Genomic DNA, 112,367 nt, shown 5'->3' on the forward strand with positions numbered 1-112,367 from the left:
TCGTGGTCGTGGTCGTGGTCGTGGTCGTGGTCGTGGTCGTGGTCGTGGTCGTGGTCGTGGTCGTGGTCGTGGTCGTGGTCGTGTTCGTGGTCGTGATCCTCGTGGTCATGCGCGTCGTGATCATGGTCTTCGTGATCGTGCTCGGCATGCTCATCGTGATCATGGCCGCCCTCATGCCCATGATCGTCGCTTTCCAGTTCTGCATGGGCCTCGGCCAGGGTGCATCCGGCCGCCTCGGGCATTACGAAAAGATCGAGCGGACGTTCCAGAAGAGACAGGGCGGAGCTAATGGCCTCTTGGTCTGTCGCGGTGCTGGCGGCATGTTCGAAGCCGACGATATCAGCCCCGGGCGCCGTCAGCTCCATCGAGATACGCCCGCCTTCGATGGCGATATTAAGCTGCCCGACGCCATGCTCATGCGCGCCAAGCTCGCGATGCTCCTGCGCGAAGACGGAGGTTTGCGGGACGGCCAGGAGGCCGACCAACAGCGAGATGTTGAGTGTTTTCATCGTGAGTCCTTTCGCGAGTGAGTAGGGCCTCTAAAGCGCAGGAATGCAACAATGATATAACATATCCCAAGAGAGCCAAACGGTAGATGCAGAAGACATGCCAAGGCAGCGCATTCCGAAGGCCAAAAGGATGCCTAAACGCACCCCATTTCATCGGTTCAGATGACCTGGATCCCGGATTTCCGAAACGGCTCCAGCACCGTGTCCGATGCAGCGCGACTGGTGACCAAAGTTCCAACAGCGTCGGCCTCCCAGGCCCGGACCCGGCTTGTGATACCCAGCTTGGTATGATCGGCCAGGACGACTGTCCGCGCCGCCTGCGCCGCCATCGCGATGGAAATCTCCGCCTCTTGCAGGTCGTAGAAGAACGCCCCCTTCTCGGCGTGCAGGGCAACAGGGGCAGAGAAGCAGATATCGACCTCGAAGCGGCGGATCTCTGACAGGGTCAGCTCGCCCACCGTGGCGGGCACATCCGCGGCGATCCGCCCGCCCAGCAGGACCACGTCGAGCCCGCCGGCCTGCAGCGTCGTGGCCACGTCGAGCGAATTGGTGATGACCGATATGCCCGGAACCTTCGCAAGCTCGCGCGCGAACAGCGCGGTGGTCGATCCGGCATCCACCATGATCGTCTGTCCGGGTTGGATGAGGCCGACGGCCTTCTTGGCGATCTCTGCCTTTGCCCGCACCCGAGAGGCCATGCGCTGGCGAAAGGGATCCTCGCTGCGGGTCTCGGGCAGGACGGCACCGCCGTGGACCCGCGCCACCTTTCCGATTTCCTCAAGGTCGACGAGGTCGCGGCGCACGGTCTCGCGCGAGACGCCCAGCATCCCGGCCAGGTCATTGGCGCTGACCTGCTGGTTCGCGGCCAGCATCGACAGGATCCTCTGGTGCCGCTCTTTCGCCCACATGTCTCAACCCCTCCGGCGCTGCATCAGTGCCAGGATCATCTTCATAGCCAGAACCGCCCCGCAGACAACCGCCATCACGCAGGTTGAAAACGCCGCCGCCTGAGAGGTCAGCCCGGCATCGTCCAGCCGCATGATCGTCACGGCGGCGACGCTCAGCTGCGGCGTTGTGAGGAACACGACGGCAGAAAGCGTGACCATCGAGCGCATGAAGAGGAAGAAGAAGACCGACACCAGCATCGGTGCGATGAAGGGCGCAACCACGTCGCGCGCCGTCCGACCCAACCCTGCGCCAAGGCTGCCCGCCGCCTCTTCCAGCGCCGGGGGCAGCTGGCGGAAGCCGGTCATCACCGTGAGGAAGCCCTGCGTGTGGTAGTGGTAGAAGTTGACGATCCCGATCAGCGCGGCACTGCCGTAGAGCAGGTAAAGTGGCGTCGCGGTGGAGTTGAAGGTCAGGATATAAGCCAGCCCCAGCACCATCCCCGGCACGGCCGCCGGCATGGCGGCCAGGATCTGCACCGGCTGGGCCAGCGCCTGCGGCAGCCGCCGCAATCCGAGCCCGAGCAGGAAGACCGCGATCGTTCCGCCCACCGCCGCGCCCAGAGAGATCAGGATGGTCATCCAGAGCGAGGAATACCCCCCCGCCAGCGTGATGTCGTAATGCTTGAACGACAGGGACATGTTGTAGGGCCAGAGCGTGACGAAGCTGGCGTAGACCACGATGCCGATCACGGCGACGATGGCCGCGCAGATCAGCAGCGACAGCCCGGCCATGCCGAGGTCCCGCAGGGGCGCGAACACGGGGCGATAGGCCACCTGCCCGGTGGTCTGCCCGGCCTGCTGGCGCTTCATCGCCTGACGCTCGATGGCATAGGCGATCACGGTGGGCAGCAGCAGCATGATCCCCACCACGGCCCCCATGTTGAAGTTCCGCTGGCCGACGACCTGGCTGTAGATCTCGGTCGCGAGCACGGAATAATCCCCGCCGATCACCGCCGCATTGCCGAAATCCGTGATCGTGATGATGAAGCAGACGAAGCCCGCGTTGAGGATGCCGAAGCGCGCCGAGGGCAGCGTCAGGTCGCGGAACTGTCGCCACGGCGAGGCGCCCATGACATCGGCGGCCTCGTAGGTGCGCGCATCCAGCAGCACCAGCGCCGCACCGATGATCATCACCGCCTGCGGCAGGGCGTAAAGGGTGTTGGCGATCAGCAGACCCCAGAAGCCGTAGATCTCGATCTCGACGCCAAGGGCGCGGCTGATGACGCCGTTGCGCCCCAGGAGGAAGATCAGCCCGAGCGCCTGGACCAGCGACGGCGCGAGCAGCGGCAGTACGATCACCGCGCGGATCAGCCACTTGCCCGGAAAGGCACAGCGGTAAAGGCCCTGCGCGATGATGAAGCCCAGGAACACGCTGAGCAGCGTCGTTGCCCCGCCCATGGCCAGAGAATGCCGCGTCGCGCGCCAGAACCCCGAAGAGCCCAGCACCTGCACGTAATTGCCCATCCCGTAGCCCTCATCCACGGTGATCGAGCGCAGGAAAACGATGAGCATCGGGTAGGCAAAGAAGAGGATCAGCCCCAGAAGCGGCAGCCCCACGCAGGCGGCGGTCAGCAGGCGGTCCGAGTCAAACGTTCTGTGCCGTGACGGTCGCCGGATCGTTTCGGAAGCGCTCATGCCGGGACGGCCTTGGGCGCGGGGGCGTCGTCGATCACCCAGGTACAGGCGTCGGGTGCCACGCGCAGCGAGACCGGGTCGCCGGTGCGGCAGGGGTTCGTGCCATGGGTTTCCACGGTCAGGGGGCCGACGGGGCTGTCGACCTCAAGCCGGCGCAGGTTGCCGAGAAAGCTGATGCTGCGCACCATGGCCGTGCCGTCCGCCGCGGGGGTAATGTCGACTTGCTCGGGGCGGATGCAGGCCAACTGTGCCTTCGGCGTCGCGGGCCGGGGCGGCAGGAGATCGGGGAAGAGCCGCGTCACATCCTCGGGCGTCAGCAGGTTGCTGATCCCCATGAACTGCGCGACGAAGCGCGTGGCGGGGCGGTGGTAGAGGTCCTCGGGTGTGCCCGCCTGCACGACGCTGCCGTGGTTCATGCAGATGATCTTGTCCGCCAGTGCTAACGCCTCTTCCTGGTCGTGGGTCACCATGAGGGTCGGGATGCCAAGCGCGCGCTGCACCTGCCGGATCTGGTCCCGCAGCTCTGCGCGGACCTTGGCGTCCAGCGCCGAAAGCGGCTCGTCCAGCAGCAGAACCTGCGGATCGACGGCGATGGCCCGCGCCAGGGCGATCCGCTGCTGCTGCCCGCCGGAAAGCTGGCCGGGCATGTTCTCCGCCACCTGCGGCAGCTTCACCAGGTCGAGCAATTCGGCGACACGCGCGGCGATGTCGGACCTTGGCACGCCCCGGATCTTCAACCCGTAGCCGATATTCTCGGCCACCGTCATGTTGGGAAACAGCGAATAGGACTGGAAGACGATGCCGAAGCCGCGCTTGCGGGCGGGCATCTGCGACAGGTCCGCGCCCTCCAGAGTAATCTTTCCGCCGTCGAGGTCGGCAAGACCGGCGATCAGCCGCAACAGCGTGGTCTTGCCGCAGCCCGAGGGGCCGAGAAGGCAGACGAACTCCCCCTTTTCGATCCCGATCGAGACGCGGTCGAGCGCGGTGAAGGTGCCGTAAAGCTTGGTGGCGTCGCGGACGGTCAGGTACATGGGGTCTTTCTTTCCTTGGGCGCGCAGGCGGCCCGCAACCGCCCGAAAGGGATAGGGGCGACCCGCGCCGCCCCGATGATCGACCTCAGCGGCCGAACTTTTCTTTCCACTCGTCTTTCACGGCCGTCTGATCCTCGGCCGCCTTCACGAAGTCGATGTCCGCCAGGATGGTCGAGATGTCGGCGGGCAGCCCGGCCTTTTCCGCCGCTTCCGAGGCATCCACGCCCGGCACGGTGATCAGCGCCTTGTACTGCTGGTAAAGGCCGATGGCCTCATCCGACATGGTCCAGTCGAGGAAGGCCTTCGCGCCTTCGGGGTTGTCGGTGCTGGCCATCAGGCCGGAGGATTCAAGCTCGTAGCCCACGCCGCCTTCGGGGAAGACCATGGCGAGCGGATAGCCCTCTTCGATGGACTGCATCGCGGTGAAGGCCAGCGAGATGCCGACGGTATATTCGCCGACGCGCGCCGATTTGCAGGGCTTGGAGCCCGACGAGGTATATTGCGCCATGTTGGGATCGACCGCTTCCAGCTGCGCCCAGCCGGCCTCGGCGCCCATGCTTTGCAGCACGGCGTTCACGTGCAGGTAGCCGGTGCCGGAAGAGTTCGGATCGGGCATCAGCACCTCGCCCTCAAAGGCCGGGTCTTCCAGATCGGCCCAGCTGGTCGGCATGGTCAGGCCTTTTTCCTCGAGCCGCGCGGTGTTCACGCAGAAGGCTCCCATGTAACCGATGGGGGCGAACCACTTGCCATCCGCATCGCGGAAGGTCTCGGGCAGCACGTCGGCGCCCTTGGCTTCGTAGGGTTCCAGCATCTCGAGGATCTGGGGATCCATCATGGCGCTGACGGCCCAGCCCCAGATCACGTCGGCCTGCGGATTGCCAGCCTCGGCCAGCAGGCGCGCGCCCAGCTTGCCGGTGGACAGGCGCAGCACGTTGATCTCCGTATCGGGCATGGCGGCCTGCGCGGCCTCGACATAGGCCGCGATCTCTTCTTCCTCGAGGGCGGTATAGACGGTCAGCTCATCGGCCAGCGCCGGGGCCGCCAGGCCAAGGGCCGCGAGCGACAGCGCGGTGGTTTGAATCCAGGTTTTCATCGTCATCTCCTTGTTGGTCCACATCCTTGTCCGGATCTGTGTCCGGTCGTCCGCGGGCATTGGAAGAAACCCGTTCTGATCATTTCGCCCGGCCTCAGGGTTGGGGCAATATGTGTAGTCTTGTGTTTTTATGGCATTTGTCTACGATTAAATTCCAAAGCGGATGCCTTCAGCCTGTCGGCCCCCGGAACTGAGGAACTTTGATGCAGACTCACTCCCCCCTCTCCGAGACGGACCAACTGGTGCAGTTCGCCTGGACCCTGGCCGACATGACCGATGCCATGGCAATGCGCTATTTCCGCAAGCCGCTGGATATCGAGGCCAAGGCGGATGACTCTCCGGTCACGCAGGCCGACCGCGCCATCGAGGCCGAGATGCGCCGCCAGATCACGGCGGCCTTTCCCAGCCATGGCATCCTTGGCGAAGAGCAAGAGGACGCCCGGCTTGACGCGACCCGGGTCTGGGTCATTGATCCGATCGACGGCACCAAGAGCTTCCTTTCCGGCATGCCCAGCTTCGGCACGCTCATCGCCTGCCTGTCGGGCGGTGTGCCCGACCTCGGGGTGATCTCGATCCCGCCGACGGGCGAGCGCTGGACCGGGCAGAGCGGCAAGCCCAGCCTGTTCAACGGCTCCCCCTGTCACACCAGCGGGCGGCAGACCCTGTCCGAGGCGATCCTGTACACCACCAGCCCCGACAGTTTTGACGCGGCGGGCCTTGCGCAGTTCGAGACGCTGTCGCAACGCGTGGCGATGCGGCGGTTCGGCGGCGATTGCTATGCCTATGGGCTGCTCGCCTCGGGCCATGTGGACCTGTTGATGGAGATGAACCTGCATCCCTACGATTACATGGCGCTTGTACCGGTCATCGAAGGGGCCGGCGGCGTCATCACGGATTGGGAGGGGCGCGCGCTGACGCTGGCCTCCGAGGGCAAGGTGATCGCTGCGGCGAGCGCGGAACTGCATGCCGAGGCTCTGGCAGTGCTGGGCGGGGCTTAAGATCAGCGGTGACCTGCTTAAGCGAGGGGCCTTTGCTTCAGAACGATCGAAGCACCGTGGTTCAACTTGGCGGAGGATCGCGGTCCCCAGACGGGCCTAGTGCTTACTCACACGCTGCGCGGGACATGTGCGTGTTGGAATGGCCACTTGATACCGGACGGCTCCAAGATCCAAGGATCCTCTGCTGCATTCCTGCATGAACGCGTCGAGACCGCTCGTAGCGGCCGGGGCAGGTGATGACCGCTCGACGCTGGCCGGAGCCGGTGCCGCAGGCTACCGTGGCCGTGCAGCATGTTCTTTTGCAACGGGGGATATCAGCATGACGGCATACATCATCGGTCAGATGGAGATCCACAGCCGCAGCTGGATGGAGGAGTATTTTGCGAAGATCCCCGAGGTTGTGGCAAGCCACAAGGGGGTATTCAGGGTGCGCGGTGGCAACCCGGAGCGCCTGGAAGGGGACAAAGCACTACCTGATGCGGCTTTCATCATCGAGTTCCCGGATCGCGATCATGCAACATCTTTCTGGAACTCGGACGCGTTCCAGTCCCTCGCGGTTCTTCGCCGCTCCGGCTCCACTCTGAATGCCATCCTTGCCGATGCGCTTGATTGAGGCGATGCTGCCTTGTGCCGGAGGCGAGCGCTTCGAAGTGCTGGTCCCCTGACTCTCCAAGGGCGGCTAAAGACGCATCCCCTCTGTGCTTGGAAAGCGCAGCTAGGACCGGCTTGCCGTCCTCCGCGCCGGCTCTGCGAGGGCTGCGCACCAGCGAAATCCTCGACAAGGCCGCCCGACGCATCTTCGCTCAGGCGTCCGTGGGCGCGGGCTCTTCAACTGGGCGTTCGGCCTCCAGGCGGCGGGCTTCCTCGACGGCCAGGTTGGCCATTTGCATGATCGCGTCGCGTCCCTTGGCCGCCGCGATGAACAGGGCCTTGTGGCAGAAGGTAGCCCCATTGACCCCCGTGACCTCTTCCAGCTCCGCACCCGAAAGGCCGCCCCAGGCCGCCGGCAGATCGGCGCGTTGGGCAAAGCCTTCGTCGTATTTGCGGATGCCGCCCAGGGTCCAGTCGCCGCCATCGCGCGGGGTCACCACGAAGAGCAGGTGATCGGCACCTGCCTCGACCACGGCAGGACGGAAGGGCATGCCCATCGGCAGCTCCAGGATCGGGCTGTCGCCGGCGGCGATAACGGCCTCGGCGGCCAGCAGCTCTGCGCGGCGCTTGGCCGCGCTGCGGGCGACGCGGGCTTCCACGAACTGGCGCGCGATGCCCACCGCGGCGTGGAAGGCGCGGGTTTCGCTTTCCTGGTCCTTGTCGTCGAAGACGGGTTTCAGTGTCTCGATCAGGCCGGGAAGGGTGAGAGAGGACAGCGGGCCGGCTTCGGACACGCTCACGGTGCCGTTGTCGACCTGATCGACTGGCAGGACGAAGCTGCGATCGAAGGAGTGGTGGATCTTTTCAAGATCGTCCTCGGGAATGTCGAAGCTGCGCAGGTAATCCAGGCCGAAGTGCTTCCAGATCAAGCCGAAGGAGCTATAGGGCGTTTCATCCTCGCGTAGCGGGCTCTCGCGCTGGTGGTGGTCAAAGATCCCCGCTTCCGCATCATAGGTTCCGCCCACGTCATAGATCACGCGCCCCTCGGCTGGGGTGATCCATTCCGGCGCCCGGCTGCGCACCACCTCTGCCTCGGGGTAGAGACGGGTGAGGATGACGGTCGACAGGACCTCGTCCGCGTGGAAGCCGCCGGAGTGGGTGACAAGAGTGGTGATGGTCATGCGGGCCGTCCTGGTGTCTGACTGGTTTGCGCCCCTAGTGTCAGGATCGGCCGGATTTTCAAAGCAGGAACTTGGCCGCGGGGGAGCGTGAGGCCGGGAATGCGGCCTGGATCGCAAGGTAAGTGCTTCTCGGCTGCCATAGGGATCGGTCCTCGCGCCGATTGAGAGCCTTTTCGGCGTGCCGGCGCCAAGAAAAAGAGCGGAACGCGCATCCCCGTCCCGCTCAATCCATGGCAAGCAGATCCCTGATCTGTTGCGTTTACACCCGGTCGCGCCAGGCTACCTTCGTTCAGAAATCCCAGTCTTCGTCTTCCGTCGCCACGGCCTTGCCGATGACGTAGGAGGAGCCGGAGCCGGAGAAGAAGTCGTGGTTCTCGTCCGAATTGGGCGAGAGGGCGGCCATGATGGCGGGGTTCACCTTGCAGGCCTCGTCCGGGAAGAGCGCCTCGAAGCCGAGGTTCTGCAGCGCCTTGTTGGCGTTGTAATGCAGGAAGTTCTTCACGTCCTCGGTCAGGCCAAGCCCATCGTAAAGCTGCTCTGTATAGCGCGCCTCGATGTCGTAGAGGTCGAACAGCAGGGAGAAGGCAAAATCCTTCAGCTCTGCGCGCTCGGCCTCGGGCAGGCGCTCCAGCCCGCGCTGGAACTTGTAGCCGATGTAATAGCCGTGGATTGCCTCGTCGCGGATGATCAGGCGGATCAGGTCGGCGGTATTGGTCAGCCGGGCGCGGCTGGACCAGTGCATCGGCAAGTAGAAGCCCGAATAGAACAGGAAGCTTTCCAGGAAGACGCTGGCAATCTTCTTCTTCAGCGGGTTCGTGGTGCTGTCGTATTCGTCCAGGATCAGCCGGGATTTCGCCTGCAGGTGCTCGTTCTCGGCCGACCAGCGGAAGGCTTCGTCCACGTCCGAGGTCTGGCAAAGCGTCGAGAAGACCGAGGAATAGCTGCGCGCGTGCACGGCCTCCATGAAGGCGATGTTGCTCAGTACCGCTTCTTCATGGGGGGTGATCGCATCGGCCATCAGGGTCGGTGCGCCGATGCTGTTCTGGATCGTGTCCAGCAGCGTGAGGCCGGTAAAGACACGGGTGGTCAGCTGGCGTTCATCGTCTGTCAGCTGCGACCAGCTTTGGATGTCATTGGACAGCGGCACCTTTTCCGGCAGCCAGAAGTTCACCGTGAGGCGGTTCCAGACGTCCAGGTCGATGTCGTCCTCGATCCGGTTCCAGTTCACGGCGCGGGGGATCGGGCGGGGGGAAATCAGGTCTTTCATGGCGGGCCTCACAGCGAGCAGGAAACGCAGCCCTGCACTTCGGTGCCCGTCAGGGCCTCCTGGCGCAGGCGGATGTAGTAGATGGTCTTGATGCCCTTCTTCCAGGCGTAGATCTGGGCCCGGTTGATATCGCGCGTCGTCGCATCCGCCGGGAAGAACAGCGTCAGCGACAGGCCCTGGTCGACGTGCTTGGTGGCCGCGGCATAGGTGTCGATGATGGCTTCCGGGCCGATCTCGTAGGCGTCGCGGTAGAATTCCAGGTTCTCGTTGGTCATGTAGGGCGCAGGATAGTAGACGCGGCCGATCTTGCCTTCCTTGCGGATCTCGATCTTCGAGGTGATCGGGTGGATCGAGGACGTGGCGTAGTTGATGTAGCTGATCGACCCGGTCGGCGGAACCGCCTGCAGGTTGCGGTTGTAAAGCCCGTCCGCCATCACAGCGTCGCGTAGGGCGGCCCAGTCATCGCGGGTCGGCACGGCGATGCCAGCTTCTTCGAAGAGGTCACGTACCCGGTCGGTTTCGGGCAGCCAGTCGCGGTTCACGTAGCCTTCGAAGAAGGTGCCATCGGCATAGGTCGAGGTTTCGAACCCCTTGAAACGGGTGCCGCGTTCGCGAGCCAGCGCGTTGGAGGCGCTCAGCGCGTGGAACAGCACGGTGCAGAAGTAGATGCTGGTAAAGTCGATGCCTTCGGGGCTGCCGTAATGGATGCGTTCGCGCGCCAGGTAGCCGTGCAGGTTCATCTGGCCCAGCCCGATGGCGTGGCCTTCGTCATTGCCCTTGCGGATCGACGGCACAGAATCGATCGCCGACATTTCGGAAACCGCGTTCAGGGCGCGGATCGCGGTGCCCACGGTGCCGGCAAGGTCGCCGCCGTCCATCGCCCGGGCGATGTTCATGGAGCCGAGGTTGCAGGAGATATCCGTGCCCATCTGTGCATAGCTGAGGTCCTCGTTGAACTCGGAGGCCTCGTTCACCTGCAGGATCTCGGAGCAGAGGTTCGACATGGCGATGCGCCCGGCAATCGGGTTGGCCGCGTTCACCGTGTCTTCGAACATGATGTAGGGATAGCCGCTTTCGAACTGGATCTCGGCAATGGTCTGGAAGAAGGCGCGGGCCTTGATCTTGGATTTGCGAATCTTCGGGTTGTCGACCATCTCGTCGTATTTCTCCGTCACGGAGATGTCGGAGAAGGCACAGCCATAGACCTTTTCCACGTCATGGGGCGAGAACAGGTACATGTCCTCGTTCCGCTTGGCGAGCTCGAAGGTCACGTCGGGGATCACCACGCCAAGGGACAGGGTCTTGATGCGGATCTTCTCATCCGCGTTCTCCCGCTTGGTGTCGAGGAACCGCAGGATGTCCGGGTGGTGGGCGTTCAGGTAGACCGCCCCGGCGCCTTGGCGCGCGCCCAGCTGGTTGGCATAGCTGAAGCTGTCTTCAAGCAGCTTCATCACCGGGATCACGCCGGAGGACTGGTTTTCGATCCCCTTGATGGGGGCGCCGTATTCACGGATGTTCGTCAGCATGAGGGCAACGCCGCCGCCGCGCTTGGACAGCTGCAGCGCGGAGTTGATGCCGCGCCCGATGCTTTCCATGTTGTCTTCGAGCCGCAGCAGGAAGCAGGAGACGAATTCGCCCCGGGCCTTCTTGCCGGCATTCAGGAAGGTCGGCGTGGCAGGCTGGAAGCGGCCTTCGACGATCTCCGTCATCAGGCCCATGGCCAACTTTTCGTCGCCGCGCGCCAGGGCCAGGGCGTTCATCACAACGCGGTCTTCGTAACGCTCAAGGTAGCGCTGCCCGTCCCGCGTCTTCAGCGTGTAAGAGGTATAGTACTTGAAGGCGCCCAGGAAGCTGGGGAAACGGAACTTCAACTCGTAGGCCGCATCCCAGATCGCATGCAGGAAGGCGCGGTCGTACTGGTCCAGTACCTCGGCCTCGTAATAGCCTTCCTCGACCAGGTAACGCAGCTTCTCGTCCAGCGAATGGAAGAAGACCGTGTTCTGGTTCACGTGCTTCAGGAAGTACTGGCGCGCCGCCATGCGGTCGGCCTCGAACTGGATACGGCCCTCGTCGTCGTAGAGGTTCAGCATCGCGTTCAGCGCGTGGTAGTCGAGATCTGCGGTTACGCTTGCATCAAGCATTGGGAATCCTCTTGGGCGGCACCGAACCGGGCCAGGCCGGAACGGATGCGGGACAGGTCGGTATCGGTACCGGCCAGTTCGAAACGGTAGAGCACGGGCACGCCGCACTTGGCAGAGATGACGTCACCGGCGCAGGCGAAGGTTTCGCCGAAGTTACGGTTGCCACCGGCAATGACCCCGCGCAGCAGGGCGCGGGGGTGGGGATCGTTCAGCAGGCGGATGACCTGGCGTGGGACGGCATGGCGGCCCATGCCATCGGCGTATGTCGGACAGATCAGCACGAAGGGCCTGTCGATCCGGGGCATAACCGCATCGGCCTGCCGGGGCAGGCGCGTCGCGGGCAGGCCAAGGCGGCCCACCATTCGGGCCGTGTTGCCTGACCCGCCGGAGAAATAGACAAGCTGCATCCGCCCGGGACCGGTTCAGGACAGGCGGTTGATCATGTCGGGGCGGAAGCCGGCCCAGTGATCGTCACCGGCAATGACGACCGGCGCCTGCCGGTAGCCCAGGGCCTGGACCCGATCCATGGCCTCTGCATCCTGGGTCAGGTCGACGACGTCATAGGACAGACCACGCGCGTCGAGCGCCCGGGTGGTGGCGGTGCATTGCACGCAGGCGGGTTTCGAAAAAACGGTAATCGTCATGGCGGTCGTTCCTGTGCTGTGTCGGATGTCGGGACCGGGGCACGGGAAACGCCGGCGCGCTGGACGGGCCGGGTATCGCGCGCCGGGCCCTCCGCCCGCGCTCGTCAATGTCTCGCCCTGGCAGGTCTCCTGGCTTGCGACTCAAACGCCATTGGCCCGCCTTCCCGATGCATCTGCACCAGTGGATCCGGGCCCTGACTTGTCGCTTACAGTTGCGGGGGCAGCGCCGAATTCACATCGGCTTCCCTCTTCGTCCGCGAGGCGACTCGCGCACACCAAAGCAACACCATATAGATGCGGATGGCCGCTCTCTGTCAATATATGGAGTTCGTTGCCCGGCGTAAGGGCGCCATTGCCAGAACGGAAAAAGCCTCCCAAGCACCGGTCCTTGGTGGCCTATGCACTCCCGTCATGATCTTGATGAAGCGAATGGGGCTGGGACCTGATTGACCTTGCGCCGCTGATTGCACAAATTGGCGGCGATTTCAGGTGCCGCAAGCGATTGCGGAGAATAGGGAATCCGGTGCGGGCAAGCTGCCCTACTCCGGGACTGCCCCCGCAACTGTAAGCAGTGAGCCTGCCCGACATGTCACTGGCGCCATCGGCGTCGGGAAGGCCGAGCGCGGCGCGGATCTGCGAAGTCAGGAGACCTGCCTGAAACGATCACCTGTTCCGATCGCGGGGTGCGTATCGGGCGCGGCTTCTTCCGTAACGGTGACATTTCCGGCGCCCGGCATCTGCGGGGCGCCTTCCTGTGGCTGGCACAGAGGCAAAGCGCCCGTGCCGAACCGAGAGACTTGTCATGACGGCACTCGATACGACTTCCACCACCCGCCCCAACTCGCGCCGGGCCCCGTTCCGGGCCGATCACGTGGGTTCGCTTCTGCGCCCGGAGCCCGTGCAAACCCTGCGCGAGCGCGGCGTTTTCGACCATGAACTGACGCTGGTCGAAGACATGGCCGTGCGCGACCTGGTTGCCCTGCAAAGAGAGGCGGGGCTGCATGTCTTCACCGATGGCGAGGTGCGGCGCGCGTTTTGGCACTATGACTTCATGGGAATGCTGACGGGTCTGGACATGAAGGCATCGCAGAAAAGCCTGCCTTTCAAGACAGAGCACAAGACCCCGCCGATCGAACCGCATCTGACCGGGCCGCTGGATTTCCCGGCCGATCACCCGATGCTGCAACACTTCACTTTCCTGAACGATCAGCTCACGCTGGCGGACGGGATTGCCAAGATCTCCATCCCAGGTCCGTCCGCCTGCCATTTCCGGATGGAGGCCGAGAATATAGAGCACGCGCCCTACCGAGATCCGGAGCAGCTGTTCCACGATATCGCGGCCACCTACCGCAAGGCGGTGCAGGCCTTCTACGACGCTGGCTGCCGCTACCTGCAGTTGGATGACATCTTCTTTGCCTACCTGGGGGATCCGAAGCAGCGTGAACAGCGCCGGACCATGGGGCAGGACCCTGATGAACTGGTGGGCAAATACGCCTGGATGCTGGAAGAGGCGATCAAGGACCGCCCCGAGGACATGGTGATCGGCATGCATATGTGCCGGGGCAACTTCCGCTCCTCTCACGTGGCCGAGGGCGGCTATGATCACGCGGCGGATGCGATCTTCAACCAGACCTCGGTTGATGTCTACTTCATGGAATACGACACCGAACGCGCTGGCGGTTTGGAGCCGCTCCGGCTTCTGCCCAAGGGCGACAAGCGCGTCATGGCCGGGTTCATCACGACGAAGACGCCGGAGCTGGAAAGCATCGACTGGCTGCGCGGCAAATTCGATGAGGCCGCAGAGTATGTCGACCTGGACCAACTGGGCATCGCGCCTCAATGCGGCTTCGCCTCTACCGAACATGGCAATGCGGTTACCATGGAAGACCAGAAGCGCAAGCTTGAACTGGTGGTGAAGACCGCTCAGGCAATCTGGAACGAGGTCTGAGGGCACATGTGTTTCAAGCTTCAGGCGGTACATGGGGCCGCCTGAGGCCTGGCTGACTGCTTCTGGTGGTCGAGAGTTTCTCTTTCTATTGGCCGATGTTGGCGGTGGCGTATCACCGGTTCCAGCGGCGGGGCGGCAGGCGTGGCCGAATGATTGGAAAAGGGCAGGGCGCGGTGATGTTCTGCCATGGGCATGGGGAGGAAGATTCGGAGTTTACGCCCCTTGGAAGGCTCATTTCCTTGTCCGAAGCGGACTTAGTCCATGGGACGTTGGGGCAAGGTAAGAAAAAGCGAAAATCGTGCTTGACGCTCGACGGACCTCAGCCTAGAACGCGCTCCACGGCAGCTGCGCGGTTGTAGCTCAGTTGGTTAGAGTACCGGCCTGTCACGCCGGGGGTCGCGGGTTCGAGCCCCGTCAACCGCGCCACTGCCGTAATGAAAAGCGCCCGAGCCTTTTGGCTTTGGGCGCTTTTTCGTTTTCGCGGGATGATGCGGCGCGCGCGCCGGGGGCGCGACGCCCCGCTCACCATCACCGGCGTTTTTCGAAGACGAAGGCTCTGACGTTTGTCCAATCCTGTCCACAAGACCGTGGCAAGGCGGGGTGAAACGGGCAGCCATTGGAGTGACTCAAGGGCAGGCGGAAAAAGCTGCTCAGGGGCTGAGTTTTTGGATTGACGCCCCGCGCCACCCGGTCTATTCCGCCCCTCACGCGCGGTTGTAGCTCAGTTGGTTAGAGTACCGGCCTGTCACGCCGGGGGTCGCGGGTTCGAGCCCCGTCAACCGCGCCATTTTCCCTTCAGAACAAATGGTTAAGATGCGTTCTTCACCCCCTTGTGGGGCCCGTCCTAAGGATGGGAATGAAGATCGGCATAGGTATATCCATCCGGCCAGATACCGATCCAGAGCCACTTCTTGCGGTGGGTCAGTTGCAGCGTCACATGCTGCAAATGGTCCAGGTCCAGCCAGACGCGGATCGTCTTGTCAGCTTCCTTGAAATAGGGCGGCTTCAGCTCTGACCTTGGGCGGAAGCGGATGATGCCGCGGTCCACCTTGCTGTTCGGGCTGGCCGTTCCATCCACCTCGATCTGCGCAAGGCCGCGCATGGATTCGCTGCGTTCGGCGGCTGTGGTGTGGATGGCGTCACGGATGAACAGGATTTCCCTGCGCACTTGGGACAGCGGGGTGGAGGCCTGGGGCTCGGCCTCCAGTGCCGCGATGCGCGCGGCGATTTCCGCTTCGATGTCGAAAGCCATGGGCATCTCCTTTCAGATCGGCCCATGGCGTCATCTTCAGCCCCTGGTCAGAGCATCAAGCACACGGGCCCAGCTTCTCATTCCTTTATGAAAGGCGTTAAGATCGTATTTCTCGTTCGGAGAATGGATCTGGTCGTCGTCGTTGCCGAAGCCGATCAGCATCGCGTCCATGTCGAGAATGCGCTTGAAATGCCCGGCGATCGGGATGGAGCCACCGCACCCGACGTAGGCTGCCGCATTGGGCCATTCGTCCGAAAGCGCCAGGCGGGCCTGTTCGAAGCTGGGTGCAGAGGTTTCCATGATGCCGGCTGCGCTGGCGCCATGTCCGTGGAACTCCACCTTGCAGTCTTCCGGCAGCATGGATTGCACATAGGCGCGGAAGCTCTCGCGGATCTTCAGCGGGTCCTGCTGGAAGACCAGCCGGAAGGAAATCTTGGCATGGGCCTTGGAGGGCAGCACGGTCTTGAAGCCTTCGCCGGTGTAGCCACCCCAGATGCCGTTGACCTCGCAGGTTGGGCGGGACCAGATCTGTTCCAGCCCGGAACGGCCCTTTTCCCCGGCAGGGACGCTCAGCCCGACCTCGCCAAGGAAGCCTTCGTCGCTGAAATCAAGATTGTCCCACTGCGCTTTCACCTCCGGATCAAGTTCCGGGACGCCATCGTAGAAGCCGGGGACGGTGATACGGCCGTCCTCGTCATGCAGGTTGGCGATGACCTTTGACAGGACCCGGATCGGATTGCGGGAAATGCCACCGTACATGCCGGAGTGCAGGTCCTTTTCGGGGCCGGTGATGGTCAGCTCTTCGCCCAGCAGGCCGCGCAGCATGGTGACGATGGCGGGAGTCGTCGGGTTGAACATGCCGGTGTCGCAGATCAGTGCCAGGTCGCATTTCAGCTCTTCGGCATTCTCCTTCATGAACGGCACGAGGGAGGGCGACCCCGATTCCTCTTCTCCTTCCAGGAAGAAGGTGATCTTGCAGGGCAGGCTGCCGTGCTCTGCCTTCCAGGCACGACAGGCCTCGACGAAGGTCATGAGCTGGCCCTTGTCATCCGCAGCGCCCCGGCCGCGGATCACTTTGCCGCTGGGGGTGTCCTGCACTTCGGGGTCGAAGGGATCGCGGTCCCAGAGGTTCAACGGATCGACCGGCTGTACGTCGTAGTGTCCGTAGAACAGCAGGTGCGGCACATCCTTGCCGTCCGGCCCGTCCACGTGTCCGACGACCATCGGGTGGCCAGGGGTGGGGCGCTTGGTGGCGCTGACCCCTAGGCTTTCCAAGTCCGCCACCAGCCAGTCAGCGGCGGTCTGGCAATCTTTCTTGTAGGCCGGATCGGTGGAGATCGAAGGGATGCGCAGAAGCTCCAACAACCGCTCCGTCGCGGCCGGAAGGTCTGAGTCGATACGAGAGAGGACGGAATCGAGGGACATGGGATCTCCTGTTCTTTGTTGGCGAGACCGTAGCATCGGCAGGCATGGTGTCCAGCCGAGCGCGGCGGAGGGCCAGCTCACGGAAAAGTTTTCCGGGGATTGACGTGCGGGCAGTCAAGCGGCCAATCTCCCGTTTAGCGAGAGCCGTTCTGCCTTGCATCGACGTGGAACAGGGGATGAGGGAGGGCCTGCTCCCCCGCGCCACATGGGCGCAGGAGAGCAGGGTAAATGAACAGGTAATCCTAAAGTATTAGTTAGCAGGCGAGGAAAATTCACTTTGAATACATGAGACAGGATTGTTGTCCCAAACCCATTCGTAAAGTAGGAACTGGACAATCAGGGCGGGAAACGTTTAGCGCTGCTGAAAATTACGGCGTCTGTTCAGAGCTGCTGTTTGGCTGTGCATGTCTTGATCTGTGTCAAAGCCGCGGGGGAGCGGCAATTTGTACGGTGGGACGTGGGGTTGGAACTTCTTATTGTCATTCCAAATCGGGACAGGTGGTGTTAGACCCGCATGGCCCGCACCCGGCACCACGAAGCAAGAAGAGGGTAGCCCGTGAGTTACGAAGCCCAACTGGACCAGGCCATCGGCAAATTGCACGAAGAAGGCCGTTACCGCACGTTCATCGATATCGTGCGTCACAAGGGGCAATTTCCCCACGCGACCTGGCGCCGTCCGGATGGGACCGAGGCGCCTGTTACGGTCTGGTGCGGTAATGACTACCTTGGGATGGGGCAGCACCCCGTTGTGCTGAACGCCATGCATGAGGCGATCGACGACACGGGCGCGGGATCGGGCGGGACCCGGAACATCTCCGGCACCACGCTCTATCACAAGGCGCTGGAAGCGGAGCTGGCGGACCTGCACGGCAAGGAAGCCGCGCTTCTCTTCACCTCTGCCTATATCGCCAATGACGCGACGCTTTCGACCCTGCCGAAGCTGTTCCCGGGCCTGATCATTTATTCCGACGCGCTCAACCACGCCTCGATGATCGAAGGTGTGCGCCGCAACGGCGGTGCGAAGCGGATCTTCCGTCACAATGACGTCGCGCATCTGCGCGAGCTGCTGGAAGCGGATGATCCCAAGGCCCCCAAGCTGATCGCCTTTGAGTCCGTCTATTCGATGGATGGCGATTTCGGTCCGATTGAAGAGATCTGCGACCTCGCCGATGAATTCGGCGCTTTGACCTATATCGATGAAGTGCACGCCGTGGGGATGTACGGCCCGCGTGGTGGTGGCGTGACCGAGCGTGACCGCCTTGCGCATCGCATCGACATCGTGAACGGCACCCTGGCCAAGGCCTATGGCGTGATGGGCGGCTATATCGCTGCCACCGCCAAGATGTGCGACGCGATCCGGTCCTATGCACCGGGCTTCATCTTCACGACGTCGCTGCCGCCCTCTGTCGCCGCCGGTGCTGCGGCATCCGTCAAGCATCTGAAGAGCGACCAGGCGATCCGTGACAAGCATCAGGAACACGCCAGGATCCTCAAGACCCGCCTGAAGGGCATGGGCCTGCCGCTGATCGATCACGGAAGCCATATCGTGCCGGTGATCGTGGGCAACCCGGTGCACACCAAGATGCTCTCCGACATGCTGCTGGAAGATCATGGGATCTACGTTCAGCCGATCAATTTCCCAACCGTTCCGCGCGGAACGGAGCGTCTGCGCTTCACGCCTTCGCCGGTTCATGGGCCGCTGGAAATGGAAAAACTGATCCGGGCAATGGATGCCCTGTGGTCCCATTGCGCGCTGAACCGCCAGGAGCTGGCGGGCTGATCGAAGCGGCAACGCAGGCTGGTTCGACAGCCAGACTTCGCAGAGCGGGGTAGGGAGGCGCTTTTAAAAGTGCCTTCCTTTTTAAGAAGCGCGCGCCATGTCTTGGCGCCGCTTCGTCGGTTTCGGGTTGTATCGACCGGGAGGGTCTGCGTAATTTGCCCCGACATTACCGCATTTTTTACGCATTCTTTACGTCCGACTCATAGGTTTTCCCGCGTTAGGGTTTGATGAAACTCACAGTTCGCCCTATGGTGGAGTTAAGGGTGAGTCATTCGTCAAGCGCAAGTTTGGTTGGCGGTTAAGCGCCCAACCACCAAGGGAACCAGTCGGAAATCCGCAATTCTCCTTGAAACGTGTTACCTTGTTATAAACAAAGAAGGTGGCTCGAATCTGGGGATTATCGAGCTACAAGATCGCAGATGGGGCAGCGGCATGACACGGCGTTCGGGACGGCCGGATCGGGGTAGAGATCAGGCGGTCGAAAAACCGAAGAGTTTTGACGATTTCGAGCTTCGGCTCGGAGACGTCATGCGGGGCGAGCGGGCGACGCTTGGTAAATCCCTGCTGGATGTGCAACGCGAGTTGCGCATCAAAGCCAATTACATTGCAGCCATAGAGAACTGTGATCCGGCGGCTTTCGATACGCCCGGTTTCATCGCAGGCTACGTGCGGTCTTACTCCCGCTACCTCGGGATGGACCCCGATGACACCTTCGACAAGTTCTGCGTGGAAAGCGGTTTTACCTCCGCCAACGGCAGCTCCTTCCAGGCCAAGCCGAAACCTGAGAAGGCGAAGAAGGAAGAGAAGCCGCTGACCTCAGGCGGGCTGACCCGTGATCCCTTCACCGCCCCCAACACCCCCTTCATCCCGGAAGGTGATCGGCTGTTTTCGCGGGTCGAACCGGCTGCCATCGGCTCTGCGCTGGTGCTTCTGGCCGTGATCGGTGGACTGGCCTATGGCGGTTATGCCGTGCTGAACGAGATCCAGCGCGTTCAATTCGCCCCGGTTGAGAACCGGCCTGAGGTTCTTGCCGATCTCGATCCGCTCGCCGGGGCAACCCGCACCATGGACGATCCGGTCTCGGGCGAACAGAGCGCAGGCCTTGGCGTGCCGCAGGTTGAGGGGATCGATCGCCTCTATCGCCCCAAGGCGCTTGATGTGCCTGTCGTCGTCTCGCGCGATGCGCCGATTTCTATGCTGAACCCGTCCCAGATTGGCACCTTTGCCGCTGGTCCGGAAGTGACCGCCCCTTCGCTGCCCGTCGATGACACGGTCGTGGAACTTGCGGCTCTGACCCAGGAAGAGGCCAATCCGGTCCCGCAGGTCGTTGCCCCCGCGCAGCCGGGTGTTTCCCTGCTGGCGGTCCGCCCGGCCTGGGTGCGCGTGCAATCGGCAGAGGGATCCATCATATTTGAGAAGATCATGGATGCGGGTGAAACCTACCAGTTGCCGAATTCCGAAGAGGCGCCGATCCTGCGTGCCGGCATGTCGGGGTCCGTCTACTTCCAGGTGGACGGGGAACTCTACGGTCCTGCCGGCAGCGGCACGTCCGCCGTGCGTAACATCGCGCTTGCGGCTGAAGAGCTGAAGGACAGCTTCCAGGTCGCTGACCTGACCCTGGATCCTGAGGCGGCCCGTGTCGTTGCGGTTGCGGAAGCCGATCTTCCCATCGCGGACTGACCTCACCGAATTGTAATCCTAACCCCTGTATCTGAACGCGCCATCGGCACGGTGGAGCGATTGTGTTCCGCCGGGCGGATCGTTATCCAAGGGCCAGGCATTCCGCGAAAGGCCAACTACCATGTCGCACAATCCCATCCGTCCCTGGCGCAACATTGACCGCCGCAAGAGCCGCCAGATCATGGTGGGCAACGTGCCGGTCGGGGGCGGGGCGCCGATTTCCGTCCAGACGATGACCAACACGGATTCCTCGGATGTGAAGGCGACGCTGGCCCAGGTGATCCAAGCCGCCGAGGCCGGCGCCGATATCGTGCGTATTTCAGAGCCCGACCAGGCCGCCACGAAAGCGCTGAAAGAGATCGTGCGCGAAAGCCCCGTGCCGATCGTTGCGGATATCCATTTCCACTACAAGCGCGCTATCGAGGCTGCCGAAGCAGGGGCCGCCTGCCTGCGGATCAATCCGGGCAACATCGGCGATGAAAAGCGCGTGGCGGAAGTGATCCGCGCGGCAAAGGATCATGGCTGCTCCATCAGGATCGGCGTGAACGCCGGCAGTCTTGAGAAGCACCTGCTCGAGAAATACGGCGAACCCTGTCCCGACGCGATGGTGGAAAGTGGGCTGGACCACATCCGCATCCTCCAGGACCACGATTTTCACGAATTCAAGATTTCGGTGAAGGCATCGGATGTCTTCATGTCAGCGGCGGCCTACCAGATGCTGGCAGAGGCGACGGACGCGCCGATCCACCTTGGTATCACCGAGGCCGGTGGCCTGACGGCCGGCACGATCAAGAGCGCCATCGGGCTGGGCAATCTTCTGTGGATGGGCATCGGCGATACGCTGCGCGTCTCCCTCTCTGCCGATCCGGTGGAAGAGGTGAAGGTCGGATACGAGATCCTGAAATCCTTGGGTCTGCGCCATCGCGGCGTGAACATCATTTCCTGCCCCTCCTGCGCGCGCCAGGGCTTCGACGTCATCAGGACGGTGGAGACGCTTGAAAAGCGGCTGGAGCACATCAAGACCCCCATGTCCCTGTCCATCATCGGATGCGTGGTAAACGGGCCGGGCGAGGCACTGATGACTGACGTCGGCTTCACCGGCGGTGGCGCCGGCTCTGGCATGGTCTACTTGGCGGGCAAGGCCAGCCACAAGATGTCCAACGACCAGATGATCGATCATATCGTCGAAGAGGTCGAGAAACGTGCCGAGGCAATCGAAGATGGGGCGGTGGCTGCTCAGGCGGCCGAGTAACTACTTTTCCAGGTAGCCTTCCAGCACGACCAGGGGCATCTGTCCGCGGATCAGCCGGTCCGGCATCACGTAGCTGGGCGCCTGATCAAGATCGAGCTCTTGGTAAAGTCTCGCTTGGCCTGCAATCTGGTCCCTGATCCCGGAACTGTCGGCCATCTCAAGTACGGCCTGGGCGTCTTCACGGCCAAGTTTGACTAGCAGGGGCAGGAGCGTCTCTCGGGTATCCTCCGCGCTGGCTTCGGTGCGGAAGGTCAAAGCGGCCTCCGGTCCCGACATTGTTGCCAGGGCCAAGGCAACCCGCTCAGGTAGGCCATCTGCAAGCGCGCGCACCTCGAACCGTTTGTCGGGGTTGCTGGCGGCAAGCTCTTTCAACTCTCGCTCAGCGCGCTGACATGCCGTGCAGCCCGCCTTGGTGAACAGGGTCAGGCTGGCGGGTTTATTCGGGCCGTATCCGTCGGGCGAGGGCGCAAACACCTGCCCGGCGGCCCCATCGATCGCCGCCAGATCGCCGGAAATCTCATCCTGCAAGGGTTGCAGGGCTTCGGCCGCACGTACAGCTTCGGCCGCATCAAGCGCCTCACCGATCAGCTCCGGCTCTTCTGCGAAAAGCCGCGACAGCTCCCGTTCCAGCCGTTCAGGCGTGTCGAGTTTCGACAGCCAGGGGGCCGCCCCGGCGGTGGCCGGAGCGATCAGCAGGCACAGAAGAAGGGCGCTTGCCGGTCTCATCCTTCCTGGGCGCGGATTCCGTCGACCATCTGCTCCATCTGCGCCAGGGGCAGGTAGCCGCGCAGCATGGTGTCGGACATCACGAAGGTGGGCGTTCCGGTGATCCCCAGCTTCTGGGCCAATGCCTTGGTGGCCGCGATTTCCTGGCTCACCTCGTCGCTGGAGACGCGGGCAAGGATGGGCGCGGGATCCAGGCCAAGCCCTTCCAGAAGCCGGGCAGAGGAAACCTGGTCATATCCGCCGGTGTAGGCCATCATTGCGTCATGCAGATCCTTGTAGGCATCGTCGCCGGCTTCCTGTCGCGTGGCGATGGCCAGCCGGGAGGCCGCGGTGGAGGCTTCGCCAAGGATCGGGAATTCCTTCAGGATAAGCCGGATATTGCCGTCGCTGGCCACCAGTTGCTCAACCTCTTCATAGGCTTTGCGGCAATAGCCACAGCGGTAGTCCATGAACTCCACCAGGGTGATATCGCCCTCGGGATTGCCGCCAACCCAGCTGAAGCCGTCGTTGAAGATCGCATCGGCATTCTGCTGCACCAGGCTGATGTCCGCCACGGCAGAGGCTTCGGCTTCCTTGGCCTTCATCGCATCGACGGCTTCAAAGATGACTTCCGGGTGGTCCAGAAGGTAGCTTCGCACCTCTGTGCGGAAGGCGGTGCGGTCTGTGGCCGTCAGATCGGACGACCCGAGGCGCGGAGCAAGCGCCAGGCCGGCAGCCAGCCCTCCGGCGGCCAGAGCGGCGGGGATCAGGATGGAGGCGATGCGCATGTCGGGATCCTTCTGCGTCGTGTCCTTGCAGGGCCCTGGCCCTGAATGGCGTCATTTCTTGTCGGCGTTATTGGCAGCAACAACCACATCCTGGGCGCGCTGCCAAGCGGGCGAGCCGCGTTGCAGCAGCCCCGCGGCGCGGCGGGCCTGGATTGCGGCATCGTTCAGCCGACCGTATAGCGCATGATACTCTGCCACGGACAGCGCCGCCATGCCCGCCTGCCCAAGTTGCGCATAGGCAGAGCCCAGGTCGCGCATGACACTGCCATTGCGGTAATCCGCAGCGCGCGCGCGTTCCAACACGTCGATGGACTGTCGCAGGCGGCCATCCCCACCCTGGACAACCATGGCATGGCCAAGAGAGGCCAGGATCAGCGCATCATAGGGCGACAACTCTGACGCCTTGCGATAGGCAGCCTCTGCCGGGCCGAACTGGCGGCTTTCCAGCAGGATCTGGCCTTTCAGCTCGTGGTAGAAGGGGTCTTGCGGACGAAGGGCGATCGCCTGGTCCAATTCCGCCACCGCGCGCTGCCAGTCGGACTGGCGGTGGTAGGCCACGGACCGGCGCATGAAAGCGATGTCCGCCGCCGGGCTTTCAGCGGCCCGTTGCAGGGTCCATTTGGGCGCCCGCAGGAACGCCGAGAGCTTTCCTTTTGCGCGCTCGTACCAATACCGATCCTCTGCCGTGTCGACCTTAGCGCCTTGTCCGTAGCTTTGCGCCAGAGAGTCCAGGCGGCGCAGACGATCGCGGGACATCGGGTGGGAGCGCGCATAGGGATCGCGGCGGCTGTCGGACAGGGTCTCTTGCCCGGCAAATATCTGCATCACGTCCAAGGCGCCCTGCGTACCGCGCCCAGATAGCGCCATGAAGCGGATGGCACTCTGGTCTGCGCTGCTTTCCTCTGCCTGGGTATGGGAATTGAAACTACGTTGCGCAGAGGTGGCCACGCCAAGACCCGCGGCGGCCATTGCGGTCTGCCCCGTGGCCACGGCTCCGGCAGCGGCCAGCGCCATGCCCAGGCGCGCCACGCGAGAGGCATGTTGCGCGTTGAGCCGGCGGCGCGTGATGTGGCCATTCACGATATGCGCGGCCTCATGCGCAATGACGAACTGAAGCTCAGAGGGGGTGGAGGTGCGCTCGATCAGCCCGGAGTGGATGTAGATCGCATTCGGATCCACCACGAAGGCATTCAGACTGCCGTCCCGCACCACCAGGATCTTCAGATTGGCCGGAAGCCCGGCGGCCTGAAGCACCGGGCGGGCCATTTTGTTGAGGGAATACTCGATATCCGGATCGCGCAGGATTGTTAACGCCTGTGCAGGAAGGGCGAGTAAAACCAGTGCAAACGCAAAAACTGTGCGCAGGCGCACCAGATTACCCCCCTTGAGGACCCCTCCCGCCATTGACCTACGCTGCCCAGCCTGTTGAAAGCACCTTATCACGCAGCCAGTCTCGGAGAAGAGTATGAGAGTTTCAAGCCGCGGAGATATCGATCCCTTCATTGTGATGGATGTCATGACGCGGGCTGCAGAACTGGAAGCGGAAGGTCGTCACATCGTTCATATGGAAGTTGGCCAGCCGGGGACGCCGGCGCCTCTTGGTGCGCGCCGCGCGCTGAATGCCGCGCTGGAGGAGGACAGCCTTGGCTATTCCCTGACCCTCGGCATGCGAGACCTGCGCGAGCGAATCGCCTTGCTCTACCGCGAATGGTACGGAATTGACCTGGATCCGGAGCGTGTCATCGTGACCACCGGGTCTTCGGGCGGCTTTCTTCTGACCTTCGCATCGCTGTTCGATGCGGGGGCCCGCGTTGGTATTGGCGCGCCCGGCTACCCGTCCTATTTGCAGCTTCTGAAGGCCACGGACCTGGAGCCCGTCGTTCTGCAAACCAGCCCCGATGCCCGTTACCAGCCGCAACCTTCCGATATCCGGGGGCAGGGGCTGGATGGCCTGATGGTGGCCTCGCCCGGGAACCCTTCGGGCACGATGCTGTCGCGCCCGGCGCTGACCAAGCTGATGGAAGCGGCCGCGGACGAGGACATCAATTTCATCTCGGATGAGATCTACCACGGGCTGCACTACGAAGATCGCGCGGTGTCTGCGCTTGAGATCTCCGACCAGGCCTATGTGATCAACTCCTTCTCCAAGTACTTCTCCATGACGGGGTGGCGCGTGGGATGGATGGTCGTGCCCGAGGACCATGTCCGCCGGGTCGAACGTATTGCCCAGCACATGTTCATCTGTGCGCCCACCGCCTCTCAGGTGGCCGCCTGCGCCGCGATGGACTGCCAGAAAGAGCTGGATGCCAACCTGGCCGTCTACGCCCGCAATCGGGCGCTGATGCTGGAACAGCTGCCCAAGGCCGGCTTCAGTCGGATCGCCCCGCCGGACGGGGGCTTCTACCTTTACGCTGATGTCAGTGAGCTGACAGAGGATTCGCGTCTTTTCGCGCGCCAGATCCTGGAGCAGGCCGGCGTGGCCGTGACGCCCGGGCTGGATTTCGACAAGGCCCGCGGGGTCGGCACCCTGCGCTTTTCCTATGCTGGACCCACGGAAGAGATCGAAGAAGGCCTGCGCCGCCTCAAGCTGTTCATGGCAGAGCACGCCGCCGAAAAGGTCTGAGGCAGGGCCGGTTTGCCCGGCCCGGCTTAGCGGCAGGTTCAGCTGAACGGGTGGTTCAGCCGCAACAGGCGACGGTGGAATGGCGGCAGTTGGTCCAGTCCGACCAGCCCCGTTGAGCGCGCTGCTTCTAGGATGGCTCGGCTGTTACGCGGGAGAAGCTCATAGACCATGCGTGATGCGCGCGGCCCACTGATGGCCTCGCGGATCGTGCGGGTCACGTAGCCTTCCCAGAAATTGTTGTCGAAGGCGGCGACGGGTGACAGGAAGTTGAAAGAACAGGTGGCAGCACCCCGACGCGCGATAAGCGCAGCAACGCCCTGTTCCTGCGCCAGGAAGATCCCTCGGAACTCCCGGCTGGCGCCATCCAGCGCCATGCCTTGCTGGCGCATCGCTTCGCGCGCCTCGTAGCCGCGCACGAAGGTGAAGCCGTCCTTGCGATAGACATAGACCAGGCCCATCACCGCCATCGTGGAATCCACGAAGCTCAGGCGCGAGAAGCGGAAGAACCCGGAGGGCAGCAGGGCAGGGTCGAATTCCGTCGAATTCCGGCCAAGGAAGGGGGCGATTTCAGGGTGGCTCAGGATCCCTTCGCCGCCGGTGCGCAGCTGATCGACCGGCTCCAGAAGGATGCGCGCGTCGGTTCCGAAGAACTGGCAAATCCGGTGCAGCACGTCTGGGCGGGGGAAGCTCTCTCCGGAAAGGTAGCGGTTGAACTGGGTGCGGTTGATCCCGAGATCGCGACAAAGCCCCGCGACAGAGGGGTAGGTGGTGGCAAGCTGGCGCAGGTTGGCGCCGAAGATGTTCCTGATCTCTACAGGTTTCAGGTCGCCCTGATCGCCTGCCGGACTGGTCGTTGGCACTTGCCTTACTCCTATCTCGATCCTGCGACAGGTCTGGGGCCTGCCGGGTCTCAAGCGCGTTGGAATTTCACGGCTTGATGCTATTTGACGTCATGTTTGATCCTATATAACGTCAAGCCGGAAGAAAAGCGACACAAATTCAGTCAGGCGGACCTGCAAACGGACATGTCCAAAACGCGCATTTTGAACCATCCTCAATCGCAAATAGTCTTACCTGCGACGGGGATATGCATGTTCGGCATCGTGCTGTGGAGATCTGGCGACGAAAACACCGCGGTCATCTGGTGTGAAGATCAGGGCGATCTTGCGTTTTTCAGGTCCAAATCAGGCGGTCGCGCACAGGATGAACCCTCTCTCGAACAGGGGGACCTCCTGCAGTTCGATGTCTCCGAATTCGGTGAAATGCGCTTGGTCGAAAACCCCCGGCTCATCGCGCAAGAGCATTATCCAAGCCTGGCGGCACGGCTGAAGGAAGCGGGCAAGACGCGTCAGGCAGAGCCGATCAAGCGGCACGGTGGAAACCAAGTCGCTGCCAATAGCGGCGCTGTCATCCAATTTCCGAACAGCGTGAAGACACGAGACCGCGTCGCGCGGCGTCTTCGCATGACCTAAGCGCTGTTTCATTCGAGGAAAAGGGCCGCCGGAGTGTTCCGGCGGCCCTTTTCGATTCTTGATGGCCGAAGCTGGCCGCTCAGTGGCGTCAGAGCTCGCCGCGCTTCAGCGCCGCGACGCCGGTGCGGGCCAGCTCGCTAAGACCCAGCGGGCGCATCAGCTCTGCAAACGCGTCAATCTTCTCCGGCGTGCCGGTCAGTTCGAACACGAAGCTCGACAGGGTGCTGTCCACCACCTTGGCGCGGAAGATATCTGCAAGGCGCAGCGCCTCGACGCGCTTTTCGCCATCGTTGGCCACTTTCAGAAGCGCCAGCTCCCGTTCCACGGCCGGGCCTTCCACGGTCAGATCATGGACCTGGTGCACGGGCACGATCCGGCCCAGCTGGGCCTTGATCTGATCGATGACCGCAGGCGTGCCGGTAGTGACGATCGTGATGCGCGACCGGTGGCCGGTGTGATCCACCTCTGCCACCGTCAGGCTTTCGATGTTGTACCCACGACCGGAGAACAGGCCGATCACGCGGGCCAGCACGCCCGGTTCGTTCTCAACCAGAACGGCCAGGGTGTGCTTTTCCACGATCTCCGAATGGGGATCGCGTAGGGCATAGACGGAATGGCTGGAGGCGCCTTTTTCAATCTTCAGAGGGGACATGTTCACTTCCTTAAACCAGGGCGCCGCCGCCGGAGAAGGCCGCAGCCTCCGCACCCAGCAGGATCTCGTTATGGGCCTTGCCCGACGGGATCATCGGGAAGCAGTTCTCATGCTTCTCGACGAGGCAGTCGAAGATCACCGGGCCGTCGTGGTTGATCATTTCCATGATTGCGTCGTCCAGGTCGGCAGGGTCCTTGCACAGGATGCCCTTGGCGCCGAACGCCTCTGCCAGCTTCACGAAGTCGGGCAGGCTCTCGGACCAGGAATGGGAATACCGCTCGCCATGCATCAGCTCCTGCCACTGGCGCACCATGCCAAGGCGTTCGTTGTTCAGGATGAACTGCTTCACCGGCAGGTTGAACTGCACGGCCGTGCCCATCTCCTGCATGTTCATCAGCCAGGAGGCTTCGCCGGCCACGTTGATGACCAGCGCATCGCGGTGCGCCATCTGGACGCCGATGGAGGCGGGGAAGCCGTAGCCCATGGTGCCAAGTCCACCAGAGGTCATCCAGCGGTTGGGGGCCTCGAAGCCCAGGAACTGCGCCGCCCACATTTGGTGCTGGCCGACCTCTGTCGTGATGTAGCGGTCATGGTTCTTGGTCAGGGCCTCAAGACGCTGCAACGCGTATTGCGGTTTGATGACCTTGTCGGAGTTCTTGTAGCTCAGGCAGTTGATTGCGCGCCATTCGCCGATCTGTTCCCACCACTTGGCAACAGCCGGCGCATTGGTCTTGCGGCCACGGCTCTTCCAGACCTTCAGCACATCCTCAAGAACATGGGCCACGTCGCCGATGATCGGCAGGTCCACCCGGATGATCTTGTTGATGGAGGAGGGGTCGATGTCGATATGCACCTTGTGCGACCCGGGCGAGAACTCGTCGACCTTGCCGGTGATGCGGTCATCGAAACGCGCGCCGACGTTGATCATCAGGTCACAGCCGTGCATCGCCATGTTGGCCTCGTAAAGGCCATGCATCCCCAGCATCCCCAGCCAGTTCTTGCCGGAGGCGGGATAGGCGCCAAGCCCCATCAGGGTCGAGGTGATCGGAATGCCGGTGCCTTCCACCAGCTCCGTCAGAAGCTGGCTGGCTGCCGGGCCGGAGTTGATCACGCCGCCGCCGGTATAGAACACCGGGCGCTCTGCCTTCTCGATGAGAGAGACCAGGTCGTTGATCGACTCGATATCCGCCTTCATCTTCGGCTGGTAGTGAGAGGTGCGCGCCTTCTGCGGTTCGATGTAACCGGCCTCCGCGAACTGCACGTCCTTGGGAATGTCGATCAGCACCGGGCCGGGCCGACCCGATGTCGCCACGTGGAAGGCCTGGTGGATCGTGTCCGCCAGCTTGTCAGTGTCCTTCACCAGCCAGTTGTGCTTGGTGCAGGGGCGGGTGATGCCCACGGTATCGGCTTCCTGGAAGCCATCCGTGCCGATCAGGAAGGTGGCGACCTGGCCGGTCAGAACAACCAGCGGGATGGAATCCAGAAGCGCATCGGTAAGGCCGGTCACCGCGTTGGTGGCACCGGGACCAGAGGTCACCAGTACGACGCCGGGCTTGCCGGTGGAGCGGGCATAGCCCTCTGCCGCGTGGACTGCGCCCTGTTCGTGGCGCACCAGGACGTGATTAATCTCGTTCTGCTGAAAGATCTCGTCATAGATCGGCAGGACGGCGCCGCCCGGATAGCCGAATACCGTGTCCACGCCCTGATCCTTCAAAGCTTGAACCACCATTTGCGCACCTGTCATCTGACGTGCCATCTTCGTGTCTCCGTATCGCGCCGCACCTCTTGCGGCCTCTCCTGACAAAATTTGTCCTGGCAAATAAAAAACCCCCGGTTGGTTTTCCGGGGGCGCATGGGGTCCTGTTAGGGTGTCCGGTGTTACCGGCCCATGCGCCTTTCTCCTACGATGACGACTAGCTTGGTCATTTCAGAAGCCGATCCTGAGGGTTCTATTCACTGATCGGTTTGATATGGGCTGAAAACACAGAGGTCAACCGCTATTCCAAGCTGAAAATGTCCCGGTGGTGAAAAAATCTTTCCAAATGTTGCGCTGGACGGCCAAAATGTTGTCGAAAGACGTTTGCTCGGTCATTTGACCCCCGCCAGAAGGGACTCACTTTTGGCAAAGGGACCGCCGCGCAGCTACCGTGGCCGCGCGGACGATGAGTTTGCACTGATCGGGAAAGGGGGAGGAAAGCCCCTGGAACGGCGTCGAATGCAGGGCTTCCGGGCAGGGGCGGTCGTCAGAAGTCCTTGCCGGTGCCTTGCAACACGCCGTGCTCCAGTGCGTAACGCGTCAGCCCCGCGGTGGAAGAGATGCCCAGCTTTGCCTTGATGTTCTTGCGGTGGGTCTCGACCGTGCGCACGGAGATATCCAGCGCCAGCGCCACCTCCTTGTTGCTCTTGCCCTGGGCCAGTTGCAGCAGGATCGTCTGCTCCCGGTTGGTCAGATGCGACGGCTTGGCCTGCGGTGCCAGGGAGCCCTGCGCGCCGGTGCAAAGGTAACGCAAGCCCGACATGACCGCATCGATGGCGCGCTTGATCTCATCGGTGGGCACGTCTTTTAGCACGTAGCCCTGCGCCCCGTGATCCAGCGCGGTAGAGATATACTCGGCGCTGTCATGCATCGACAGGATCAGGATCTTCAGATCGGGGTGGTTCTCCAGCAGGATCTCGCAGGTCGTCAGGCCGTTCATGCCGGGCATGTTGAGATCCAGAAGCACCACATCGGGAAGGATCGTCTGGACGGCCTCGATGATATCGGGGCCGGTGCCGTAGGTGCCCACGACCTCAAGGTCTGGGAAGCTGTCCAGGATCGCCTCGATCCCCTCGGCGACCATGGGGTGATCATCCACGATGGCGACCCGAATGGGGGCTGTGTCGGGCTGCGGATTGGTGGTCATGCGCTCTCCTGTCCGATGGTCTGGTCACCTTGCTGGCCGATCCCCTTGGGGTCCTTGATCTTGGACAGGGGCACCTGCACCTCGATCACCGTGCCGGACCGAGAGGACAGGACACGCAGGGTGCCCTCCATCTGCTCGGCCCGTTCCTGCATGTTGCGCAGGCCGATGCCGTGGGTGACCGTGGGTTCACTGCTGCGCATCCCGTGGCCGTTGTCGGAAATGCGCATCATCGCGCCGGTCAGATGGCCCCGGATCTCGATCGCGACATGGGTTGCGCCGGAATGGCGTTCGACATTGGTCAGTGCCTCCTGCGCGATACGGTAAAGAGAGATCTTCACATCCGTATCCAGCCGGTTTCGGAAGACGGCTGTGGCAAATTCCGTTTCAATTCCGGTCCTTGCGCCGAAGTCTTCAACCAATGCCTTAACCGCCGGCCCAAGGCCAAGGTCATCCAGAACGCCGGGCCGCAGGTCGCGGGAGATGCGGCGGACCTCCTGGATGGCATTGCCCAGGCCCTCCATCCCGCGGTCCAACGTTTCACCGGCGCGCGCATCGCCCGCGTCCAACCGGCGGCGGGCGGAATCCAGCGCGTAGCGCACGCCCACCAGCAGCTGGGAAATCCCGTCATGCAGCTCGCGTGCGACGCGGCCGCGTTCTTCTTCCTGGGTATCGAAAACCCGCTGCGTGAGTTCCTTCAGCTTGGCATCCGCCAGGCGCCGTTCGCGGATGTTGATCAGCAGGCCGGAGCCGAAGACCAGGAAAAGCGCGCCGGCCGTGATGCCGCCGATATACAGGAAGGTCTGGCGCACGCGGGCTTCCACGTCCGCGCGGGCGGCGGCGGTGGTTTCCAGGACGTCATCGATGAAAACCCCTGTGCCCATGACCCATTTCCAGGAATGCAGCGGTGCAACGTAAGAGACCATCATGGCTTCCTCGCCGCTCTGCGGCTTGGGCCAGAGGTGGGCGACATAGCCCGTGCCCTCCCAGGCGGTGCCGATGAACTCCTGCACGACCTTGCGCCCGTCGCCGTCCTCCAGATCCCACCAGTTGCGGTTGATCATGTCCGTCTGGCGCGGAGAGACCAGGTTGGTGCCGTCGTAGTCATAGACAAAGAAGAAGCCCTCATCGCCGTAGGTCATGGCGGACAGGATCTGCTTCACGTGTTCCTGCGCCTTCAGGTCATCTGGCCCGGCCATCCCGTATATATAGTTGAACCCGTTCTTGGCCTGGGTGACGTAATTGCGCAGCTCGGCCTTCTTGGCCTCGATCATCTGCCGTTCAAGCGTGGCAATCTCGCGCTCCGCCAGGGCGCGGGACTGGTCGGCCACCAATGCGGAAATCGCGCCCACCGCCAGGATCAGCGGCAGGGTCGCAAGCAGAAAGAGCTTCTGCCCGTAGCTGAAATTGAATCGGGACAAGAACGGTCGCATGGCGGCCCATGATAGAAGGGCGCGTCGATTCCCACAATTGCAACGGGTTCACCGCCAGATTGCAGGGGTGAAAGGTCAGTCATCGTATGCGGGAGAAACGCGCAAGGAAGTTACGGATGGGCCGGGTTTGCCGACATCTTTGCGGTTTCCCCCGCGATAGCACGCCTATAGGTTCCGCGCGATTTCAATCCCTGCCGGCTTCTCCGGCATCCGTAAGGAGAGACAAATGGATCGCCGTTCCTTCCTGAAAACGTCCGCCATTGGCGGGTCCGCCGCGGCGGCAAGCTCGCTGGCGGCGCCCGCGATCGCCCAGGGCCAGGTCAAGCTGACCATGGTCACCATGTGGCCCCGTGGCCTGGCGGGCGTCTGGGACAGCGCCGTGCGCTTTGCCGACAACGTCGCGGCCATGTCCGAAGGCCAGATGACCGTGGACGTGAAGGCCGCCGGTGAACTGGTTGGCGCGCTTGAGATTTTCGATGCCGTCGCCGCCGGCCAGGCGGACATGTACCACGGTGCCGATTACTACTTCGTCGGTCAGCACCCGGCCTTTGCCTTCTTCACCGGCGTGCCCTTCGGCATGACCGCGCCCGAGATCATGACTTGGTATTATGCCGGCAAGGGCATGGAAGATCACCACATGCTGGGCGAGATCTTCGGCCTCAAGAGCTTCCTTGTCGGTCAGACCGCCAGCCAGGGCGGCGGCTGGTTCCGCAAGCCGATCGAGACGGTGGATGACTTCAAGGGTCTGAAGTTCCGCATGCCGGGCTTCGGCGCAGAGGCACTGTCCAAGCTGGGCGCCTCCATCCAGGTTCTGCCGGGCGGCGAGATCTACCAGGCGCTGTCCACCGGCGCGTTGGACGGGACCGAGTGGATCGGCCCCTGGTCGGACGAGAAGCTGGGCCTGCAGGAAGTCTGCGATTATTACTACCCCGCCTCCTTCCACGAGCCGGGCGCGGCCATCTCCGTGGCGACCAACCTGTCCGTCTACGAAGGGCTGACCCCCGGCCAGCAGCAGATCATCAAGATCGCCGCAGCCGAGGCACACCAGGCCAACTACGCGCTGTTCATCGCCAACAACGGCCCGGCGCTGCAGCGTCTGCGCCAGGGCGGCACCCAGCTGCGCCAGTTCTCCGACGAGATCTGGGATGCCTTCAGCGTGGCCGTGGACGAGGTCATGGACGGCTTCATGGATGACGATCTCTATGCCGGCATCCGCGCCAACTACGATGCCTCGCTGGCACAGACCTCTGACTGGATTTCCCAGTCCGATGGCGAATACTCCCGTCAGCGCAACCGCATCCGCGGCGGCTGAGCCGAACCGCGACATGAAAAGGGGGCCGCGCTGTCGCAAGACGGCGCGGCCCTTTTCATTTCCGCGTGGCGCAGGGGCTGTGAACGGCCCAGAGGGATTCGGATCCTTGACGTAGGGTCCCGCCGGAAAGCCCGCAAGAGCGCGCAAATTTCCGGTGAAAACGCCAATTTTTGCGCAATATTTTCGGCCAATTTACGTAGTACTTGGTATTCCGACCCCAGATGCCTGCCGATAGTGTGCCCGGACTGAAATGCTGCGCCGCACAAACAACCAGAAGGCGGCGTGGGCTCTAGGGAGGAGTACATAATGGATCGACGTTCTTTTCTGAGAACATCTGCACTTGGCGGCGGGGCTGCTGCGGCAACCAGCCTGGCGGCACCGGCAATCGCCCAAGGCAACATGACCCTGACCATGGTCACCACCTGGCCGCGCGGCCTGGCCGGCGTCTGGGATTCGGTGGAACGTTTCACCAATAACGTGAACGAGATGTCCGGTGGCTCGATCACCGTCGAGCCGAAAGCGGCCGGCGAACTGGTCGGCGCGCTCGAGGTCTTCGATGCCGTGACCTCCGGCCAGGCGGACATGTACCACGGGGCCGATTACTACTTCGTCGGCCAGCACCCGGCATGGGCCTATTTCACCACGGTTCCCTTCGGCATGACCGCGCCGGAGATGATGACCTGGTACTACGCGAACGGCGGCATGGAGCTGCACCACGAGCTGGGCGAAGTCTTCGGCCTGAAGAGCTTCATCGCCGGTCAGACCGCGGCGCAGGGGGGCGGCTGGTTCCGTCAGCCGATCAGCTCTGCCGATGATTTCAAGGGGCTCAAGTTCCGCATGCCCGGCCTGGGCGGCCAGGCTCTGGCAAAACTGGGCGCCTCTGTCCAGGTGCTTCCGGGCGGCGAGATCTACCAGGCGTTGTCCACCGGTGCGCTGGACGGGACCGAGTGGATCGGCCCCTGGTCGGACGAGAAGCTGGGCCTGCAGGAGGTCTGTGACCACTACTATCCCGCCGGCTTCCACGAGCCGGGCGCCGCGCTCTCAGTGGCGACCAACCTGGACATCTTCAACGAGATGACCCCGGTTCAGCAGAAGATCATCGAGATCGCCGCTGCCGATGCACACCAGCACAACTATGCGCTGTTCATCGCCAACAACGGTCCGGCACTGAACCGCCTGCAATCGGGTGGTACCAACATCCAGCAGTTCCCCGATGATGTCTGGGATGCCTTCGGCTCTGCCTCCAAGGAAGTCCTGGACGGCTTCATGGATGATGAGCTCTTCGCGTCGATCCGTGACAGCGCGGAAGCATCGATGAAGTCGGCTTCGGGCTGGATGTCCGTGTCCGACTCCGCCTATACGGCGCAGCGGAACCGCGTGCTGGGCAGCTAAGCCCTGTTGCAACGTCATTAAAACCAGGCTGCGCATCTTCCCGGATGCGCAGCCTTTCGAGACCCGGCACCTAGAACTGGTGCCGTGGGAAAGGGGGACAGGATGTTCACGGGACTCGCCTGGCTGGTCAGTCAGATCGGCCTCGGCTTTTACAATTTCGCCTATGCGGTGACCCATCCGGGCCTCTGGCTCAACTGGGCGGACCGCGAGGCGCTGATCCGCTTCATCTATTACGGCGGCTCGGTCGAGTTCTTCTTTGTCGTCCTGGATATCGTCCTGGTCATCACGATCATCGGCATGATCTACAGGCCCTTCATGTGGGGCTGCGTGCGCGGGTTGGAAGGCTTTGCCAACCTGGTCGGGCGCACCGCCGCCTGGGCGGGCCTGATAATGGTCGGCCAGCAGATCATCATCGTCTTCCTGCAATCCATCTTCCGCCTGGGAGAGATCTCCATCTCTCCGCTGGGCATCGGCTTTACCCAATCGGTAAGCTGGTACGCAGAGGGGCTGAAGCTGTGGAACGCGGCCGTGGTGGCGCTTTGCGTCGCCTATACCTTTGTCCAGGGCGGCCATGTCCGCGTGGACCTGATCTATGCGCCGCTCAAGCACCGTGGCAAACGCCTGGTGGACATGTTCGGCTCACTCTTCTTCATGATCCCGGTCTGCACCCTGATGTGGATGTATTCCTGGTTCTTCCTCTGGCGGCACCTCATCACCCCCAAGGTCTCTGCCAGTGACAACATCGACCTCCTGATGCGCAAGGCGCGCATCGTGAAATGGAACGTCGAAACAATCGGCTTCAGCCCTGACGGGTTCAATGGCTACTTCCTGTTCAAGATCCTGATCCTGTGCTTCGTCGCACTGGTCTTCCTGCAGGCCATCGCCTTCTTCTACCGCTCCTTCCTGGAGTTCGTGGAAGGCGAGGACTCCGTCGGGAAGTACATGGACCGCGACACCCTGGGTGACGGGGAAGAAGCCTATGAAGGCACGCATTAAGGGGGCTGGAGCAGCATGTTTTTCGGACTAGACGGCGTCGAGATCGGCCTGATCATCGTATTCCTGAGCCTCTTCGCGGGGATCCTCTCGGGCTTTCCGGTGGCCTTTGCCATCCCCGGCGCAGGGCTTTTTGCCTTTGCCATCATCGCCTTCCTGGACAGCAACGGTCTGTTGATCCACGAAGCCATCGATTCATCGAGCGAGGCCTACAGGGCCCTAATCGGAACCGGGATACATCCCGATACGATCTCTCATTTCCGCTATCCTGACCTGCCAACGGTGGCCGGCCCGGTCTTTGACCGGGGCTGGGAAACCGCGCTGGATCGCAACCTGAGCTTCATCGTGAACCGGATGAACGAACGCGTCTTCGCCGGCCAGAGCATCGAGACTCTGCTGGCGGTGCTGATGTTCGTCCTGATGGGCATCACGCTGGAACGCTCCAAAATCGCCAATGATCTGCTGACCACCATGGCGCGGGTCTTTGGCCCGCTGCCCGGCGGCCTGGCGGTTTCCGTGGTGGTCGTGGGGGCCTTCCTTGCGGCCTCCACCGGCATCGTCGGCGCGACCGTGGTGACCATGGGGCTGCTGTCGCTGCCCACCATGTTGCGCAACGGTTATTCGCCGGAGCTTTCTACCGGCGTCATCGCGGCCTCTGGCACGCTGGGGCAGATCATCCCGCCTTCCATCGTCATCGTGCTTCTGGGCACGCTGGCAGGGGATCTCTATTCCTCTGCCCAGGAAGCCCGCGCGCAAAGCTTCGGCTGTACCGATGCGCTGACCTACCTTGGCGAACCGGCGGTCGTCTCTGTCGGGACGCTGTTCCAGGCGGCCATGCTGCCGGGCATCCTGCTGGCGCTGCTCTATGCGCTTTATGCCTTCGGTTACGCGCTGGTGAACCCCTCGGCCGCACCGGCCGTCCACCTGGGTGGCGAAGGTCGCGGTGGCACCACCACCCGCAGCGAAGGCCTGACCTGGTTCCTGCTGGTGCCGGCGGCCATCGTCATCGGTGTCGTCATTTGCGGCCAGCTGGGCATCGTCGGGTCGCAGGACCTGAACGTCTCCAACTACGAGGCTGCGGCGCAATCGGGTTACCTGCGCACCAATGTCTCCGAGACCTGCCAGGCGGCGATGATCGACCTTCACGGGCAGGCGGCCTGGGATGATGCCATCGCGCATCAGACGGCCACCGCTGCCGGCGATGCTGCCAGCCAGGGCCGCACGCTGAGCCCGGAAGAGGTGGAAACCGCGATTGCCGCCAAGGCCGCAGCCGCAGCCCCCATCGGGACCGGCCTGGCCGTGACCGTGGTCCTGCTGGGCCTGGTGCTGGTCGTGGCGCGCGGTGTCATGCCGCTGGCCTCCCCGCGTCCGCTGCTGATCGGCGGCCTGGGCATCGTGCTGGCGCTGCTGGCGGACGTGGTCTTCATCACGCCCTATACCTCGCCCGAGGCGCAGTTCCTGATCCTGGCCGTTCCGCTGCTGATCACGCTCTGGGCGTGCAAGCATGCGGCGGCCCGCGTCAGCCAGAACGAGCTGATCCGCGTGGTCTTCCCGCCGCTGATCCTGATCATCGCGGTGCTGGGCTCCATCCTGGGCGGCATCACCAACCCGACCCCGGCGGCAGCGCTTGGGGCAGGGGGTGCGCTGATGCTGGCGGCCTATCGCAAGCTGCGCGAAGAAGGGCGTGACCCCTGGGTCATCACCTGGGCGACGCTGTCGCTGGTGGTGATGATCGTGCTGGGCATGAACTTCGACCTGCGCATCAACAAGGACGACGTGGCGGTTGCCGATTTCATCGCCTACCTGGTGGCGGCCGCGGCCTACATGTTCGCCGCCTTCGGCCTGATCTACTCTGGCTACACGCTTTACCGGACCTCCGTGCTTCAGCCGGTGATCCGGGAAACGGCGAAGGTGACCTCCATGGTCTTCACGATCCTGGTTGGCTCGCAGCTGCTGAACCTGGTGGTCATCTCCTTCGGTGGAGAGGAATACATCCAGGACTTCCTGCGCAGCTACGACAGCGAGTTCAAGGTCTTCCTGATCGTTATGCTGGTGCTCTTCGTGCTGGGCTTCGTGCTGGATTTCCTTGAGATCATCTACATCGTGATCCCGATCGTGGGGCCGGTGATCTACGGCGGGTCCTTCGATCCGAAATGGGTCACCATCATGATTGCGGTGAACCTGCAGACCAGCTTCCTGACACCGCCCTTCGGCTTCGCGCTGTTCTATCTGAGGGGGGTTGCCCCGGCGAGCGTGACCACCGGCCATATCTACCGCGGCATCATTCCCTTCGTGGGGATCCAGGTGCTGGGCCTGGCGCTGCTGTGGTTCGTGCCGCAGATCGTCACCGTGGTGCCCGAGTTGCTGGGACGCTGAGACCCGGCGCGCGGCGGGGCCATCGGCCTGCCGCGCGCTTTTAGCTGACGGCGATGCGGGGTCGTGCAACCCCTCGCATCCAAAAAGAAAAGGGCGCCTTCCGGGCGCCCTTTTTCATTGTCTTCGCACAGCCACGCCGCAGGTCCGCTGACCGCAGCGCCTGGCCTATGGCTTGTAGGGCGGGCGGCTGTCGGGAAGGGTGATATTGGCGACCTGTTCGGCGATGGGATCGCTTTTCAGCGGATGGGTCGTGGAATCGTAATCATGCGGGTCGCGCATCTTTTCCCACTTGCCGCGATGGTAAAGCTCCAGCCCCGCGAACTTGCACTTGTAGCCCATCTTGGGCGAGCCGGGGACCCAGTAGCCCAGGTAGACATAGGGCAGGCCCGCCGCACGCGCGATCTCGATATGGTCGAGGATCAGGTAGGTGCCCAGCGAGTTCCGCTCAAGCGTGGGATCGTAGAAGGAATAGACCATGGACACGCCGTCTTCGAGCACGTCGGTCAGCGATGCGGCGGCCAGCTGGTTGTCCTGGTCGACATATTCCACCACGCGCGAACGCACCGGCGTTTCCTCGATCATGGCGGCGAATTCGAAGACATCCATGTCGGCCATGCCGCCATCGGCATGTCGGCTGTCCAGGTAGCGGCGGAAAAGGGCGTATTGCTCCTCCGTGGCCCAGGGAGAGGAGGCGCGGCGCTCAAGCCCCAGGTTGCGGTTCATCGTCCGGCGCTGGCTGCGCGAGGGCTTGAAGGCCGAAACGTCGATCCGGGCAGAGAGGCAGGCGGCGCAATCCGCGCAGGAGGGGCGGTACAAGACGTTCTGCGAGCGCCGAAAACCCTGCTGTGACAGGGAGTTGTTCAGCTTCTCAGCCGTATCCCCCTGGAGGGACGTAAAGAGCTTACGCTCCATCCGGCCTTCCAGATAGGGACAGGGTTGCGGGGCTGTCACATAGAATTGTGGAGCAAGCGGAAGCGAATGGCGCATGGAATCTCGATGGCGTGTCGGGGCGTTGGTGCCTGTGTAGTGCCAGATATTATGGAAACGATATCAAGCAACCCTGAACGCGCCAAGCCCCGAGAATGCGCCGGATCACCGCAGCCGGCGATTCACGGCCACGGTATCCAGAATATGGTCGCTCAGACCCTGCTTGCGGGAGGAGCCCATCATCAGCACGACTGAGATCACCTGAAGCACGGGCAGCCCCATGCTGACCAGGTAGCCCAGCGTGTGCAGCACCGCGTCACTGCTGGAGAGCGACCGGCCATCGGCGCGCACGATCTCCACCGAGAACAGGCGCATGCCCCAGGTGCCGCCGCCGTTCGACAGGGTCAGCGTACGGTAGAGGAAATCTATCACCAGGTAGATGAAGGGCCAGAAGAAGGCGCCGATAAAGGCCGTCAGCACGACCACCACCGCCGACAGGCCACCGACGATGAAGAGGTCGATCAGCCAGGCGAAAAGGCGCTTGGTACGGACGGAACTGTAGAAGTCCGGGCGCAGGTCGGGTTCGGGAAGGGCGGTCATCTGAAGGGAATCTCCTGGGGATGTGAAACGGCCCCGAAGCGGGGCCGTCGCGGCACGTTGCCGTGCTTGGTGGTATCCGTGTCGTCCGTGTGCTGCCGGGGCGCGGGGCCTCAGGCGTTTTCGGACGGCGCGGTGTCACGTTCGGACGCGGCCTTGCTGGCGCGGTCGTCCATGAACTGGTCGAACTCTGCCTTGTCCTTGGCGGCGCGCAGCCGTTCCAGGAAGGATTCAAAGGCGTCCTGTTCTTCTTCCAGACGGCGCAGCGTTTCCTGCTTGTAGGCATCGAAAGCGCTATTGCCGGAAGATTTCATCGCGGCGTAACCCGTGCGGCGCATTTCATGCGCGCTACCACGGCGGGCGGAATTGCGGCAGGATTTTCCAAACATGAATTTCTTTCTCCAGATCATGTAGAACAGCAGGGCGAGGCCGACGGGCCAGAAGAAGATGAAGCCCAGGACCATCGCAATGATCCATGCAGGCTTGCCCTTTCTGTCCATCCAGTCCTCGGCGTCGCGAAACCACGAGCCACCCCGGTACTGGGGTTGGCGGGCTTCCATTTCTGCGGCGGCGGGGTTCATCTCCGGTATCTCCAATCTAGGTATGTGAATGTCTTTCACATTGCTAAGATTGGCATTGAGGGCGTTTGGCGCAAGGGGTGATGTGAAAGTTTTTTACATTGCCCTGATTCAGGAAATGAAATCAGCCTCTTGCGCGCCCGTCATTCGCGGCAATTCCTGCGGCGGAATGCCGAAGACGTGGCGCGGGGTGCCCGCCGCGGCCCAGATCCGGTCGAATTCCATGAGTCGCGGATCCAGGAAAGCCCGGATCGGGGACAGGTGCCCGACCGGGGCAACGCCACCGATGGCAAAGCCTGTCTGGGCGCGGATCAGCGCGGCATCGGCCTTGCCCAGCGGTTCGCCCGCCACGGCAGAGGCCTTCTGCGCATCCACCCGGTTGCCGCCGGCGGTGAGAAACAGCAGCGCCTCGCCACTGGTTTCGCCAAGAAAGATGATCGACTTGGCGATCTGGTCGATCGTGCATCCGACAGAGGCGGCGGCATCGGCGGCCGTGCGGCAATCGCCCAGCTCAAGGATCTCTGTTTCCACGCCGGCCTCTTCCAGCGCGCGTGCCACACGTTTCATGCTCTTGCTCATCCTCGGTCTGTCCTTTCCCGCATCCTGATCCGGCGTTCTTTTCATCGCGCGGAAATCTGCCGCTTTTGCAGGGGATTGACCAGAGGGCCCGGCCCGGACACTTATCGGGCATGAGTGATATCTTGACCATCAACCGGTTACCGCGTGCTTACGAACCCGAACGGGGGGCGGAGGCGCTGGCGCTGCTGCCTGGCCTGACGGGCGATCTTGCGCGGCTGATCGAAGGGACGGCGGGCTGCAGCCCCTACCTGGCCGGCCTCATGGCGAAGGAAGCCGACTGGCTGCCCGGTGCCCTTCACGCCCCGCGCCGCGCGCTTCAGGCAGAGGCGGCGCGGCTTCAGTCGCTGGGCCCGGACCGGATCGCGGAGGGGCTGCGGCAGGGCAAGCGGCGGGTGGCGCTGATTGCGGCGTTGGCTGACCTCTGCGGAGCCTGGACGCTGGAAGAGGTGACCGGCGCGCTGACCGATTACGCCGACCTTTCCGTGCAGCTGGCTCTGCGCGCCGGGCTGGAGCGTGAGATCCGGCGCGGCAAGCTGCCCGGCAAGACCGAGGAAGACCTCGCCAATTGCTGCGGCGTGGTGGCGCTGGCCATGGGCAAGATGGGCGCGCGCGAGCTCAACTATTCCTCCGACATCGACCTGATCGTGCTTTACGAGGAAGCCCAGTACGGTGCCGACCAGGCCGAGGCACGCCCGGCCCTGATCCGTGCCACGCGCTTCATGGTCGCCACGCTGACCGAGATCAGCCGCGAAGGCTATGTCTTCCGCACCGATCTGCGCCTGCGTCCCGATCCCGGCGTGACCCCGGTCTGCCTGGGGATGGAGGCGGCGGAGCGCTATTACGAAAGCCTGGGGCGCACCTGGGAACGCGCGGCCTATATCAAGGCGCGGCCCTGCGCGGGCGACCTGGAGGCGGGCGGGCGTTTCCTGAAGGATCTCAGCCCCTTCGTCTGGCGCCGGCACCTTGATTACGCAGCCATTCAGGATGCCCATGACCTGCGTCTCGCGATCCGAGAAAACAAGGGCTACCACGGGCCGATCGTGCTGCCCGGCCATGACATGAAGCTGGGGCGCGGCGGCATTCGCGAGATCGAGTTCTTCACCCAGTTCCACCAGATAGTGGCGGGGGGGCGCGATCCCTCCTTGCGGATGCGCCAGACGGTGCCGGCGCTGGCGCGGCTGGCCGAAGTGGGCTGGGTGCCCGAAGAGACCGCCGGCCTGCTCTCAAAGCATTACCGTGCCCATCGGGAGGTCGAGCATCGCCTGCAGATGGTGCAGGACGCCCAGACCCACCTGCTGCCGAAAAGCCCCGAGGACATGGCCCGGCTGGCCGCCTTCATGGGGCTGGAAGAGGCAGAGATGCGCACCGGGATCCGCAGCCGCCTGGAAGAGGTGCATGACCTGACAGAGGCCTTCTTTGCCCGCGAGAACCGCGAGGCAGAGGCGCGCAAGCCCCAGGTCGAAACGCCGGAAGTGGATTTCGACGACCAGATCCTGGCGCGCTGGCGGACCTATCCGGCGCTGTCGTCGCGCCGCGCGCAGGAGATCTTTTCAAGGCTGCGCCCGCAGATTCTGGCGGCCCTGGCGCGGGCGGCAAAACCAGAAGAGGCGCTGGTGGCCTTCGACGGCTTCCTGCGCCGCCTGCCGGCCGGCGTGCAGCTGTTTTCCCTGTTCGAGGCCAACCCGCTGCTGATCGACCTGGTGGGCGATATCTCGGCCACGGTGCCGGATCTGGCGATCTATCTCAGCCAGAATGCCAGTGTCTTCGATGCCGTGATCGCGGGGCAGTTTTTCCAGGACTGGCCGGGACTTGAGGCGCTTTGCGCGGGGCTTGAGGCCGTGCTGGCACGAGAGGCGGACTACGAGGCGCGGCTGGATGCGGCGCGGCGCTGGTACAAGGACTGGCATTTCCGCATCGGGGTGCATCACCTGCGCGGGCTGATCGAACCGGCAGAGGCCGGGCGGCAATACGCGGAGCTGGCAGAGGTCATCCTGCGCAAGCTCTGGCCCGTTGTGCAGGCTGAATTCGCCACCCGTCACGGGCCGCCACCGGGGCGCGGCGCGGTGGTGATGGGCATGGGCTCCGTCGGGGCGGGGCGGCTGAATGCGCGCTCTGACCTGGACCTGATCGTGATCTATGATGCGGCGGGCGAGGAAAGCTCCGACGGGCGGCGTCCGCTGGCCTCGCGGACCTATTACGCGCGGCTGACCCAGGCGCTGGTCACGGCGCTTTCCGCGCCCACCGCCGAGGGGCGGCTTTACGAGGTCGACATGCGCCTGCGCCCCTCTGGCAACCAGGGGCCGGTGGCGACCTCCTGGCAGAGCTACAGGGATTACCAGGACAACCAGGCCTGGACCTGGGAACACCTGGCGCTGACGCGGGCGCGGGTGCTGGCGGGGCCGGGGGACCTGGCCGACGAGGTGATGGAATTCCGCCGCGGTCTGATCGCGCGGCACCGCGAAAAGGGCCCGGTTCTCAAGGACGTGGCAGAGATGCGGGCGCGGATCGCCGCCGCGCGGGGCAATCCCGGCGAATGGGAGGTCAAGACCGGGCCGGGCCGCAACCAGGAGATCGAGCTGATGGCCCAGGCCGGCGGGTTGATCGCCGGGGACCCGGAGGGCTGGATCGCCGACGGGCTGCGCCTGGCGCAGGAAAGCGGCTGGATGAGACGGGACGAGGCGGCGCTGCTTGGCTCGACTTACGTGCTGCTGTGGAATATCGGTCAGGTCGGCAAGCTGTTGAGTGACCGGCCCATCGACCCGGAACGCCTTGGCGAAGGGGGCCGCGCGCTGCTGCTGCGCGACACGGGCGCCGAGACCATGGAGGCCCTGCAGTCCGCCTATGAGCTGGCCACGCGCAGCGCGGCCATCGCGATTGACGAGATCCTGGAAAGGGAAGCCGACCCATGGCAAGCATCCGAATGAAGGGCGACCGTGCCGATCCCAAGGCCCTGATCCGGGAGGCCTACCAGATCGAGGGGATCACCGGCGCGGAATGCCGCTCCATCCTGATGGACTGGGCGCTGAGCCTGGGGGAGGGCCAGGATCAGCAGGGCGCGCTGAAGGTGCTGCTGCAACGCCACGGAGAGGCCGCCCCGGATCATCCCATGACGGCCCTGATGCAGGAGGGGCTGGCCACGGTCACCGGTCCCCGCCGCCGGGGGGGCTGGCGATCCCGACCGCGCCACTGAACAAGTGGTAAAGGCGGCGGGCGCATTATCAGGGCTCCTGAGGTGAGTCGTTTTGCGGAAAAGCGCGGGTTAACAGGGCTTTGCAGGGCGAAACGGCACGTCTGTATTACGTCGGTATCGCGTCGGTATTACGTCGGTGCCGATGTCGGTAATTGCCCGGGTTAACGCAGCGCGCTTAGTGGCGGGTCTGAATGGCGCCGCCAGAACAAACCCCCTCGGGTGCTCCGTGACGAGGGCCGGGGCACGCCTGCGCCGCGCATCGAGCGCCGCGCCGGCGTCGGGGGCGGCTGCCCCCTGACCCCCGCGCGCACGGAGAGGGGCGCGCGGGACGGCAGGCCGGGATCTGGGCTGCATCGGGAGGGGGCAGCAGAGATGAAAAAAACGCGGCCCCCGGGAACAGGGGCCGCGTTCTGTGTGATCACTTGGTCTTTCGGGCGGTGCCGGTGCCGCTCAGGGCGCGCGGCATTCATCCGCGTCGGAAAGGCCTTCAGGCGGTGAGAGCGGCGGCCTCGGCTGCCAGTTTCTCGATCCCTTTCCAGTCCTTCGCCTCGATCAGCTCCTGCGGGGCCACCCAGGAGCCGCCGACGCAGATGATGTTCTTCAGCGACAGGTAATCCCTGGCGTTGCCGGGGGTCACGCCGCCGGTGGGGCAGAACATGACGTCCGGGATCGGCGCGCCGATGGCCTTGATCGCCGGGGCGCCGCCGTTGATGGAGGCCGGGAAGAACTTCTGCACGCGGTAGCCGCGCTCCAGCAGGGCCATGACCTCGGACGAGGTGGCGGCCCCGGGCAGCATCGGCAAATCGGCGTCCTCTGCGGCGCTCAGCACACGGTCCGTCGACCCGGGAGAGACGCCGAAGCGCGCGCCGGCCTCGACCACGGCGGTGACGGCGGCCGGGTTCAGGATGGAGCCCGCGCCCACCACGCCGCCTTCGACCTTAGCCATTTCGCGGATCGCATCCAGGGCGGCGGGGGTGCGCAGGGTCACTTCCAGCGCGGGCAGACCGCCCGCGACCAGCGCCCGGGCCAGATCCGCGGCGGTGGAGGCATCGTGGATGACAAGCACCGGGACGACCGGGGCCAGGCGGCAGATCTTCTCGGCTTCTTTGCTTGCGGCTTCAGGGGTCATGGAAAGGCTCCGTGAAAGGTCTTGGAAAAAGGTCTTCGGGCAGGGTCAGACGACGTTGGAGGCCCCGGCAGAGGCCGGACCGGCGTTCTGGCGGAAGGTCTCGAACAGCTCACGGCCGATGCCGAAGCTGTTGGCCGAAAGGTCCACGGGGGCGGCGGTGCGGGTGGAAAGATCCACATCCGTGGTGATCGTGCCGGCCACGGCATCGACGCGCACGACGTCGCCGTCCTGCAGCAGGCCGATCGGCCCGCCATCGGCGGCTTCGGGCGACAGGTGGATCGCGGCGGGCACCTTGCCGGAGGCCCCGGACATGCGGCCATCGGTCAGCAGCGCCACCTTCAGCCCGCGATCCAGCAGCACAGCAAGGGTGGGGGTCAGCGAATGCAGTTCCGGCATGCCGTTGGCCTTGGGGCCCTGGTAGCGCACGACAACCACCATGTCCTCGGTGAACTCGCCGCGCTTGAAGGCGGCCTTCACGTCGTTCTGGTCATGGAAGATGCGCACCGGCGCCTCGACCACATGGTGTTCGGGCTTCACGGCAGAGACCTTCATGATCGCGCGGCCAAGCGGCCCGGAGAGATGCTTGAGCCCGCCGCTTTTCTGGAAGGGATCGCTGGCCGGACGCACGATCTTTTCGTTCAGGCTTTCCTTGGCGCCGGGTTCATAGACGACGCGGCCATCTTTCAGCTTGGGTTCCTGGGTGTAAAGCGCCAGGCCGTCGCCCGCGATGGTCTTGGTATCGTCATGCAGCAGACCGGCATCCAGCAGCTGGCTGATCAGGTAGCCAAGGCCGCCGGCGGCGTGGAAGTGGTTCACGTCTGCCAGCCCGTTGGGATAGACCTTGGCCAGCAGCGGCACGGCCCCGGAGACGGCATCGAAATCCGCCGGGTCCAGGATGATGCCGGCGGCGCGCGCCATGGCGGGCATGTGCAGTACCAGGTTGGTGGAGCCGCCGGTGGCCATCAGGCCGACCATGCCGTTGACGAAGGCCTTTTCATCCAGGATTTCGCCCGCGGGGCGGAATTCATTGCCAAGGGCGGTGATTTCCAGCGCGCGTTCGGTGCCCGCAACGGTCAGCGCATCGCGCATCGGCGTGTTGGGGTTCACGAAGGAAGAGCCGGGCAGGTGCAGGCCCATGAACTCCATCAGCATCTGGTTGGTGTTCGCGGTGCCGTAGAAGGTGCAGGTGCCGGGGGAGTGGTAGGAGGCCATCTCTGCCTCCATCAGCTTGTCGCGGCCGACCTCTCCGGTGGCGTATTGCTGGCGCACCTTGGCCTTCTCGTCGTTGGGCAGGCCAGAGGGCATGGGACCGGCCGGCAGGAAGACCGCCGGGATATGGCCGAAGGTGGCCGCCGCCATGACAAGGCCCGGCACGATCTTGTCGCAGACCCCCATGTAGAGCGCCGCGTCAAAGCAGTTGTGCGACAGGGCCACGCCGGCGGCCATGGCGATCACGTCGCGCGAGAACAGCGAAAGCTCCATCCCCGGCTGGCCCTGGGTGACGCCGTCGCACATGGCGGGCACGCCGCCGGCGACCTGGGCGGTGGCGCCCTTGGCCCGCGCGGTGTCGCGGATCAGCTGGGGGAAGCGTTCGTAGGGCTGGTGGGCCGAGAGCATGTCGTTATAGGCGGTCACGATGCCAAGGTTGGCCGCGCGTCCCTTGGCCAGGGCATCCTGGTCGGCGGGCATGCCGGCATAGGCATGGGCCTGGTTGCCGCAGGTCAGGTGGGCACGGACCGGCCCGGCCTCTGCCGCGGCATTGATCCGGCCCAGGTAGCCTTCGCGGCTGTCGCGGGACCGTTCGATGATGCGGTCGGTTACGTCTGAAATGATCTGGTTCAATGCCATGGTCGAGGCCTCCGTCTGGCTTCGGCGCTGAGACTATGCAGCGTCGCTGGTCGCTTGCGTGTCAGTTTAGCGCTAACATGGAGGACATGCACCCCCGTTCGACGCGAACCGTATGACAATTCGGAAACTATTTAGCAACAGGTTGCAAAACAGGCTGTCGGTACTTGCCGATTTGGTCCGGCTCCAGCATTTTGGCGCAATATTATGAGAAGGAGGAACATATTTTGGGTATGTTCAAAAAAGCTATTTTGTCGGGCGCCGTTCTGGGCAGCGTTGCGCTGCTCTCTGCCTGCGGGGTGAGCAAGGAAGCGTTCTACGTTCAGAGCGTCGATCTGGCGAAATGCACGCCGCTGTCCGAGAAGGGCGTGACGGATTACGACGTGAAAAGCTACGCGGTGCGGGTGCCCCGGTCGCTGAAGACCAATGAAACCGACAATCGCCACCCGGACGTGGATATCGTCTGGCGCGAGGATCCCGAAGGGGATCGCCATGCCCAGGTCCAGACCATCGTGACGGATGCGGCGCGCCGGGCCTTCAAGGCCTCCAACGGGGGGCAGGATGCCAATGTCGGCATCGAGGTGGCCTATTTCCACGCGATGAGCGATAAGACCCGGGCGACCACCGGCGGCTGGCTGACGGTGACTCTTTACGTCACGATCACGGACCCGGTGACCCAGGAACTGCTTGAGCCGACCTATGAGCTGAAGACCCAGCTTAACGGCTATGGCGGGGCAGAGGCCATTGCAGCCGTGGATCGCGGCGAGACCCAGAAGTACCGCATCTCGCGCAACCTGACCGAAGCGCTGCAGGTCGACGTGCTGGGCATCTGCCCGACGGAGTATCCCGCCCCGGTGGCGCGCACCAAGGCGCCGGTCCCCACGGGCGAGCTGCCCGATGCGGTCGAGCGGCTCTGAGCCGCGGCTTGGGATAGCCACCCGACAGAGGGTGCAGGCCTCAGGACGGCCCGGTGGACACACCGGGCCGTTTCGCGTTTCAGCGCGCCGGGCGGGGCAGGGCGCAGGGCCGCCCCCACAAGGGATCTTCCCACGGGGGCGCGAAGCGATTAGGGAAGCGGAATGCAAACGCCCTCAGACATGCCCGTCATCCGCCTGAAACCCAAGACCGACGCCCGCCGTATCCGCCACGGCGCGCCCTGGGTCTATGCCAATGAACTGGTCACCGACCGCCGCACGAAAGCGCTGGCGCCCGGCACCATCGCCCTGCTGGAGGACAGCGAACGCCAGCCCCTGGCGCTGGTGGCCTTCAACGGCGAAAGCCGGATCATCGCGCGGGTGCTGGGCACCCCGGAAAGCGGCCCCGTCGACCTGATGTGGTTCAAGACCCGGTTCGAACGCGCGCTGTCGCTGCGCGAAACCCTGTTCGACGCGCCCTACTACCGGCTCATCCACGCCGAGGCCGATGGCCTGCCCGGCGTCATCATCGACCGGTTCGGCGACACGGCCGTCATCCAGCCTAATGCCGCCTGGGCCGAGGCCCTGCTGGAGCCGCTGGTCGAAGCACTTTGCGCCGTCACCGGGATCAAGAACGTGCTCAAAAGCGCCTCTGGTCGCGCGCGGGGCCTGGAAGGGCTGGACGATGTCTCGGCCGTGCTGAAGGGCAGCGCGCCGGAGCAGGCCCTGCCCGTGACCATGAACGGCGCCACCTACATGGCCGATCTTACAGGGGGTCAGAAGACCGGCCTGTTCTACGACCAGCGCCCCAACCACGCCTTCGGTGCGCGCATGGCGCCCGGCGCAGAGGTGCTGGATGTCTTCGCCCATGTCGGCGGCTTCGGCCTGGCGGCCCTGGCGGCGGGCGCGAAAAGCGCGCTGGCCGTGGATGGCTCTGCCCCCGCGCTGGAGCTTGCGACGCAGGGCGCGGCGGCCATGGGCATGCAGGAGAAATTCGACACCCGGCAGGGCGATGCCTTCGACACGCTGGATGCGCTGGCCAAGGAAGAGCGTACCTTTGACCTGGTGATCTGCGATCCGCCCGCCTTTGCCCCCAACAAGCAATCGCTGGAAGCGGGCCTGCGCGCCTATGAACGGATTGCCCGCCTGGCCGCGCCGCTGGTCAAGGACGGGGGCTACCTGGCCCTGTGCTCCTGCTCCCATGCGGCGGACCTTGAGAAATTCCGCGCCTCCTCCATCCGGGGGATCGGACGCGGGCTATATGGGTCCGGGCGCGGCTTCTCCCTGATCCACACGGGCTTTGCCGGGCCGGATCACCCCACCCATCCGCAACTGGCCGAAAGCTCCTATCTCAAGGCGCTGTTCTTCCGGCTATGAGGGCGGTGCTGGACGCCTGCGTGCTTTACCCAACGGTGATGCGCGAGATGCTGTTCGGCGCGGCCCGGGCGGGCTTTTACGAACCGGTCTGGGGCGCGCGCATTCTTGAGGAATGGGCCCTGACCGGGCGCAAGGCCGGGGCGGGCGGAGAGGCGCAGACGCGGGGCGAAGTGGCCCTGGCGCAGGCCGCCTTTCCCGACGCGCTGCGGCGCTACCCGGCGGAAAGCGAAAAGCGCTTCTGGCTGCCCGACCCGGGGGATCTCCACGTGCTGGCGCTGGCCGTGGCCAGTTCCGCCGACCTGATCGTCACCGCCAATGCCAAGGACTTCCCCCGCCATATCCTGGCGGAAGAAGGCCTGTCGCGCGCCGATCCCGACGCGCTGCTATTGGGCTTCTATGAGGCCAACCCAGAGCCGATCCGCGCCCTGGCGGAAGAAGCCCGTGACCGGATCCAGCAGCTGTCCGGAGAAAGCTGGACCCTGCGCCAGCTGCTGCGCAAGGCGCGGATGCCGCGCCTTGGCAAGGCGCTGGAGCACGCCGCGGGCTGAGCGATCAGGCCTGTTCCGGTTCCAGGTGGCTGGCCTCATGGCCCAGGGCCTGCATCTGCTCTGCCGCGATCTGGAAGCTGCGGATGCGCTTGGCCGGATCATGGATCTGCCCGGCGATGATGATCTCGTCCGGATTGAAGATCTCGATCAGACCCTGCATCTGGCGGCGCACCGTGTCGGGCGATCCGCAGGCAGAGACGGAGAACGCCCGGTCCACCATGGAGACAAGCTGCGGATCGTAGACCGCGTTGATATCCTTGACCGGGTAGGGCAGCGGACCGGGATCGCCCATGCGCAGCTTGATGAAGGCCTGCTGCATGGAGGTACGCAGGTATTCGCCCTCTTCATCGGTTTCCCCGGCAAAGACGTTCATCGCCATCATGAAATGCGGCTTCTCGAGGTATTGCGAGGGGCGGAAGGAGCGGCGGTAGACCTCGGCCGCCTGTTCCAGCGCGTCCGGCGCGAAGTGGGAGGCAAAGGCATAGGGCAGGCCGACCTGCGCGGCCAGCTGCGCGCCATACAGCGAAGACCCCAGGATCCAGATCGGCACGTTGGTGCCTTCGCCCGGCACCGCGTGCAGCTTCTGGTCCGGCGTGGGATCCCCCAGGTAGGCCAGCAGTTCGCCCACGTCGCGGGGGAAGGTATCCTGCTGGGCCATGTGGCGGCGCAGGGCCCGGGCGGTGTTCTGATCCGTGCCCGGCGCGCGCCCAAGCCCCAGGTCGATCCGGTCCGGATAGATCGTGGCCAGGGTGCCGAACTGCTCTGCGATCGCCAGCGGCGCATGGTTGGGCAGCATCACCCCGCCCGAGCCGACGCGGATGCGCTTGGTCGCCCCGGCGATATGGCCGATCAGCACCGAGGTCGCGGAAGAGGCGATGCCGCGGGAATTGTGGTGTTCGGCCAGCCAGTGACGGTTGTAGCCGAAGCGCTCTGCCGCCTGGGCCAGGGCCACGGAATTGGCGATGGCCTGGGCTGTCGTGGCGCCTTCGGGAATGGGCGCAAGATCGAGGAGGGAGTATTTCATGTCGTTCCTTTCAGCCGCCCTGCCACTGGTCGTCCAGGCGAGCGATGGCGGCGATCCGCTCCGGTGTCTTGGGGTGGCTCAGAAGCCAGGCGGGCTTCCCGCTGCCGCCACCGGAGAGGGTTTCGAGTTTTTCCAGCAGCCTGCGCTGCGGATCGGTGCCGTAACCGGCCTTGGTCATCAGGGCGGCGGCATAGGCATCGGCTTCGTATTCATCCTTGCGCGACAGTTTTGCCGCCAGCAGGGACATCAGCGCATTGGCGATCAGCGGGCCAAGGCCGGGGATGAAGCGCGTCAGCATCATCGCCAGCCCCATGCGCAGGGCGTTCTGTCCCGAAAAGTCGATCATCCGCCGCCGGGAATGCCCCAGGGCGACATGCCCCAGCTCATGGGCCACGACCGAGGTGATCTCTTCCGCGGTGACGCTGCCATTGCGGAAGGCCTCGTAAAAGCCACGGGTGATGAAGATGCGCCCGTCCGGTGCGGCCAGCCCGTTGATGGCGGGCACATCGTACAGATGCACCTTGATGCGCGGCAGGTCGAGCGCCCCGGCCAGCCGCTGCATGTGCCCGCGCAGGTGCGGATCGGCCAGTTCGGCGGACTTCTGGTCCAGCTCCTTCTTCAGCCGCCAGGCAGAGAAGCGCCAGGTGACGATCCCGTAGATCAGGGCCAGGAGAAGGGGGGTGAACTTCAGCATCTACCGAATATGTGCTGCGCGGGGGGCGGCCTCAAGGGCGGGGCGGGGAAAGGATGGCTGACGCGGCGCAAGGGCGGGGTGGCGAAAGCTGTGCCAAGGGCCTGTCAGGGGGCGGCAGGATCGGTTTCGGCGCGGCGTTTCGCGCGCAGCTGGCGCATCTTCCATTGCAGCCAGAGCATCAGCACCAGGGCCACCGCCACGGCCATGGTCAGCCCGGCAAAGTTGGAGGCCATGGCGATCACCTGCGGCAGCTGGCTGGCGGCCGTGTAGCCCAGGCCCAGGTAGCCGGTGACCCAGATCAGCTCTCCTGCCGCGTCCCAGGGCAGGAAGACCCGCATCGGCATGCGGGAGGCCCCGGCGGCGAAATTCACGTAAGGCCCCAGCGGGGAGAGCAGCCAGCGCGTCAGGAAGACCGCCACGCCGCCGCGCGCCAGCAGCTGGTGGCGGGCCTCGCTCATCAGGGCGCGGACGCGGGGGCCGGGGCTCAGGCGGGTGGCCAGGGCGCCCTCAAGCCCGCGCGCCATCCAGTAGCCGGCGATATCGCCCAGCACGGCCCCGACATAGGCGCCGACCAACAGGTTCGAAAGCCCCAGGTCCCCCGCCGCCGCCAGCGCCCCGGCCACCAGCATCACCAGGGAGGCCGGCACCGGCAGGGCCACGCAGCTTGCAAAGGTCACCGCCATGATCAGCACCGCGCCGTAATCGACCAGCAGCGCAAAGAGGACCTCTGTCATGGCAGGCATCACCCGGTGCCTCCATGGCGAGGGGGGGCGCGGCGGCCCCTGTCAGGCGGGCGCCGGTCAGTCATGGCCCGTGGCCTCCTCAAGCCAGGCGCTTACCGCTTCCAGGAAATCCTGCTGGGGAATGCCCTTGCGCGCGGCGATCTGGTAGAGCGTCATCGGTTTGCCGTTCGGGACATCCACGTCCAGCTCTTCCAGCATCTCGTGGGGATCCACGGCCCAGGCATGGCCCAGGTAGCCCGGTGTCATCCAGCCCTGGGGCGCGGGCCCCTGCGGCGCGCCGAACTGCATGTGCAGGGTCAGGACCGCCACCCGGATGGCAAAGAACAGCGCCAGCGCCAGGGCGGCCAGCACGGCCGAAAGCACCAGCGGCTGGGCCTTCCAGAGGCGCTTCAGGTCTTCCATGCGGGGCGTCCCTGGCGGGATCTCCTGGCGCTCATCGGGCCAGCATCTTCATGCCGTCTTCCAGCCCGGCCAGTGTCATGGGCACCATGCGGTCCTCGAATAGCTCGCGGATCATGGCGATGGACTGGGTGTAGTCCCAGAATTTCTCAGGCACCGGGTTCAGCCAGATCGTATCGGGCCATTGCTCGCGCGCGCGGCGCAGCCAGACCTGGCCGGATTCCGGGTTCCAGTGTTCGTTGGCACCACCCGCGACGGCGATCTCGTAAGGGCTCATGGAGGCATCGCCGACGAAGATGCACTTGTACTCCGGCCCGTAGGTGCGCAGCACCTCCCAGGTGGGGGTCTGCTCGCCCCAGCGGCGGCCATTGTCGCGCCACACGCCTTCGTAAAGGCAGTTGTGGAAGTAGTAATGCTCCAGGTGCTTGAACTCGCCCCGCGCGGCGGAAAAAAGCTCTTCCACCATCCTGATGTGACCGTCCATCGAGCCGCCCACGTCAAGGAACAGCAGGACCTTCACGGCATTGCGCCGTTCCGGGCGGGTCTGCACGTCCAGGTAGCCATGTTCGGCGGTGGCGCGGATGGTGCCGTTCAGGTCCAGCTCTTCGGCGGCCCCGTCGCGGGCCCATTTGCGCAGCCGCTTCAGCGCCACTTTGATGTTGCGCGTGCCCAGCTCGCGCGTGTCGTCGAAATTGCGGAACTCGCGCTTGTCCCAGACCTTGACCGCGCGCTGGTGGCGGCTTTCCTTCTGCCCGATGCGCACGCCCTCGGGATTGTAGCCATCCGCCCCAAAGGGAGAGGTCCCGCCGGTGCCGACCCACTTGTTGCCGCCCTGGTGGCGCTCGGTCTGTTCGGCCAGCCGTTCCTTAAGCGTTTCCATCAGCTTCTCGAAGCCGCCAAGGGCCTCGATCTGGGCCTTTTCCTCTTCGCTGAGGTGTTTCTCTGCCATGGAGCGCAGCCAGTCCGCGGGGATCTCCACGCGTTCCAGCATGTCCTGGGCGCTGATCGCCTCAAGCCCGGAAAAGGCAGCGGCAAAGGCGCGGTCAAACTTGTCGATATTGCGCTCGTCCTTCACCATCGCCGAGCGGGCGAGGTAGTAGAACCCTTCGGGATCATAGGTGACCAGCCCGGCCTTCAGCGCCTCCAGGAAGGTCAGGTATTCGCGCAGGGAAACCGGAACGGCGTGGTCGCGCAGGCTCTGGAAGAAGGGGATGAACATCAGGCCTCTGGGCGTTTGGCCCGGTGCGGCATGCCCGGACCCGGTGTCAGGTCGAAAGCCGGTGCACGAGGATCGTCAGGACCAGGCCCACCAGCGCGAAGATGATGGCATGAACAATGGCATATTGCCAAATGTCCTTGCGATTTCCGCCACGCGTCTTGGCGCGAAAGCCGCCGAAAAGCGCGCCAAGGAACAAGCCTGCAAGGACCAGCATGGTCAGTCTCCGTTATACTGCGGGTTCAGGGAGGCCGCGATTTGCAGCTTGTTCCAGATCACCCAATCCGGGGCGAAGCCGTAGCGCGCCCAGCCCAGACTGTCCAGCCTGACGGACTCCGCGCGCGCCTCCTGGCCATCCAGGTGCAGCGCCTGGGCTTCCAGCATTTCGCACCAGGCCAGCAGGGCGGCATCCTGGTGGCGCCGCGCCTCTGCCTCGGCCGGGCGCAGCATGGCGATGGCCTGCTGGGGCTGGTCGCGCACCAGGTCATAGCCGGCCAGTTGGGCGGCCACGTTGGCGGCCTGAAGCGCGGTATCGGGCAGGGCGGAATAAAGCGCATGGGCATGGCGCAGCAGCGGTTCAGCCTCGATCGCGGATTTGCGCAGGGTCAGGCGGCCCAGCATGTAATAGGAAAAGGCGGTGCGATTGTCGTTCCAGCCTTCCTTTTCGGCGATGGCCACCGCATCCGTGGCCCCGCGCAGCCGCATCGCTGGAGAGGACCCGGGCCCAAGCGCGCGGGCCACGGCGTCGGTCCACTGTCGCGGCGTGGGGCGGGGGTTGCGCGGGGCGATGGACTGGCCCTGCGGGTTCATCCGCGCCAGCAGACCTGGCAGCCGAGCCTGGACCTGGGCGGGCGTCATGCCACTGTGCAGCTCCGGCGCATAGGTCAGCCGCAGGATCAACATGTCATAGCCGGTCAGGATCGGGTGCATGTTGTCATCGTTGAAGGTGCTGTCGGGCAGCCGGTAGAGATCGTTGAGCGGCCCCAGCGCCTGAGCCATTTCCTCGTGCAGGCAATCGCGCAGCTCCTGCGGGGCGGCATCGCCGGGCACGAAGATGGCGATCTGGTCGCGCTTGGTCAGCCGCGCCCAATCCGTGCGCCCGGAGCGCTGCGCGCGACGGTATTCGGAGAGGTCCGTGATACCCGGCACCACGAAGCAGGCGGCATCGGGCAGTTCCTGGCGGATGTCGGCTCCGCGCACGGGCTGGACCACCAGGTTGGCGCGCTCATTGCCCCGGGCCATCCGGATATCCACGCCGGCTTCGCGCCGCAGCCGCCCGATCAGCGCGTCGAGGTCGCGGGTGAAGGTCGGGGGCAGGGGGCCGGTGCCCCGGTTGACGGCTATGCGCACGGGCTCTTCGAAGCGGGTCAGCATCGGCAGCTTGCGCCCGGATTCCAGCTTGAAACTGAGATCCAGGAAATCCTGCGCCAGGTCCACGTTGGAGACCTGCGGGCGGCGGGGCTGCACGGGCCCGAAGCGCTTCATCGGCGGCAGCGGCGGGTGCACCTCTGTCTGGGTTTCGGGCATCAGCTCCGTGCGGTCCGGGTCGGGCAGCTCGGTACAGCCGGCCACCAGGCCCAGCGCCAGGGCACAGATCACGAGCGGGCCGCGCGGGCCCCGGCCGATGCGCTTCATCATGCGGGCAGGACCCTTTGGTACTTGATGAAATCGGTGACCCGGGCAAGGCGATCGTAAAGCTGGCGCGCGGTGGCGTTGTCCTCTTGCGTCAGCCAGTAGACCGTGGGTGCGCCGGCGGCATCGGCTGCCGCATAGACCCCTTCGATCAGCGCCCGGCCCAGCCCGATGCCGCGGGCCTTGGGGTGGGCATAGAGATCCTGGAGGTAGCAGACCTCTTCCACCTTCCAGCCATGGCGGTGGAACAGGTAATGGGTCAGCCCCATGGGGGTGCCGTCCACCTCTGCGATCAGGCCCGAGAAATCGCGCGGGTCATCGCCCAGCAGGCGCTCGAAGTAGGTGTCATGCAGGCCCGGCGCCGCCGTCGTGCCGTAGAAGTCGAGGTAGAGATCCCAGAGCGCGCCCCATGCGTCGCGGTCCCCGCGTTCCAGCGGTCTGACGGTGATCCTTGCTTGCGACATTCCTGGGGCCTTTCCTGAGCGCCGGTCGTGCCGGCCTCCGATTAGTGAGCGTGCCGGCCGCCGGGATCAAGCCCCGTACCGGGCGGAGGCGGTGCTTCGCCGCCTCCTGTCACGCGGGGGCATCACGGGGCCGTTACGAGTGGGGCTGTGACGCGCCCAGCCGGCTTTCGTGGCCAGCCAAGGGGCAAGGCGCGCCGGGGCGCCTTTAGCGGCGCTGCCCGCGCGCCATGAAGGCCAGCCGTTCAAACAGGTGCACATCCTGTTCATTCTTCAGCAGCGCGCCGTGAAGCCGGGGCAGGGCATTGGCCCCGTCGCGCTTCAGATCCTCGGGCGACAGGTCCTCTGCCAGCAGCAGTTTCAGCCAGTCCAGCACCTCTGAAGTGGAGGGCTTCTTCTTCAGCCCGTTGGTCTCGCGCAGCTCGAAGAACTGGGTCAGGGCGGTGGTCAGCAGGGCGGGCTTGATGCCGGGGTGATGGACCTCCACGATCCGGCGCATCGTCTCCATGTCCGGGAAGCGGATGTAATGGAAGAAGCAGCGGCGCAGGAAGGCATCCGGCAGCTCCTTCTCGTTGTTGGAGGTGATGATCACGATGGGCCGGTGCAGCGCGCGGATGGTCTGCCCGGTCTCGTAGACGTGGAATTCCATCCGGTCGAGTTCCTGGAGCAGGTCGTTGGGAAACTCGATATCGGCCTTGTCGACCTCGTCAATCAGCAGCACGACCTTCTCATCGGCCTCGAAAGCCTGCCAGAGCTTGCCGCGGCGGATGTAATTGGCCACGTCATGCACGCGTTCCTCGCCCAGCTGGCTGTCCCGCAGGCGGCTGACGGCGTCGTATTCGTAAAGCCCCTGCTGCGCCTTGGTGGTCGACTTGACGTTCCACTCGATCATCTGAAGGCCCAGGGATTGGGCAATCTGGCGCGCCAGCTCCGTCTTGCCGGTCCCGGGCTCGCCTTTCACCAGAAGCGGGCGTTCCAGCGTGACGGCCGCATTGACCGCCACTTTAAGGTCTTCTGTTGCAACGTAAGTTTCCGTGCCGTCAAAACGCATGTTTCTCAACTTTCTGTCGCGGACCGTCCCGGCCCATGGAATGCCAATTCCGGTAAACGATAAAGTTTTCCGCAATCTCCGGCAATCCATCTGGGTTAACAGGAATTGTGTAGTGACAACCATAGGGGAACAGTTTAAGCCCCGCCGCAGGGGACCCCGCGGCTCGAAATGGCAGGAGCGATCGAGGGCTGCGGACAAGTTTGGGAGCCGCTGATGAAAGCTGAAACTTTCCTTGATGACGACTATCGTCCGGCAGAGGACGAACCATTCATGAACGAGCGCCAGCTCGAATATTTTCGCCGAAAACTCCATGCCTGGAAAGAGGATATCCTCGCCGACAGCCGTGATACGGTCGAAGGCCTCCAGGAAAACACCCGCAACATTCCCGACGTCGCAGACCGCGCTTCCGAAGAAACGGATCGCGCGCTTGAGCTGCGCACGCGAGACCGGCAGCGCAAGCTGGTGTCCAAGATCGACAGCGCCCTGCGCCGCATCGATGAAGGCGAATACGGTTACTGCGAAGTAACCGGAGAGCCGATCTCGTTGAAGCGTCTGGATGCCCGGCCGATCGCCACGATGAGTCTGGAAGCCCAGGAACGTCATGAGCGCCGCGAGCGGGTGCACCGCGACGACTAAGCCGGTCGCGCCGGGGTCACCCGGCAAAGACCACCCCCGGCGCCAGGTGGCGGCTCTGCACCGTCCCCCGGGATCGCCCGGAAAGGGACAGATCAGGCGCCCCGGGGGCGAGGAGGGGGCCAGGACCGGCCCGACAACCTGACGCCATCGTGAAGAGAATGACTGACGCCGGGGCAAAAGCTCCGGCGTTGTCGCTTGCAAAGACCTGCCTTGCGGGGCCATATCCACCGGCGCCCGGTCCCGGCCAGGCGCGAGGACGGAAAACGGGCGGAAGACCCTTGCAGTTGAATGATATGAAGATCGTCGTGATCGGCGCGGGCATCGGCGGGCTGGCCGCGGCCCGGGCGCTGGCCCTGCGCGGGGCCGATGTCACCGTGGTGGAACAATCAGAGGCGATCCGCGAAGTGGGCGCCGGGCTGCAGGTCAGCCCCAATGGCGCCGCGGTGCTGCGCGGGCTCGGGCTGGACCCGGCCGCCATTGGCCAGCCGGGCCGGGCGATCAACCTGCTCGACCGCAGCGGCCGCCGCGCCCTGCGCATGGAGCTCGGATCGCAAGCCGCCGGCCAGGACTCGGGCTATTACTTCTGTCACCGCGCCGACCTGATCTGCGCCCTTGCCGAAAGCGCCCGCGCCGCCGGCGCCCGCATCCGCCTGTTGCAAAAGGTGGATGAGGTCACCCCCGGCACCGATCCCGAAATCCGCATCTGCAACACCGCCCGCTTTCGCCCGGACCTGGTGATCGGCGCCGATGGCCTGCATTCGCGCCTGCGCCACGCCATGCTGGGCGACGGCAAGGCCAGCTTCACCGGCCAGGTCGCCTGGCGCGCCCTGATCCCGGCAGAGAAAGCCCCCGCGCCGGAAGTGCGCCTGTTCATGGGCCCGGGCCGCCACCTGGTCAGCTATCCCCTGCGCGGCGGCACGTTGATCAACCTCGTCGGGATCGAGGAACGCGGCGCCTGGGCCGCGGACAGCTGGTCCCAGCAGGACGACCCCCGCAACATGCGCCGCGCCTTCGCCGGCTTCTGCCCCGAGGTCCGCGAGATGCTGGACCGGGTCACCACCTGCCATCTCTGGGGCCTGCATCGCCACCCCGTCGCCCCGCAATGGGTCTCCGGCCATACGGCCCTCCTCGGGGATGCCGCTCATCCCACGCTGCCGTTCCTCGCACAGGGCGCCAACCTCGCGCTGGAGGACGCCTGGGTGCTGGCCGAAAGCCTTGGCACGGCCGGGGAAATCTCCACCGGCCTCGCCCGCTACCAGGATGCCCGCGCCCCCCGCTGCCGCCGCGCGATCGAGGCCGCGAACCGCAACGCCTGGAAATACCACCTGCGCTTCCCGCCGCTGCGCCTGGCCGCCCATACCATGCTGCGCGCCACCCAACGTCTCGCGCCAGAGATGATGCTGCGCCAGTTCGACTGGCTCTATGGCCACGACGTGACCGGCGGCCAGACCCTGGCCTGACGCCCAGCGCCTCGCCTCCGGCACCCCCTTTTCCCATTTCTTCTTGCCGAAAAACTCCGGGGGAGTCCCGCAGGGACGGGGGCTGGCCCCCATTCTTACACCGCCCGCCTCGGGGCGCGCCCTCAGCCCCCCTCCGCCACCCCCTCCGCCACAAGCTCCAGGAAGTTGCGCAGCGTCGGGGTGACATCCGCCCTTCGCCAGCAGATCCCGGTCTCCAGCAGCGGCGGATCTCCATCCAGCGCCCGGTAGCAGACCCCGGCGCGGGCCAGGTTGCGCAGGGATCGCGGCACCAGCGCCAGCCCCATCCCGGCAGAGACCAGGCTGATGATGGTCTGCATCTGGATCGCCTGCTGGGCCACGCGGGGGCGCACGCCGCGCGCTGTGTAATAGCCCGTCACCAGGTCATGGAACAGCGGCGCGGCGCGGCGCGGAAAGACGATCAGCGGCTTGTCGGTCACCGCCTCCGGCGGCAGGGGCGCCGTGCCGCCCGGCAGCCGCCCTTCCGCGATCCAGCTTTCCGGCACGGCGGCCACCAGCGGTTCGGCCAGCAGGCGGCGGTAATCCAGCGCCTCGGGCAGGGGATCGTCCCCATGGGGGATGATGATCCCCGCCTGGCCCCGCCCGGCCGCTAGGGCGGTGATCTGCATGTCGCTGGTCATCTCCGTCAGGGACAGCTCCACCCCGGGAAAGCGCGTCCGGAACCCCTGCACAAGGTCCGGCAACACGCTGTAATCCGCGGTCGAGACAAAGCTCAGCTCCAACCGCCCGGCGGCCCCGCCGCGCAGCTGGCCGGCGATCTCCGTCAGCCCCTCAATCCCGTTCAGGGCTTCCTGCGCATGGGGCAGGAAATCCGCCCCAAAGGGGCTCAGCGCCACGGACCGCCGGGTGCGATGGAACAGGGCCGCGCCCAGCTCGCTTTCCAGCGCGCGGATGGATTGGGACAGCGGCGGCTGGGTTATCCCCAGTTTCTCCGCCGCGCGGCCAAAGTGCAGCTGCTCTGCAACGGCCAGGAAATGACGCAGCTGGCGCGGCTCCATGGGCGATCCTTCATATCTGCTACGACTTAATACGCGCAGAATAATATATTTCACTCTCCCATGCGAGGGGGGTACTCTCTGCCAGATCCAATTCAGAGGGAGGGTTCGATGCCCCGCTATCGTTCGAGAACCAGTACCCATGGCCGCAACATGGCCGGCGCTCGTGGCCTTTGGCGTGCCACCGGCATGAAGGAAGGCGACTTCGGCAAGCCGATCATCGCCATCGTGAACTCCTTCACGCAATTCGTGCCCGGCCACGTCCACCTCAAGGACCTGGGCCAGCTGGTCGCCGAAGAGGTCGAGAAGGCCGGTGGCGTCGCCAAGGAATTCAACACCATCGCGGTGGATGACGGCATCGCCATGGGCCATGACGGCATGCTCTATTCGCTGCCCTCGCGCGAGGTGATCGCGGATTCCGTGGAATACATGGTCAACGCCCATTGCGCCGATGCCATGGTCTGCATTTCCAACTGCGACAAGATCACCCCCGGGATGATGATGGCCGCCATGCGGCTGAACATTCCGGTGATCTTCGTCTCCGGCGGTCCGATGGAAGCCGGCAAGGTCCAGCTGAGCGACCTTGACGTCAAGAAGCTCGACCTGGTGGACGCCATGGTCGCCGCCGCCTCGGAAACCTACACGGACGAGGAAGTGCTCGCGATCGAGGAAGCCGCCTGTCCCACCTGTGGCTCCTGCTCGGGCATGTTCACGGCCAACTCGATGAACTGCCTGGCAGAGGCCCTTGGCCTGGCATTGCCCGGCAATGGCTCTACCCTGGCGACCCACGCGGACCGCAAGCACCTGTTCCTGGAAGCCGGGCGCAGCATCGTTGAGATCACCCGCCGCCACTACGAGCTGGACGAAAAGGGCCTGCTCCCGCGCGAGATCGCCACCTTCGAGGCCTTCCAGAACGCCATGTCGCTCGATATCGCCATGGGCGGGTCGACCAACACCGTGCTGCACCTGCTGGCCATCGCCAACGAGGGCGGCGTCGACTTCACCATGGACGACATCGACAAGTTGTCGCGCAAGGTGCCCTGCCTGTGCAAGGTCGCGCCCAACATCGAGAACGTCCACATGGAAGACGTCCACCGCGCCGGTGGCATCTTCTCCATCCTGGGGGAGCTGTCGCGCGCCGGCCTGCTGCATGACGATTGCGCCACGGTCCACAGTTCGACCATGGCCGAAGCCATCGGCAAGTGGGACATCAAGGTCGCCAACAACCCGCAGGCCGAACAGCTGTTCAAGGCCGCACCGGGGGGCGTGCGCACGACCCAGGCCTTCTCGACAGAGAACCGCTACAAGGACCTGGACACCGACCGCGCCAATGGCGTGATCCGGGCGAAGGAACATGCCTTCAGCCAGGATGGCGGGCTGGCCGTGCTCTTCGGCAATATCGCCGAGGAAGGCTGTATCGTGAAGACCGCGGGGGTCGATGCCTCGATCCTGAAGTTCACCGGCTCTGCCCACGTCTGCGAAAGCCAGGAAGACGCGGTGAACGACATCCTGACCGGCAAGGTCAAGGAAGGCGACGTGGTCATCATCCGCTACGAGGGGCCGCGCGGCGGGCCGGGGATGCAGGAAATGCTCTACCCGACCAGCTACCTCAAGTCGAAGGGCCTGGGCAAAGCCTGCGCGCTGCTGACGGACGGGCGCTTCTCCGGCGGGACCTCGGGCCTGTCGATCGGTCACGTTTCCCCGGAAGCGGCAGAGGGCGGCACCATCGGCCTGGTCGAAAAGGGCGACAAGATCGAGATCGACATCCCCAACCGGACCATCAACCTGGCCGTGGACGATGCGACGCTGGCCGCGCGCCGTGCCGCACAGGACGAAAAGGGCTGGGCCCCGGCCACCAAGCGCCCGCGCAAGGTGTCCACCGCGCTGCGCGCCTATGCAGCGCTCACCACCTCTGCCGCACGCGGCGCGGTGCGTGACGTGGACCAGCTGAACAAGACCCGGGTCTGATCCGGGTCAGGGCCCTCTAAAAGGGCCTGAGAAAAGGGAAACCCCGCGCCTGACCAGGGCGCGGGGTTTTTTATTTCAGCGGTGTGTCCTGCTGTCTGCCGGGCGGGCAGATCAGAGGGGCAGATCAGAGCGCCAGTTCCGCCCAGAGCGGCACGTGGTCAGAGGGCTTGTCCCGTCCGCGAATGCTGCTGTCGATGCCGCAGTCAGTGACCAGGTCGGCGCATTGCGGGCTCATCAGCATGTGGTCGATACGGATGCCGTCGTTCTTGTTCCAGGCGCCCGCCTGGTAATCCCAGAAGGTGTAATGCCCCGGCGCCGCGTGCCGGGTGCGGAAGATCTCGGTAAAGCCCAGGTTCAGGATCCGGCGATAGGCGGCGCGGCTCTCGGGGCGGAACAGCGCGTCATCGCGCCATTTGTCCGGGTTGGCGGCGTCTTCCTCCTGCGGGATGATGTTGTAATCCCCCAGCAGCACGCAGGGCTCTTCCGTTGCCAGAAGCTCCGTCGCGCGGGCCTGCATCCGCTCCATCCAGCCCAGCTTGTAGGCATATTTCCCGCCCTCCACCGGGCGGCCTGCCGCGTCCAGCTCCACCGGGTTGCCGTTGGGCAGGTAAAGCCCGCAGATGCGCAGCGCGGTGTGATCGCCCACCACCGTGGCTTCGATCCAGCGCGCCTGTTCGTCGCCCTCGTCCCCGGGCAGGCCCCGCGTCACGTCCTCCAGCGGCAGCTTGGACAGGATCGCCACCCCGTTGAAGCTTTTCTGGCCGTGGGTTTCCACCTGGTAGCCGCGATCCTCGAAAAGCTCGCGGGGGAAGTTCTCGTCCACGGACTTGATCTCCTGCAGCACGGCCACGTCGGGCTGTGCCTCGTCCAGCCAGTCGCCCAGCGCGTTAACACGGGCCTTGATCCCGTTGATGTTGAACGTGGCGATTTTCATGAAAGGGGCTCCTTCTGGCTGCTGTCCCCTGATGACAAGGCTGCGGGCCGGGCGCAAGCCGAACGACGTTTGCGCAGCGGGCCCTGGCGCCGGGGTTTTGCGCCGGGCAGGGGGGTGAAACCTGTGTCGCCGCAGACCGGAAATCGGTCAGCACTGGGCGCTTGCGCGGTGGCTTTTGGGAGCGGAAGCGGGGAATTGCGGGGGAATCACCGGGGTGAACCTGCTGCTCTTCCGCGTCTGTCTGTCTCTGGTTGGCACCACTTTTGCGCGATGTGGCGCGACTGAGCGACAGGGGCGAAAAGCTGATTCGCATCACGCCTGGGGGTGCTTTTTCCCGATCGGCCCCGGTCCGGCCCGGATTTGGCGGTGAAACGGCTAAGTAGTTAAAATTTCAGCAACATTCCCTTCTGGAAATGGAAACAATTTGGTGTGCCGCGAAGCTCATGTGGGTAAGTGCCATTGGCAAGCGCGCAGGAAATCCGGCGCTTGAAAAACTTTTCCAACCTGCAAGCCTTGAGGTGTCAGAACGACCCAACACAACCAGAAGGTGTGACATGTCCGCTATCCGCAAACAGCTGAAAAATCAAGTGAAAACCGATTCCGCATGGCAGGACCTCCTGTCCGGTGAGGCCACCGGCATGATGTCTTCGGGCTCTGCGCCCAGCCTCTCCGGCGACCTGATGTCGGGCGATGCGATCGAGATGTTCTCTTCCGGCTCCGCCCCGCAAAGCGCGGACGTCATGGCCGGCGACCTGGTGCAGGCCTTCTCCTCCGGTTCCGCCCCGGTGACCTCCGCAGCCATCGCCGGCGACGCGGTCGAAGCCTTCTCCTCCGGCTCCGCCCCGGTGACCTCCGCAGCCGTCTCCGGCGACGCGGTCGAGGCTTTCTCTTCCGGCTCCGCCCCGGTGACCTCCGCAGCCGTCTCCGGCGATGCGGTCGAAGCCTTCTCTTCTGGTTCCGCTCCGGTCACCTCCGCAGCCGTCTCGGGCGACGCGGTCGAAGCCTTCTCTTCCGGTTCCGCTCCGGTGACCTCCGCAGCCGCTGGCGGTGACATCACCGGCGCCTTCTCCTCCGGCAGCTGAGCCGACCTTCCTGACAGTCCTGGGCGCGGGGATCCCCCGCGCCTGCAACCCGGTCCCCGGCGCGCGGCTGCGCGCGCCGGTCCCATTTCCGCGTCTTCCGCCTGCCAGAAAGACCCAAAGGAGCGGCCCCATGTCCTATCTCCCCTCCAACGTGATCGCCTTCCCCCAGAGCAGCCTGCACAAGCCGCGCCAGGCCGACCGGCCCACCCGCTGCGCCGCGCTGATCGACGCCTTTGCGCACCAGCGCCGGGCAGAGGGGGACGTCTTCTGGCTGAAAGAGAACGCGGAACTTCTCAACATCCTGCAATGCACCGGCCAGACCCTGCCCGAGGGCGCCCTGGCCCCGCATGACGCCCTTTACGATCGCATCGCCGACCGCCTGTCCTTCTTCCCTCAATACTACCGCTTCTTCCTGTCCCTCTGCCTGGACCTGGAAGACCTTGGCATGGGCGGTGACACGGGCGCGGAACTGGTCCAGCGGGCCGCCGAACAGGGCTTGGCAGAGGCAGAGCTTTCGGATCTGCAGCGGGCCGAGGCGCGCCGCCTGATGCTGCGCCGGGGCGTCGATCCCATCGCCGACAGCGACGGGCTGACCGACCGCCTGATCGCCTTCGCCTCGCGCTCCGCGACCTTCGCGGTGCCGAACAAGAAGGCTGCCTATGAATTGACCCATATCTGCTTCTACCTCAGCGAATACGGCAGCCGAAATCCGCGATTCCCGCTAGGCGTGCAGAAAAGTCTTAATTTTGCGGGAACGCTCGCCTACCTTGACCGCAACGCCGATCTCCTGGCCGAGGTCTGCGTGGCCCTGCGCCATTGCGGCCTGACCCCGGCACCCACCTGGGAGGACTGGCTGGCCCAGGAAACCGATGGTTTCGCCCTTGAAGGGGCAGGGCAGCAAGCGGCCGGATCGGGTGGAAGTCATTGGAATGGGGGACATTTCATGGGGCAGGACGGGTATCACGACTATCTTGTCAGCAATTGGGCGCTCGCCCTGGCTGATGGCGATCCCTTTGGCCATGACGTGCCTGACGGCATGGTCCGCTTCACCCCGCCGCAAAGAGAATCGGGCCCGCTGCTGGCCATGTCGCGCCTGCTGATGGCCGATGACCGCCGCTCCGCCGACTGGGAGGTCATGCGCAGCCCCATCGCAGAGGCGCTCCATGACGGCGCGCCCGAAGACCTGGATCACCTGGCCCGGGCCGAGGAGGCCTGCGCGGATTTCCCGGCCTTCTTCGAAAGCTTCGCCCGTGCCAATCCGCGCCCCGGGGCGGCCCAGGTCACGGGCCCGCGCGCGGTGCCGGTCTGATGGCCCGCCTGGCGCCGGCCACGTTTCTCGGCACCTTCCTGGTCCTGTTCTACACCGCCCTGATCTCGGGCGCGGATGCGATCACCAAATTCATCGCCGGCGCCTTTGCCGCGCCCCAGCTCTACGCGATTTCCGGCGGGCTGGTGGCGCTGTTCTGCGTGGGCAGTGCACTGGCCTCGGGCGAACGGCCCACCCGCGCGCTGCGCACCACGAAGCCGCTGGCCATGGCGCTGCGCAGCGGGGCCACGCTGCTGGCGTCCACCTGCTATTTCTACGCCTTCCGCGATCTGCCCCTGGCAGAGGTCTTCATCTTCATCGGCCTGATGCCGATCTTCGCCGCGCTGATGTCCGGCCCCATCCTGGGCGAGCGGATCTCCATCGCGGTCTGGATCGCCCTGGGCACCGGGGTGCTGGGCATGCTCTGCCTCTTCCCCGAAGGGGTGGCGCAGGTGAAGCCTGGCCATCTGACGGCGGCGCTGGCCTGTCTGTCGGGCACCTTCTCCATGGTCATGGCGCGCTATATCGGCCGGCATGAGACCAATGCGCTGGCGCAAGTCTTTTATCCCAACGTGACGATCATGCTGGTGATGGGGCTGGCGCTGCCCTTCGTCTGGCGCCCCATGGGGCTGGCGGACCTGGGCTTCGTGCTGGGCTATGCGGCGCTGCTGTTCGGGGCTCGCTGGGTCTCTGTCGTGGCGCTGCGCAACCTGGCGGCCTATGTGGTCACGGCGCTGATGAACCTGCAATTCGTCTGGATGACACTGCTGGGCGCGCTCTTCTTCGGGGAATTCCCCACCGCCAATATCTTCCTTGGCTCGGCCATCGTGATCGGATCGGGGCTGTTCCTGATCTGGGACCAGGTCACCCAGGAACGCCGCGCCGTGATCCGCGCGGCCCGCCCGGTGGCAGAGCCCCTGGTGGTCACGCCGGCGGAATAACCCCGCGCACAGGAAAACGGGCCGCCCCCGTCCTGGGGGCAGCCCGTCTGAAGCTTGGCGAGGTGGCGCAGGCCCGAAACCCGCGCAAAGGACCTTACATCGAGAAGGAGGTGCCGCAGCCGCAGGAGGACGTGGCATTGGGGTTCTCGATCACGAAGCGCGCGCCGATCAGCTCTTCTGTGAAGTCGATCGTGGCCCCGGCCAGGAAGGGCAGGGAGGTGGCGTCCACCACGACCTTCTGGCCCTTGCCTTCAAGAACCAGGTCATCCTCGGCAATTTCGTCCAGTTTGATTTCATATTGGAAGCCCGAGCAGCCGCCACCTTCCACGGCCACGCGAAGGGCCTGACCCTCCGCGCCGATCTCGGCAAGGCGGTCGAATGCACGGTCTGTGACTTTGGGCGGCAGGTTCATATCTGGATTCCTTTGACATTTTGCATGTCCTGTCCCGCCAATATAAGGAGGATGGCAAAAGGCGACAAGAAGCCCAGGGACAAAGCCATAATGACCGCAGTCTATGCCTCCGATCCAGCCGCCTCTCGTGGGCGGCTCTACCAGGAGCCGCTCAGCTCCTTCCGGTCGCCGTTCCAGCGGGACCGGGACCGGATCATCCATGCCTCGGCCTTCCGCCGGCTCAAGCACAAGACGCAGGTCTTCATCGAGCACGAAGGCGATTACTTCCGCACCCGTCTGACCCATTCGATCGAGGTCGGTCAGGTGGCACGCACCATGTCCGGGGCTCTTGGGCTGGACCAGGAACTGACCGAAGCCGTGGCCCTGGCCCATGACCTGGGCCACCCGCCCTTCGGCCATACCGGCGAAGACGCGCTGCATGAGCTGATGGCGCCCTATGGCGGCTTTGACCACAACGCCCAGGCCATCCGCATCGTCACCAACCTGGAACGCACCTACGCCGAATGGGACGGGCTGAACCTGACCTGGGAAACCCTGGAAGGGATCGCCAAGCACAATGGGCCGGTGACGGGCCGCATCCCCCATGCGCTGGCCGCCTATAACAAGCTGCATGACCTGGAGCTGTCCACCCATGCCAGTACGGAGGCCCAGGTGGCGGCGCTGTCCGATGACATCGCCTACAACAACCACGACCTGCACGACGGGCTGCGCGCCGAGCTCTTCTCGACCGAGGAACTGGCGGAGCTGCCGATCCTGCACGACTGCTTTGCAGAGGTGGACCGGCTTTACCCCGGCCTCAACCTCTACCGGCGCCGGCACGAGGCGCTGCGCCGCTTCTTCGGCGTGCTGGTGGAGGACGTGATCCGCGTCAGCCGCGCCAACCTGGCAGAGATCGACCCGCAAAGCGTCACCGATGTGCGCCATGCCGGGCGGATGATGGTGCAGTTCACGCCGACGCTCTGGGAGGACCTGACGGTCATCCGCAAGTTCCTGTTCCACCGCATGTACCGCGCCCCCGAGGTGGTGGAGATGCGCAAGAAGGTGACCCGGATCATCCACGAGCTCTTCCCGCTGTTCATGGAAGAACCCGAGCTGCTGCCCAAGCAGTGGCGCAAGGACGTGGAGGACATCACAGGGGACGAGATCGCCCTGGCGCGGATCGTCTGCGATTATATCTCGGGCATGACGGACCGTTTCGCCATCGTGGAACATGCCCGGCTGACCGGGCAGGATCCCGAACCGGGGCTGCGCGCCTCGGGCCCCGGGCATATCCGCTATGCCGACCGGGTGGTCGAGGAGTGAGACCGGCAGGGGGAGGGGCCAGCCCCTCTTGAGCCCGTGCCGGGCCCAATTCACCCCGGAGGTTACCCGCAAGAAGAAGGGGCAAGGGGTGCCCGGGCCTTTCGGGCAGGTCGGGGCGGCGTGCGCCGCGTTAACCCCGGCGGGATGCCGACACAGGCACCGACGTGATACCGACGTATTACCGACGCGATACAGACATGGGGCCGGCGGGCGATTCGCGCTTGTTAACAAGGGGACTGCGCGGATGGAGCGGAGGGTGACCTCAGTGACGCGCACCGAGGGGGGGCGCACGCAGCGGTTACCCTTTGGTATGCGGCGCCAGGTGGCTCTTCCATTGACCTTCGGCACGGGGCTGTTAAACCGCGCCGGTATCGTCAGGAAAGCGCCATGAACCTCTTTACAGATATCCGCAGCCTCGTCCTTGAGAGCCTCACCGCCCTGCAAGCCAAGGGTGACCTTCCCGAAGGCCTTTCCTTCGACAATGTCACCGTGGAGCCGCCGCGCGATGCCCTGCATGGCGACATGGCCACCAATGCGGCGATGGTGCTGGCCAAGCCGGCGAAGATGAAGCCCCGCGACATCGCGGAGGCGCTTGCCGCGCTGCTGATCGCCGATCCGCGCATCACCAGTGCCGACGTGGCGGGCCCGGGCTTTCTGAACCTGCGGCTGTCCACTGACAGCTGGGCGGAGATCGTTGTTGCCGCCCTGCAGCAGGGCACCGCTTACGGGCGCTCCGACATGGGGCAGGGGGCAAAGGTAAACGTCGAATATGTTTCGGCAAATCCCACCGGGCCGTTGCATGTGGGCCACACCCGCGGCGCGGTTTTCGGCGATGCCCTGGCGACGCTGCTGGATTATTCCGGCCATGAGGTCACGCGGGAATATTACATCAACGATGGCGGTGCCCAGGTCGATGTCCTGGCGCGCTCGGTCTACCTGCGCTACCTCGAGGCCTTCGGGCGCGAGGTCGAATTTGCCGAGGGCACCTATCCCGGGGAATACCTGATCGAGGCCGGCGAGACGCTGAAGGCCAAGGTGGGCGACGCCTATGTCGACCAGCCCGAAGAGGTCTGGCTGGACGAGGTGCGCAGCTTTGCCACCGAGGCCATGATGGAGCTGATCCGCGCCGACCTGAAGCTGCTCAACGTCGAGATGGATGTCTTCTTCTCTGAAAAGAGCCTCTATGGCACCGGCCTGATCGAGACGGCCATCGACCGGCTGAAATCCGAAGGGCTGATCTATCGCGGCGTGCTGGAACCGCCCAAGGGCAAGAAGCCGGAGGACTGGGAGCCCCGCGAACAGACGCTGTTCAAATCGACCGAACACGGCGATGACGTGGACCGCCCGATCATGAAATCGGACGGTGCCTGGACCTATTTCGCTCCGGACATCGCCTATCATTATGATAAGGTTTCCAGGGGCTTCGACCAGCTTATTGATGTCTTCGGCGCCGATCACGGCGGCTACGTCAAGCGCATGAAGGCGGCGGTTTCGGCGCTGTCGAACGCCTCTGTCCCGCTCGATATCAAGCTCTGCCAGCTGGTGAAGCTTTACAAGAACGGTGAGCCCTTCAAGATGTCCAAGCGGGCGGGCACCTTCATCATGCTGCGCGACGTGGTCGAGCAGGTGGGCCCCGATGTGACCCGCTTCGTGATGCTGACCCGCAAGAACGACGCGCCGCTCGATTTCGATTTCGACAAGGTGCTTGAACAGAGCCGGGACAACCCCGTCTTCTACGTTCAGTATGCCCATGCGCGGATCTGCTCTGCCCTGCGGAAAGCCGCCGAGGCGGGGATCGCCTGTGACGATGCCGCCCTGGCCGCAGCCCCCCTGGATGTCACCCATGAGAACGAGATCGCGGTTGCCAAGAAGCTGGCCGAATGGCCCCGCCTGGTAGAGATCGCGGCCCGCACACATGAGCCCCATCGCGTTGCGTTTTACCTGTACGAGCTGGCCTCGGATCTTCATGCGCTCTACAATCGGGGCAACGAGGAAACCCAGCTGCGCTTCGTCCAGGAAGACAACCCTGTGGCAAGTCAGTCAAAACTCGCTCTTGCGCGTGCCGTGGCCGTTGTCATTTCGGCCGGATTGGGTATCCTTGGAGTCACCCCGGCAGAAGAAATGCGCTGACGCAGCAGCCGGGGCGAGCAGTTCGCGAAAACCGGAATACGGATCGGGCCGTCAGAGCCCCGGCAGGCAGAGGCGTTATGGCAGAATATCAGGCAGACGGGTTCGCCCCCGTCGAAGCGGTTTCCTTTGGGCGTATGGTCACGATCGTGGGCGGGGTTCTCTCGTTTGCGCTGGTGGCAGGCGTGGTTTTCTGGGGCTACCAGATGGTGATGCGGGATGTTTCCGGCGTGCCCGTCGTGCGGGCCATGACCGGAGAGATTCGGCGCATGCCGGAAAACGCCGGCGGCCAGACGGCGGCCTTCCAGGGCTTTGCCGTGAACCGCGTGGCGGCCGGCGAGGGCACGGATGGCATCGCGGACCGTGTTGCCCTTGCGCCTGAGCCCGTGCGCCTTGGCCAGGAAGGCATGACCGAACGCGAGCTGGCGGTTGCCATGCGCATCGAGGAAGAGGCCAACACCCGGCCCGTCCCGATGGATACCGCGCTGACCATGACGGCCCCTGAGGCCATGGAAGAGATCGCGCCGCAGAACGGTGCGGATTCGGATCTTGCGCCTGAAGAGGGGGCAGAGCTGGCCGAGGCCACGCCGGAAGCCCCCGCGCCGAAGATCGTCGGCGGTGGGCTTGGCTATTCCGTGACGCCGCGCCTGCGTCCCGGCGACCTGTCCCAGACCCATGCGGCCGCCGCGGCGGCGGCTGCGGCAGCACCGCCCAAGCCGACCGTGCAATTCGCCTCTGCCGCCGATGTGACCCCGGGCAGCCGCCTGGCCCAGCTGGGCGCCTTTGATTCCGAAACGGTGGCCGAGCAGGAATGGACGCGTCTGATGCGCAGCTTCTCGATCTACCTCGAGGACAAGCAGCGGGTCATCCAGCGCGCCGTCGTGGGGGGACGCGCCTATTACCGGCTGCGCGCCATGGGCTTCGAAGACCTGGCCGACGCGCGCCGCTTCTGTGCCGCCCTGGTGGCCGGAAATGCCGATTGCATCCCCGTGGTGAGTGAGTAACCCTTTCTCTCCACTGGTGAACCTCAGGAGAGACCATGCCCTTCGGCGCCACCATTCTGGACCCCACAGGCCCCGTGCTCAGCCCGGAAGAGAAACGTTTCTTCCGTGACGCCGATCCCTATGGCTTCATTCTTTTCGCCCGCCACATCGAAACGGCGGAGCAGGTGCGCGCGCTTTGCGCGGATCTGCGCGACAGCGTGGGGCGCAATGCGCCCATCCTGCTGGACCAGGAAGGGGGCCGCGTGCAGCGCCTGCGCCCACCGCTGGGACGGCAATGGGACGATCCGCTGCCCTTCGTGAACCGGTCCTCCGACCCCGAACAGGCGATGTTCCTGCGCTACGCGATCATCGCGTCAGAGATGCGCGCCCTTGGCATCGACGTGGATTGCGCCCCCCTGGTGGACGTGGCGGACCCCGATACCCACCCCTTCCTGCGCGACCGCTGCTACGGGATGGAGCCCGCCGCCGTGGCCCGCCTTGGCCGTGCGGTGGCCATGGGCCTGTTGGCCGGGGGCGTGCTGCCGGTGGTCAAGCACATGCCGGGCCATGGCCGTGCACGGGCGGACAGCCACAAGGAACTGCCCCGCGTCACTGCATCGCTGGACCAGCTGAACCAGGTCGATTTCGCGCCCTTCAAGGTGCTCAATGACCTGCCCATGGCGATGACCGCCCATATCGTCTACGAGGCGCTGGATGACACCGTCCCGGCCACGCTGAGCCCGCGTGCCATGCAGGTCATCCGTAATGACATCGGGTTCGACAACCTGGTGATGACCGACGATATCTCGATGAAGGCCCTGTCCGGATCGCTGCCCGAGATCACCGTGGATGCGCTGGCGGCGGGCTGTGACGTGATCCTGCTGTGCAATGCCGCACTGGAGGATCGCCGCGCCGTGGCAGAGGCCGCCGGGCGGATGTCCCCCTCGGCCCAGGTGCGGGCGGAACGCGCGCTGGATCCCCGGCCCGAAACCGCCCCCGCGCTTGACATCGTGGAAATGGAGGCCAAGCTGTCCGCTCTTGTGGACGGGCCGCTGTATGGATGAAAAGGACCTTTTCGAAGAAGACGATATCTCCGTTGCCGAAAGGCTTGCGGCAGAGGCACTGATCGTCGACGTCGAGGGGTTCGAGGGCCCGCTCGACCTGCTGCTGACGCTGTCGCGCACGCAGAAGGTCGATTTGCGCAGGGTTTCCATCCTGAAGCTGGCCGAACAATACCTGGCCTTCGTGGAACGCGCCAAGAAGCTGCGGATCGAACTGGCCGCGGATTACCTGGTGATGGCCGCCTGGCTGGCCTTCCTCAAATCGCGCCTGCTGCTGCCGCCCGATCCCAGCGAAGAGGGGCCATCGGGCGAAGAGCTGGCCGCGCACCTGGCCTTCCAGCTGGAGCGGCTTCAGGCCATGCGCGATGCCGCCGCGCGCCTGATGGCGCGCGACCAGAAGGGCCGGGATTTCTTTTCCCGTGGCGTGCCCGAACAGGTCGAAAGGGTCCGCAAGGTCACCTATTCCGCCACGCTGCTGGACCTCATGCAGGCCTATGCTCGGATCCGGACCAAGGATGAATTCCGCCCCTTCGTGCTGGACCGCGACAACGTTTTCACCATGGAACAGGCGCTTGACCACATGCGCGGCATGATCGGCTTTGCCGGCAGCTGGATGGAGCTGTCCTCCTACATGCCCACGGGCTGGGACGCCCATCCGATGCGCCGCCGCTCCGTCACTGCCGCGACCTTCGCGGCCTCGCTTGAGCTGGCCAAGGAAGGCAAGCTGGAGATCCGCCAATCCGAGACATTCGCGCCCATAGAGCTGCGCCGGAGAGACACCAGAGATGACCGCTGACACGGCCCCGGATACACCCCAGGGGCAGGACGGGGCAGAGACCCCGCGCGAAAGCCTTTTCGAAGCCCCGCCCATGGCAGAGCAGGAGCGGATGGTCGAAGCCATCCTCTTTGCCAGCACGGAACCGGTGACGGTGGCCGACTTGAACGCGCGCATGCCCCATGGCTGTGACGGCGCGCAGGCCGTGCAGCACCTGCGCAAACGCTACGAGGGGCGCGGCGTTCATGTGGTCAAGGTGGGCGACTCCTGGGCTGTGCGCACGGCGCCGGACCTGGGCTTCCTGATGCAGAAGGAAACGGTGGAAACGCGCAAGCTGTCCCGCGCGGCGATCGAGACGCTGGCGATCATCGCCTATCACCAGCCCGTCACCCGGGCAGAGATCGAGGAGATCCGGGGCGTGACCGTCTCTCGCGGGACCGTCGATCAGCTGCTTGAGATGGAGTGGATCCGCTTTGGCCGCCGCCGCATGACCCCGGGCCGGCCGGTGACCTTTGTCGTTACCAACAGCTTCCTCGATCACTTCGGGCTGGAAACCCCGCGCGACCTGCCCGGGCTGAAGGATCTGCGCGCCGCTGGCCTGCTGGAAAGCCGCCCGCCACCGGGCCGCGAAGTGCCCGAGGACGAGCGCGACGAGGATGGCGATCAGACGGATATGTTCGAAGACGAATGACGCCCGGCACAGTAGCCCGCCCGGGATGAAATCCGGGGCAGGGCGTGCTATCTGGGTCGAAACGGGTATCCCACCCGGAGCCATCATGAGGCCGCGATGAATGCCGATCGACTGATCAAAATGTTCGCCCGCAGGTTCCTGCGCAAGACGATGAACAAGAGCATCGACAAGCTGGGCGGTGACAGCCCCGAAGAGAAGAAGCGCGTGCGCCAGACCAAGCAGATGGCATCCCAGATGCGCAAGACACAGCGCCTGCTGCGTCGCATGGGCCGTTTCTGACCCGCCGGTTTCGCCTCAGACGCTCTTGAAGTGCTTGGAGAGTTTCAGACCCTGGCCCTGGTAATTGGACGCGATCTCACGGCCATAGAGCATCTCTGGACGTTCGGCCATGGTTTCATAGACCAGCCGCCCCACGATCTGCCCGTGCTCTAGCACGAAGGGCGCTTCGTGGCAGCGTACCTCCAGCACCCCGCGTGAGCCTGCGCCGCCCGCCTCGGCATAGCCGAACCCGGGGTCGAAGAAGCCCGCGTAATGCACCCGGAACTCGCCCACCATGGCAAGATAGGGCGACATCTCTGCGGCGTAATCGGGCGGGATGGTGACCGCCTCGCGGCTGACCAGGATGTAGAAGGCACCGGGATCCAGGATGATCTGGCGATCGGTGCTGCGCACCGGCTCCCAGTATTCGGCCGGGTCGTAATGGTTCAGCAGGTCCAGGTCGATCACGCCGGTATGGGGCTTGGCGCGGTAGCCCACCAGGGCGTCTTCTCCGGCGCTCAGGTCGACAGAGAAGCCAAGACCGTTCTCGATCACCGGATCCGTGTCCACCAGCGGCGTTGCGGCGTGCAGCGCGGCCAGCGCCGTGTCCGACAGCTGCGCTTGCCCATCGCGGAAGCGAATCTGGTTCAGCCGCATGCCCGGCCGCACCAGCACGGAGAAACTGCGCGGGCAGATCTCTGCATAGAGCGGGCCGGTGTACCCTGCGGGAATCCGGTCGAATTCCGTGCCGCCATCGGTGATCAGCCGGGTCAGCAGATCAAGCCGCCCGATGGAGCTTTTCGCATTGGCCATGGCCGCGACCCCTTCGGGCAACTCCAGGCTTTCCGCAAGGGGCACCACGTAGACGCAGCCCTTTTCCAGGACCGCCCCGTCGGTCAGGTCGATCTGGTGCATTTCGAACTTTTCCAGCCGTTCGGCCAGCGTCCGCCCGGAACCCGCCAGGAAGGAGGCGCGCACGCGCCAGGCCTTGGTGCCCAGCCTCAGGTCAAGGCTGGCAGGCTGGATCTGTTCGGGAATGATCGCCGGTTCGGCCCGGATTTCCCCGCGGTCGATCATGGCTTTCAGATGCTGGCTGGCCAGGATTCCGGTCATCGTCGCTCCTCCGCGTATCGCGGCAGATTAGGCGCAACCGTAAACAGAGAAAACCCCTGTTTTCACAGGGGTTTCTCAGTTTTTCTCCAGCCCTCGGCAGGGCCGAAACGTCGGTGGCGGCGGGAGAAATTTGGTCGGGCTAGCAGGACTCGAACCTGCGACCTTCCGTCCCCCAGACGGACGCGCTACCAGGCTGCGCTATAGCCCGACGGTTTGCGCTTTCTATCCGATCTGCGGGTGAGGGCAAGCGCTTTCTTGTGCCGATCGCAGGGAAATTTCCGGGAATTTTCAGCCCGCTCCGGCCAGCTTGCGGGCCAGCGCCAAGGCGTCCTTTGCCGTCTCGGCGGGCAGGGGTGTGGAACGCTTTGCCAGCAGGCTCAGCACGCCTTCTTGCACCGGGAAGGCATCGTCTTCCGGGTCGTCGGGCAGGGTGTCCAGGATGGATGGGGCAGGGGATTCGGGTTCCGCGACGGGCTCCGGCATGGGCTCTGCCGGGGATTCGGCGACCGTATCAGGCGCCTCCGCCATGGGGATATCCGCCGCGAGCGATTCTTCTGCGGGCTCCGGCATCTCTTCCGGCGCGGGGACTTCATCCGGCGCGGGGGATTCGGGGGGCACCACCGGATCGGCCAGGCCACCCTCGTCCTCGGACAGGACAGAGGTTTCGCTGCCCATGGCACCGCTGCCGAAGGTCTCCGGCACGGGGGGCAGGTCGGGCGTTGGAATGACGGGCGGCACGTCCGGCTCTGGCGGTTCCTGCAACCCTACAAGAGAGGGCGACATGGCCGAGACATGGCCAACACCCTGGTCGCGCAGCATCTTCTGCACGCCCTTGATGGTCATCCCCTCGTCATGCAGCAACCGCTTGATACCGCCCAGCAACTCCATGTCGGAGGGGCGATAGTAGCGACGGCCCCCGGCACGTTTGACCGGGCGGATCTGGCTGAACTTGCTTTCCCAGAAACGCAGAACATGGGCCGGAGTATCCAGCCACTCTGCAACTTCGCTGATGGTGCGGAAGGCCTCTGCGCTTTTGGCCATGAGGCAAACCTAGCCCTTGTTGCCAGCCGCCACGCGGTCCTTCATCAGGTGCGAGGGCCGGAATGTCAGAACCCGGCGAGGAGAGATCGGAACCTCGTCCCCGGTCTTCGGGTTGCGACCTACACGGGCGGCTTTTTCACGTACGGAGAAGGTCCCGAAGGATGAGATCTTCACCTGCTCACCGCTGACCAGCGCATCGGACATATGGGCCAGTACGGATTCGACCAATTGGGCGGAGTCGTTGCGCGACAATCCGACTTCACGGAAGACGGCCTCGCTCAGGTCCATCCTCGTCAGTGTTTTCTCACTCATATCCCTGTCCCTTTCTGGTTGAGCCAGAATAGGTGCGGCCTGTTTTCCGAGTCAATATCAATGGTTTGTCACATCGTTCCAATGCGACATTCCAGAGCCTACCAACGGATAACGACCGAACCCCAGGCCAGACCGCCACCGATTGCCTCGGTAACCAGCAGCTGACCTTCCCGTATCTTGCCTTCTTGCACTCCGACGGAGAGCGCAAGGGGAATCGATGCGGCAGAGGTATTGCCGTGATCCTGCACCGTGACGATGACCTGCTCCATCGGCAGTCCCATCTTCTTGGCGGTGCCCTGGATGATGCGGATATTGGCCTGGTGCGGCACGATCCAATCCACGTCCGCGCTGCCCAGGCTGGCTTTCTCAAGCGCCCGTTCGGCGGTTTCCGTCAGCTTGGAGACAGCCTGGCGGAACAGGGGGTTGCCCTGCATCCGCAGCTTGCCGGAGGCACCAGAGGTCGAAACGCCCCCGTCGACATAGAGCATGTCGCGGTAGCGACCGTCGGAATTCAGATCACAGGACAGGATGCCGCGATCCTGCGACGTGCCGGATCCGGTGCGCGCCTCAAGCACCAGCGCGCCGGCGCCGTCGCCGAAAAGCACGCAGGTGGAGCGGTCGGTCCAGTCCATGATGCGCGAAAACGTCTCGGCACCGATGACCAGCACGCGTTCGGCCTGGCCCGAAAGGATCAGCCCGTTGGCATTGGTCAGCGCAAAGATGAAGCCGGCGCAGACCGCCTGGACGTCATAGGCAAAGCCGCGCGTCATCCCCAGCCCGCTCTGCACCATGGTGGCGACGGAGGGGAAGGTCAGGTCCGGGGTAGAGGTCGCCACGACGACCGCGTCGATCTCATCCGGTTGCAGCCCGGCCATGTCCAGCGCGTTCTTCGCCGCGGCAATGGCCATCTGGGAGGTCGTTTCGCCCTCGGCAGCGAAATGTCGGCGCTCGATGCCCGAGCGCGTCCGGATCCATTCGTCCGTCGTGTCCAGGAAGCTTTCAAACTCGCTGTTGGGTACCACGCGTTCAGGCAGGTAATGCCCGACGCCGGTTGCGACTGCCCGTAGTGTCATTCCGTCCCCGTCTCCCGTTCCGCGGCATCCTGTGCCAGCGTCACGGCAGATGCAACCCGTGCCGCGATCTTGTCCTGGAAGCCGGACAGGGCAAGCTGGTAGGCCAGCTTGATCGCCGCGGACACCCCCGTGGCATCGGCAGAGCCATGGCTTTTGACCACGGTGCCGTTCAGCCCCAGGAAGACCCCTCCGTTGACGCGCCGCGGGTCGATCCGCTTTTGCAAACGCCGCATGGAGGTCAGCGCCAGAAGCGCCGCGATTCGAGACAAGGGTGTGTATTGAAAGGCTTCTTTTAGAAGGTCGCCAATCAGCTTGGCGGTGCCTTCGCCGGTCTTGAGCGCGACGTTGCCGGTGAAACCGTCCGTCACGATCACGTCGCAGGTATCCCCGGGGATATCCCCGCCCTCGACGAAACCGACATATTCGAAGTTGCTGCCGTCCGCGGCCTGGGCAATCAGCTCGTTGGCGGCTTTCAGCTCGGCCCGGCCCTTGTGCTCTTCGGTGCCGACGTTCAGCAGGCCGACGCGCGGGCAGTCCAGCTTCAGGCCGTTGCGGGCGTAAGAGGCCCCCATCAGAGCATATTGCAGCAGGTCGTGTTCATCCGCCTTGATGTCCGCGCCCACGTCCAGCATCACGTTGAACCCCTGCGGGTTGCGCGATGGCCAGAGCACGGCGATGGCAGGGCGGTTGACGCCCGGCAGCTTGCGCAGCCGGATCATCGACAGGGCCATCAGCGCGCCGGTGTTGCCGCAGGACACGCAAACGGTGGCCTCGCCCTGGCGCACGGCCTCAAGGGCGGACCACATGGAGGTGTCCTTGCCACGGCGCACGACCTGGCTGGGCTTGTCATCCATGGTGACGACACCCGCGGCATCGCGGATCTCGACCCGGCCGGCCAGCTGCTTGCGGCGCGCGACAAGGCGCTCCAGCTCTGCGGCGGGACCGTGCAGGATGAAGTCGATATCGGGATTCTTCCGGGCAGACCGCACCATCCCGGCAACCACGGTTGCCGGTCCCCTGTCGCCGCCCATGGCATCCAGGGATATCACGATGCGTCCGCGGTCAGAGGGCGGAGTCTGTCCAGTTGGTGACGATTCTGTCGCGTTCATGGAAGACAATCCGCCCCCTGGGACGGGCTTATGCCGCGTCTTCGTCCAGATCGATTTCGTCAGCCATGGCGACCACTTCGCGGTCAGCATAGTGGCCACAGGACGGGCAGACGTGGTGCGGGCGTTTCAGTTCGCCGCAGGACGGGCACTCGTTGGGGTTGCCAGCGACCAGGGCGTCGTGTGCGCGACGGTTGTTGCGGCGCGACTTGGAGACTTTGTTCTGTTGGACAGCCATGTCACAACCTTATCTGTTCTTCGGGGGCGCGGGACTGTCGGCTTGTGCCGCAGGCAGTCAGGGCCCGGTTTCACGTGGATGCAGGCTCTTAGTCGGAGACAGGCCCGGCATTCAACCCAAAATTCGGATGGAGGCGCGAAAATACTGTGAAATCGCCTCCGTGCAAGCGATTCTTTGCTGCGGTACGGCACGTCGGACAGCAGCACAGGCAGGCTTTCGGCTCAGCTTTCGCCTTCGCCCTCCTCGGGCGTCTTTTTTGCCATCAAGCTGGCCAGCCCGGCAAAGGGCTTGGTGTCCTCGTCCGTCATGGCCTTGGACCCGGGGCGGGTGTGGACCGTATCGCCCGGGCCAACGCCTTCGGCGCGCGGATAGGCGGGCAGGGCAAGGGCCAGGGCCTCCTGCATGACGACCGCCGGGTCGATCACGCTGCCGAGCATCTCAAGCGTGTCATCCTCGGGCATCTCCACCTCTTCATCCGTCATGACATCGTCAGGCAGATTGGGGGTGTAGCGGCGGGTGACATCCTCTTCGATCCGGGTGGTCACCGGCTTGAGCGTGACGGAGCATGGCTGAACCACGGTCGCGCCAAGGTGCCCGGTCAGCAGCCAGTCCTCTTTCCCGGCGGTGCGGATCTTGCCGACGAAGCTCAGTTTGCGCAGGTCATCAATGCCCAGCTGGCTGGCCGTCGCGGCAAGGGTATCCTTGTCCGGGCGCAGCTCGAAGGCGGTGTCATGGGTCTTCGACAATGTCGAGACGCGCAGCGCCGTGGCGCCGTGATCCGGTGGGTTTCCGGTCATTGTCCTCTTTCCGTGCAGGCTTTCTTGAAGTGGGTGCGTTCCTTCTGTAAGCGAGGTAAAAGCCTGAGCAATGATTTACAAGAGGGGCGGAAATGGGGCGTAAGGGATTCCGGGCAGGATATCTGGTGGCCTGCGTGGCCTTGGTCGGTCTGACCGCCTGTTCGGCGCAGTATCGCAATCACGGCTACGTTCCTGATGATGTGACCCTTTCTCAGGTCACCGTGGGCGTTGATACCCGCGAGACCGTGGAAGAGCTGGTCGGCGCGCCGACCACCGAGGGCATCCAGAAGGACAGCAGCATCTACTACGTACGCTCGCGCGTGCGCAGGTACGCCTTCTACCGGCCAGAGGTCGTCTCGCGTGAGGTTATGGCGCTCAGCTTCAACAGCGGCGGCGTGCTGACCAATATCGAGACCTACGCGCTGGAAGACGGCCATCTGGTCGAGCTGACGCGCCGCGTCACCGATTCCTCCACCGCGGACAAGACCTTCATCCGCCAGCTGCTCGGCAACCTGGGCCGGGTCGACGCCTCGCGCGTGCTGGGCGGGGAATAAGTCTGCAGCTGATCTGAAGGCGGCCGGGCCATGGGCCCGGCCCACCGGGCGAGGGGAGCACCGGGCGCGGCTTGGCGCAGCCCCGGGACTGGCCGGATCGCGTTGCGATTGATTTGTCACGATCTGGTCATATCTGCCATGGTAACCGGGCACGTAAGGGGGCCCGCGTGCAGGGTTGCCTGCGGGAGAATACCATGCTGTCACTCAAGAAGGGGCGCTACGCGGCCCGCTTTGCCGAAACCGCCCAGGATCTTCAGGCCGCGCAACAGCTGCGCGCCCGCGCCTTCTTCGGCCCCTCCGGAACAGAGGCAGCAGAGGCGGGTAAAGACACCACATACGATGCGCGGCTCGACGCCGATGATTTCGACCAGATCTGCACCCATGTCCTGGTCGAAGATCAACGCGATGGCCGGCTGGTCTGCTGCTTCCGAATCCTGCCGCTTTCGGCGGGGCGCGAGATCGGGCGCAGCTATTCCGCCCAGTATTACGAGCTTTCCGGTCTTGAGGCCTTCGACGGGCCCATGGTCGAAATGGGCCGCTTCTGCATGGATCCGGAGTGCCGCGACCCCGATATCCTGCGCATCGCCTGGGCGGCGATGACCGCCTATGTGGATGAGAACGGCGTTGAAATGCTCTTCGGCTGCTCCTCCTTCAAGGGCACGGATGCAGAGGCCTACCTGGATGCCTTCGCCATGCTCAAGGAACGGCACCTGGCGCCAAAACGCTTCCTGCCACGGGTCAAGGCACCCAGCGTCTTCCGCTTCGCGCAGAAACTGCGCCGCAAGCCGGACCTGAAACGCGCGGCCCTGGCCATGCCGCCTCTGCTGAGGACCTATCTGCTGATGGGCGGCTGGGTGTCGGATCACGCAGTGGTGGATGCGCGGATGAACACCCTGCATGTCTTCACCGGCCTCGAGATCCGCGCGATTCCCCCTGCCCGTAAACGCCTGCTGCGTACCGCTGCCGGCTGAGGCCAAGCGGATCAGACAGGCTCAGGGATAATCCCTTCCCTTGCGCGGCCGGAAGACCGGCAGCGACAGGTTGCGCATCAGCGCGGCCCCGCGCAGCGCGAAGAGCACCGCGAATCCCGCCACTGCCGCCAGGACCCTCGGTTCATTGCCCGCCAGGATCAGCACCGTCGTGCTGGCCCCAAGCGCAGCGGCGGTCACGTAGATCTCCCGGCGCAGGATGACGGAAGGCTCCTGGCCCAGCGTGTCGCGGATGATGCCGCCCACCGTGCCCGAGAACACCCCAAGCACCACGGCCACCAGCCCGGCGACGCCCTGGTCCACGGCCTTCAAGGTGCCGGCAATGACCGCGAATCCCAACCCGAAGGCATCGAGCCAGAGGATCAGGTTCATCCGCGAATGCACGCGACTGGCGGTGAAATGTAGCACCACGGCCACGATCAGGCAGAGCGCCAGGGGCAGGGGATCCACCACCCAGAAAACCGGCACGTCCAGCAGCAGGTCGCGCAGCGTCCCGCCGCCCACGCCGGTCGCCGTGGCGAACCAGATGAAGCCGAAGATATCCATCTGCTTTCGCGAGGCGACAAGCGCCCCCGTCGTGGCAAAGACCACCGTGGCCAGCACGTCGGCGGCGAAGAGAAGCGGGTTGTCGATCATCTGGCCCTCCGGCGGCACTTTCCCCTGCCTACCGCGCCGCGCCGGTGGCTGCCAAGCGCCTGCGAACGACCGCCGCGCTTGGGGCGCGGGCAGGATGCCTCCGGCGGAAGTATTTTTGGCCAGATGAAAAGGATCCCCGCTCCCGGCTTCATCTGGCCGGAAATACTTCGGGGGGGCGTCTCCGCAGGAGAAGGGGGGCTGGCCCCCAACTCCGCTTGACGCCGCCCCGCGGCCTGATTAGCTGCGCGCCATGGCACAGGCACCCCTTCTCCAGCTCTCCGGCATCTCCCTGACCTTTGGTGGCGATCCCGTTTTCGATGCACTTTCCCTGACCGTTCAGCAAGGCGACCGCGTGGCGCTGGTGGGCCGCAACGGCTCCGGCAAGTCGACCCTGATGAAGGTCATGGCCGGGATCGTCGAGGCCGACCGCGGCGATGTGGTCATGGCCCCCGGCACCACCGTCGGCTACATGGAGCAGGAGCCGGACATGTCTGGCTTTGCGACATTAGGCGAATTCGCCATGTCGCGCCTGGACCCGTCAGAGCAATACAAGGTGGAGATCGCGGGCGAAGGGCTGAAGTTCGATCCTGACCGCCCGGTCGAGACCGCCTCTGGCGGGGAACGCCGGCGCGCGGCCCTGGCGAAGCTCATGGCCGAAGCGCCGGAGCTCATGCTGCTGGACGAGCCCACGAACCACCTGGACATCGAGGCGATCGCCTGGCTGGAAGCAGAACTCAGCCAAACCCGCACCGCCTTCGTGCTGATTTCCCACGACCGCGCCTTCCTGCGCAACCTGACGCGACAGACCCTCTGGATCGACCGGGGCCAGGTGCGGCGCCAGGAAAAGGGCTTCGAGAACTTCGAGGCCTGGCGCGACAAGGTCTGGGAGGACGAGGATACCGCCCGCCACAAGCTGGATCGCAAGATCAAGTCCGAGGCCCGCTGGGCGGTCGAGGGCATCTCTGCCCGGCGCAAGCGCAACCAGGGTCGGGTGCGCAACCTCCAGGACCTTCGCGAGGAACGCTCAAGCCAGATCCGGCGCAAGGGCGCCGCGGCCATGGCTTTCGACAGCGGCCCGCAATCGGGCAAGAAGGTAATCGAGGTCGCCGGGCTGGAAAAGACCTATGGCGGCAAGCAGATCGTCACCGGCTTCGACCTGCTGGTGAACCGCGGCGACCGGATCGCCTTTGTCGGGCCCAATGGCGTGGGCAAGACGACGCTGATCAAGATGCTGATGGGAGAGGTCGCGCCGGATGCCGGTACGGTCAAGCTGGGCACCAACCTGCTGCCCGCCATCTTCGACCAGTCGCGCGCCCAGCTCGATCCGGAAATGACGCTCTGGGAAAGCCTGACGGGCGACAAGGACATGCGCGTGTCGGGCCAGGCCGACCAGGTCATGGTGCGCGGCACGGCCAAGCACGTGGTGGGATACCTCAAGGAATTCCTCTTTGACGAGGCCCAGGCGCGCGCCAAGGTCAAATCGCTCTCGGGTGGTGAAAAGGCCAGGCTGCTGCTGGCCAAGCTGATGGCGCGCGAAAGCAACCTGCTGGTGCTGGACGAACCGACCAACGACCTGGATGTCGAAACGCTCGACCTATTGCAGGAACTGCTGGACGATTACGACGGCACCGTGCTGCTGGTCAGCCACGATCGGGATTTCCTGGACCGAGTCGCCTCTGCCACCATCGCGATGGAGGGGGACGGCCTCGCCACGGTCTATGCGGGCGGCTGGACCGACTACCGCGCGCAGCGCAACGAGGCCGCAGCCGAGTCCTCCGCCAAATCCGCGCCCAAGGGCGGCGGCACGAAACCCACCGCCAAGCCGGCAGAGCCCGTGGCGAAGAAATCGGGCCTTTCCTTTACCGAAAAGCACCGCCTGGAAGAGCTGCCCTCGGTCATCGAACGGCTTGAGGCGGAAATCGCCAAGCTTGAGCAATTCCTGGCCCAGCCCGATCTCTACCAGAAGGAACCGGTGAAATTCACCAAGGGGACAGAGGCGCTGGCCGAACGCCAGCAGGCCCTTGCCGCCGCGGAAGAGGAATGGCTGGAGCTGGAGGAGAAGGCCGGTTAACCCGGCTTCTTCGCCGCGAACCAGCCGCGCTTGCGCACGATCCCCAGCAGCATGACCGTCAGGATGATCCGGTAGAGATGGTGAATTGTCACCACGGCCGGGTTGGCATTCAGGCTGAGCGCGATCAGCGCCATCTCCGTCACCCCGCCGGGCGAGAAGGAGATCAGCAGAACGTCCAGCGACTGCCCGGTCAACGGATGCACCGCTAGGGCCATCAGCAGCGCCACCAGCAGCATCGCGGCCACGGAGACGATGCTCAGCCAGCCCGCCTTGACCAGCCGCCGCAGGTCCATGCCCGCAAAGCGCATCCCCAGCGAGGTCCCGATGACGATCTGGCAGCCGTTGATCAGCCATTGCGGGGCCTCGATCACCGCCAGGCCGGACAGCGTGGCGATGGCCGCACAGATCAGTGGCCCGACAAGCTGTGCGGCCGGCACGTTGAGGCGGCTGAAGACCACCAGCCCGATCACTGAAACGATCAGAACCTCGTCGACGTGGCTCAGGCCCACGGGTGTCTGGTTCATGCTCATTCCGGCCGAAGATCCCACCGGATGGCCGTACCACAGCGACAGCCCAATCGGCAGCAGGGTGATGACGGTGATGATGCGCAGGAACTGCTGCACCGCCAGCACGCGCACATCGGCGCCCGCGCTTTCACCCGCGATAATGGATTCGATCAGCCCGCCGGGGGAGGCCGCGAAAAAGGCCGTGGGCTTGTCATAGCCGCCCACGCGGCGGAACAGCGCGTAGTTCATCGCCTGGGCCAGGGGAACGAACAACGTCAGCGCGATCAGCGACGGCACGATCCTGGGGAGGTGCTGAACCACATCCCAGGTGATCTTGGCCCCGATGGTGGCGCCGATGATGGCGATGAAGATCGACCGGACCTGCTCCGGGAACCGGTAGCCCTCGGGCAGGACCTTCGGAAAGATCCCACTGGCCAGCGCCACGAGGACCAGCGATCCCAGCATGTAGGGCAGGGGCGCATGTAGCACATGGGCCAGCGTGCCCCCAAGGAAACCGACAAGGCACAGGCCAAGCGCAAGGGGGAGCGATTTCAGGAAATCTTTCAAGTCGATAGATGCCGGTCTGGGCCCGGAACAGGCTTCGGACCGCGCAAGATCTGCGCCTGAATGCGGGCCGCGATGATCCGGGGTGAGGATCTGGAGCGGGTAGCGGGAATCGAACCCGCGCGTTCAGCTTGGGAAGCTGACAGGCTACCATTACATCATACCCGCCGCGTGACGGATGAGCTATTTCAACCCGGCCAGCCCGTCAAGCCCCGATCGCCCCTGGTCCCCCGGATCCCCTTCATCTGGCCAGAAATACTTCAAGGGTGAATTGGCCGCAGGCCAAGGGGGGACAGCGTCCCCCCAACCCGCAGGCCTAGCCCCGCCGGCGACGCCGCCGATCACGCCCGCCGCCCTCTCCGCCCGCGTTGAAGCTGACCTTCGGCAGCGTCACGACCTTGCCCAGTTCCGGGAAGGGATCCGTGGCATGGGGCAGGGCGTTGGCGGCGACGAAATGCGCCTGGAAGGCCGGAGCGATGGCGGTTTCGACCTTGGTGATCTTGCGCACGTTTGCCTCGATTGTCCGGCGTGCGCCGATGTTGCATAGCGCGATCCGCGCCCCCGTCCCCGCGGCATTGCCGGCGGATGTGACCTTGTCCAAGGGCGCATCCGGGATCATCCCCAGCACCATCGCATGCTTGGTCGAGATATGGGCCCCAAAGGCCCCGGCCAGCACGATCCTGTCAACCTTGTCCACGCCGCGTTCGTCCATCAGCAGGCGCGCCCCGGCATAAAGCGCGGATTTCGCCAGCTGGATGGCGCGGATATCGCCCTGGGTGACGGTCACCAGCGGGCCGCCCTCGGCGCTGCCGTCATGCAGGACATAGGCATGGGTCCGCCCCTCCGCGATGCAGCGCGGCGTGCCCACCTGTTCGGCCGATCCGATCAGGCCCGACCCATCCAGGATCCCGGCCATGCGCATTTCGGCCACCGCCTCGATGATGCCGGAGCCGCAGATGCCCGTGATGCCCGAGGCCGCCGCCTCGGCATCGAACCCCGCTTCGTCCGACCACAGCTCACAGCCGATGATGCGGAACCGGGGCTCCTTGGTTTCGGGGTTGATCTCCACCCGTTCGATGGCGCCGGGGGCGGCGCGTTGCCCGCTGCTGATCTGCGCCCCCTCAAAGGCCGGCCCGGTGGGCGAGGAACAGGCCAGCACCCGCGTCCGGTCGCCCAGCAGGATCTCTGCATTGGTGCCCACGTCGATGATCAGCACCAGGTCGTCGGATTGCTCCGGCGCCTCGGACAGGGCCACGGCGGCCGCATCCGCGCCCACATGCCCGGCGATGCAGGGCAGGATATAGGCCCGCGCCCGCGGGTTGATGGTGGTCAGGTCCAGCTCTGCGGTGGGCAGGGACAGCGACGAGGATGTCGCCAGCGCAAAGGGCGCCTGGCCCAGCTCCACCGGGTCGATCCCCAGGAAGAGGTGGTGCATGACCGGGTTGCAGACCACCACGGCCTCGACGATCAGGCTTGGATCGATGCCGGCCTCTTCGGCCAGTTCCGAGGCCAGCACGGACAGCGCCTCGCGCACCGCCTGGGTCATCTCCTTGTCGCCGCCGGGGTTCATCATCACGTAGGACACCCGGCTCATCAGGTCCTCGCCAAAGCGGATCTGCGGGTTCATCACGCCGGAGGCCGCCTTGACCGTGCCGTCCTCCAGGTCTGTCAGATGCGCCGCGATGGTGGTGGAGCCCAGGTCGATCGCCAGCCCGTAAAGCCCGCCTTCATGCAGGCCGGGCCAGATCTCGATCACCTTGGGCGCTGCGCCCGTGTGATCGTGATGCACCGCGACAGAGACCTTCCAGCCCCCCTTGCGCAGCACCGGCTGCAGCCGCGCCATCAGCGACAGCTCGGCGGTCACGCCGGTCAGGCCCCATTGGCTTTCCAGCGCCTTGGCCAACCGTTCGAAATCGCCCGTCGGCTCATGCATGTCAGGTTCTTCGACCTCAACGAAGTAAAGCCGCGTGGCCGCATCCATGATGATCTCGCGCGTGTCGGCGCGCTTGCGGATCACCTGCTTGTGTACCTGGCTTTCGGGCGGCACGTCGATCACCACGTCGCGCAGCACCTGCGCCTGACAGCCCAGGCGGCGTCCGGGCTTCAGCCCGCGCTTGTCCTCGTAACGCTGTTCGACCTTGTTCCAGTCGGACAGCGCATCGGGGTGCACGGTGACCCCATGCTTTGAGAAATCGCCATAGCTGGGCGTGATCTGGCACTTGGAGCAGATGCCCCGCCCGCCGCAGACCGAATCGAGGTCCACGCCAAGGCTGCGCGCGGCCTGAAGCACGGGCGTCCCGGCGGGGAAGCGCCCCCGCTTGCCGGACGGCGTGAAGATGACGAGGGGGTCTTTGCCGGAGGGAGAATCCTGCTGGGTGTCCTGTTCGCTCATGCTTGCCTCGCTGATTTGAAGGGCACCTTATGGAAAAGGCCGGGGAAGCTAAAGAGCCTACGCGGGGCCATCCCCGGCGCAAGGCCTCAGGCCTGCGCGGGCGCCTCCCCGGACAGCAGGTCTCCGGCCTGTTTCCGGGCGAAAGGCCGGCGCGCGCCAGCCCCGGCCCGGCGCCGCCACCGGCACGGCCGGGAGTGTTGAAAAGGCAGGCATGCAGGGCACGTTTTCGCCTTTCGCCCATAGCACATCCATGTAATAGGGAAGCGCCAAGTGAACTGACCCATGGAGATCCCCGATGGAGATTCGCGAGGCGCTTACCTTCGATGACGTGTTACTTGTTCCGGCCGCTTCCTCGGTCCTGCCTTCCACGGCGGATACGCGGACACGGGTGACCCGGCGCATTTCCCTCAACATACCGCTGCTCAGCTCGGCCATGGATACCGTGACCGAAGGGCGCATGGCGATCTGCCTGGCCCAGGCCGGCGGGATCGGGGTGATCCACAAGAACCTTGATATCCAGCAGCAGGCCGAAGAGGTCCGCCGCGTGAAACGGTTCGAAAGCGGGATCGTCTACAATCCCGTGACCCTGACCCCGGAACAGACCCTGGCCGATGCCAAGGCCCTGACCGAACGCTACGGCTTCACCGGCTTCCCCGTCGTGGATGAGGACAAGCGCGTGGTCGGCATCGTGACCAACCGCGACATGCGCTTCGCCCAGAAGGACGAAACTCCGGTCAAGGTCATGATGACCAAGGAAAACCTTGCCATCCTGGTGGAACCCGCCGACCGTCAGCAAGCCATCGAGATGATGCGCGAGCGCCGGATCGAAAAGCTGCTGGTGACCGACAACACCGGCAAGCTGACCGGGCTGCTGACGCTCAAGGATACCGAAAAGACCGTCCTCAACCCCACCGCCTGCAAGGATGAGCTGGGCCGCCTGCGCGTGGCCGCGGCCACCAGCGTCGGGGAGTCCGGCTTTGAACGCTCCCAGGCGCTGATCGATGCCGGGGTGGATATCCTGGTGGTCGATACCGCCCATGGGCACAGCCAGGGCGTCATCGACGCCGTGGCGCGGGTCAAGGCGCTGTCGAACGAGGTCCAGGTGATCGCGGGCAACGTGGCCACCGCCGCGGCCACCCGCGCGCTGATCGACGCGGGCGCGGATGCGGTCAAGGTCGGCATCGGCCCGGGCTCCATCTGCACCACGCGGATGGTCGCCGGCGTCGGCGTGCCGCAGCTGACCGCCATCATGGATTGCGCGCGCGAAGCGGGCGACGTGCCGATCATCGCGGATGGCGGCATCAAGTTCTCGGGCGATTTCGCCAAGGCGATTGCCGCCGGGGCCTCCTGCGCCATGGTCGGCTCCATGATCGCGGGCACCGATGAATCCCCGGGCGAGGTGATCCTCTACCAGGGCCGCTCCTTCAAGTCCTACCGGGGCATGGGCAGCCTGGGCGCCATGGCGCGCGGCTCTGCCGATCGCTATTTCCAGAAGGATGCCGCCAGCGACAAGCTGGTGCCCGAAGGAATCGAAGGCCAGGTGCCCTACAAGGGCTCTGCCGCCACGGTGCTGCACCAGCTGGTGGGCGGCCTGCGCGCCGCCATGGGCTATACCGGCAATGCCACGGTCGAAGACATGCGCAAGAACTGCAACTTCGTGAAGATCACCGGCGCCGGGCTCAAGGAAAGCCACGTGCACGACGTCCAGATCACCCGCGAAAGCCCGAACTACCGGATCGGCTGACCGATAGCCGGCATTTGCTCGGACAGGGGCACGCGTCACCGCAAGGGGCGCGTGCCTTTTTCATGTCACGGTCATGGCGCTGCGCCCGGGTTGCCGTGCTTTCCCCTTGTCGGGGTCGGGAGAGCTCTTGTAGGTCGGTTCGGGGCATCGCAGGCCCGTGGAGGGCAGGACATGAACACCCCGGCACAGGACTTCGACCTGGTGATCTTCGACATGGACGGCGTCCTGGTCGACAGTGAGGTCATCAGCGCGCGCCAGCTCGTCGCAGAGCTGGCCCGATACGGCGTGACGGTGGATCTGCCCTACATCGCGCGCCATTTCCTGGGGCGCTCCTACCCGGTCGTGCTGTCCCAGATCCGCGCAGAATTCGGCATCGACCTGCCCGAGGGGTTCGAGGCCGATTACCGCGCCCGCCTGCTGGCCGCCTTCGCCAAGGACCTGCAGATCATGCCCGGCGTCAGGCCTGTGCTGGATGCGCTGCGCGTGCCCTTCTGCGTCGCCACCTCCTCCAGCGCGGAAAGGGTGAAGAGTTCCCTGCAAGTCGCTGGACTGTATGATCTTTTGGGGGATCGCGTCACGACCTCTTCCGAGGTTTCGCGCGGCAAGCCGGCGCCGGATCTCTTCCTGCTGGCGGCAAGCAAACAGGGGGTCGATCCGGCCCGCTGCCTGGTGATCGAAGACAGCCTTCCGGGCATCCGCGGCGCGCTGGCGGCGGGCATGCAGGTCTGGCATTTCCGCGGTGGCAGCCACCTTCAGGGGCTGGATCTGGCGGGAGAACTTCAGGTCGCCCCACAAAGGCACTTTGCACATTTCGATGAATTGCCCCATCTTGCTCCGGGACTTTTCGGACGAGGCAGGTAACGCATGGCGAACGGCGGCGGAGATGACGGCGACTGCGCACAAAGGGACGACGCGGCCCGCGCCGCCTGGCTCTATTACGTGGGCGGGATGCGGCAGGATCGCATCGCCGAGGAAATGGGGATCTCCCGCCAGCGGGCGCAAAGGCTGGTGGCGCGGGCGGCCCAGGACGGGCTGATCCGGGTCCGCATCGACCATCCCATCGGCGCCTGCCTGGACCTTGAACGCCAGCTCATCCGGCGCTTCGGGCTGAAGCTTGCGCGGGTGGCGCCCAGCCTTGGCGGGCAGGGCGATTCCATCAAGGCGCTCACCCCCGTTGCCGCCGCAGAGCTGGAGCGCCTCTTTGCCACCAAGGAACCGCAGATCATCGGCCTTGGCACCGGGCGGACCCTGCGCGCCGTGGTTGAAAACATGCAATCCGTGGACGGCCGCCATCACAAGGTGGTCTCCCTGATCGGCAACGTGGCCCCCGATGGCTCTGCCAGCTTTTACGAGGTTGTCATGCGCTTCGCCGATCGCACCGGTGCCGCGCATTTTCCCATGTCCGTGCCGGTCATGGCGCGCGACGCAGAGGAACTCTCGCTCTACCGCTCCCTGCCGCATGTGCGCAGCAGCCGGGAGCTGGCCCAGACCGCCGGCAAGGTGATCGTCGGTATCGGCCAGATGGAAGACGATGCCCCCCTTTTCGTCGACGGATTCATCACGGCCGAGGAACTGGCCAGCCTGCGCGCTGCCGGGGCGGCCGGGGAAATCTGCGGCCATGTCTATGACGCCGACGGGCGCTACCTGGATCACGGGATCAACCGGCTGATGGTCGGCGTGCGCGTGCCGGAAAGCTCTGACGCGACGATCTGCATCGCCGGGGGTGACAAGAAAATCAAGGCCTTGCGCGCCGCTCTTAAAGGTGGCCTCGTGGCCAGCCTGATCACCGACGAACTCTCGGCACAGGCTCTTCTTTCCAGCTGACCCGCCGCCGGCGCCCCGCGCCGCACCCCGTTTCATTCTGCGTTGCGGCGGAAATGCCGCTTGACATAAGTCACGCCGTTGTGTGGGTAATAGCTCATCAACTGGGCTTTTGCTCAATCGCGCTGTGGTTGACGAAAGCACCGGAGGAGAAACGGGAGGAAAATCCATGACGCTCAATACACGCGCCCGGCTTCTGGCCTGCGCTGCTTCCGCACTTGTCGCCACGGGCGCGACGGCGGAAACCATCACCATTGCCACGGTGAACAACGGTGACATGATCCGGATGCAGGGTCTGACCGATGATTTCACCGCCCAGCACCCTGATATCGATATCGAATGGGTCACCCTGGAAGAGAACGTGCTGCGCCAGCGCGTCACCCAGGACATCGCCACCAACGGCGGCCAGTTCGACGTGATGACCATCGGCACCTACGAGGTTCCGATCTGGGCCGGGCAGGACTGGCTGGTGCCGCTGACCGACATGCCCGAAGGCTATGACGCGGATGACATCCTGCCGGCCATCGCCGGGGGCCTGACCACCGATGGCACGCTCTATGCAGCGCCCTTCTACGGCGAAAGCTCCATGGTCATGTACCGCAAGGACCTGATGGAGGCCGCCGGCATGGAAATGCCCGAAGCCCCCACCTGGGACGAGATCCGCGCCGCCGCCGAAGCCATGACCGACGAAGAGGCCGGCATCTACGGCATCTGCCTGCGCGGCAAGGCCGGCTGGGGCGAAAACATGGCCTTCCTGACCGCCATGTCCAACTCCTACGGCGCGCGCTGGTTCGACATGGACTGGAACCCGCAGTTCGACTCCGCCGAATGGAAGGCCACGCTGACCGACTACCTGGACCTGATGAACAACTACGGTCCTCCCGGTGCCTCGTCCAACGGCTTCAACGAGAACCTGGCGCTCTTCCAGCAGGGCAAATGCGGCATGTGGATCGACGCCACGGTTGCGGCCAGCTTCGTGACCAACGCCGATGAAAGCACCGTGGCAGACCAGGTCGGCTTCGCCCTGGCACCCGACAAGGGTCTGGGCAAACGCGGCAACTGGCTCTGGGCCTGGAACCTGGCCATCCCGGCCGGCACCGAAAAGGTCGATGCGGCCAAGGCCTTCGTCGCCTGGGCAACCAGCAAGGATTACACCGCGCTCGTGGCCGAGAACGAAGGCTGGGCCAACGTGCCCCCGGGCACGCGCACCTCTCTTTACGAGAACCAGGAATACCTGGACGCGGCGCCCTTCGCCCAGATGACGCTTGAATCCATCCAGGCTGCCGATCCCCAGAACCCGACCGTGGACGAAGTGCCCTATGTCGGCGTGCAGTTCGTCGCCATCCCGGAATTCCAGGGCATCGGCACGGCCGTGGGGCAGCAGTTCTCTGCCGCGCTGGCAGGCCAGATCGACGTGGATCAGGCGCTGGACAACGCCCAGAAGCTCACCGAGCGTGAGATGAAACGTTCCGGCTACATCAAGTAAGCCTGAACGCTCTGCCGGGGGCGGTCCTCCTCCGTCCCCGGCCCCAATTTCCGGCACCCGTCCTTCGGACGACGCATTTCCTGAATACTCGCTGGCAAAGGCTGATCCCATGGCTACACAGCACTCGCGCACCGCAGCAAGGCTGATGATATCGCCTTCGGTACTGCTTCTTCTTTGTTGGATGATCGTCCCGCTGGCGATGACCGTCTATTTCTCCACCCTGCGCTACAATCTGCTGATGCCGGGCAGCAATCCCTTCGTGGGCTGGGAAAACTACCAGTACTTCCTGACTGATCCCGCCTTCCTGACCGCGCTGGTGAACACGCTGCTGCTGGTCGGCGGCGTGCTGATCATCACGGTGATCGGGGGCATCCTGCTGGGGATGCTGCTGGACCAGCCCATGTGGGGGCAGGGCATCGTGCGCATCCTGGTGATCGCGCCCTTCTTCGTCATGCCGACCGTCTCGGCGCTGGTGTGGAAGAACATGTTCATGAACCCGGTGAACGGGCTTTTCGCCTATCTCGCGGAATTTCTCGGCCTGCAGCCGTTCGACTTTCTCAGCCAGGCGCCGCTCCTGTCGATCATCGGGATCGTCAGCTGGCAATGGCTGCCCTTCGCCACGCTGATCCTGCTGACCGCGATGCAGTCGCTGGACCAGGAACAGCTTGAGGCGGCAGAGATGGACGGGGCCGGGGCCTTTAGCCGCTTCATCTACATCGTCCTGCCGCACCTCAGCCGGGCGGTGACCGTGGTGATCCTGATCCAGACGATCTTCCTGCTGTCGGTCTTCGCGGAAATCCTGGTGACCACCAATGGCGGTCCGGGCAATGCCTCTACCAACCTCACCTACCTCGTTTACGCCGAAAGCCTGCTGCGCTTCGACGTGGGCACCGGCTCTGCCGGCGGGGTCGTGGCCATCGTCCTGGCCAATATCGTGGCGATCTTCCTGATGCGGATGATCGGCAAGAACCTGGACGCCTGAGGGGGAATTCATGTCACGCGCAGTCACACCGCAACGCAAGGCGTTCAACACCGCCCTGGCCTGGCTGATCGGCCTGCTGATCTTCTTCCCGATCCTCTGGACCGTCCTGACCAGCTTCAAGACGGAAGCCCAGGCCATCGCCGATCCGCCGATCTGGTTCAACTTCAACTGGACGCTTGAGAACTACTTCACCGTGCAGGAGCGCTCCAACTACTTCCGCCACTTCTGGAACTCCGTGGTGATCTCCGTCGGCTCCACCGTGATCGGGGTCGCCATTGCCGTGCCGGCCGCCTGGGCCATGGCCTTCGTGCCCGGCAAGCAGACCAAGAACCTGCTGATGTGGATGCTCTCGACCAAGATGCTGCCGCCGGTGGGCGTGCTGGTGCCGATCTACCTGATCTTCCGCAGCGTGGGCCTTCTGGATACCAAGCTGGGCCTGGTCATCGTGCTGACGCTGATCAACCTGCCGATCATCGTCTGGATGCTCTACACCTACTTCCGCGAAATCCCCGTGGATATCCTGGAAGCCGCCCGCATGGACGGGGCCAGCCTGCGCAACGAGGTCATCTATGTCCTCCTGCCCATGGCCGTGCCCGGCATCGCATCCACCCTGCTGCTCAACATCATCCTCGCCTGGAACGAGGCCTTCTGGACCCTGAACCTGACCGCTGCCAAGGCCGCGCCGCTGACGGCCTTCATCGCCAGCTACTCCAGTCCCGAAGGGCTCTTCTACGCCAAGCTTTCGGCCGCCTCGACAATGGCGATCGCGCCGATCCTCATCATGGGCTGGTTCAGCCAGAAACAGCTGGTCCGGGGTCTCACCTTCGGCGCCGTGAAGTAAGGAATAATAACGATGGGACGTATCACACTCGACCAGGTGACCAAGAGCTTTGGCGCCGTAGAGGTCATCCCCCCGCTGAACCTGACGATCGACGAGGGCGAATTCGTGGTCTTCGTCGGCCCCTCGGGCTGCGGCAAGTCCACGCTGCTTCGCCTGATCGCGGGGCTTGAGGATGTCTCCTCGGGCGAAATCCGCATCGATCGGGAGGTGGCCACCCACCTGCCGCCGGCCAAGCGCGGCCTGGCGATGGTCTTCCAAAGCTACGCGCTTTATCCGCATATGTCGGTGCGCAAGAACATCGCCTTCCCGCTGAAGATGGCCGGGATGGACAAGGCCGAACAGGACAAGCGCGTCGACTATGCCGCCGGGGTGCTGAACCTGACGGACTACCTTGATCGCCGCCCCGGCCAGCTTTCGGGCGGGCAGCGCCAGCGGGTCGCCATCGGGCGGGCCATCGTGCGCGAACCGGCGGCCTTCCTCTTTGATGAGCCGCTGTCGAACCTCGACGCGGCGCTGCGGGTGGGCATGCGGCTTGAGATCTCAGAGCTGCACGAACGCCTCAAGACCACGATGATCTACGTCACCCACGACCAGGTCGAAGCCATGACCATGGCCGACAAGATCGTGGTGCTGCACGCCGGGGTGATCGAACAGGTCGGCTCTCCGCTTGAGCTCTATCACACCCCGCGCAACAAGTTCGTCGCCGGCTTCATCGGCAGCCCCAAGATGAACATCCTGGAAGGGCCCGTGGCCGCGCAGCACAACGCCAGCGCCATCGGCGTGCGCCCCGAACACCTGGCCAGCTCCGCCGAAAGCGGCACCTGGGAAGGCCGGGTGGGGGTCAGCGAACACCTGGGCTCGGATACCTTCTTCCATGTCCATGACACCGGGCTGGCTGAAACCATCACCGTGCGCGCCTCGGGGGAAATGCCGCTGCGCCACGGGGATCGCATCTTCCTGACGCCGGACCCGGACAAGATCCATCGCTTCGACGCGGAGGGGCTGCGGATGCCGTGACGGCCCGCGCCCGATGAGCGCCCGGATCCCCGGGGGCAGACCACCAACATGGCCAGCCAGGCCGATTACATCGTTGCCCGGGCACAAAACGCCCGTGGCGGCAACTGGATGAGCTGAGCGCTCGAAAGAGGCTCGAAAGACGGAGGCTGATATGAAGCTTGCGATGACGCAGCTCGCGGGGCTGCGCCCGGATATTGCTGTGCCTGCCTATGACCGGGCAGGGCTGAGCCACGGGATCGTCCACGTGGGGCTGGGGAATTTCCACCGCGCGCACCAGGCGGTCTACCTGGATGATCTGTTCAACCTCGGGTTGGACCACGACTGGGCGCTGACGGGCGCCGGGGTGCGGGCGCCGGATGCAGAGATGCGCGAAAAGCTGAAGGCCCAGGATTACCTCTCCACGGTGATCGAGATGGAGGCCGGGGAAACCCGCGCCCGCATCATCGGCTCGATGATCGATTTCGTCCCCGTGGCCGAAGACAACGCGCCCCTGATTGCCAAGATGGCCAAACCGGATACGCGGATCGTGGCGCTGACGGTGACGGAAGGGGGCTATTTCGTCTCTGCTGAAACCGGCACCTTCGATCCCGACAGCCCAGAGATCCGCGCCGATGCCACCCGTCCGGAGGCCCCGCATACGGTCTTCGGCGCGATAGTCGCCGCCCTGCGCGCCCGCCGCGCCGCCGATATCCCGCCCTTCACGGTGATGTCCTGTGACAACCTGCCCGGCAATGGCGACGTGACCCGCGACGCGGTCGTGGGGTTTGCCCAGCTGGTCGACCTTGAGCTTGCCGACTGGATCGAGGGGCAGGTGGCCTTTCCCAACGGGATGGTGGACCGCATCACGCCCGCCACGGGGGATCGCGAACGCGCCTTGGCGGCGGACTGCGGGATCGACGATCCCGTGCCGGTCACCTGCGAACCCTTCCGCCAATGGGTGCTTGAGGACAAGTTCCCGCTGGGCCGTCCCCGGCTTGAGGAGGTGGGGGTCACCTTCACCGATGACGTCCACGCCTATGAGCGGATGAAGATCCGCATCCTGAACGGCGGCCATGCGATCATCGCCTATCCCGGCGCGCTGCTGGGCTGCACCCTCGTGCATGAGGCCATGGCCCACCCGCTGGTCCATGCCTTCCTGCGCAAGGTAGAGGAAGAAGAGATCCTGCCGCTTGTCCATGCCGTGCCGGAGTTCACGCCGGAAGCCTACCTTGAGCTCATCGAGGAGCGGTTTTCAAACCCCGCGGTCGAAGACACCGTGCGGCGGCTCTGCCTGGATGGCTCCAACCGGCAACCCAAGTTCATCGTCCCTTCCATCGTGGATGGTCTGGCGGCGGGCAGGCCGGTCAACGGGCTGGCGTTGCTTTCCGCGCTCTGGTGCCGCTACTGCGCCGGCGTGCTGGAAGACGGCACAGAGGTGGCGCCCAACGATCCCAACTGGGACCGGCTGACAGAGATCGCGCAGAAAGCCCGCGAGAACCCCGGCGAATGGCTGGCCCAGAAAGAGATCTACGGCAGCGTCTCCGCCAACGCGGCCTTTGCCGTGGCCTTCGCCGGCTGGCTGGAGATGCTCTGGGACAAGGGCACCGCGGCCACGCTTGAAACCTACCTGCAGGGCTAGGTTTCCCGCCATTCGGCAGTGAGGCGGAACACGAAAAAGGGGCGCCACGGCGCCCCTTCTGCTGTCTGAAAAACCCGTTGGATCGGCCCCGGATCACTCCACCAGCTCATGCTTCCAGGGCGGGTTGGCCCCGGCGCGTGACACGGTGACGGCGGCGACCTTGGCGCCAAAGTCCAGCGCCTCGAACAGGGCATCGGCCTCGATTTCGGCCAGGCCCTGCTTGGTCAGCAGTCCGGATTCGGAGAGGGCGCAAAGCACGCCCGCGTTGAAGGTGTCGCCCGCGCCCACGGTATCCGCGACATCGGCCCGGCGCGCCGGCACATGCAGGCTTTGGCTGTCCCCGAAATAGGCCGAGGCTCCCTCGCTGCCGCGGGTCAGCACGACGATCCGCGCGCCCTTGGCCAGCAGCGCAAAGGCCTTTTCATCCAGCGTTGCCCGCTCCGGCGCCAGCCATTCCAGGTCCTCGTCCGAGATCTTCACGATATCGGCCTGGGCCAGCATCGCGTCCAGGCGGGCGCGGAAGCGGTCCTCGTCCTGGATGAACCCGGGGCGGATGTTGGGATCGATCATGATCACCCGTTTCGCGGCTTCGCGGGCGCAGAGCGCGGCATAGGTGTCTGCCCCCGGCTCGGACGCCAGGCTGATCCCGCCGAAATACAGCGCCTCCGTCTCCTCGGGCAGGTCGGGCAGGTCTTCCTCCCGGATCATCCGCCCGGCGGAGTTCTCATCGTAGAACAGGTAGCTTGCCTTGCCCTCCACCAGGGTAACGAAGGCCAGGGTGGTCGGCAGGTCGGACCGCATCAGCAGATCCGTCTTCACGCCAGAGGCCTCAAGCCCATGGGCCAGCTGCACGCCGAAAAGATCGGTCGAAATGCCGGAGACCATGGCGCACTCACGCCCCAGCCGCCCCAGCGCGATGGCGGTGTTGAAGATTGCGCCGCCGTCATGGGGCACGAAGCCCTCCTTGCCCGTTTCGGTCGCAGTGGGGATCATGTCGATAAGGGCTTCGCCGCAGCAAATCAGCACGTTTCGCTTCCTTTCGGGAAAGAGTGGCGGCGTCTTTCGGATGGCTGATCCGAACCGGCGCCTGATGCCTGTAATCCGTAGAATACTCCCGGTCTCAAGTCGAGCGTGCGCACCCCGTTTTCCCCCCGTTTCAACGTGACAAAAACGCCGCATCCCGGCGCTTTGCCGCCCATGGCTTACGCAGCGGGACCGGTGGCCAATCCGAAGCAGGACGTTCCAGCATCCCCGGGCCCCTGACAGCCGCCAGCGGGAAAGTGCCGCCTGTGGATAACTCTGTTAAGCGTTTGCCCCTCCCGGCCCGATTGCATCACTTTCCAGTGGTTTCCCCCGCGCCTCGGGTGCTTTGCCTGCGCTCCAGGCGGATGGCGGGGGCCGATTTGCTGACTCCGGGGTAGGGCCAAATCGGCCCTTTTATTTTCAATAGCTTACGCAACGTCGCCTGAGCTATCGCGGCGATCTCCGCGCGTATCGGGCGGGCAGGCCCGCCGCGCCAGCTCTCAAAACGGCCCTCCAAAGCCACGCGCACAGGCAAATTTCGGCCCGCGCGGGCATCGGTGGATAGTCCTCGTTGCAGGCCTGTGTCCGATGGGACATGCGCCCGGCTCTTGCAGCCTGCCACGGCCTCGGCCATGATTCCCGCCAGTAAAGGAGCGTGCATGACAAGCAACCTGCCAGACGACCCCTCCGCCGCCCTGCAGCAGAACCCGCACCGGATCTCCGAACGGCGGGAAAAGTCGCTTGAACTGGCCATCGGTCGCGAGGTCCGCGCGCAGCGCAAGCACCAGCGCATGACCGTGGCGGAGCTCTCCGAAAAGACCGGCATCAGCGCCGGCATGCTCTCCAAGATCGAGAACGGCGCGACCTCGCCCTCGCTCTCCACCCTGCAGGCCCTGGCCCATGCGCTTGGCGTGCCGATCCTGACCCTGTTCCAGGCCTATGACGAACCCCGCGGCGTCATGCACGTGAAGGCCGGGCAGGGGGTAGAGGTCAGCCGCACCGGCACCCGCGCCGGGCACCAGTACAACCTGCTGGGCCATATCGGCTCTTCCGCGGCGGGGGTGGTGGTGGAACCCTACCTGATCACGCTCAGCGAAACCTCGGACATCTTCCCCACCTTCCAGCACGAAGGGATCGAGCTGATCTACATGCTGGAGGGCGTGCTGGAATACCGCCACGGCGAAAGCATGTTCCGGCTGGAACCGGGCGACAGCCTGTTCTTCGATGCCGATGCCCCCCATGGCCCCGAAGGGCTGGTCCAGCTGCCCGCGCGCTATCTCTCGGTGATTTCCTACCCCCAGACTAGCACCTGAAATCCGGCAGCTGACGCCGGGCCGCTGACCACCCGCAGCCAATCGGCAAAAGCGGGCCTTCCCTTGCGCAGCGCCGGTCGGAGGAGTACGGGAAGGGCCTCAGATCCCAGGGCTCCGGAGGTATCATGGACCAGTTGGTGAAACCTGCCGATACGGCTGTCGAAGCGGTCCGCGCGGCCTTGAAGGAAACCTTCGGCGACAGGCTCCAGACCGGCGCGACGCTGTGCGAACAGCACGCCAATACCGCCACCGGGCGCGGCACCCAGCCCCCGGACATGGTCGTCTATCCCGAAACCACGCAGGAAGTGGCCACGATCGCGCGGCTCTGCCACGCCCATTGCGTGCCCCTCATTCCCTTCGGCGCGGGCTCTTCGCTGGAAGGGCAGCTGAATGCCCCCTGCGGCGGCGTCTCCATCGACATGATGAAGATGGACACGATCAAGGAGATCAATCCAGAGGACCTGATCGCCGTGGTCGGCCCCGGCATCACCCGCAAGCGGCTCAATACGGAGCTGCGCCATACCGGCCTGCAATTCCCCATCGACCCCGGTGCCGATGCCTCCATCGGCGGCATGTGCGCCACGCGCGCCTCCGGCACCAATGCCGTGCGCTATGGCACCATGGCAGAAAACGTCCTCTCGCTAGAGGCCGTCATGGCCGATGGCACGGTGATCCGCACCGGCAGCCGCGCGGTCAAAAGCGCCGCCGGCTATGACCTGACCCGCCTGCTGATCGGCTCCGAAGGCACGCTTGGCATCATCACAGAGGTGACCCTGCGCCTGCGCGGCATCCCCGAGGAGACCATCGGCGGCGTCGCCGGTTTCCCGGATCTCGACAGCGCCGTGGCGGCGGTGATCATCATGGTGCAGATCGGGCTGGACGTGGGCCGGGTTGAGCTTCTGGATCCCACCCAGATCCGCGCCTGCAATGCCTATTCCAACCTGACCCTGCCCGAAGTGCCCACGCTGTTCTTCGAATGCACCGGCACCGATGCCGCCGCGCGCGACACCGCGCGCCTCTTTGCGGAAATCGCCGAAGAGCAGGGCGCTCAAAGCATCGAATGGACTGCCGCGCGCGAAGCCCGCAACAAGCTCTGGCAGGCTCGCCATGACAGCTACTGGGCCGCGCTTGCGCTGCGTCCGGGCTGCAAGGGGCTGGTCTCTGACGCCTGCGTGCCGATCTCCGAACTGGCGGCCAATATCACCGCGGCGCGCGACGACCTGGAAGCGCGCGGGCTGATCGGCACCATCCTGGGCCACGTGGGCGATGGCAACTTCCACGTCGTCCTGATGACCGATCCCGAGGATTCCGCCGAAGCCGAACATGTGGAGGCCTTCCTCAAGGGCATCACCCAGCGGGCCCAGGCCTGCGGTGGCACCTGCACCGGCGAACACGGCATCGGGCAGGGCAAGATCGCCTCCCTCGCGGATGAGGCCGGGGCCTCCCTTGGGGTGATGCAGGCGGTGAAGGCGGCGCTTGATCCGCGCAATATCCTCAACCCGGGCAAGATGTTCGCAGTCGCGGGGCAGGGCGCATGACCCCCGCCGCGCGGATTGCCACGGCGGCAGAACTGCTTGACCTGATCCTGGACGGCACGCCGGCGGAAAAGGCGCTGACGGGCTGGGCCCGGCGGTCCCGCTTCGCCGGCTCCAAGGATCGCGCGGCCATTCGGGACCATGTCTTTGACGCGCTGCGCTGCCGCCGTTCCTTCGCCGCCCTTGGCGGGGCGATGACCGGCAAGGGGCTGATGATCGGCATGTTGCGCGCTGCGGGCACCGATCCCGAAACCATCTATACCGGCGAAGGCCATGCGCCCGCGCCCCTCACCCCTGAAGAGCTTGCGGCGGGCCATGCGCCGGCCGCCGGGGCAGAGGCCGCGGATATGCCCGATTGGGTCTGGCCGCTGTTGGAAAACGCCCTTGGCGACAAGGCGCAGCCGGTGGCTGAGATGCTGCGCCATCGCGCCCCGGTCCATATCCGGGTGAACCTGGCCCAGGGCAGCCGCGACGCGCTGATCGACAGCCTGGCGCAGGAACAGATCACCGCGATGCCGGTGGACCTCTCCGACACCGCCTTGGCCGTGACCGAAGGTGCGCGCCGCCTTGCGGGCAGCCGGGCCTTTGCCAATGGCGCCTTCGAGATGCAGGATGCCGCCAGCCAGGCGGTCTGCGCCGCCATTCCGCTCAGCGATGGGCAGAAGGTGCTGGATTACTGCGCCGGCGGCGGCGGCAAGAGCCTCGCGCTCGGGGCCCGTGCCCGGCTGGAGATCCTGGCCCATGACGCCGCGCCAGAGCGGATGCGCGACCTGCCGGCGCGTGCCGAACGCGCAGGGCTGTCCGTGACGCTTGCCGACAAGGCTGCGCTTTCGGCGGCTGCGCCCTTTGACCTGGTGCTTTGCGATGTGCCCTGTTCGGGCAGCGGTGCCTGGCGCCGCGCGCCAGAGGGCAAGTGGCTGCTCAGCGATACCCGCCTGGCAGAGCTGCGGCGCATCCAGCTTGAGATCCTGTCGGAAACCGCGCCGCTGGTCGCGCCGGGCGGTTGCCTGGCCTATGTGACCTGCTCTCTCTTCGATGAAGAGAACAGCGCGCAGGTAGCCGGCTTCCTGTCCCAGGCCTCTGGCTGGCAGCTGGAAAGCGAAGGGCACTGGACCCCACTGGATGGCGGCGACGGCTTCTACCTGGCAGTCCTGCGCCGCAGCTGAGGGGGCGTGCTGCCCCCTTTGCCCACCCTCTGACCCGGACCCAAACGGGGGCAGGCGCGCCCTCTGATGTGTTGATGAATCAGCCGTCTTCCGCTCACCCTTGTTAATTTGGTCAATTGGCCGGGCTTTGTTAAGCTTTGGTTAATTGGTTCCGCCTCACATTCCCCGACGGTGATGGAGGCTTTTCCGGAGGGTTTGGGTGGCAGAGGTTTCGACGGGCGAAAGCGTGTTTGACGCAGCGCGCAGGCGGCTGGGGGATCGAACCCATGTCCTCTTGTTTCTCTGCATGGCCTTCATGGGGCTGGCCGCCATCGTGCCCAGCCGCCTTGCCGCGCTGGCGCTGCTTTTCAGCGGCACAAGCATCGGCGTCGGCCTGCTGCTGGTGCGCGCCCTGTCCCAGCGGTCCGGCAGTTTCGCGGATTACGAGGATGGTTTCCTCAGCGCGCTGCTCATCACGGATCCCAGCCCCGCACTTGTCGCCAACAGCGCGGGCAAGATCGCCTTCCTCAGTGAAACCGCCGCCGAAAGCTTCGGCGCGGAACCCGGTCAGACCCTGGCCGAAGCCCTGCGCGGCAAGCTGGGCCAGGCCCAGGCGGAAACCGTGTTGATGCGCATGACGTCAGAGGCCGCGCGCCTCGGCGCCAGCCGTGCGGATATCGAGACGGTCTCGGGCCGCCTGCGCATCGGGGTGCAATCGCTGGATGGCGGCCACATGCTCTGGCGGTTCGAGGAGTTCGACCTGGCCGACCAGAAGGCGGCCTCCGATTACCAGGTGCCGATGATCTCCATGGGGCGCGGGCAGGCGATCCTCTACATGAACGCCGCCGCCCGCAAGCTGGTGGGCGGACGCCCCAAGCGGCTGGATGACCTGTTCGTGCTGCCCCCCGACCAGGTGGAAGGGCTGGTGCAGGTCCGCACGCCCGATGGCCCGGTGCAGCGCCGCCTGGTCACCATCTCCGGCTCTGCAGAGGACCGCCGCGAACTGCTGCTTCTGGCGGCAGAGGAAAGCGCCAGCCAGGGCCCCTCCAGCCCCGAACAGGATCCCGATGACATCTGGACGCGCACCGATGACCTGCCGGTCCCGATCCTGCGCCTCTCCGTCGCCGGAGAGATAGAGCTGGCCAATGCCGCCGCCCGCCAGTTGCTGGACCTGGATCCCCACAGCCCCGCAGAGCTTTCCGACCTGATGGAGGGGCTCGGCCGCTCCATCACCGGCTGGCTGGAAGAGGCCGCCACCTGTCCCGTCGATACCGGCAGCAAGCCGCATTCGGAATTCCTGCGCCTCTCGCGCTCGGAAAGAGAGGTCTACGTCCAGGTCGCCGTGAAGCCGATCCGCTTCCAGGGCCGCACCGCCCTGATCGCGGTGATGAGCGATGCGACCGAACTCAAGACTCTGGAAGCCCAATTCGTCCAGAGCCAGAAGATGCAGGCCATCGGCCAGCTCGCCGGCGGGGTAGCGCATGATTTCAACAACCTGCTGACCGCGATCACCGGCCATTGCGACCTGCTGCTGCTGCGCCACGACCACGGCGATCCCGATTACGGCGACCTGGTGCAGATCAACCAGAACGCCAATCGCGCCGCGGCGCTGGTCGGCCAGCTGCTGGCCTTCTCACGCAAGCAGACCCTGCGGCCGGAAACCATCGACCTGCGCACCACGCTGTCGGACCTGACCCACCTGCTGAACCGGCTGGTGGGGGAAAAGGTGACGCTCACCCTGACCCATGATCCCCACCTGCCCAAGATCCGCGCCGACAAGCGGCAGCTGGAACAGGTGCTGATGAACCTCGTGGTCAATGCCCGCGACGCCCAGCGATCGGGCGGCGATATCCGCATCACCACCGAAACCCTGCACCTCCACCAGGAGATGCAGCGCGACCGCGCCAAGGTCCCCCCCGGGGATTACGTGCTGGTCAAGGTGGCCGATACCGGCGTCGGCATCCCGCCCGACAAGCTCCAGAAGGTCTTTGAACCCTTCTTCACCACCAAGCGCGTGGGCGAGGGGACCGGGCTGGGCCTGTCCACCGCCTACGGGATCGTCAAGCAATCGGGCGGCTTCATCTTCGTGGAAAGCACCATGGGCGAAGGCACCTGCTTCAGCCTGCTCTTCCCGGCACAGCGCGACGACCCTGTGCAGCTGGAAGCCCCCGCGCCATTGATCGAACAGGCCCCCGAAACCCGTGGCGACGGCGTCGTCCTGCTGGTGGAGGACGAGGCCCCGGTGCGCGCCTTCGCTTCCCGCGCGCTGCGCCTGCGCGGCTACACGGTGCTTGAGGCAGAGAATGCCGAACAGGCGCTGGAGACCCTGCGCAATAGCAAGATGCGCATCGATGTCTTCGTCACGGATGTGGTCATGCCCGGCATGGATGGCCCCACCTGGGTGCGCGAGGCGCTGAAGGATCACCCCGATACCCGTGTCGTCTTCGTCTCGGGCTATGCAGAAGACAGCTTTACCGATGCCAGCGCCAGGATTCCCAATGCCGTCTTCCTGCCCAAGCCCTTCTCGCTGGCCGATCTGACGGATACGGTCTGGCGCCAGCTCAACTAGCGCCGATCCCCTCGTAAAGCGCGAAATCCGCGGCGAACTTGCGCCGCAGCTTCTCCTCTGTCGCGCGCGAGAGCTCCAGCTTGCCGGGTGGAGAGACATTTTCCCGCGCCGTGCTAAGGCTGACCCCCAGCCTTTCTTCCAGGAAAGCATCCAGCAGGGCCGGGGCCTCGTAACGGAACAGGTGGGTGACGCAGGTGCCATTGCCCGCCGGTTCCAGGAACTTCGCCTGGTTGCCGACCTGGGCGAATCCCGGCCGGTCCCCCCGGCAATAGGCCTGCACGAAGTCATCGAAGCTCATGCCGTGAGTAGCATTGGGATGGCCCGCCATCGCCGGGCGCTGCCGGAACCTGTACCAGCTGCCCAGCCAGGACACCGGTTCGCGCATGACCGCCAGAATTTCCATCTCTTCAGAGACGAATTTCTCCAGCATGGGGCGGAAAAAGCGATTGTAGCGGAAGACCGGCGCATGTTTCAGCTCCGGCGGATCGGACACCACAAGCGCGGCATGGCGCGCCAACGCGCTCTCATAGGCGGTGCTGCCGGTCTTGGGAACGGACAGGAACACCAGTCGCGCCTTGGAAAATACCAGCATATGCAACCCCTTCCGTGCCTCGCGGGCAGTATTCGTTGGCCCCACCTCGGGCGTCAACCACTCCTTAACGATGTTCCGCAAAGCTTTAAAAGTTAGAAATTTATTGAAATGTTCTGCTTTTGGTCTCATATAGGTGCGAACAAGAGGCGAACATCGGCAGCGATTGCTGCACCCGGCAGGGTGTGAAATAAGGATCGAAAGAATGGCAACGGCAGATCTACTTTCCATGAACGGCAAAAAAGACCCGAACAAGCAAAAGGCCCTGGACAGCGCGCTGGCCCAGATCGAACGGCAATTCGGTAAGGGCTCGATCATGAAACTGGGCGGCAAGGATGCCATTCAGGAGATCGAGGCAACCTCGACCGGCTCCCTTGGCTTGGACATCGCGCTCGGAATCGGCGGCGTGCCGAAGGGGCGTATCGTTGAAATCTACGGGCCGGAAAGCTCCGGCAAGACCACGCTCACGCTGCACTGCGTGGCCGAGGAACAGAAAAAGGGCGGCGTCTGCGCTTTCGTTGACGCCGAACATGCGCTGGATCCGCAATATGCGCGCAAGCTGGGCGTCGATCTGGATGAACTCCTGATCTCCCAGCCCGATACCGGCGAACAGGCGCTTGAGATCACCGATACCCTGGTGCGCTCCGGCGCGGTCTCCATGGTCATCGTCGACTCGGTGGCGGCCCTGACCCCGAAATCGGAACTGGAAGGCGACATGGGCGACAGCTCCGTCGGCGTCCACGCGCGCCTGATGTCCCAGGCCATGCGCAAGCTGACCGGCTCCATCAGCCGCACCAAGTGCACCGTGATCTTCATCAACCAGATCCGCATGAAGATCGGCGTCATGTTCGGCTCGCCCGAAACGACGACGGGCGGCAATGCGCTCAAGTTCTATTCCTCCGTCCGCCTCGACATCCGTCGCATCGGCGCGATCAAGGACCGGGACGAAATCGTCGGCAACTCGACCCGCGTGAAGGTGGTCAAGAACAAGGTGGCCCCGCCCTTCAAGCAGGTCGAATTCGACATCATGTACGGCGAGGGCATCTCCAAGATGGGGGAACTGGTCGACATGGGCGTCAAGGCCGGCGTGGTCGAGAAATCGGGCTCCTGGTATTCCTATTCGGATGAACGGATCGGGCAGGGGCGCGAGAACGCCAAGACCTTCCTGAAGGAAAACCCCGATCTGGCTTACGAGATCGAGGACAAGATCCGCGCGGCCCATGGCTTGGACTTCGGGGCGGGACACGATTCCGGTGGGGACAGCGACGACGTGATGGAGAGCTGAGGCACCCTCCTCCCGGATAGAAAAACACATCAAGGCGGCACCCCCCGGGGCGCCGCCTTTTCTCATGCCAAGTGACCCGAGCGTTGCGTTAACCCCGGGGCACCGCCCGCTGCGCACCGACGTGATACCGACGTCATACCGACACGATACAGACGCGGCACCGACGCCTCGAAACCGCTGTTAACCTGGGCATATACGCCCGATTCGCCCCAGCTCCTAACCCGGTATCGCTCCCCCTGGTCATCTTCCCTTAACCACCCGCCGCAGGCCGGTAAGGGGGCCAGCCCCCTCGGGTCTGCGACCCTCACCCCCGAAGTATTTCTGGCCAGATGAAGGGATCCGGCCGCCATGCTTCACCTGGCTGAAAATACTTCGGGGGAGGCGCGCGCAGCGCGGCGGGGGCAGGGCCCCTCTTCTGTGGAGCCGGGGTGCCAATGCGGTGGACACCGCCCCGCGCCCCAGTTAAATCAGCAAAACCGCCAGGTAACCGGAAAGGCCGCCCAGAATGCAGTCGCTGAACGAGATCCGCTCGACGTTTCTGAACTACTTCCAGCGCCAGGGCCACACCATCGTGCCCTCGTCGCCGCTTGTGCCGCGCAATGACCCCACGCTGATGTTCGCGAACTCCGGCATGGTGCAGTTCAAGAACTGCTTCACGGGCGTCGAGAGGCGCGATTACACCCGTGCGACCACCGCGCAGAAATGCGTTCGCGCCGGCGGCAAACACAACGATCTGGACAATGTCGGCTATACCGCGCGGCACCATACCTTCTTTGAAATGCTCGGGAATTTTTCCTTCGGTGATTACTTCAAGACCGAGGCGATTCCCTTTGCCTGGGAGCTGATCACCCGAGAGTTCGGCATTCCGAAGGACAAGCTTTATACAACGGTCTATCACACCGATGACGAGGCCTTCGAGCTTTGGAAGAAGATCGGCGTTCCCGAGGACCGCATCATCCGGATCGCGACCTCCGACAACTTCTGGCAGATGGGCGATACCGGCCCCTGCGGTCCCTGCACCGAGATCTTCTATGACCATGGCGAGAAGTTCTGGGGAGGCCCTCCGGGATCGCCGGAAGAGGATGGCGATCGTTTCATCGAGATCTGGAACGTCGTTTTCATGCAGAACGAGCGGTTCGAGGACGGCTCCATGCGCGCGCTGGACATGCAGTCCATCGACACGGGCATGGGTATCGAACGCGTTGCGGCCCTGCTGCAGGGGACCAATGACAACTATGCCACGGACCTGATGCGCTCGCTGATCGAGGCTTCGGCCCATGCGACCAGCTCTGAGCCCGACGGCCCCGGCAAGACCCACCACCGGGTGATCGCAGATCACCTGCGCTCGACCTCCTTCCTGATCGCAGATGGCGTCATGCCCTCCAACGATGGTCGCGGCTACGTGCTGCGTCGCATCCTGCGCCGGGCCGCGCGCCACGCCCACCTGTTGGGCGCGCAGGATCCGCTGATGCACCGGCTGGTGCCGGAACTGGTCCGCCAGATGGGCGACGCCTATCCCGAGCTGCGCCAGGGCCAGGCGATGATCGAAGAGACTCTGAAACTGGAAGAAACCCGGTTCCGTCAGACACTTGATCGTGGCCTGAAGCTTCTGGACGATGAACTTGAGGGCCTGCCGGAGGGCGCCGAGCTGCCCGGCGAATCCGCCTTCAAGCTCTATGACACCTACGGTTTTCCGCTGGACCTGACGCAGGATGCGCTGCGTGAAAAGGGCCGCACCGTGGACACCGCCGGCTTTGACAGTGCCATGGCCGAACAGAAGGCCAAGGCCCGTGCGGCCTGGTCCGGCTCTGGCGAAGCGGCCGATGCGACGGTCTGGTTTGACCTCGCAGAGAAGAAGGGCACCACCGAGTTCCTTGGCTACGATACCGAGATCGCCGAAGGCCAGATCCTGGCCCTGGTGCGTGAGGGCCAGACCATCGACAGCGCCAGCGCCGGAGAGGCCGTCACGGTCGTGCTGAACCAGACGCCCTTCTACGCCGAGAGTGGCGGCCAGGTGGGCGACACCGGCGAGGTGCGCACGGAAAGCGGGACGGTCCGCATTTCCGATACGCGCAAGGTGGCCGGTGTCTTCCTGCATATCGGCGAAGTCTTTGATGGCACTGTGAAACCCGGTGAGCCTGCGATCCTGGAAGTGGAGCATGCGCGCCGCTCGATGATCCGGGCCAACCACTCTGCCACGCACCTACTGCACGAGGCCCTGCGCGAAGCGCTTGGCGATCACGTGGCACAGCGCGGCTCGCTCAATGCGCCGGATCGTCTGCGGTTCGACTTCAGCCATGGCGCGGCGCTTTCGCCCGAGGATCTGAAGACGGTGGAGCGTGAGGTCAACGCCTACATCCGCCAGAACACGGCCGTCGAAACCCGCATCATGACGCCCGACGACGCGCGCGAGATCGGCGCCCAGGCGCTGTTTGGTGAGAAATACGGGGACGAGGTCCGCGTTGTCTCCATGGGCCGCGCGCCCACGGGCAAGGGGCAGGGCGGTGACACCTGGTCCATCGAGCTGTGCGGCGGCACACATGTCACCCGCACAGGCGATATCGGGGCCTTTGCCCTGACCGGCGAAAGTGCCTCTTCCGCCGGCGTGCGCCGGATCGAGGCGCTGACCGGCGAAGCGGCCCTTGCAGAGCTGCGCGGCCGGGATATCGCCCTGTCGCAGATCGAGGGCATGCTCAAGACCTCCGGTCCGGGCACCGTGGATCGCGTCAAGGCGCTGATGGACGAACGCCGGCAGCTGGCCAACGAAGTTGCCCAGCTCAAGCGGGAGATCGCCATGGGCGGCGGCAGCGGCAACAGCGGCGCCGAGGCAGAGCAGGTCAACGGGATTTCCTTTATCGGCCAGGCGCTTCAGGGCGTTTCCGGCAAGGATTTGCGCAGCCTGATCGACGCCCACAAGACCAAGGTCGGCTCCGGCGTGATCCTTTTGATCGCCGAGGAAGGCGGCAAGGTTGCCGTCGCCTGTGGCGTCACCGATGACCTTGTCGGCAAGGTTTCTGCGGTGGATGTGCTGAAGGCCGCCGTGCCCGCCGTTGGCGGCAAGGGCGGCGGGGGCCGTCCCGACATGGCGCAGGGCGGTGGCAAGGACTTTGCCGGTGCCGATGCGGCCATTGCCGCCGGACGCGCCGTTCTGGAAGGATAAACCATGGCTGTCTATCTTGTCGCCCGGATCGACGTCACCGACCCCGAGGATTACAACAGCTACGCCTCGCGCACCGCGGCCCTGATCGCCGAAGCGGGCGGGCGCGTGCTGGCCAAGGGCGGAGAGCAATCCTATGTCGAAGGCTCCGGCCCCGGCCGCCATGTGATCATAGAGTTTCCCGACCGCGCGACCGCCGAGGCGTGGTATTCCTCTCCTGGTTACCAGGAGATCCTTCCCATTGCTTTGCGGTCAAGCGAGCGGGACATCGTCATCGTGGAGGGAGCTTGATGCCCGCACTCTGGATTGCCCATGTCACCGTCACTGACGAGGACGCCTACGGAAAATACGCCAAGCTGGCCGGCCCTGCCATTGCCAAGCACGGCGGCAGCTTCATTGCCCGTGGCGGCCGGTTCGTTCAGCTGGAAGGCAAGGAGCGCCCGCGCAACGTGGTTGCAAAGTTCGACAGCGTGGAAGCGGCGGAAGCCTGCTACCACTCGCCTGAATACCAGGAAGCGCTCAGCCATGCGCGCGGCGCCTCCGAGCGTGAGTTGCTGATCGTCGAGACCTCTGAATAACAGATCGCCCCGTCAGGGTTCGATCATCAGGCGGCGCCCCTTGGGGCGCCGTTTTGCGTTTCAAGCCAGTGGGTTAGACGCGCGCAAAGAAGAAGGGCGGGGCCTTTCGGCACCCGCCCTTCCTGTCTTTTCCGGTGAAGCAGCGATCAGCTGCGGGAGTTCCGCTTGCGCTCATGCGGGTCCAGGAAGCGCTTGCGCAGACGGATCGAGGTCGGCGTGACTTCGACCAGTTCGTCGTCGTTGATGTAGGCGATGGCCTCTTCCAGCGACAGCTTGATCGGGGTCGTCAGGCGGACAGCGTCATCGGTGCCGGAGGCCCGGACGTTGGTCAGCTGCTTGCCCTTCAGCGGGTTCACTTCCAGGTCGTTCTCACGGCTGTGTTCGCCGATGATCATGCCCTGGTAGACAGCTGCCTGGGCGCCGATAAAGAACTTGCCGCGATCTTCCAGCTTCCACAGTGCATAGGCCACGGCGGTACCGTCATCCATGGAGATCAGAACACCTGCGCGACGGCCCGGGATGGAACCTTTGTAAGGCGCCCAGGTGTGGAACACGCGGTTCAGCACGCCCGTGCCACGGGTATCGGTCAGGAATTCGCCGTGATAGCCGATCAGGCCACGCGACGGGACATGCGCGATGATCCGGGTCTTGCCCGCGCCGGCCTGGCGCATCTCAGCCAGGTCACCCTTGCGCGCGCCGGTCAGCTTTTCGATGACTGCGCCGGAGTATTCGTCATCCACGTCGATGGTGACTTCCTCGATCGGCTCCAGCTTCTGGCCGTTCTCGTCTTCGCGCAGGATGACCTGCGGACGGGAGATCGACAGCTCGAAGCCCTCGCGGCGCATGTTCTCGATCAGGACGCCCATTTGCAGTTCGCCACGGCCCGAAACCTCGAAGGCCTCGCCACCGGGGGTGTCCTGAATCTTGATGGCGACGTTGGTCTCCGCTTCCTTCATCAGGCGCTCGCGGATGACGCGGGACTGCACCTTCTTGCCTTCACGGCCAGCCAGCGGGCTGTCGTTGATGCCGAAGGTCACGGTGATGGTCGGCGGATCGATCGGCTGGGCTTCCAGCGGTTCCTCGACGGCCAGGGCACAGATCGTATCGGCCACGGTCGTCTTGGTCATGCCGGCGATGGACACGATGTCCCCCGCTTGGGCTTCTTCGATGTCCTGCTGGCCAAGGCCACGGAATGCCTGGATTTTCGTGACGCGGAACTGTTCGATCTTCTGGCCCACGCGGGACAGGGACTGAACCGTTGCGCCAACCTTCAGCTTGCCGCTTTCGACGCGGCCGGTCAGGATCCGGCCCACGAAGGGGTCGGCGCCCAGGGTCACGGCCAGCATGCGGAAATCGTCATCCTGCTTGGCGACCTGCTTGGGCTTGGGCACGTGGTTCACGACAAGGTTGAACAATGCGTCCAGGTTCTTGCGCGGACCGTCCAGCTCTGCGTCGCACCAGCCGTTGCGGCCGGAGGCGTAGAGGTGGGGGAAGTCGAGCTGATCTTCATCCGCATCAAGCGATGCGAAAAGGTCGAAACATTCGTCCAGGGCCCGGTCAGGCTCTGCATCGGGTTTGTCGACCTTGTTGAGCACCACGATCGGGCGCAGGCCAAGAGCCAGCGCCTTGGAGGTGACGAACTTTGTCTGGGGCATCGGGCCTTCGGCCGCGTCCACCAGCAGGACAACCCCGTCGACCATGGAGAGGATACGTTCCACCTCTCCGCCGAAGTCGGCGTGGCCTGGGGTGTCGACGATGTTGATCCGCGTGCCTTTCCATTCGACCGAAGTCGCCTTGGCGAGGATGGTGATCCCTCGTTCCCGTTCCAGGTCATTGCTGTCCATGGCCCGTTCGGCCACGGCCTGGTTGGCGCGGAAGGCACCGGATTGCTTCAGCAGCTCATCCACCAGGGTCGTTTTACCGTGGTCGACGTGAGCGATGATGGCGATATTGCGCAGATCCATTGGGCATCCCTAAATAGCTTGCGCCCGCGCCTATACCGGAGCGAGGGGAAAAGCCAGAGGAAAGGCGCATCAGGCGAGCAGACGACCCAACGGCGCGGTAAATCGGCTGTAGATCCAGCTATGCCCTGTATTTTCGACCTGCGCGCCGCTGCCCAGCTTGAAATGGGCCAGGCCCGGGGCGCGCCTTGGTGCCAGCGTGCCCAAGTCCAGGCGGGTGTAGCCCTTGCGGTGCAGCCATTCGGCGGCCTCTGCCAGCAGAAGGTTATGCGCCTGCCGCGCGCGCCCCTCCGGCCCGCTCCACCCCATGTGGTAACTGGCCCCCGGCGCATGCAGAAGGAAAAGCATGGCCGCCACGGGTTCGCCCTGGAAATAGGCAGTGAAAAGACGTGTCTGGGGCCAGGCCAGGGCAAAGGC

General features: G+C 64.7%; 101 protein-coding genes, 4 tRNA genes and 2 riboswitches (1 of these 107 running past the window's edge). Of the genes, 51 read left to right on the forward strand and 54 right to left on the reverse strand.

Annotated elements, in window-relative coordinates; all coding sequences use genetic code 11:
• The 5 genes from HCZ97_RS04755 to HCZ97_RS04775 form a co-directional block, all read right to left on the reverse strand.
• A partial coding sequence (locus HCZ97_RS04755) for a DUF2796 domain-containing protein (RefSeq protein WP_167687538.1) occupies positions 1 to 509 on the reverse strand: 509 nt, incomplete at its 3' end.
• A 158-nt stretch (positions 510 to 667) separates the two neighbouring features.
• Positions 668 to 1,417, reverse strand: coding sequence for a DeoR/GlpR family DNA-binding transcription regulator (locus HCZ97_RS04760; RefSeq protein ID WP_167687539.1), 750 nt, complete (start codon positions 1,415 to 1,417; stop codon positions 668 to 670).
• 3 nt (positions 1,418 to 1,420) lie between these two features.
• Positions 1,421 to 3,091, reverse strand: coding sequence for an ABC transporter permease subunit (locus HCZ97_RS04765; RefSeq protein WP_167687540.1), 1,671 nt, complete (start codon positions 3,089 to 3,091; stop codon positions 1,421 to 1,423).
• Entirely contained in the window at positions 3,088 to 4,122 is a 1,035-nt protein-coding gene (locus HCZ97_RS04770) for an ABC transporter ATP-binding protein (RefSeq protein WP_167687541.1), read from the reverse strand. Before HCZ97_RS04770 ends, HCZ97_RS04765 begins: the two co-directional genes overlap by 4 nt.
• Positions 4,123 to 4,207: 85 nt before the next feature.
• Complete coding sequence (locus HCZ97_RS04775) at positions 4,208 to 5,215, reverse strand: ABC transporter substrate-binding protein (protein WP_167687542.1); 1,008 nt, start codon at positions 5,213 to 5,215, stop codon at positions 4,208 to 4,210.
• Positions 5,216 to 5,418: 203 nt separating this feature from the next.
• On the opposite strand from HCZ97_RS04775, the gene hisN reads away from it, so the two are divergent.
• Both hisN and HCZ97_RS04785 read left to right on the forward strand, forming a co-directional pair.
• Positions 5,419 to 6,213, forward strand: a complete 795-nt coding sequence (gene hisN / locus HCZ97_RS04780) for a histidinol-phosphatase (protein WP_167687543.1) — start codon at positions 5,419 to 5,421, stop codon at positions 6,211 to 6,213.
• 319 nt (positions 6,214 to 6,532) lie between these two features.
• Entirely contained in the window at positions 6,533 to 6,826 is a 294-nt protein-coding gene (locus tag HCZ97_RS04785) for a DUF1330 domain-containing protein (protein ID WP_167687544.1), read from the forward strand.
• Between the two features lie 190 nt (positions 6,827 to 7,016).
• On the opposite strand, the gene HCZ97_RS04790 is transcribed toward HCZ97_RS04785, so the two are convergent.
• The 5 genes from HCZ97_RS04790 to nrdH form a co-directional block, all read right to left on the reverse strand.
• Positions 7,017 to 7,985 (reverse strand): MYG1 family protein, encoded by a 969-nt coding sequence (locus HCZ97_RS04790; RefSeq protein ID WP_167687545.1) that lies wholly within the window; start codon positions 7,983 to 7,985, stop codon positions 7,017 to 7,019.
• Positions 7,986 to 8,274: 289 nt separating this feature from the next.
• Positions 8,275 to 9,252, reverse strand: a complete 978-nt coding sequence (nrdF, locus tag HCZ97_RS04795; RefSeq protein ID WP_167687546.1) for a class 1b ribonucleoside-diphosphate reductase subunit beta — start codon at positions 9,250 to 9,252, stop codon at positions 8,275 to 8,277.
• Positions 9,253 to 9,260: 8 nt separating this feature from the next.
• On the reverse strand, positions 9,261 to 11,393 hold the full coding sequence (nrdE, locus tag HCZ97_RS04800) for a class 1b ribonucleoside-diphosphate reductase subunit alpha (protein WP_167687547.1): 2,133 nt from the start codon (positions 11,391 to 11,393) through the stop codon (positions 9,261 to 9,263).
• Positions 11,375 to 11,800, reverse strand: coding sequence for a class Ib ribonucleoside-diphosphate reductase assembly flavoprotein NrdI (gene nrdI / locus HCZ97_RS04805; protein ID WP_167687548.1), 426 nt, complete (start codon positions 11,798 to 11,800; stop codon positions 11,375 to 11,377). The genes nrdE and nrdI overlap by 19 nt, the downstream gene beginning before the upstream one ends.
• Positions 11,801 to 11,815: 15 nt before the next feature.
• Complete coding sequence (gene nrdH / locus HCZ97_RS04810; protein ID WP_167687549.1) at positions 11,816 to 12,037, reverse strand: glutaredoxin-like protein NrdH; 222 nt, start codon at positions 12,035 to 12,037, stop codon at positions 11,816 to 11,818.
• Between the two features lie 101 nt (positions 12,038 to 12,138).
• Positions 12,139 to 12,332: riboswitch (cobalamin riboswitch) on the reverse strand.
• A 175-nt stretch (positions 12,333 to 12,507) separates the two neighbouring features.
• Positions 12,508 to 12,710, forward strand: a riboswitch (cobalamin riboswitch).
• Between the two features lie 129 nt (positions 12,711 to 12,839).
• On the opposite strand from nrdH, the gene HCZ97_RS04815 reads away from it, so the two are divergent.
• The 3 genes from HCZ97_RS04815 to HCZ97_RS04825 all read left to right on the forward strand — a co-directional run bounded on the left by HCZ97_RS04815 (position 12,840) and on the right by HCZ97_RS04825 (position 14,772).
• The gene (locus tag HCZ97_RS04815; RefSeq protein ID WP_167687550.1) at positions 12,840 to 13,985 is read left to right on the forward strand and encodes a 5-methyltetrahydropteroyltriglutamate--homocysteine S-methyltransferase; all 1,146 of its coding nucleotides are present in this window, start codon (positions 12,840 to 12,842) and stop codon (positions 13,983 to 13,985) included.
• A 349-nt stretch (positions 13,986 to 14,334) separates the two neighbouring features.
• Positions 14,335 to 14,411, forward strand: a tRNA-Asp gene (locus HCZ97_RS04820).
• A gap of 284 nt (positions 14,412 to 14,695) precedes the next feature.
• A tRNA-Asp gene (locus HCZ97_RS04825) sits at positions 14,696 to 14,772 on the forward strand.
• Between the two features lie 57 nt (positions 14,773 to 14,829).
• Here HCZ97_RS04825 and HCZ97_RS04830 read toward each other — a convergent pair.
• Complete coding sequence (locus HCZ97_RS04830; protein ID WP_167687551.1) at positions 14,830 to 15,237, reverse strand: hypothetical protein; 408 nt, start codon at positions 15,235 to 15,237, stop codon at positions 14,830 to 14,832.
• 36 nt (positions 15,238 to 15,273) lie between these two features.
• A complete protein-coding gene (locus tag HCZ97_RS04835; protein WP_167687552.1) occupies positions 15,274 to 16,662 on the reverse strand; it encodes a M20/M25/M40 family metallo-hydrolase in 1,389 nt (462 codons plus the stop codon).
• 556 nt (positions 16,663 to 17,218) lie between these two features.
• Between HCZ97_RS04835 and hemA the strand changes: the two genes are divergently transcribed.
• From hemA to ispG, 3 genes are all read left to right on the forward strand, one after another.
• Positions 17,219 to 18,442, forward strand: coding sequence for a 5-aminolevulinate synthase (gene hemA, locus HCZ97_RS04840; protein ID WP_167687553.1), 1,224 nt, complete (start codon positions 17,219 to 17,221; stop codon positions 18,440 to 18,442).
• Positions 18,443 to 18,970: 528 nt separating this feature from the next.
• The gene (locus tag HCZ97_RS04845) at positions 18,971 to 20,122 is read left to right on the forward strand and encodes a helix-turn-helix domain-containing protein (protein ID WP_254871351.1); all 1,152 of its coding nucleotides are present in this window, start codon (positions 18,971 to 18,973) and stop codon (positions 20,120 to 20,122) included.
• Positions 20,123 to 20,243: 121 nt separating this feature from the next.
• Positions 20,244 to 21,374, forward strand: coding sequence for a flavodoxin-dependent (E)-4-hydroxy-3-methylbut-2-enyl-diphosphate synthase (gene ispG, locus HCZ97_RS04850; RefSeq protein ID WP_167687555.1), 1,131 nt, complete (start codon positions 20,244 to 20,246; stop codon positions 21,372 to 21,374).
• Here the strand turns inward: ispG and HCZ97_RS04855 are convergent, their stop codons facing one another.
• From HCZ97_RS04855 to HCZ97_RS04865, 3 genes are read right to left on the reverse strand one after another with little or no spacing between them, the layout of a single operon-like run.
• Positions 21,375 to 22,100, reverse strand: coding sequence for a hypothetical protein (locus tag HCZ97_RS04855; RefSeq protein ID WP_167687556.1), 726 nt, complete (start codon positions 22,098 to 22,100; stop codon positions 21,375 to 21,377).
• A complete protein-coding gene (locus HCZ97_RS04860; RefSeq protein ID WP_167687557.1) occupies positions 22,097 to 22,867 on the reverse strand; it encodes a DsbA family protein in 771 nt (256 codons plus the stop codon). Before HCZ97_RS04860 ends, HCZ97_RS04855 begins: the two co-directional genes overlap by 4 nt.
• 51 nt (positions 22,868 to 22,918) lie before the next feature.
• Complete coding sequence (locus HCZ97_RS04865; RefSeq protein ID WP_254871352.1) at positions 22,919 to 24,133, reverse strand: M48 family metalloprotease; 1,215 nt, start codon at positions 24,131 to 24,133, stop codon at positions 22,919 to 22,921.
• 199 nt (positions 24,134 to 24,332) lie between these two features.
• Here HCZ97_RS04865 and HCZ97_RS04870 point away from each other — a divergent pair, with 199 nt between their 5' ends.
• Positions 24,333 to 25,490 (forward strand): pyridoxal phosphate-dependent aminotransferase, encoded by a 1,158-nt coding sequence (locus HCZ97_RS04870; protein WP_167687559.1) that lies wholly within the window; start codon positions 24,333 to 24,335, stop codon positions 25,488 to 25,490.
• A gap of 38 nt (positions 25,491 to 25,528) precedes the next feature.
• On the opposite strand, the gene HCZ97_RS04875 is transcribed toward HCZ97_RS04870, so the two are convergent.
• Complete coding sequence (locus HCZ97_RS04875) at positions 25,529 to 26,350, reverse strand: helix-turn-helix domain-containing protein (protein ID WP_368484323.1); 822 nt, start codon at positions 26,348 to 26,350, stop codon at positions 25,529 to 25,531.
• Between the two features lie 231 nt (positions 26,351 to 26,581).
• Here HCZ97_RS04875 and HCZ97_RS04880 point away from each other — a divergent pair, with 231 nt between their 5' ends.
• Positions 26,582 to 26,962 carry a hypothetical protein gene (locus HCZ97_RS04880; protein ID WP_167687560.1) on the forward strand — a complete coding sequence of 127 codons (381 nt, stop codon included), beginning with the start codon at positions 26,582 to 26,584 and terminating at the stop codon, positions 26,960 to 26,962.
• Between the two features lie 88 nt (positions 26,963 to 27,050).
• Here HCZ97_RS04880 and ilvN read toward each other — a convergent pair whose 3' ends face one another.
• The 4 genes from ilvN to HCZ97_RS04900 form a co-directional block, all read right to left on the reverse strand.
• Positions 27,051 to 27,614 carry an acetolactate synthase small subunit gene (gene ilvN, locus HCZ97_RS04885; protein ID WP_167687561.1) on the reverse strand — a complete coding sequence of 188 codons (564 nt, stop codon included), beginning with the start codon at positions 27,612 to 27,614 and terminating at the stop codon, positions 27,051 to 27,053.
• A 10-nt stretch (positions 27,615 to 27,624) separates the two neighbouring features.
• Positions 27,625 to 29,370, reverse strand: coding sequence for an acetolactate synthase 3 large subunit (locus HCZ97_RS04890; RefSeq protein ID WP_167687562.1), 1,746 nt, complete (start codon positions 29,368 to 29,370; stop codon positions 27,625 to 27,627).
• A 487-nt stretch (positions 29,371 to 29,857) separates the two neighbouring features.
• A complete protein-coding gene (locus tag HCZ97_RS04895; protein WP_167687563.1) occupies positions 29,858 to 30,517 on the reverse strand; it encodes a response regulator transcription factor in 660 nt (219 codons plus the stop codon).
• A complete protein-coding gene (locus HCZ97_RS04900) occupies positions 30,514 to 31,947 on the reverse strand; it encodes a cache domain-containing protein (protein ID WP_167687564.1) in 1,434 nt (477 codons plus the stop codon). Before HCZ97_RS04900 ends, HCZ97_RS04895 begins: the two co-directional genes overlap by 4 nt.
• 226 nt (positions 31,948 to 32,173) lie before the next feature.
• On the opposite strand from HCZ97_RS04900, the gene HCZ97_RS04905 reads away from it, so the two are divergent.
• From HCZ97_RS04905 to HCZ97_RS04920, 4 genes are all read left to right on the forward strand, one after another.
• Positions 32,174 to 33,259 carry a TRAP transporter substrate-binding protein gene (locus HCZ97_RS04905; RefSeq protein ID WP_167687565.1) on the forward strand — a complete coding sequence of 362 codons (1,086 nt, stop codon included), beginning with the start codon at positions 32,174 to 32,176 and terminating at the stop codon, positions 33,257 to 33,259.
• A 306-nt stretch (positions 33,260 to 33,565) separates the two neighbouring features.
• Positions 33,566 to 34,651, forward strand: a complete 1,086-nt coding sequence (locus HCZ97_RS04910) for a TRAP transporter substrate-binding protein (RefSeq protein ID WP_167687566.1) — start codon at positions 33,566 to 33,568, stop codon at positions 34,649 to 34,651.
• Positions 34,652 to 34,753: 102 nt separating this feature from the next.
• Positions 34,754 to 35,647, forward strand: coding sequence for a TRAP transporter small permease subunit (locus HCZ97_RS04915; RefSeq protein WP_167687567.1), 894 nt, complete (start codon positions 34,754 to 34,756; stop codon positions 35,645 to 35,647).
• Between the two features lie 15 nt (positions 35,648 to 35,662).
• The gene (locus HCZ97_RS04920; RefSeq protein WP_167687568.1) at positions 35,663 to 38,020 is read left to right on the forward strand and encodes a TRAP transporter large permease subunit; all 2,358 of its coding nucleotides are present in this window, start codon (positions 35,663 to 35,665) and stop codon (positions 38,018 to 38,020) included.
• A gap of 165 nt (positions 38,021 to 38,185) precedes the next feature.
• On the opposite strand, the gene HCZ97_RS04925 is transcribed toward HCZ97_RS04920, so the two are convergent.
• From HCZ97_RS04925 to HCZ97_RS04940, 4 genes are all read right to left on the reverse strand, one after another.
• On the reverse strand, positions 38,186 to 39,007 hold the full coding sequence (locus tag HCZ97_RS04925; RefSeq protein WP_167687569.1) for an arginyltransferase: 822 nt from the start codon (positions 39,005 to 39,007) through the stop codon (positions 38,186 to 38,188).
• A gap of 105 nt (positions 39,008 to 39,112) precedes the next feature.
• Positions 39,113 to 39,547, reverse strand: coding sequence for an RDD family protein (locus HCZ97_RS04930; RefSeq protein ID WP_167687570.1), 435 nt, complete (start codon positions 39,545 to 39,547; stop codon positions 39,113 to 39,115).
• Positions 39,548 to 39,657: 110 nt separating this feature from the next.
• On the reverse strand, positions 39,658 to 40,104 hold the full coding sequence (locus HCZ97_RS04935) for a DUF2852 domain-containing protein (protein ID WP_254871366.1): 447 nt from the start codon (positions 40,102 to 40,104) through the stop codon (positions 39,658 to 39,660).
• 129 nt (positions 40,105 to 40,233) lie between these two features.
• Positions 40,234 to 40,701 (reverse strand): YbaK/EbsC family protein, encoded by a 468-nt coding sequence (locus HCZ97_RS04940; protein ID WP_167687572.1) that lies wholly within the window; start codon positions 40,699 to 40,701, stop codon positions 40,234 to 40,236.
• A 110-nt stretch (positions 40,702 to 40,811) separates the two neighbouring features.
• Here HCZ97_RS04940 and HCZ97_RS04945 point away from each other — a divergent pair, with 110 nt between their 5' ends.
• Both HCZ97_RS04945 and HCZ97_RS04950 read left to right on the forward strand, forming a co-directional pair.
• Positions 40,812 to 43,625, forward strand: coding sequence for a bifunctional [glutamine synthetase] adenylyltransferase/[glutamine synthetase]-adenylyl-L-tyrosine phosphorylase (locus HCZ97_RS04945; RefSeq protein WP_167687573.1), 2,814 nt, complete (start codon positions 40,812 to 40,814; stop codon positions 43,623 to 43,625).
• The gene (locus HCZ97_RS04950) at positions 43,607 to 43,891 is read left to right on the forward strand and encodes a hypothetical protein (protein ID WP_254871354.1); all 285 of its coding nucleotides are present in this window, start codon (positions 43,607 to 43,609) and stop codon (positions 43,889 to 43,891) included. The genes HCZ97_RS04945 and HCZ97_RS04950 overlap by 19 nt, the downstream gene beginning before the upstream one ends.
• A gap of 487 nt (positions 43,892 to 44,378) precedes the next feature.
• On the opposite strand, the gene eda is transcribed toward HCZ97_RS04950, so the two are convergent.
• Entirely contained in the window at positions 44,379 to 45,020 is a 642-nt protein-coding gene (gene eda, locus HCZ97_RS04955; RefSeq protein ID WP_167687574.1) for a bifunctional 4-hydroxy-2-oxoglutarate aldolase/2-dehydro-3-deoxy-phosphogluconate aldolase, read from the reverse strand.
• Between the two features lie 45 nt (positions 45,021 to 45,065).
• The gene (edd, locus tag HCZ97_RS04960) at positions 45,066 to 46,868 is read right to left on the reverse strand and encodes a phosphogluconate dehydratase (RefSeq protein ID WP_167687575.1); all 1,803 of its coding nucleotides are present in this window, start codon (positions 46,866 to 46,868) and stop codon (positions 45,066 to 45,068) included.
• A 230-nt stretch (positions 46,869 to 47,098) separates the two neighbouring features.
• On the opposite strand from edd, the gene HCZ97_RS04965 reads away from it, so the two are divergent.
• From HCZ97_RS04965 to HCZ97_RS04975, 3 genes are all read left to right on the forward strand, one after another.
• Entirely contained in the window at positions 47,099 to 47,782 is a 684-nt protein-coding gene (locus HCZ97_RS04965) for a DUF6778 family protein (RefSeq protein ID WP_167687576.1), read from the forward strand.
• A 162-nt stretch (positions 47,783 to 47,944) separates the two neighbouring features.
• Positions 47,945 to 49,156 (forward strand): RSP_2647 family RNA methyltransferase, encoded by a 1,212-nt coding sequence (locus tag HCZ97_RS04970; protein ID WP_167687577.1) that lies wholly within the window; start codon positions 47,945 to 47,947, stop codon positions 49,154 to 49,156.
• A complete protein-coding gene (locus HCZ97_RS04975; RefSeq protein WP_167687578.1) occupies positions 49,153 to 49,704 on the forward strand; it encodes an RSP_2648 family PIN domain-containing protein in 552 nt (183 codons plus the stop codon). The genes HCZ97_RS04970 and HCZ97_RS04975 overlap by 4 nt, the downstream gene beginning before the upstream one ends.
• Before the next feature lie 4 nt (positions 49,705 to 49,708).
• Here the strand turns inward: HCZ97_RS04975 and HCZ97_RS04980 are convergent, their stop codons facing one another.
• The 9 genes from HCZ97_RS04980 to HCZ97_RS05020 all read right to left on the reverse strand — a co-directional run bounded on the left by HCZ97_RS04980 (position 49,709) and on the right by HCZ97_RS05020 (position 56,924).
• Entirely contained in the window at positions 49,709 to 50,728 is a 1,020-nt protein-coding gene (locus HCZ97_RS04980; RefSeq protein ID WP_167687579.1) for an LLM class flavin-dependent oxidoreductase, read from the reverse strand.
• Positions 50,729 to 50,738: 10 nt separating this feature from the next.
• The gene (locus tag HCZ97_RS04985; protein WP_167687580.1) at positions 50,739 to 51,422 is read right to left on the reverse strand and encodes a M48 family metalloprotease; all 684 of its coding nucleotides are present in this window, start codon (positions 51,420 to 51,422) and stop codon (positions 50,739 to 50,741) included.
• Between the two features lie 104 nt (positions 51,423 to 51,526).
• On the reverse strand, positions 51,527 to 52,165 hold the full coding sequence (locus HCZ97_RS04990; protein WP_167687581.1) for a DedA family protein: 639 nt from the start codon (positions 52,163 to 52,165) through the stop codon (positions 51,527 to 51,529).
• Positions 52,166 to 52,222: 57 nt separating this feature from the next.
• On the reverse strand, positions 52,223 to 52,567 hold the full coding sequence (locus tag HCZ97_RS04995) for a hypothetical protein (protein ID WP_167687582.1): 345 nt from the start codon (positions 52,565 to 52,567) through the stop codon (positions 52,223 to 52,225).
• Between the two features lie 31 nt (positions 52,568 to 52,598).
• Positions 52,599 to 53,783: a VWA domain-containing protein gene (locus HCZ97_RS05000; RefSeq protein ID WP_167687583.1), complete on the reverse strand. Its 1,185-nt coding sequence runs from the start codon at positions 53,781 to 53,783 to the stop codon at positions 52,599 to 52,601.
• Positions 53,784 to 53,829: 46 nt separating this feature from the next.
• The gene (locus HCZ97_RS05005; RefSeq protein WP_167687584.1) at positions 53,830 to 53,997 is read right to left on the reverse strand and encodes a hypothetical protein; all 168 of its coding nucleotides are present in this window, start codon (positions 53,995 to 53,997) and stop codon (positions 53,830 to 53,832) included.
• A 2-nt stretch (positions 53,998 to 53,999) separates the two neighbouring features.
• Positions 54,000 to 55,418: a DUF2927 domain-containing protein gene (locus HCZ97_RS05010; RefSeq protein ID WP_254871355.1), complete on the reverse strand. Its 1,419-nt coding sequence runs from the start codon at positions 55,416 to 55,418 to the stop codon at positions 54,000 to 54,002.
• Entirely contained in the window at positions 55,415 to 55,876 is a 462-nt protein-coding gene (locus HCZ97_RS05015) for a GNAT family N-acetyltransferase (protein ID WP_167687585.1), read from the reverse strand. The genes HCZ97_RS05010 and HCZ97_RS05015 overlap by 4 nt, the downstream gene beginning before the upstream one ends.
• A 205-nt stretch (positions 55,877 to 56,081) precedes the next feature.
• The gene (locus tag HCZ97_RS05020; RefSeq protein WP_167687586.1) at positions 56,082 to 56,924 is read right to left on the reverse strand and encodes a MoxR family ATPase; all 843 of its coding nucleotides are present in this window, start codon (positions 56,922 to 56,924) and stop codon (positions 56,082 to 56,084) included.
• Positions 56,925 to 57,137: 213 nt separating this feature from the next.
• On the opposite strand from HCZ97_RS05020, the gene dksA reads away from it, so the two are divergent.
• On the forward strand, positions 57,138 to 57,560 hold the full coding sequence (dksA, locus tag HCZ97_RS05025) for an RNA polymerase-binding protein DksA (protein WP_167687587.1): 423 nt from the start codon (positions 57,138 to 57,140) through the stop codon (positions 57,558 to 57,560).
• A 293-nt stretch (positions 57,561 to 57,853) separates the two neighbouring features.
• The gene (locus HCZ97_RS05030; RefSeq protein ID WP_368484327.1) at positions 57,854 to 59,020 is read left to right on the forward strand and encodes an FAD-dependent monooxygenase; all 1,167 of its coding nucleotides are present in this window, start codon (positions 57,854 to 57,856) and stop codon (positions 59,018 to 59,020) included.
• A 122-nt stretch (positions 59,021 to 59,142) separates the two neighbouring features.
• Here the strand turns inward: HCZ97_RS05030 and HCZ97_RS05035 are convergent, their stop codons facing one another.
• Complete coding sequence (locus tag HCZ97_RS05035) at positions 59,143 to 60,057, reverse strand: LysR family transcriptional regulator (RefSeq protein ID WP_167687589.1); 915 nt, start codon at positions 60,055 to 60,057, stop codon at positions 59,143 to 59,145.
• Positions 60,058 to 60,165: 108 nt separating this feature from the next.
• On the opposite strand from HCZ97_RS05035, the gene ilvD reads away from it, so the two are divergent.
• Positions 60,166 to 62,022 carry a dihydroxy-acid dehydratase gene (gene ilvD, locus HCZ97_RS05040; protein WP_167687590.1) on the forward strand — a complete coding sequence of 619 codons (1,857 nt, stop codon included), beginning with the start codon at positions 60,166 to 60,168 and terminating at the stop codon, positions 62,020 to 62,022.
• Between the two features lie 124 nt (positions 62,023 to 62,146).
• On the opposite strand, the gene xth is transcribed toward ilvD, so the two are convergent.
• Complete coding sequence (xth, locus tag HCZ97_RS05045; RefSeq protein WP_167687591.1) at positions 62,147 to 62,956, reverse strand: exodeoxyribonuclease III; 810 nt, start codon at positions 62,954 to 62,956, stop codon at positions 62,147 to 62,149.
• Positions 62,957 to 63,543: 587 nt separating this feature from the next.
• On the opposite strand from xth, the gene HCZ97_RS05050 reads away from it, so the two are divergent.
• The 3 genes from HCZ97_RS05050 to HCZ97_RS05060 all read left to right on the forward strand — a co-directional run bounded on the left by HCZ97_RS05050 (position 63,544) and on the right by HCZ97_RS05060 (position 66,285).
• The gene (locus tag HCZ97_RS05050; protein ID WP_368484324.1) at positions 63,544 to 64,038 is read left to right on the forward strand and encodes a hypothetical protein; all 495 of its coding nucleotides are present in this window, start codon (positions 63,544 to 63,546) and stop codon (positions 64,036 to 64,038) included.
• A gap of 130 nt (positions 64,039 to 64,168) precedes the next feature.
• Positions 64,169 to 65,347, forward strand: coding sequence for a hypothetical protein (locus HCZ97_RS05055; protein WP_254871356.1), 1,179 nt, complete (start codon positions 64,169 to 64,171; stop codon positions 65,345 to 65,347).
• Positions 65,347 to 66,285 (forward strand): DMT family transporter, encoded by a 939-nt coding sequence (locus tag HCZ97_RS05060; RefSeq protein ID WP_167687593.1) that lies wholly within the window; start codon positions 65,347 to 65,349, stop codon positions 66,283 to 66,285. The genes HCZ97_RS05055 and HCZ97_RS05060 overlap by 1 nt, the downstream gene beginning before the upstream one ends.
• 94 nt (positions 66,286 to 66,379) lie before the next feature.
• Here the strand turns inward: HCZ97_RS05060 and HCZ97_RS05065 are convergent, their stop codons facing one another.
• Positions 66,380 to 66,697: an iron-sulfur cluster assembly accessory protein gene (locus HCZ97_RS05065; RefSeq protein ID WP_167687594.1), complete on the reverse strand. Its 318-nt coding sequence runs from the start codon at positions 66,695 to 66,697 to the stop codon at positions 66,380 to 66,382.
• Between the two features lie 90 nt (positions 66,698 to 66,787).
• Here HCZ97_RS05065 and HCZ97_RS05070 point away from each other — a divergent pair, with 90 nt between their 5' ends.
• The 7 genes from HCZ97_RS05070 to HCZ97_RS05100 all read left to right on the forward strand — a co-directional run bounded on the left by HCZ97_RS05070 (position 66,788) and on the right by HCZ97_RS05100 (position 73,915).
• Entirely contained in the window at positions 66,788 to 67,999 is a 1,212-nt protein-coding gene (locus HCZ97_RS05070) for a deoxyguanosinetriphosphate triphosphohydrolase (protein ID WP_167687595.1), read from the forward strand.
• Between the two features lie 387 nt (positions 68,000 to 68,386).
• On the forward strand, positions 68,387 to 70,129 hold the full coding sequence (argS, locus tag HCZ97_RS05075) for an arginine--tRNA ligase (protein WP_167687596.1): 1,743 nt from the start codon (positions 68,387 to 68,389) through the stop codon (positions 70,127 to 70,129).
• Positions 70,130 to 70,206: 77 nt separating this feature from the next.
• Positions 70,207 to 71,130 (forward strand): SPOR domain-containing protein, encoded by a 924-nt coding sequence (locus HCZ97_RS05080; RefSeq protein ID WP_167687597.1) that lies wholly within the window; start codon positions 70,207 to 70,209, stop codon positions 71,128 to 71,130.
• Between the two features lie 35 nt (positions 71,131 to 71,165).
• Positions 71,166 to 72,173 (forward strand): glycoside hydrolase family 3 protein, encoded by a 1,008-nt coding sequence (locus tag HCZ97_RS05085; protein ID WP_167687598.1) that lies wholly within the window; start codon positions 71,166 to 71,168, stop codon positions 72,171 to 72,173.
• On the forward strand, positions 72,166 to 72,966 hold the full coding sequence (locus tag HCZ97_RS05090; protein ID WP_167687599.1) for a ScpA family protein: 801 nt from the start codon (positions 72,166 to 72,168) through the stop codon (positions 72,964 to 72,966). Before HCZ97_RS05085 ends, HCZ97_RS05090 begins: the two co-directional genes overlap by 8 nt.
• A complete protein-coding gene (gene scpB / locus HCZ97_RS05095) occupies positions 72,956 to 73,636 on the forward strand; it encodes an SMC-Scp complex subunit ScpB (protein WP_167687600.1) in 681 nt (226 codons plus the stop codon). The genes HCZ97_RS05090 and scpB overlap by 11 nt, the downstream gene beginning before the upstream one ends.
• Positions 73,637 to 73,756: 120 nt before the next feature.
• Positions 73,757 to 73,915 (forward strand): hypothetical protein, encoded by a 159-nt coding sequence (locus HCZ97_RS05100; protein ID WP_217701728.1) that lies wholly within the window; start codon positions 73,757 to 73,759, stop codon positions 73,913 to 73,915.
• 15 nt (positions 73,916 to 73,930) lie between these two features.
• Here HCZ97_RS05100 and HCZ97_RS05105 read toward each other — a convergent pair whose 3' ends face one another.
• From HCZ97_RS05105 to HCZ97_RS05140, 8 genes are all read right to left on the reverse strand, one after another.
• Positions 73,931 to 75,007, reverse strand: coding sequence for a 2'-deoxycytidine 5'-triphosphate deaminase (locus HCZ97_RS05105; protein WP_167687602.1), 1,077 nt, complete (start codon positions 75,005 to 75,007; stop codon positions 73,931 to 73,933).
• Positions 75,008 to 75,138: 131 nt separating this feature from the next.
• Positions 75,139 to 75,215, reverse strand: a tRNA-Pro gene (locus HCZ97_RS05110).
• Between the two features lie 80 nt (positions 75,216 to 75,295).
• Positions 75,296 to 76,048 (reverse strand): MerR family transcriptional regulator, encoded by a 753-nt coding sequence (locus tag HCZ97_RS05115; protein WP_167687603.1) that lies wholly within the window; start codon positions 76,046 to 76,048, stop codon positions 75,296 to 75,298.
• A 9-nt stretch (positions 76,049 to 76,057) separates the two neighbouring features.
• Positions 76,058 to 76,360: an integration host factor subunit alpha gene (gene ihfA, locus HCZ97_RS05120; RefSeq protein WP_167687604.1), complete on the reverse strand. Its 303-nt coding sequence runs from the start codon at positions 76,358 to 76,360 to the stop codon at positions 76,058 to 76,060.
• 98 nt (positions 76,361 to 76,458) lie between these two features.
• The gene (locus tag HCZ97_RS05125; RefSeq protein ID WP_167687605.1) at positions 76,459 to 77,433 is read right to left on the reverse strand and encodes a beta-ketoacyl-ACP synthase III; all 975 of its coding nucleotides are present in this window, start codon (positions 77,431 to 77,433) and stop codon (positions 76,459 to 76,461) included.
• A complete protein-coding gene (gene plsX, locus HCZ97_RS05130; protein ID WP_167687606.1) occupies positions 77,430 to 78,542 on the reverse strand; it encodes a phosphate acyltransferase PlsX in 1,113 nt (370 codons plus the stop codon). The genes HCZ97_RS05125 and plsX overlap by 4 nt, the downstream gene beginning before the upstream one ends.
• Positions 78,543 to 78,570: 28 nt before the next feature.
• Positions 78,571 to 78,777 (reverse strand): 50S ribosomal protein L32, encoded by a 207-nt coding sequence (gene rpmF / locus HCZ97_RS05135; RefSeq protein WP_119839897.1) that lies wholly within the window; start codon positions 78,775 to 78,777, stop codon positions 78,571 to 78,573.
• Positions 78,778 to 78,998: 221 nt separating this feature from the next.
• On the reverse strand, positions 78,999 to 79,574 hold the full coding sequence (locus HCZ97_RS05140) for a DUF177 domain-containing protein (protein ID WP_167687607.1): 576 nt from the start codon (positions 79,572 to 79,574) through the stop codon (positions 78,999 to 79,001).
• Between the two features lie 92 nt (positions 79,575 to 79,666).
• Here HCZ97_RS05140 and HCZ97_RS05145 point away from each other — a divergent pair, with 92 nt between their 5' ends.
• On the forward strand, positions 79,667 to 80,128 hold the full coding sequence (locus HCZ97_RS05145) for an outer membrane protein assembly factor BamE (protein WP_167687608.1): 462 nt from the start codon (positions 79,667 to 79,669) through the stop codon (positions 80,126 to 80,128).
• Positions 80,129 to 80,322: 194 nt separating this feature from the next.
• Positions 80,323 to 81,099 carry a GNAT family N-acetyltransferase gene (locus HCZ97_RS05150; RefSeq protein ID WP_167687609.1) on the forward strand — a complete coding sequence of 259 codons (777 nt, stop codon included), beginning with the start codon at positions 80,323 to 80,325 and terminating at the stop codon, positions 81,097 to 81,099.
• A 21-nt stretch (positions 81,100 to 81,120) separates the two neighbouring features.
• On the opposite strand, the gene HCZ97_RS05155 is transcribed toward HCZ97_RS05150, so the two are convergent.
• On the reverse strand, positions 81,121 to 81,753 hold the full coding sequence (locus HCZ97_RS05155) for a trimeric intracellular cation channel family protein (RefSeq protein WP_167687610.1): 633 nt from the start codon (positions 81,751 to 81,753) through the stop codon (positions 81,121 to 81,123).
• Between the two features lie 250 nt (positions 81,754 to 82,003).
• Between HCZ97_RS05155 and HCZ97_RS05160 the strand changes: the two genes are divergently transcribed.
• Positions 82,004 to 83,824 (forward strand): ABC-F family ATP-binding cassette domain-containing protein, encoded by a 1,821-nt coding sequence (locus HCZ97_RS05160; protein WP_167687611.1) that lies wholly within the window; start codon positions 82,004 to 82,006, stop codon positions 83,822 to 83,824.
• On the opposite strand, the gene HCZ97_RS05165 is transcribed toward HCZ97_RS05160, so the two are convergent.
• The 3 genes from HCZ97_RS05165 to HCZ97_RS05175 all read right to left on the reverse strand — a co-directional run bounded on the left by HCZ97_RS05165 (position 83,821) and on the right by HCZ97_RS05175 (position 87,286).
• Positions 83,821 to 84,897 carry an AbrB family transcriptional regulator gene (locus HCZ97_RS05165; RefSeq protein WP_167687612.1) on the reverse strand — a complete coding sequence of 359 codons (1,077 nt, stop codon included), beginning with the start codon at positions 84,895 to 84,897 and terminating at the stop codon, positions 83,821 to 83,823. The genes HCZ97_RS05160 and HCZ97_RS05165 overlap by 4 nt on opposite strands.
• Before the next feature lie 91 nt (positions 84,898 to 84,988).
• Positions 84,989 to 85,062: transfer RNA gene (locus HCZ97_RS05170), tRNA-Gly, on the reverse strand.
• Between the two features lie 148 nt (positions 85,063 to 85,210).
• Positions 85,211 to 87,286 carry an ASKHA domain-containing protein gene (locus HCZ97_RS05175; RefSeq protein WP_167687613.1) on the reverse strand — a complete coding sequence of 692 codons (2,076 nt, stop codon included), beginning with the start codon at positions 87,284 to 87,286 and terminating at the stop codon, positions 85,211 to 85,213.
• Positions 87,287 to 87,581: 295 nt separating this feature from the next.
• On the opposite strand from HCZ97_RS05175, the gene guaB reads away from it, so the two are divergent.
• The 8 genes from guaB to HCZ97_RS05215 all read left to right on the forward strand — a co-directional run bounded on the left by guaB (position 87,582) and on the right by HCZ97_RS05215 (position 96,795).
• Positions 87,582 to 89,030 (forward strand): IMP dehydrogenase, encoded by a 1,449-nt coding sequence (guaB, locus tag HCZ97_RS05180; RefSeq protein ID WP_167687614.1) that lies wholly within the window; start codon positions 87,582 to 87,584, stop codon positions 89,028 to 89,030.
• 171 nt (positions 89,031 to 89,201) lie between these two features.
• Positions 89,202 to 89,891 carry an HAD family phosphatase gene (locus HCZ97_RS05185; protein WP_167687615.1) on the forward strand — a complete coding sequence of 230 codons (690 nt, stop codon included), beginning with the start codon at positions 89,202 to 89,204 and terminating at the stop codon, positions 89,889 to 89,891.
• Positions 89,892 to 89,894: 3 nt separating this feature from the next.
• Complete coding sequence (locus HCZ97_RS05190) at positions 89,895 to 90,854, forward strand: sugar-binding transcriptional regulator (protein ID WP_167687616.1); 960 nt, start codon at positions 89,895 to 89,897, stop codon at positions 90,852 to 90,854.
• A gap of 166 nt (positions 90,855 to 91,020) precedes the next feature.
• Complete coding sequence (locus tag HCZ97_RS05195) at positions 91,021 to 92,337, forward strand: sugar ABC transporter substrate-binding protein (RefSeq protein WP_167687617.1); 1,317 nt, start codon at positions 91,021 to 91,023, stop codon at positions 92,335 to 92,337.
• A 109-nt stretch (positions 92,338 to 92,446) separates the two neighbouring features.
• Positions 92,447 to 93,319, forward strand: coding sequence for a carbohydrate ABC transporter permease (locus tag HCZ97_RS05200; protein WP_167687618.1), 873 nt, complete (start codon positions 92,447 to 92,449; stop codon positions 93,317 to 93,319).
• 10 nt (positions 93,320 to 93,329) lie between these two features.
• Entirely contained in the window at positions 93,330 to 94,160 is an 831-nt protein-coding gene (locus HCZ97_RS05205; RefSeq protein ID WP_167687619.1) for a carbohydrate ABC transporter permease, read from the forward strand.
• A 12-nt stretch (positions 94,161 to 94,172) separates the two neighbouring features.
• On the forward strand, positions 94,173 to 95,177 hold the full coding sequence (locus HCZ97_RS05210; protein ID WP_167687620.1) for an ABC transporter ATP-binding protein: 1,005 nt from the start codon (positions 94,173 to 94,175) through the stop codon (positions 95,175 to 95,177).
• 151 nt (positions 95,178 to 95,328) lie between these two features.
• Positions 95,329 to 96,795 (forward strand): mannitol dehydrogenase family protein, encoded by a 1,467-nt coding sequence (locus HCZ97_RS05215; protein ID WP_167687621.1) that lies wholly within the window; start codon positions 95,329 to 95,331, stop codon positions 96,793 to 96,795.
• 93 nt (positions 96,796 to 96,888) lie between these two features.
• On the opposite strand, the gene HCZ97_RS05220 is transcribed toward HCZ97_RS05215, so the two are convergent.
• Positions 96,889 to 97,821, reverse strand: a complete 933-nt coding sequence (locus tag HCZ97_RS05220; protein WP_167687622.1) for a carbohydrate kinase — start codon at positions 97,819 to 97,821, stop codon at positions 96,889 to 96,891.
• 656 nt (positions 97,822 to 98,477) lie between these two features.
• Between HCZ97_RS05220 and HCZ97_RS05225 the strand changes: the two genes are divergently transcribed.
• The 4 genes from HCZ97_RS05225 to HCZ97_RS05240 all read left to right on the forward strand — a co-directional run bounded on the left by HCZ97_RS05225 (position 98,478) and on the right by HCZ97_RS05240 (position 104,380).
• Positions 98,478 to 99,131 carry an XRE family transcriptional regulator gene (locus tag HCZ97_RS05225; protein ID WP_175581641.1) on the forward strand — a complete coding sequence of 218 codons (654 nt, stop codon included), beginning with the start codon at positions 98,478 to 98,480 and terminating at the stop codon, positions 99,129 to 99,131.
• Between the two features lie 125 nt (positions 99,132 to 99,256).
• Positions 99,257 to 100,669 (forward strand): FAD-binding oxidoreductase, encoded by a 1,413-nt coding sequence (locus tag HCZ97_RS05230; protein ID WP_167687623.1) that lies wholly within the window; start codon positions 99,257 to 99,259, stop codon positions 100,667 to 100,669.
• A complete protein-coding gene (locus HCZ97_RS05235; RefSeq protein WP_167687624.1) occupies positions 100,666 to 101,832 on the forward strand; it encodes an RsmB/NOP family class I SAM-dependent RNA methyltransferase in 1,167 nt (388 codons plus the stop codon). Before HCZ97_RS05230 ends, HCZ97_RS05235 begins: the two co-directional genes overlap by 4 nt.
• A 199-nt stretch (positions 101,833 to 102,031) precedes the next feature.
• Positions 102,032 to 104,380 carry an ATP-binding protein gene (locus tag HCZ97_RS05240; protein ID WP_368484325.1) on the forward strand — a complete coding sequence of 783 codons (2,349 nt, stop codon included), beginning with the start codon at positions 102,032 to 102,034 and terminating at the stop codon, positions 104,378 to 104,380.
• Here HCZ97_RS05240 and HCZ97_RS05245 read toward each other — a convergent pair.
• A complete protein-coding gene (locus tag HCZ97_RS05245; RefSeq protein WP_167687625.1) occupies positions 104,373 to 104,972 on the reverse strand; it encodes a sulfotransferase family 2 domain-containing protein in 600 nt (199 codons plus the stop codon). The two genes, HCZ97_RS05240 and HCZ97_RS05245, sit on opposite strands and share 8 nt — an antisense overlap.
• Positions 104,973 to 105,174: 202 nt before the next feature.
• Between HCZ97_RS05245 and recA the strand changes: the two genes are divergently transcribed.
• The 4 genes from recA to HCZ97_RS05265 all read left to right on the forward strand — a co-directional run bounded on the left by recA (position 105,175) and on the right by HCZ97_RS05265 (position 109,989).
• Complete coding sequence (recA, locus tag HCZ97_RS05250; protein ID WP_167687626.1) at positions 105,175 to 106,254, forward strand: recombinase RecA; 1,080 nt, start codon at positions 105,175 to 105,177, stop codon at positions 106,252 to 106,254.
• A 505-nt stretch (positions 106,255 to 106,759) separates the two neighbouring features.
• Positions 106,760 to 109,414, forward strand: coding sequence for an alanine--tRNA ligase (gene alaS, locus HCZ97_RS05255; RefSeq protein ID WP_167687627.1), 2,655 nt, complete (start codon positions 106,760 to 106,762; stop codon positions 109,412 to 109,414).
• Between the two features lie 3 nt (positions 109,415 to 109,417).
• A complete protein-coding gene (locus HCZ97_RS05260) occupies positions 109,418 to 109,702 on the forward strand; it encodes a DUF1330 domain-containing protein (protein WP_167687628.1) in 285 nt (94 codons plus the stop codon).
• The gene (locus HCZ97_RS05265; RefSeq protein WP_167687629.1) at positions 109,702 to 109,989 is read left to right on the forward strand and encodes a DUF1330 domain-containing protein; all 288 of its coding nucleotides are present in this window, start codon (positions 109,702 to 109,704) and stop codon (positions 109,987 to 109,989) included. Before HCZ97_RS05260 ends, HCZ97_RS05265 begins: the two co-directional genes overlap by 1 nt.
• Before the next feature lie 146 nt (positions 109,990 to 110,135).
• On the opposite strand, the gene typA is transcribed toward HCZ97_RS05265, so the two are convergent.
• The gene (typA, locus tag HCZ97_RS05270; RefSeq protein ID WP_167687630.1) at positions 110,136 to 111,953 is read right to left on the reverse strand and encodes a translational GTPase TypA; all 1,818 of its coding nucleotides are present in this window, start codon (positions 111,951 to 111,953) and stop codon (positions 110,136 to 110,138) included.
• A gap of 69 nt (positions 111,954 to 112,022) precedes the next feature.
• Positions 112,023 to 112,367, reverse strand: partial view of a GNAT family N-acetyltransferase gene (locus tag HCZ97_RS05275; protein ID WP_167687631.1) — the final stretch only. It continues 483 nt past the right edge of the window; the window shows 345 of its 828 coding nt (coding positions 484–828); its start codon lies beyond the right edge, outside the window; its stop codon occupies positions 112,023 to 112,025.

Origin of the sequence: Pseudooceanicola sp. HF7 (assembly GCF_011806405.1) — a bacterium.
Lineage (GTDB): Bacteria > Pseudomonadota > Alphaproteobacteria > Rhodobacterales > Rhodobacteraceae > Pseudooceanicola.

Bases quoted from the DNA above. Each gene is read 5' to 3' on its own strand.
- HCZ97_RS04785 (WP_167687544.1), top strand. From the start codon at position 6,533: ATGACGGCATACATCATCGGTCAGATGGAGATCCACAGCCGCAGCTGG.
- ilvN (WP_167687561.1), bottom strand. From the start codon at position 27,614: ATGTCCCCTCTGAAGATTGAAAAAGGCGCCTCCAGCCATTCCGTCTAT.
- HCZ97_RS04915 (WP_167687567.1), top strand. From the start codon at position 34,754: ATGTTCACGGGACTCGCCTGGCTGGTCAGTCAGATCGGCCTCGGCTTT.
- argS (WP_167687596.1), top strand. From the start codon at position 68,387: ATGAACCTCTTTACAGATATCCGCAGCCTCGTCCTTGAGAGCCTCACC.
- HCZ97_RS04945 (WP_167687573.1), top strand. From the start codon at position 40,812: ATGAGTGATATCTTGACCATCAACCGGTTACCGCGTGCTTACGAACCC.
- HCZ97_RS05125 (WP_167687605.1), bottom strand. From the start codon at position 77,433: ATGACACTACGGGCAGTCGCAACCGGCGTCGGGCATTACCTGCCTGAA.
- HCZ97_RS05205 (WP_167687619.1), top strand. From the start codon at position 93,330: ATGTCACGCGCAGTCACACCGCAACGCAAGGCGTTCAACACCGCCCTG.
- ihfA (WP_167687604.1), bottom strand. From the start codon at position 76,360: ATGAGTGAGAAAACACTGACGAGGATGGACCTGAGCGAGGCCGTCTTC.
- HCZ97_RS04980 (WP_167687579.1), bottom strand. From the start codon at position 50,728: ATGAAATACTCCCTCCTCGATCTTGCGCCCATTCCCGAAGGCGCCACG.
- plsX (WP_167687606.1), bottom strand. From the start codon at position 78,542: ATGAACGCGACAGAATCGTCACCAACTGGACAGACTCCGCCCTCTGAC.
- HCZ97_RS05265 (WP_167687629.1), top strand. From the start codon at position 109,702: ATGCCCGCACTCTGGATTGCCCATGTCACCGTCACTGACGAGGACGCC.
- ilvD (WP_167687590.1), top strand. From the start codon at position 60,166: ATGCCCCGCTATCGTTCGAGAACCAGTACCCATGGCCGCAACATGGCC.
- HCZ97_RS04790 (WP_167687545.1), bottom strand. From the start codon at position 7,985: ATGACCATCACCACTCTTGTCACCCACTCCGGCGGCTTCCACGCGGAC.
- nrdH (WP_167687549.1), bottom strand. From the start codon at position 12,037: ATGACGATTACCGTTTTTTCGAAACCCGCCTGCGTGCAATGCACCGCC.
- HCZ97_RS05020 (WP_167687586.1), bottom strand. From the start codon at position 56,924: ATGCGTTTTGACGGCACGGAAACTTACGTTGCAACAGAAGACCTTAAA.
- HCZ97_RS04900 (WP_167687564.1), bottom strand. From the start codon at position 31,947: ATGCGACCGTTCTTGTCCCGATTCAATTTCAGCTACGGGCAGAAGCTC.
- HCZ97_RS04890 (WP_167687562.1), bottom strand. From the start codon at position 29,370: ATGGCACGTCAGATGACAGGTGCGCAAATGGTGGTTCAAGCTTTGAAG.
- HCZ97_RS04930 (WP_167687570.1), bottom strand. From the start codon at position 39,547: ATGACCGCCCTTCCCGAACCCGACCTGCGCCCGGACTTCTACAGTTCC.
- HCZ97_RS04835 (WP_167687552.1), bottom strand. From the start codon at position 16,662: ATGTCCCTCGATTCCGTCCTCTCTCGTATCGACTCAGACCTTCCGGCC.
- HCZ97_RS04765 (WP_167687540.1), bottom strand. From the start codon at position 3,091: ATGAGCGCTTCCGAAACGATCCGGCGACCGTCACGGCACAGAACGTTT.
- HCZ97_RS05030 (WP_368484327.1), top strand. From the start codon at position 57,854: ATGAAGATCGTCGTGATCGGCGCGGGCATCGGCGGGCTGGCCGCGGCC.
- nrdI (WP_167687548.1), bottom strand. From the start codon at position 11,800: ATGCAGCTTGTCTATTTCTCCGGCGGGTCAGGCAACACGGCCCGAATG.
- HCZ97_RS05015 (WP_167687585.1), bottom strand. From the start codon at position 55,876: ATGTCGCAAGCAAGGATCACCGTCAGACCGCTGGAACGCGGGGACCGC.
- HCZ97_RS04975 (WP_167687578.1), top strand. From the start codon at position 49,153: ATGAGGGCGGTGCTGGACGCCTGCGTGCTTTACCCAACGGTGATGCGC.
- HCZ97_RS05000 (WP_167687583.1), bottom strand. From the start codon at position 53,783: ATGTTCATCCCCTTCTTCCAGAGCCTGCGCGACCACGCCGTTCCGGTT.
- HCZ97_RS05235 (WP_167687624.1), top strand. From the start codon at position 100,666: ATGACCCCCGCCGCGCGGATTGCCACGGCGGCAGAACTGCTTGACCTG.
- HCZ97_RS04830 (WP_167687551.1), bottom strand. From the start codon at position 15,237: ATGGCTTTCGACATCGAAGCGGAAATCGCCGCGCGCATCGCGGCACTG.
- HCZ97_RS04925 (WP_167687569.1), bottom strand. From the start codon at position 39,007: ATGCGCCATTCGCTTCCGCTTGCTCCACAATTCTATGTGACAGCCCCG.
- HCZ97_RS05010 (WP_254871355.1), bottom strand. From the start codon at position 55,418: ATGATGAAGCGCATCGGCCGGGGCCCGCGCGGCCCGCTCGTGATCTGT.
- nrdE (WP_167687547.1), bottom strand. From the start codon at position 11,393: ATGCTTGATGCAAGCGTAACCGCAGATCTCGACTACCACGCGCTGAAC.
- HCZ97_RS05210 (WP_167687620.1), top strand. From the start codon at position 94,173: ATGGGACGTATCACACTCGACCAGGTGACCAAGAGCTTTGGCGCCGTA.
- HCZ97_RS04950 (WP_254871354.1), top strand. From the start codon at position 43,607: ATGGCAAGCATCCGAATGAAGGGCGACCGTGCCGATCCCAAGGCCCTG.
- rpmF (WP_119839897.1), bottom strand. From the start codon at position 78,777: ATGGCTGTCCAACAGAACAAAGTCTCCAAGTCGCGCCGCAACAACCGT.
- HCZ97_RS04995 (WP_167687582.1), bottom strand. From the start codon at position 52,567: ATGGAAGACCTGAAGCGCCTCTGGAAGGCCCAGCCGCTGGTGCTTTCG.
- xth (WP_167687591.1), bottom strand. From the start codon at position 62,956: ATGAAAATCGCCACGTTCAACATCAACGGGATCAAGGCCCGTGTTAAC.
- HCZ97_RS05115 (WP_167687603.1), bottom strand. From the start codon at position 76,048: ATGGCCAAAAGCGCAGAGGCCTTCCGCACCATCAGCGAAGTTGCAGAG.
- guaB (WP_167687614.1), top strand. From the start codon at position 87,582: ATGGAGATTCGCGAGGCGCTTACCTTCGATGACGTGTTACTTGTTCCG.
- HCZ97_RS05105 (WP_167687602.1), bottom strand. From the start codon at position 75,007: ATGACCGGAATCCTGGCCAGCCAGCATCTGAAAGCCATGATCGACCGC.
- HCZ97_RS05085 (WP_167687598.1), top strand. From the start codon at position 71,166: ATGCCCTTCGGCGCCACCATTCTGGACCCCACAGGCCCCGTGCTCAGC.
- HCZ97_RS04860 (WP_167687557.1), bottom strand. From the start codon at position 22,867: ATGCGCATCGCCTCCATCCTGATCCCCGCCGCTCTGGCCGCCGGAGGG.
- HCZ97_RS04855 (WP_167687556.1), bottom strand. From the start codon at position 22,100: ATGAGACCGGCAAGCGCCCTTCTTCTGTGCCTGCTGATCGCTCCGGCC.
- HCZ97_RS04940 (WP_167687572.1), bottom strand. From the start codon at position 40,701: ATGAGCAAGAGCATGAAACGTGTGGCACGCGCGCTGGAAGAGGCCGGC.
- HCZ97_RS04870 (WP_167687559.1), top strand. From the start codon at position 24,333: ATGAGAGTTTCAAGCCGCGGAGATATCGATCCCTTCATTGTGATGGAT.
- HCZ97_RS05160 (WP_167687611.1), top strand. From the start codon at position 82,004: ATGGCACAGGCACCCCTTCTCCAGCTCTCCGGCATCTCCCTGACCTTT.
- HCZ97_RS05195 (WP_167687617.1), top strand. From the start codon at position 91,021: ATGACGCTCAATACACGCGCCCGGCTTCTGGCCTGCGCTGCTTCCGCA.
- alaS (WP_167687627.1), top strand. From the start codon at position 106,760: ATGCAGTCGCTGAACGAGATCCGCTCGACGTTTCTGAACTACTTCCAG.
- HCZ97_RS04815 (WP_167687550.1), top strand. From the start codon at position 12,840: ATGACGGCACTCGATACGACTTCCACCACCCGCCCCAACTCGCGCCGG.
- HCZ97_RS04920 (WP_167687568.1), top strand. From the start codon at position 35,663: ATGTTTTTCGGACTAGACGGCGTCGAGATCGGCCTGATCATCGTATTC.
- dksA (WP_167687587.1), top strand. From the start codon at position 57,138: ATGAAAGCTGAAACTTTCCTTGATGACGACTATCGTCCGGCAGAGGAC.
- scpB (WP_167687600.1), top strand. From the start codon at position 72,956: ATGACCGCTGACACGGCCCCGGATACACCCCAGGGGCAGGACGGGGCA.
- HCZ97_RS04845 (WP_254871351.1), top strand. From the start codon at position 18,971: ATGCGGGGCGAGCGGGCGACGCTTGGTAAATCCCTGCTGGATGTGCAA.
- edd (WP_167687575.1), bottom strand. From the start codon at position 46,868: ATGGCATTGAACCAGATCATTTCAGACGTAACCGACCGCATCATCGAA.
- HCZ97_RS05185 (WP_167687615.1), top strand. From the start codon at position 89,202: ATGAACACCCCGGCACAGGACTTCGACCTGGTGATCTTCGACATGGAC.
- HCZ97_RS05055 (WP_254871356.1), top strand. From the start codon at position 64,169: ATGTCCTATCTCCCCTCCAACGTGATCGCCTTCCCCCAGAGCAGCCTG.
- HCZ97_RS05140 (WP_167687607.1), bottom strand. From the start codon at position 79,574: ATGACCGGAAACCCACCGGATCACGGCGCCACGGCGCTGCGCGTCTCG.
- HCZ97_RS04770 (WP_167687541.1), bottom strand. From the start codon at position 4,122: ATGTACCTGACCGTCCGCGACGCCACCAAGCTTTACGGCACCTTCACC.
- HCZ97_RS05150 (WP_167687609.1), top strand. From the start codon at position 80,323: ATGCTGTCACTCAAGAAGGGGCGCTACGCGGCCCGCTTTGCCGAAACC.
- HCZ97_RS05100 (WP_217701728.1), top strand. From the start codon at position 73,757: ATGTTCGCCCGCAGGTTCCTGCGCAAGACGATGAACAAGAGCATCGAC.
- HCZ97_RS04990 (WP_167687581.1), bottom strand. From the start codon at position 52,165: ATGCCTGCCATGACAGAGGTCCTCTTTGCGCTGCTGGTCGATTACGGC.
- HCZ97_RS05060 (WP_167687593.1), top strand. From the start codon at position 65,347: ATGGCCCGCCTGGCGCCGGCCACGTTTCTCGGCACCTTCCTGGTCCTG.
- eda (WP_167687574.1), bottom strand. From the start codon at position 45,020: ATGACCCCTGAAGCCGCAAGCAAAGAAGCCGAGAAGATCTGCCGCCTG.
- HCZ97_RS05175 (WP_167687613.1), bottom strand. From the start codon at position 87,286: ATGAGCGAACAGGACACCCAGCAGGATTCTCCCTCCGGCAAAGACCCC.
- HCZ97_RS05145 (WP_167687608.1), top strand. From the start codon at position 79,667: ATGGGGCGTAAGGGATTCCGGGCAGGATATCTGGTGGCCTGCGTGGCC.
- typA (WP_167687630.1), bottom strand. From the start codon at position 111,953: ATGGATCTGCGCAATATCGCCATCATCGCTCACGTCGACCACGGTAAA.
- HCZ97_RS04935 (WP_254871366.1), bottom strand. From the start codon at position 40,104: ATGGAAGCCCGCCAACCCCAGTACCGGGGTGGCTCGTGGTTTCGCGAC.
- hisN (WP_167687543.1), top strand. From the start codon at position 5,419: ATGCAGACTCACTCCCCCCTCTCCGAGACGGACCAACTGGTGCAGTTC.
- HCZ97_RS05230 (WP_167687623.1), top strand. From the start codon at position 99,257: ATGGACCAGTTGGTGAAACCTGCCGATACGGCTGTCGAAGCGGTCCGC.
- HCZ97_RS04905 (WP_167687565.1), top strand. From the start codon at position 32,174: ATGGATCGCCGTTCCTTCCTGAAAACGTCCGCCATTGGCGGGTCCGCC.
- HCZ97_RS04865 (WP_254871352.1), bottom strand. From the start codon at position 24,133: ATGGCCCGCCCGGTGCTTCAGGCCGCCGGGCTTCCGGCCAATCTGAAG.
- HCZ97_RS05260 (WP_167687628.1), top strand. From the start codon at position 109,418: ATGGCTGTCTATCTTGTCGCCCGGATCGACGTCACCGACCCCGAGGAT.
- HCZ97_RS04910 (WP_167687566.1), top strand. From the start codon at position 33,566: ATGGATCGACGTTCTTTTCTGAGAACATCTGCACTTGGCGGCGGGGCT.
- HCZ97_RS05005 (WP_167687584.1), bottom strand. From the start codon at position 53,997: ATGCTGGTCCTTGCAGGCTTGTTCCTTGGCGCGCTTTTCGGCGGCTTT.
- HCZ97_RS04775 (WP_167687542.1), bottom strand. From the start codon at position 5,215: ATGAAAACCTGGATTCAAACCACCGCGCTGTCGCTCGCGGCCCTTGGC.
- ispG (WP_167687555.1), top strand. From the start codon at position 20,244: ATGTCGCACAATCCCATCCGTCCCTGGCGCAACATTGACCGCCGCAAG.
- HCZ97_RS05080 (WP_167687597.1), top strand. From the start codon at position 70,207: ATGGCAGAATATCAGGCAGACGGGTTCGCCCCCGTCGAAGCGGTTTCC.
- HCZ97_RS05200 (WP_167687618.1), top strand. From the start codon at position 92,447: ATGGCTACACAGCACTCGCGCACCGCAGCAAGGCTGATGATATCGCCT.
- HCZ97_RS05070 (WP_167687595.1), top strand. From the start codon at position 66,788: ATGACCGCAGTCTATGCCTCCGATCCAGCCGCCTCTCGTGGGCGGCTC.
- HCZ97_RS04970 (WP_167687577.1), top strand. From the start codon at position 47,945: ATGCAAACGCCCTCAGACATGCCCGTCATCCGCCTGAAACCCAAGACC.
- HCZ97_RS05035 (WP_167687589.1), bottom strand. From the start codon at position 60,057: ATGGAGCCGCGCCAGCTGCGTCATTTCCTGGCCGTTGCAGAGCAGCTG.
- HCZ97_RS05215 (WP_167687621.1), top strand. From the start codon at position 95,329: ATGAAGCTTGCGATGACGCAGCTCGCGGGGCTGCGCCCGGATATTGCT.
- HCZ97_RS04895 (WP_167687563.1), bottom strand. From the start codon at position 30,517: ATGACCACCAATCCGCAGCCCGACACAGCCCCCATTCGGGTCGCCATC.
- HCZ97_RS04985 (WP_167687580.1), bottom strand. From the start codon at position 51,422: ATGCTGAAGTTCACCCCCCTTCTCCTGGCCCTGATCTACGGGATCGTC.
- HCZ97_RS04880 (WP_167687560.1), top strand. From the start codon at position 26,582: ATGTTCGGCATCGTGCTGTGGAGATCTGGCGACGAAAACACCGCGGTC.
- HCZ97_RS04965 (WP_167687576.1), top strand. From the start codon at position 47,099: ATGTTCAAAAAAGCTATTTTGTCGGGCGCCGTTCTGGGCAGCGTTGCG.
- HCZ97_RS05190 (WP_167687616.1), top strand. From the start codon at position 89,895: ATGGCGAACGGCGGCGGAGATGACGGCGACTGCGCACAAAGGGACGAC.
- HCZ97_RS05090 (WP_167687599.1), top strand. From the start codon at position 72,166: ATGGATGAAAAGGACCTTTTCGAAGAAGACGATATCTCCGTTGCCGAA.
- recA (WP_167687626.1), top strand. From the start codon at position 105,175: ATGGCAACGGCAGATCTACTTTCCATGAACGGCAAAAAAGACCCGAAC.
- HCZ97_RS05065 (WP_167687594.1), bottom strand. From the start codon at position 66,697: ATGAACCTGCCGCCCAAAGTCACAGACCGTGCATTCGACCGCCTTGCC.
- HCZ97_RS05225 (WP_175581641.1), top strand. From the start codon at position 98,478: ATGACAAGCAACCTGCCAGACGACCCCTCCGCCGCCCTGCAGCAGAAC.
- HCZ97_RS04760 (WP_167687539.1), bottom strand. From the start codon at position 1,417: ATGTGGGCGAAAGAGCGGCACCAGAGGATCCTGTCGATGCTGGCCGCG.
- HCZ97_RS05155 (WP_167687610.1), bottom strand. From the start codon at position 81,753: ATGATCGACAACCCGCTTCTCTTCGCCGCCGACGTGCTGGCCACGGTG.
- HCZ97_RS05245 (WP_167687625.1), bottom strand. From the start codon at position 104,972: ATGCTGGTATTTTCCAAGGCGCGACTGGTGTTCCTGTCCGTTCCCAAG.
- nrdF (WP_167687546.1), bottom strand. From the start codon at position 9,252: ATGAAAGACCTGATTTCCCCCCGCCCGATCCCCCGCGCCGTGAACTGG.